We start from the raw sequence: 115,343 nt of genomic DNA on the forward strand, positions 1-115,343 counted from the left end.
ATTTCGCCGGCCAGGGCGCGCACCGGCGCGGCGGGAATGTTGAACCACACCGGGCGCTTGAGCACCTTGCCGACGCTTTCGGCGAACAGCGCCTGACTGACTGTTTCTGGTGCCACCAGGTTGTAGGTGCCGCTCAGGTTTTCGTCATCGAAGGCGCGGGCGATGACGGCAATCACGTCGTCGCGGTGCACCCAACTCATGATTTGCCGACCATCGCCCATCCGCCCGCCGAACCCCAGGCGAAACGGAATCAGCAACGGCAGCAACGCACCGCCCGGACCGAACACCACGCCCAGGCGCATCACCACCTGGCGCACGCCCAGCTCGGTGGCGGGCAACGCCGAGGCTTCCCAGCGCGCACAGAGTTCGGCCATGAAACCATCGCCCCGGGCAGCGCTTTCATCGAGGCTCTCACTGGCATCACGCACGCCGTAGAAGCCGATGGCAGAAGCTTGAATCCACAGCGCGGGCTTGTGCCGGGCGTTGTTCAGCCAAGCCATCAATGCCTCGGTGGTATTGACCCGGCTGGCGATGAGTTGCGCCTGACGCTTGGGGCTCCAGCGTGGGCCGGCAACCGGTGCGCCCGCCAGGTTGATCACCACATCGAAGGTTTCGTCATGGCCCAGCTTGCCCAGCGAACGCAGGCAACGGGCGCGGCCATCGAACAGGTAGGCCGCCTTCAATGGATCGCGAGCCAATACGCTGACCGTGTGCCCGGCGTCGAGCAGTTGGTTGACCAGGGTTTCGCCGATAAACCCGGTGCCACCGGTGACCAACACGCGCTTGTAGCCGCCACCGGCAAACGGGTTGGCGGGCTTGCCCGCGCGTTGCATGCGCAAGGCCGCCAAGCCGTCGCGAATCCCCGAGGCCGTGACGCCGATGGCGAACAAGGTCAGCAACCAACCGCGCCAGCCCAGGTCGATCCCGCTCAGGCCGGTGGGCAAACTCGCCCACTGCGCCAGTTGCACACCGTACAACGCGAAGAAGGCACCGCCGTTGACCGCCAGCACCGTGTGCATGATGCGTTCGATGGGCGGCAGCTTGCGGCTCCGGTCTTCGACCACGAAGTCCCAGAGCGTCAGGCCGATCTCCAAGGCGAACAGCAAGGCGATGACAATCGCCCACGTGCCTTCGAAGGCCAAATGCGCAATGCCCAGGAACAGGATCCCGTAGAAGCACGAACGCAAGGCATGGATGGACAATTCCAACCGGGCACTGTGGCGATAGGGCAAGGCGACGGTAAGTTCGTGGTGATACAGGGTGTCCAGCGCACCGAGGACAGCCTGGGCAATCAACAGCGTGATAGCCCAGTCCAGCAGTGAAAAGTCAGGCATGGTTTGAATCACTCGACGCGTTGTCAGTCAGGGATGTGCGGCGGTCGTGGCGATAGAGCCAGAACAGCGGCGGCAGTAATACGAGCAGTGCGAAGCCGTCGAACCACAGGTGCGACCAGACCCGGGCCTGGGCAGAGATCAACATGTCCTGGGGCGCCCAGAGCACGATGCCAGCGATCAACCAGCCCCAAGGCATGGCGCACTTCAGACGACTGCCTATGTGCACGAGGGCAAGCATGTACAGCCCATAGCTTTGCAACGTGGCGCCGAACAAGGCCAGCCACCAGACTTGCTGCGTGCGGGCCGTCGCGGGCACCACCGCGTCCGCGCCCCAGAAAGCCTGCTCGATGTTCTGCAGATAATCGTCGAGCAAACCCGAATGACCGGCCCAGGTCAGCGTAACGCCGGCGAGCAGATGCATCAGGGCGGCGGCATATAACCAAACGACCAGGGCTTTGCGAAGGGTGCTGGGAGGGGGTTGGCATTCCATGTCCTGAAGGCTTGCTTGAGGGCCGCCAGTCTAAAGGAAATGGACGGGGCTTTACTTGGCTAATGGGCTGGGCAGCGATAAATAAAATCCGCCGCCTGGAGCGCTTGAAACCTGCGCCCCGCACCCAAGCCGAACACAGTTGTGGCGAGGGGATTTATCCCCGCTGGGCTGCGTAGCAGCCCTAAAAGCGGCCGCCTCGGTGTGTCAGGTTGTTGGTCTTCAGCCATTTGGAGGGCTGCTGCGCAGCCCAGCGGGGATAAATCCCCTCGCCACAGGTTCTGTGTACCGCTTACCTACAGCAGGGTCCTAGGAGATTTCCTTCAAGTTGCGGCGATGTTGGTGAACTTGTCCGGCTTGGGGCTCACCGCTAGTCTGAGTTTGTCACTGAAAAAACGGTGACACGGACGTGCAAGTCCGAACAAACTGTTTAGGATGCACCGCTACATCGCTCAGGGGGCTTCTTCTTCCCACTGGCTTCATGGCGGCTGCGCGCAGGAGATCCTTGGATCTGCTGGGTGTCCTAAACAGGCCCGGTCTTGCACACCTGCGTACGGCCGCCACCCCATTCGCGTGCAAGCGGACGGTAACGGCTTCCAACTAATTTACTGTTTAGGATTTTTCTAATGTTCAAAGTCACTCCGAATCCGCCAGGAAGCCCTGGCAGCACCTCCGACAAATCCTCGAAAACCAAACTCGACGAAGCCGCCGAACGCGCCCTCGACTACTACCTCAACCCCAAACCCACCGATGAAGCCTCGGGCAAAACCCAAACCGCCCAACTCTTCATGGTCGCCCCGGACATCGACACCGAAACCCTCCTGGCCAATGCCTCCGAAGACCTGCTGTCCATCAGCGCCATCGCCGCCGACCTGGCGGATGATGTCGATGGCACACGTCGCAGCGTGATCCTGGCGATCAGCCGTATGGCCGATGGGGTGCATTTGTTGGTGGAGCGGGCGATGGATCGACTGGAGGTTCAAGCTGCGCGCTGACAGAGCTGCGCTGAATTGAAAACCGTCATCGCGAGCAGGCTCGCTCCCACATTGCATCTGTGTTGGCTGAGATATCCGCGACACAGCCAATCGCCCTGTGGGAGCGAGCCTGCTCGCGATGACGTCAGCCCAGGCACCCCGAACTGTGGCGAGCAGTACTGATCAACGCTGCATCCCCCAGCGCTTCACCGTCACCCGCTCCAGGGAATCAAACACCAGGTTCTCCACCAACAACCCAATCAAAATCACCACCGCCAACCCGGCAAACACCTTATCGGTGTACAGCTCGTTGCGGTTCTGGAAGATGTACCAGCCCAGGCCGCCCTTGCCGCTGGTGGCACCGAACACCAGTTCGGCGGCGATCAGCGTGCGCCAGGCGAAGGCCCAGCCGATTTTCAACCCGGCGAGGATCGACGGCAGCGCCGCCGGGATTAGGATGAACAGCACAAAGCGCAGGCCCTTGAGCCCGTAGTTGCGACCGGCCATGCGCAACGTTTCCGACACACCAAGAAACCCCGCATACATGTTCAACGCCAGCGCCCACAGCACCGAATGCACCAGCACGAAAATCAGGCTGTTCTGCCCCAGGCCGAACCACAGCAGCGCCAGCGGCAACAGGGCGATGGCCGGCAACGGGTTGAACATCGACGTCAGGGTACTGAGCACATCGCGACCGAACTGGGTCGACACGGCCAGCGTGGTCAGGCCAAACGCCAAAACGATGCCCAGCAGGTAGCCCTTGATCAGCACCACCAGGGAAATCCACACCTTGCCCAGCAGCTCGCCGCTGAGTAAGCCGTCGTACAAGGCGCTGGCGGTTTGCAGGAAACCGGGCAGCAACAGGTCATTGTTCTGATAGCGCGCCACACCCTCCCAAAGCAGCGCCAGCAGCAACAGGATCAGGCTTTTGCGCAGCCAGCCCTGTTGCCAGAGGCGCTGACCCAGGGGCAACTCGCGCTCCAGCGGCACGTGGGTCAGGGGTTGCAGATCGACTTCGTATTCTTCGCGCACGGGCGATAAATGGCTCATGGAGGTTCCCCTTAGTACGCGATACGAATATCGGTGAAATCCAGCTCCCGCTCGGCTTCAAGCGGCTGGCCTTCATTGAACAGCAGCCCATGGATACGCCGCGCCGTGTGTTGGAACCCTACGCCACCGAGGCTGTGCAAATCGTATTGATGGCTGTGGATTTCCGCCCGTACACGGCCAGGATGCGGCGACAACAGGAGGATGCGATTGCCCACCACCAACGCCTCTTCGATGGAGTGAGTGACGAACAGCAAGGTGAAGCGCACCTCCTCCCAGAGCAGCAGCAATTCTTCCTGCATCTTGCGCCGGGTCAGGGCATCGAGAGCGGCGAAGGGTTCGTCCATCAAGAGGATTTTCGGCTGCATCGCCAATGCCCGGGCAATCGCGACGCGGGCCTTCATGCCACCGGACAAGGTGTGGGGATAGGCATCGGCAAACGCCGCCAGGCCGACCTTGTCCAGATAATGCAGTGCCCGTTCCTCGGCCTCGCGGCGTTTGAGGGTGTGGGACGCCAGCAGCGCGAACATCACGTTCTGCTTCACGGTTTTCCAGGGCGGCAGTTGATCGAATTCCTGGAACACCACGATCCGGTCCGGCCCCGGCGCACTGACGGTTTGGCCTTGCAAGCGAATCTCGCCCTCGCAAGGCGCAATGAAACCACCAATGGCCTTGAGCAAGGTGGACTTGCCGCAACCGGACGGGCCGAGCAAAACAAAGCGATCCGCCGGGTCGACTTCGAAACTCACCTGGTGGGTGGCCCGTACTACCCGCTGCGGCGTGCGGTATTCCAGGCTGACGTTATCCACCGACAACAACGCGGTTCCGGTGGAAGTGGGGTTGCTGGCCGCGTGGCCTTGCAAACGCGCGTTCATGACGATCAGCTCCCCTGCAACGGTTTGGCGTCCTGGAAGAAATAGTCTTCCCATGACGCGGGTTTGTTCTTGATCGCGCCGACGCGGTAGAGGAATTCGGCCAGCGGGTAGGTGTTTTTCGGCGTGACAGTGAATTCGATCTGCGGGTTATCGATGATCTTCAGCAAGGTCGCCCGGTCGATCTTGGCCTTGGTCACCCGCAGGTAGGTGTCCGCCGCCGCGCCCTTGTCGTTCTGGGCGAACTCGGCCGCTTCGGTCAACGCCTCGACGAACGCCTTGTAGGTCTTCGGGTTTTCATCGCGGAATTTCTCGGTGGCGAACAGCACCGTGGGCGAGTTCGGCCCCAGCACGTCATAGGAGTTGAGCACCACGTGGACGTTGGGGTTTTGCAGCGCCTGGTCCTGGAACGGCGGGTTGGAGAAATGCCCGGTCAACTCGGTGCCGCCGGCAATCAACGCCGCCGTGGCGTCCGGGTGCGGAACCGCCAGGGTGTACTTGTCGAGGCGATTGAAGTCCTTGTCGCCCCACTGCTTCGCGGCGGCGTATTGCAGGAACCGTGACTGCACCGAAACACCCACCGCCGGCACCGCGATGCGGTCCTGCTCGGTGAAGTCGGCGATGGTCTTGACCTTGGGGTTGTTGCTCAACAGGTAATAGGGAAAGTTGCCCAGGGAAGCCACGGCCTTGACGTTCTGCTTGCCACGGGTGCGGTCCCAGACCGTCAACAACGGCCCGACGCCGGCCCCGGCAATGTCGATGGAGCCCGACAGCAACGCATCGTTGACTGCCGCGCCGCCGGACAACTGGGTCCAGTCGACCTTGATGTCGATACCTTCCTGCTTGCCATGCTTCTCGATCAGTTGTTGGTCACGAACCACGTTGAGCAACAGGTAAACGATGCCGAACTGCTCGGCGATACGAATCTCGCCCTCGGCGTGGGCACTGGCGGGCGCGACCAGGCTGCCGGCCAGTAAACTGAACCCCAGGCCGACGGCGGCGGCCAGCGGTGCAAAAGCAATGCGTTTGGACATGGTGAGTCTCCGGGCTCTTTGCGCGCTGCGCAGCCGATCAGAAAGGGGCGTCGCCCTGGATGGTGGTGCGATACAGCTTGCGGCGCAGATGACTCGGGCAACCGGCGGCCAGATGGATCAGCGAACGGTTGTCCCAGAACACCAGGTCATGGGGCTGCCATTGATGGCGATAGATGTTCTGCGGCAGCACGCTGTGGGCATACAGCTCGGCCAGCAGTGCGTTGCTCTCGTCCTCCGGCAGGCCGACGATGCGGGTGGTGAAGCCTTCGCTGACGAACAACGCCTTGCGCCCGGTTTCCGGGTGGGTGCGCACGATCGGATGCACCACTTCCGCGACCTGGGCCAATTGCTCTGGGGTAAGCGTCGGGCGCCAGTTGCCTTCGAATTTGGTTTCGCTGTAGCGCGCCGTGTAGGAATGCGCCGCCGAACGGCCTTCAACCGCTTTACGCAAGGCTTCGGGCAAGCCCTCCCAGGCCTTGTGCATGTCGGCGAACAGCGTGTCGCCACCTTCGCTCGGCAGCTCCTGGGCGTGGAGCATTGAGCCGAGGCTGGGCAGCTCTTTGTAGGAAAGGTCCGAATGCCAGAACTTGCCCGCATCCCCCAGGCCGATGGATTGGCCGTTTTCGATGATGTTGGAGACGATGAGGATTTCCGGATGCCCGGCCAGCAGGAACTGCTTGAGCACATGGATTTGCAGCACGCCGAAACGGCGGCTGAAGGCGATCTGTTGTTCAGGAGTGATGCGCTGGTCGCGGAACACCACAACGTGATAGTCCAGGTGCGCACGATGGATGCGGGCGAAATCCTGGTCATTGATCGGCCGGGACAGGTCCAGCCCGACGATCTCAGCGCCGACGGCATCGGGGAACGGACGGATTTCGAACGACTGCGGCGCAATGTTCGCGATAGGTGAATCTGGAGAATAAGAGACGGCTGACATACATCACTCCCACGCACAGCGCGCTTTACAGGCGCGTGTCGATCAAAAACTCACGGAGGTCCCGTGTCGATTTGTGTCGTGCGGCGCGCCGATTGGTCGGCAGGTACGCAGGAGGATGACTTTAAAGGTATAAGAAAGTTAATTTAAATATTAAAAACACATAACTATATGGCAGAACCTGTGGGAGCGAGCTTGCTCGCGATGACGGTGTGTCAGTGATCGATAAAAATCTGACCTGCCGCTATCGCGAGCAAGCTCGCTCCCACAAGGGCTTGGAGAATGGCACGATCCCGTGGCGAGGGAGCTTGCTCCCGCTGGGGCGCGCAGCGGCCCCAAAAAGCAGTGAGCGCTTCGCACTCAAGCGGGAGCAAGCTCCCTCGCCACAAAAGCGGCAAGCCACAGGCCTGTGTGCCTAGCGCTCGTGCAACGCCTCGGACCGGGCCTTGATGATGGGCTTGAGCAGGTAGCTGAGCACGGTTTTCTTGCCGGTGATGATGTCCACCGAGGCCACCATCCCTGGGATGATCAGCAAGGGCTTTTCAGGCGTGCCCAGGTGGCTGCGTTCGGTGCGCAGCTTGATGATGTAGTAGGTGGTTTTCTTGTCTTCATCGGTGATGGTGTCGGCGCCGATCTGTTCCAGCTTGGCTTTCATCCCGCCGTAGATGGTGTAGTCGTAGGCGGTGAATTTCACCGTGGCGTCCTGGCCGGGGTGCAGGAAGGCAATGTCCTGGGGACGGATTTTCGCTTCCACCAGGATGGTGTCGTCCAGCGGCACGATTTCCACCAGGTCACTACCGGGCTGGATCACCCCGCCGATGGTATTCACGAGCAACTTGTTGACGATACCCCGCACCGGCGATGTCACCAGGGTCCGGCTCACCCGGTCTTCCAGGGCCTTGCCGGTGGCCTGGGCCTTATTCAGATCAGTGCGGGCTTCGTTGAGCTGGGTCAGGGCTTCGCTGCGGAATTTGCCGCGAGTCTCGTCGATCTTGCGCTGCACTTCCTTGATCGCCGATTCGGCGCGGGGGATCGCCAGCGTGGTAGCGTCCAGTTGCCCACGGGTCTCGACTTCGGCGCGCTTGAGCCGCAGCACTTCCACCGGCGACACCGCGCCCTGGGCCACCAACGGCTCGGACATGTTGATTTCCTGGCGCTGCAGCGCCAGGCCGGAGCGATACTGCGCCTGCTTGGAGACGAACTCGCGCAGTTCCTGCTGGCGCTGGATCAACTGCTCCTGCAAGCCGCCGATTTCATCGTGCAACTGCTGGCGACGGCTGATGTACAGCGACTCTTCGCTGGCAGCCTGGCCCGGCACGGCCTTGAGCACATCGGCCGGGAAGTTCAGCGGCCGGTCATCGACCTCGGCACTCAGGCGCTCGACCCGCAACAGCATGGACAGGCGATCAGCCTCGGTTTCGCCGACGTTGGAAACAAACCGCGTGTCATCCAGGCGAATCAGCGACGCGCCGGCGTCGACAATCTGCCCTTCCTTGACGAACAGCTCAGCGACGATGCCGCCTTCCAGGTTCTGGATCTTCTGGATCTTGGACGATGGGATCGCCTTGCCGTCGCCCTTGGTCACTTCGTCGATCTCGGCGAAATTGGCCCACAGCACCAGGAACACAAAGAAGCCGATGATGCCCCAGATCGTCAACCGCACCACCCGCGGAGCGTCCTCGATCAGGGCTTTGTTGACCTCGGGCAGCGGTTGCCCGTGCAGCGAGTCGGAGCCTTTGAAATAGCGGCCCACGGCACCCTTCAAACCGGATTTAAGCAACACTGATCTGCCCCTTCTTCAACGCTTCCATGACAGCGGCTTTCGGGCCGTCGGCGAGAATCTGTCCACGGTCGATCACCAGCAGGCGATCCACCAGCGACAGCAAGGAGGCCCGGTGCGTCACCAGCAGCACGGTCTTGTTTTCCACCACGGCGGCCAGGCGCTGCTTCAAGCGTTCTTCACCGGTGTTGTCCATGGCGCTGGTGGGTTCGTCCAGCAACAGGATGGGCGGGTTGAGCAGCAGCGCGCGGGCCAGGGCGACGTTCTGGCGCTGGCCACCGGACAGGTTCTGCCCGCGCTCACCGACCTGCAGTTCATAGCCTTGCGGATGCAGCCGCGCGAACTCATGCACGCCCGCCAGCTCGGCGGCCTGGAGCACCAACTCGTCTTCGACGTAACGGGCGCCGGAGGTCAGGTTGTCTCGCAGGGTGCCGGCCAGCAACTGGATGTCCTGGGGCACATAGCCAATGTTGTAGCGCAGCTCGCTGACGTCGATCTGGCGGATGTCCACGCCGTCCACCAGCAACGCGCCGTCGTCCGGCTGGTACAGGCCCACCAGCAACTTGGCCAGGGAGCTCTTGCCCGAACCGCTGCGGCCAATGATGCCGATTTTCTCGCCCGGCTTGATCACCAGGTTGATGTTCTTCAGCGCGGCGTTCTGCTGGCCCGGGTAAGTGAAATTCAACTGACGGCATTCGACGGCACCCTGCAATACCTTGCGGCTCAGCGGACGCTCGTCGAAATTGCGTTCCTGGGGCAGCTCCATCATCTGGTCGACCGAGGTCATGGTCACCCGCGCCTGCTGGTAGCGGGTCAGCAGGCCCGACAGCGAAGCCAACGGGCTGAGGGCGCGGCCGCTGAGCATGTAGCAGGCAACCAGCCCACCCATGCTCAGGTTGCCAGCGATGATCAGGTAAACGCCAAAGACGATCATGATCACGCCGGCCAGTTGCTGGATCAGCAAGGTGATGTTCATCGCCAGGCCGGAGAGCATCTTCACCCGCAGTTCGAGGCGACTGAGGGTACCGATGGTCTGTTCCCACTGGTACTGACGCTCGCTCTCGGCGTTGTTGACCTTCACCGCGTCCAGGCCGGCCAGGGTCTCGATCAGGCTGGATTGGCGTTCGGCACCCAGGGCCATGGTGCGCTCCATAGTCGCTACCAGAGGCTTCTGCAAGGCATAGCCAATCAGCAGGGCAATCGGGAACGCCAGCACCGGAATCCACACCAGGTGCCCGCCGATGATCGCGATGACCATGAAAATCAGCAGGGTGAACGGCAGGTCGATCAGGCTGGTGAGGGTCAGCGAGGCGAGGAAGTCCCGCAGGCTCTGGAACTCATGGATGTTCTGGGCAAAACTGCCGACCCGCGCCGGGCGGTACTTCATGGACATGCCGACGATGCGCTCGAACAGCGTCGCCGAGATGATCAGGTCGGTTTTCTTGCCCGCCAGGTCCAGACACAGGCTGCGCAGCATCTTGAGGATCAGGTCGAACACATAGGCGCCGGTGATACCCACGGCCAGCACCCACAGGGTCGATTCGGCCTGGTTCGGCACCACGCGGTCGTAGACGTTCATCACGAACAGTGGCGCGGCCATGGCGATGATGTTGATCAGCAAGCTGGCCGCGATGGCATCGGCGTACAGCCAGCGGGACCGTTTGAGGGTGTCACGAAACCACGAACGCGCCCGGGGAATGAGCGTGCCGTGGTTGACGTCAAATTTATGCTGCGGTTGGGCGAAGAACACCTTGCCGCTGTAGTCATCGGCCAGCAGTTCGCGGCTGATGGTCACCTCACCGCCGTCGCTTTCGCTGAGCAGCAGTCGTGCCTGGTCGTCACCGACCCAGCCCAGCAGCACGGCGCTGCGACCGTCTTTGAGCAGCAACAGCGCTGGCATGGCGATGGGTGGAATTTGCTCGAGCTTGCGTTGCAGCACCCGGCCCTGCAGACCGGCACGGGCGGCGGCACGCGACAATAATTCGACGCTCAGCCGTTGCTTGGGCAGCGGCAGGCCGGTGGTGAGCATCGCCGCGCTGGCCGGCTTCTGATGCAGCATGCAGAGCGCCAACAGACCGTCCAGCAACGGGTCGTCGTGCAGCGTGCGCGGGTCATGAACGAGTTCGACTGGACTGACTTCTGATTCCACGCTCTGCACTCTGACTGATTAAAACGGGTTGTAGACTCAATTCATCCCAGGCAACTGAACCTTGGGTTTCATGTCGTTCTGCACAACCGATGCCAACGGTGCGACCACACCCTGGCTTTTCAACAACTGCCCCATGGTTGCCTTGATCCGGTACTGGGTGAACAGCTGCACGTTTTTGATTTCCGCCAGGCGCCGGGATGCGCTGAACAGCTCGTTTTCGCTGTCGAGCAAGTCGAGCAGGGTCCGCTCGCCGAGGCTGAACTGCTTCTGGTAGGCGGTGCGCACGTTGGCGCTGCGATCCACATATTGCTGGGCGACCGGCACCTGGGCGTTGGCGTTGTTCAAGGCGTTCCAGGCCAGGCCCAGCTCTTCGTTCAACTGGCGCAGCGCGTTGTTGCGGATGTCCAGGGCCTGGTTGGACAGGTACGACTTGGACTCCAGGTCCGCCTTGTTGCTGCCGCCGGCATACAGGTTGAAACGCATGCGCAGCATGGCCTGCCATTCATTGTTGTGGCCGTTCTGGCCGTCCAGGTCGTTGTCGGCCGTGCGACCCAACTCGGCGTCGAAGCGTGGGTAGAAGCTCGACTTGGCGGCTTCGTACTGTTGCTCGGCAGCGGCGATGTCAGCTTCGGCCGAACGCAATACCGGGCTGTTTTCCAGCATCTGGGCGCGGGCTTCGGTCAGGTTGGCCGGCAACAGCGCCATAAAGTCGGCAGGACGTTCCAGTTGATCGGGCAGTTGGCCGACGGCGCTGAGGTAGTTGGTCTCGGCATCGGCCAGGTTGGTCTGTTCGGTGATCAGGTTGTTGCGGGCCTGGGCCATGCGCGCTTCGGCCTGGTCCAGGTCGGCGCCGCTGCCCACGCCACGGGAAGTGCGCAACTTGATCTGGTCGAAGATACGCTCGTGGCTCTTGAGGTTTTCCTCGGCCAAGCGCACGAACTCGCGACGGGTCAGCACGTCCAGGTAGACCTGGGCCACCGTCAACCCGGTGCGCTCGGATGCGTCCAGCAGCGAGTAGGCACGGGCATTGACGGTGGCTTGTTGACGCCCCACTTCGCTGGACGTCGCAAAACCGTCAAAAACCATTTGCGACAGACGCAGGCTCGACTCGCTGCGGTTCAGGGTTTCCCAATGATTGTTACCGCCTGAACGGGTGGTGACGCTGTCGGTGCCTTCACGGCCGTATCCGGCTGCAAGGTCCACTCTAGGCAGGTAGCCGCCCTTGGCGGCCTTGAGTTGGTAATCGGCCGCGAGGCGACTGTTCACACCGGCCTGGATTTCAGGATGGACGTCCAGCGCCTGTTGCATGGCCTGCGGCAAGGTTTGTGCTTGTACGAAACTGGCGGCGAGGGCGAAGGGTAAAGCCTTGAGCAGGTGCGAACGCATGGTTGGATTATTCCCGAAACTCTTGTCTTGAATCACAGCGAAACGTGGCGCTGCATCGGATGATGGCAACCGGAATGACCGTATGTCGGAAAGTTCAAAACAGGAGCTGGAACACGCACCGAAAGAACAGGTCGCCGCTTAAATATCAATGTGACATTACGCCAATGATTGTTTAGGATGGCTGGCATAAGGTCAATAGTTTGGCACAAACAAAATAATTGAAAAATAAGAGCCAAAATATTGACATGTGGAAGCGTCAAATAACCTTACTTTGTGAACATGAACGTCCAGACCGCTGCCGCCTACAAGCTGCCGGGTCCATGGAAGTCTACTGAGCGTGGCACCCGGAGAGTCTTCAATGAGCAGTGTTATTGCCGTTGTCAAAAGCATTGTTGGTCAGGTTTTCGTCGTATCCCCCGAGGGCATCCGGCGCGTACTCATTGAAGGTGATCGCCTGAACGTAGGCGACCAATTGGACACCGGGCCTGCTGGCGCCGTCACACTGGAATTGGCCGATGGCCGCACCCTGGACCTGGGTCGCGACACTCAGTGGAGCGCCAATGCTCCGGACTCTTCCACTGACCTGGCACAAGCCACTGCCCAGGCCGCACCGTCGGTAGAAGAACTGCAGCAAGCCATCGCCGCTGGCGTCGACCCGACGACCGCCCTGGAAGCCACCGCCGCCGGCGCAACCGCCGCGGGGACTGGTGGTGCCGCCGGTGGCGGCCACAGCTTTGTGGTGCTGGATGCCACCGCTGGCAGCGTCGACCCTACCGTCGGCTTCCCAACCGAAGGTCTCGCTGCGGCTGCCGCCACCGACAACAACATTCTGGGTGGCGACACCACGGATACGACCGCCAACGCCGTGCTCAATGCAACGATGACCCTGAGCGCCACCCCGACCTTGACCGAGGCCGGTGGCGTGCTGGTGTATACCGCGACCGTGACCCAGGCTCCGCAGACCAACCTGACCGTGACCTTGTCCAACGGCGCGGTCATCGTGATCCCGGCGGGTCAACTCACCGGTAGCGTCAACGTCCCACTCGCGCCGAACGACACGGTCTACAACGACCCAAGCCAGATCAGCGTGACCGTCACTGGCACCACCGGCGGTACCGGCATTGCTGTGACCTTGCCCACCACGCCTGCCGTGACTCAGATCACCGACACCATCGACACCACCACCGTCACCCTGACGGCGGGCAACACCGTGACCGAAGGCGGCCAGATCACCTACACCGCCACCTTGACCAACCCGGCCCAGACCCCAGTGACCGTGACTTTGAGCAACGGCTCGGTCATCACCATCGCTGCTGGCCAGACGTCCGGCACCGTCAGCGTCGATACCCCGACCAATGATGTCTACAACAACGGCAGTACGGTCAGCACCACCATCACCGGCGCAACTGGCGGTAACTTCGAGAATTTGGTGCCGAGCACCGCGCCTGCGGTCACCACGATTACCGATTCGGCGGACACCACCGGCCTGACCTTGACCGCCAGCAACACCATCACCGAAGGCGGTTCGATCGTTTACACCGCGACGCTGACTAATCCGGCTCAAACTCCGGTCACCGTGACCTTGAGCAATGGCGCGGTGATCAACATCGCTGCTGGCCAGACGACTGGGTCCGTCAACGTCGAGACGCAGGCTAATGACGTCTACAACAATGGCAGCACGGTCAGCACCACCATTACGGGCGCAACCGGCGGCAACTTTGAGAATCTGGTACCGAGCACTGCGCCTGCGGTCACCACGATTACCGATTCGGCGGATACCACTGGCCTGACCCTGACCGCCAGCAACACCATCACCGAAGGCGGTTCGATTGTTTACACCGCGACGCTGACTAATCCGGCTCAAACTCCGGTCACCGTGACCTTGAGCAATGGCTCGGTCATCACCATCGCTGCGGGCCAGACTTCCGGGTCCGTCAACGTCGAGACGCCGGCTAATGACGTCTATAACAACGGCAGTGCGGTCAGCACCACCATTACCGGTGCGACAGGTGGCAACTTTGAGAATCTGGTGCCGAGCACCGCACCTGCCGTTACTACGATTACCGATTCGGCCGACACCACCGGCCTGACCCTGACCGCCAGCAACACCATCACCGAAGGCGGTCAGATCACCTACACCGCGACACTGACCAACCCGGCTCAGACTCCGGTGACCGTGACCTTGAGCAATGGCGCGGTGATCAACATCGCTGCAGGCCAGACGACTGGGACCGTCAACGTCGAGACACCGGCCAATGACGTCTATAACAACGGCAGCACAGTCAGCACCACCATCACCGGTGCCACCGGCGGTAATTTCGAAAACCTGGTGCCAAGCACTGCGCCTGCGGTCACCACGATTACCGATTCGGTAGACACCACTACCGTGACGTTGACTGCTACGCCAACCGTGAATGAAAACGGCACGATCACTTATACCGCCACGCTGACCGACGCCAATGGCAACCCGGTCACCGCGCAAAACGGTCCTGTGACCGTGACATTGGACAGCGGTAAAACCATCACCATCGCGGCGGGCGCGAGCTCGGGTGTGCTGGATGTGGCTGTCGGCAACGACGTTTACCAAGGCCCAACGACAGTTACTGAGTCGATTGCTTCCGCAACGGGTGGCAACCTAGAAGCCATCGCTCCTAACACCGCTCCGGTCAGCACCATCGTTAGCGATGTCAACGACACCACCACGGTAACGCTGACCGCCAATCCGACCGTGAACGAAAACGGCACCATCACCTACACCGCCACCCTGACCGGTGCTGATGGCAAACCGGTCATTGCGCAAAACGGTCCGGTGACTGTGACGTTGGACAGCGGCAAGACCATCACCATCGCTGCCGGTGCGAGTTCGGGTGTGCTGGATGTGGCCGTTGGCAATGATGTTTACCAAGGTCCAACTACCGTCACCGAAAGCATCAGTACCGCCACTGGCGGTAACCTGGAAGCCATCGCACCGAACACCGCTCCGGTTAGCACCATTGTTAGCGACGTCAACGACACCACCACGGTGACCTTGACCGCCACGCCGACCGTGAACGAAAACGGCACCATCACGTACACCGCGACCTTGACCGATGCCAACGGCAACCCGGTTACGGCGCAGAACGGTCCAGTGACCGTCACCCTCGACAGCGGCAAAACCATCACCATCGCTGCGGGCGCAAGCACTGGCGTATTGGATGTAGCCGTTGGCAACGATGTTTACCAAGGTCCGACCACCGTCACCGAAAGCATCAGTACGGCCACTGGCGGTAACCTGGAAGCCATCGCACCGAACACCGCTCCGGTTAGCACCATTGTTAGCGACGTCAACGACACCACCACGGTGACATTGACCGCCACGCCGACCGTAAACGAAAACGGCACCATTACCTACACCGCGACGCTGACCGATGCCAATGGCAATCCGGTCACCGCACAAAATGGTCCAGTGACCGTGACGTTGGACAGCGGCAAGACGATCACCATCGCCGCTGGCGCAAGTTCCGGCGTGTTGGACGTGGCCGTTGGCAACGACGTGTACCAAGGTCCAACCACCGTGACCGAGTCGATTGCCTCGGCATCGGGTGGCAACCTTGAAGCCATCGCACCAAACACGACTCCAGCCAGCACCGTCGTCAGCGATGTCAACGACACCACCACGGTGACATTGACCGCCACGCCGACCGTAAACGAAAACGGCACCATTACCTACACCGCGACGCTGACCAATGCCAATGGCAATCCGGTCACCGCACAAAATGGTCCAGTGACCGTGACGTTGGACAGCGGCAAGACGATCACCATCGCCGCTGGCGCAAGTTCCGGCGTGTTGGACGTGGCCGTTGGCAACGACGTGTACCAAGGTCCAACCACCGTGACCGAGTCGATTGCCTCGGCATCGGGTGGCAACCTTGAAGCCATCGCACCAAACACGACTCCAGCCAGCACCGTCGTCAGCGATGTCAACGACACCACCACGGTGACATTGACCGCCAATCCGACCGTGAATGAAAACGGCACCATCACCTACACCGCGACGCTGACCGATGCCGACGGCAATCCGGTCACCGCGCAAAACGGTCCGGTGACCGTCACCCTGGAAAGCGGCAAGACCATCACCATCGCTGCGGGTGCAAGCTCGGGCGTGTTGGATGTGGCCGTTGGCAATGATGTTTACCAAGGTCCGACTACCGTCACCGAAAGCATCAGTACCGCCACTGGCGGCAACCTGGAAGCCATCGCTCCCAACACCGCCCCGGTCAGCACCGTGGTCAGCGATGTCAATGACACCACCACGGTGACATTGACCGCCAATCCGACCGTAAATGAAAACGGCACGATTACCTACACCGCGACGCTGACCGATGCCAATGGCAATCCGGTCACCGCGCAAAACGGTCCGGTGACCGTCACCCTGAAAGCGGCAAGACCATCACCATCGCTGCGGGTGCAAGCTCGGGCGTGTTGGATGTGGCCGTTGGCAATGATGTTTACCAAGGTCCGACTACCGTCACCGAAAGCATCAGTACCGCCACTGGCGGCAACCTGGAAGCCATCGCTCCCAACACCGCCCCGGTCAGCACCGTGGTCAGCGATGTCAATGACACCACCACGGTGACATTGACCGCCAATCCGACCGTAAATGAAAACGGCACGATTACCTACACCGCGACGCTGACCGATGCCAATGGCAATCCGGTCACCGCGCAAAACGGTCCGGTGACCGTCACCCTGGAAAGCGGCAAGACCATTACCATCGCTGCGGGTGCAAGCTCGGGCGTGTTGGATGTGGCCGTTGGCAATGATGTTTACCAAGGTCCGACTACCGTCACCGAAAGCATCAGTACCGCCACTGGCGGCAACCTGGAAGCCATCGCTCCCAACACCGCCCCGGTCAGCACCGTGGTCAGCGATGTCAACGACACCACCACGGTGACATTGACCGCCAATCCGACCGTAAATGAAAACGGCACGATTACCTACACCGCGACGCTGACCGATGCCAATGGCAATCCGGTCACCGCACAAAATGGTCCAGTCACCGTGACGTTGGACAGCGGCAAAACGATCACCATCGCCGCCGGTGCCAGCTCGGGCGTGCTCGATGTCGCTGTCGGCAACGACGTTTACCAAGGTCCAACCACCGTGACCGAGTCGATTGCCTCGGCATCGGGCGGTAACCTGGAAGCTATCGCGCCAAACACGGCACCAGTCAGCACCGTGGTCAGCGACGTCAACGACACCACCACGGTAACGCTGACTGCTACACCGACCATGAACGAAAACGGCACCATCACCTACACCGCCACCCTGACCGGTGCTGATGGCAAACCGGTCATTGCGCAAAACGGTCCAGTCACCGTGACGTTGGACAGCGGCAAAACGATCACCATCGCCGCCGGTGCCAGCTCGGGCGTGCTCGATGTCGCTGTGGGTAACGATGTTTACCAAGGTCCAACCACCGTGACCGAGTCGATTGCCTCGGCATCGGGCGGTAACCTGGAAGCCATCGCACCAAACACGGCGCCAGTCAGCACCGTCGTCAGCGATGTCAACGACACCACCACGGTAACGCTGACCGCCAATCCGACCGTGAACGAAAACGGCACCATCACCTACACCGCCACCCTGACCGGTGCCGACGGCAAACCGGTCATTGCGCAGAACGGTCCGGTGACCGTGACATTGGACAGCGGCAAGACCATCACCATCGCCGCGGGCGCAAGTTCCGGCGTGTTGGACGTGGCCGTTGGCAACGACGTTTACCAAGGTCCAACGACGGTTACTGAGTCGATCAAAGATGCATCCGGTGGCAATTTGGAAGCCATTGCTCCAAATACTGCGCCAGTCAGCACCGTCGTCAGCGATGTCAACGACACCACCACCGTGACGTTGACCGCTACGCCGACCGTGAATGAAAACGGCACCATCACCTACACCGCCACCCTGACCGGTGCCGACGGCAAACCGGTCATTGCGCAAAATGGTCCAGTCACCGTCACCCTGGACAGCGGCAAAACCATCACCATCGCTGCGGGTGCGAGCTCGGGCGTGTTGGACGTAGCCGTTGGAAACGACGTGTACCAAGGTCCAACCACCGTCACCGAGTCGATCAAAGATGCATCCGGCGGCAACCTGGAAGCTATTGCTCCTAACACCGCTCCGGTCAGCACCATCGTTAGCGATGTCAACGACACCACCACCGTGACGTTGACCGCTACGCCAACCGTAAATGAAAACGGCATCATCACTTACACCGCGACCCTGACCGGTGCCGACGGCAAACCCGTCATTGCGCAAAATGGTCCAGTCACCGTTACCCTGGACAGCGGCAAGACCATCACCATCGCCGCCGGTGCAAGTTCGGGTGTGTTGGATGTAGCCGTCGGCAACGATGTGTACCAAGGTCCAACCACCGTGACCGAGTCGATTGCCTCGGCATCGGGCGGTAACCTGGAAGCCATCGCTCCTAACACCGCTCCGGTCAGCACCATCGTCAGCGATGTCAACGACACCACCACGGTGACATTGACCGCCAATCCGACCGTGAATGAAAACGGCACCATCACCTACACCGCCACCCTGACCGGTGCCGACGGCAAACCGGTCATCGCGCAAAATGGTCCAGTCACCGTTACCCTGGACAGCGGCAAGACCATCACCATCGCTGCGGGCGCAAGTTCGGGCGTGCTCGATGTCGCTGTGGGTAACGATGTTTACCAAGGCCCAACGACGGTTACTGAGTCGATCAAAGATGCATCCGGCGGCAACTTGGAAGCCATTGCTCCAAATACTGCGCCAGTCAGCACCATCGTCAGCGATGTCAACGACACCACCACGGTGACATTGACCGCCAATCCGACCGTGAACGAAAACGGCACCATCACTTACACCGCGACCCTGACCGGTGCCGACGGCAAACCCGTCACGGCGCAAAACGGTCCGGTGACCGTGACGTTGGAAAGCGGCAAGACCATCACCATCGCTGCGGGTGCAAGTTCGGGCGTGCTCGATGTCGCTGTCGGCAACGACGTTTACCAAGGTCCAACCACCGTGACCGAGTCGATTGCCTCGGCATCGGGCGGTAACCTGGAAGCTATCGCTCCAAACACTGCGCCAGTCAGCACCGTCGTCAGCGATGTCAACGACACCACCACGGTGACGTTGACCGCTACGCCGACCGTGAATGAAAACGGCACCATTACTTACACCGCCACCCTGACCGGTGCCGACGGCAAACCGGTCATTGCGCAAAATGGTCCAGTCACCGTTACCCTGGACAGCGGCAAAACCATCACCATCGCTGCGGGTGCAAGCTCGGGCGTGTTGGATGTAGCCGTCGGCAACGATGTGTACCAAGGTCCAACGACGGTTACTGAGTCGATCAAAGATGCATCCGGCGGCAACTTGGAAGCTATCGCTCCTAACACCGCTCCGGTTAGCACCGTCGTTAGCGATGTCAATGACACCACCACCGTGACCTTAACCGCCACGCCAACCGTAAATGAAAACGGCACCATCACTTACACCGCGACCCTGACCGGTGCCGACGGCAAACCCGTCACGGCGCAAAACGGTCCGGTGACCGTGACGTTGGAAAGCGGCAAGACCATCACCATCGCTGCGGGTGCAAGTTCGGGCGTGCTCGATGTCGCTGTCGGCAACGACGTTTACCAAGGTCCAACCACCGTGACCGAGTCGATTGCCTCGGCATCGGGCGGTAACCTGGAAGCTATCGCTCCAAACACTGCGCCAGTCAGCACCGTCGTCAGCGATGTCAACGACACCACCACGGTGACGTTGACCGCTACGCCGACCGTGAACGAAAACGGCACCATCACTTACACCGCCACCCTGACCGGTGCCGACGGCAAACCCGTCATTGCGCAAAATGGTCCAGTCACCGTTACCCTGGACAGCGGCAAGACCATCACCATCGCTGCGGGTGCAAGCTCGGGCGTGTTGGACGTGGCCGTTGGCAACGACGTTTACCAAGGTCCGACTACCGTCACTGAAAGCATCAGTACCGCCAGTGGCGGCAACCTCGAAGCCATCGCACCAAACACGGCGCCAGTCAGCACCGTCGTCAGCGACGTCAACGACACCACCACCGTGACGCTGACCGCCAATCCGACCGTGAACGAAAACGGCACCATCACCTACACCGCCACCCTGACCGGTGCTGATGGCAAACCGGTCATCGCGCAAAACGGTCCAGTCACAGTGACGTTGGAAAGCGGCAAGACCATCACCATCGCTGCGGGTGCAAGTTCCGGCGTGTTGGACGTGGCCGTTGGCAACGACGTTTACCAAGGTCCGACTACCGTCACCGAAAGCATCAGTACCGCCACTGGCGGTAACCTCGAAGCTATCGCTCCTAACACCGCTCCGGTTAGCACCGTCGTTAGCGATGTCAATGACACCACCACCGTGACCTTGACCGCCACGCCAACCGTAAATGAAAACGGCACCATCACTTACACCGCCACCCTGACCGGTGCCGACGGCAAACCTGTCATCGCGCAAAATGGTCCAGTCACCGTGACGTTGGACAGCGGCAAAACCATCACCATCGCTGCGGGCGCAAGTTCGGGTGTGTTGGATGTAGCCGTCGGCAACGATGTGTACCAAGGCCCAACGACGGTTACTGAGTCGATCAAAGATGCATCCGGCGGCAACTTGGAAGCCATTGCTCCAAATACTGCGCCAGTCAGCACCGTCGTCAGCGACGTCAACGACACCACCACGGTGACATTGACCGCCAATCCGACCGTGAACGAAAACGGCACCATCACTTACACCGCGACCCTGACCGGTGCCGACGGCAAACCCGTCATTGCGCAAAATGGTCCAGTCACCGTTACCCTGGACAGCGGCAAAACCATCACCATCGCCGCCGGTGCAAGTTCCGGCGTGTTGGACGTGGCCGTTGGCAACGACGTTTACCAAGGTCCGACTACCGTCACCGAAAGCATCAGTACCGCCACTGGCGGTAACCTCGAAGCTATCGCTCCTAACACCGCTCCGGTTAGCACCGTCGTTAGCGATGTCAATGACACCACCACCGTGACCTTGACCGCCACGCCAACCGTAAATGAAAACGGCACCATCACTTACACCGCCACCTGACCGGTGCCGACGGCAAACCTGTCATCGCGCAAAATGGTCCAGTCACCGTGACGTTGGACAGCGGCAAAACCATCACCATCGCTGCGGGCGCAAGTTCGGGTGTGTTGGATGTAGCCGTCGGCAACGATGTGTACCAAGGCCCAACGACGGTTACTGAGTCGATCAAAGATGCATCCGGCGGCAACTTGGAAGCCATTGCTCCAAATACTGCGCCAGTCAGCACCGTCGTCAGCGACGTCAACGACACCACCACGGTGACATTGACCGCCAATCCGACCGTGAACGAAAACGGCACCATCACTTACACCGCGACCCTGACCGGTGCCGACGGCAAACCCGTCACCGCGCAAAACGGTCCGGTGACCGTCACGTTGGAAAGCGGCAAAACCATCACCATCGCTGCGGGCGCAAGCTCGGGCGTGTTGGATGTGGCCGTCGGCAACGATGTCTACACCGGTGCACCGTCCATCACCGAGACGATCAAATCGGCCTCCGGCGGCAACCTCGAAGCCATCGCGGTCGATAAGACCGGCGCGTCGACGGCCGTGGGCGACACCGTCGACAACACCACCGTCAGCATCACCGGCAGCACGTCGGTCACCGAAGGCCAGGCGGCCACATACACCGTCAGCCTGACGAACCCTGCGCAAACCGAGGTGACACTCAAGATCGTCTACAGCGGCACCGCCGCCGACGGCACGGACTTCACCGGTGTCTACACCGTGAAGATCCCGGCCAACGCCACCAGTACGACCTTCAATGTGGCGACGCTGGACGACAAGATCTCCGAAGGCACTGAAAACTTCGTGGTCAAGATCGACTCGGCCACCGGTGGCAACTTCGAGCACCTGGCGGTCAGCGGTACCAACGGCAGCGTCAGCACCTCGATCATCGACAACGATGCGCCGCCTGTACTCGACCTGGACGCCAACAACTCCAGCGGCAAGACCGGTGCCGATTACCAGGTGACGTTCACCGAAGGCACCACTGGCCCCGGCGTGTCCATCGCCGACACCGACCTGAAAATCACCGACCCGGACAGCACCATGCTGACCGGCGCCACCATCGTGCTGACCAACCGTCAGCCTGGCGATGCGCTGAACCTGGGCAACAGCGTCAATGGCATCAGCATCAACGCCAACAGCACCGACGGCAAGGTCGTGCTGACGCTGACGGGCAATGCGACGCTGGCCGACTACATGCAGCAGATCAAGAACATCAGCTTCATCAACAACAGCGAAGACCCGAGCACCGTACCGCGCATCATCACCGTGACGGTGACCGATGGCGCGAGCTACTCCAACACCGCAACCACCACTGTGAACGTGGTCGGGGTCAACGATGCGCCAGTGGCCACCGGTGGCGCGGTGACCGGTACCGAAGACACTTCGCTGGTCCTCGGCTGGTCGACCTTCGGCATCAGCGATGTGGACAGCGCCGCCGCCAGCCAGGGTGTAAAAATCACCGGGCTGCCGAGCGACGGCAAGTTGCAGTACCTGGACGGCGCCACCTGGAAGGACGTGGCCAACAACCAGACCTTCACCAAGGCTGACATCGACGCTGGCAAGCTGCGCTTTACCCCCGATGCCAACGAATCTGGTGCCAACGGCAACCCGGCTGGCGTGGGCGATCAAAAGGCCGATTACGCGCAAATCAGCTTCCAGCCAACCGACGGTCAGGCGTTGGGCAATACCAGTACCGTGAAGATCGACATCACGCCGGTCGCCGACGCACCGACCCTCAACGTGGCCGGCAACAACGTGACCTCCACCGGCCTGATCAAGGAAGTCTGGACCGGCCTGTCGGGCCTGGGCACCGATGGCAGCGGCGCGGCCTCCGGCACGCTCAAGTCAGTGATCGATGCCGCCGGCACGCCGAACAGCAGCACCAACGTGACCAACGTGCAGTCCGACAGCAACGTCAACGCCGGTACGGCATCGAAAACCTCTGGCCTGATCTTCCTCGAAGCCGGCAAGACCTACACCTTCAGCGGCACGGGCGATGACAGCCTGCTGGTCACCATCGGCGGCAAAACCGTGGCGGCAACGACCTGGGGCGCTGGCGGCCAGTTGAACGGTTCGTTCACGCCGACCACCAGCGGCTACTACACCCTGGACATCTACCACCACAACCAGAGCGGCCCGGGCAGCTATGACGTGAACCTGTCGATCAACGGCAGCACACCGGTCGACCTGAACGGTGCCGGCGTGCCGCTGTACACCGGCGTGACCGACCTGGTGAACGCTGGCGTGACCGTCTCCGACCTGCACGGCACCAACGGTGAAGGCTACTACGACGGCTACAAGCTCAACGAAGGCGCCGAAGGCACCAGCGTGAACCTGTCGAAGATCACCACCGCCCTGACCGACACCGACGGCTCCGAAAGCCTGAGCGTGAAGATCGGTGGTATTCCAGAAGGCAGCGTGCTGAGCGACGGCGCGGGCCATACCGCGACCGTGGGCAGCAACGGCGAAGCCTCGGTCACCGGCTGGAACCTGGGCAGCCTGACCCTGACCCCACCGACCTACTACAACGGCAACTTCAACCTGACCGTAACCTCGACCTCCACCGAAGCCCTCGGCGGCTCGGCGGTCAGCACGGCGCAGATCCCGGTCACCGTCTACCCAGCCACCTACAACGCGGTCACCGCCACGTCGGGCAGCGACAACGTCACCGGCACCGACGGCAACGACATTGTGGTCGCCGACATCGGCGGCCTGACCGTGGTGCCGGGCGTCAATTACAACATTGCCTTCATGGTCGACAGCTCGGGCAGCATGAGTTCGTCGTCTGTCACCGCTGCCAAGAACTCCTTGACCCAAGTGTTCAACACCCTCAAGCAGAGCCTGGGCAGCAACTCCGGAACCGTGAACATTTTCCTGGCGGACTTCGATAACCAGGTAAACAAGAACGTTGCGGTCAACCTCAACGATCCGAACGCGCTGACACTGCTCAAGAGCGTGCTCGACTCGATGGTGTCCGGCGGCAATACCAACTATGAAGACGTGTTCAAGACCACCGCAAACTTCTTCAACAGCACCCAGGCCCTGAGCAATACCGGCGCGAAGAACCTGACGTATTTCATCACCGACGGTGAGCCAACGCGCTACCAGTCCGGCGAAGAGACGAACCCAGTGTTGTACGGCACCGTCAAGCTCGACGACGTCCTGAGCGCGGCCAACTACACCGTTGGCAAGTACTACACCCAGACGATCGACAGCACACACAAATTCATCATCGAAGAAAATGGGGACATGTTCCTGTCGATCAAGAACGGCAAGAATTGGAATGAAAACTACGTCGGCACGGTGCATGCCGAGGGCAATGGCACGTTCGAGTTCTCCAACCAGGCCGGCGGTTGGTGGGGCGACTCCTCGGCAGCAGACGGCTCAACGGCCAGCTTCACCCTGCTCAAAGGTCTGAGCAACGTTGAAGCCATCGGCCTGAACAACGGCGTCACCCTGTCCGATCTCGCCCCCTACGACTCCGATGGCAAGCCACAAACCAACATCGACCCGAGCAACCTGGCCAACTCCATCATCGGCCACACCGAAGCGACCCTGCCGGGTTCCGACACGGTCAACGGCGGTGAAGGCAACGACATCCTGTTCGGCGACCTGGTGAGCTTCAACGGCATTGCCGGCGAGGGTTACCAGGCCATCCAGGCGTTCGTGGCCCAGCAGAGCGGCGTGGACGTCAGCAAGGTCACCACCAGCAACGTGCACCAGTACATCACCGAGCACTACACCGCGTTCGATGTGTCCGGTGCCCACGATGGCAATGACACCCTGCTGGGCGGCGCCGGCAACGACATCATTTTCGGCCAGGGTGGCAGCGACACGCTCAACGGTGGCAAGGGCAATGACATCCTGCTGGGTGGCACGGGTAACGACACACTGATCGGTGGTCAGGGCAATGACACCCTGATCGGTGGCCTGGGAGGCGATACCTTTGTCTGGAAATCCGGCGACACCGGCACTGACGTGATCAAGGACTTCAAGGCCAGCGAGGGCGACCGGATCGACCTGCGAGATCTGCTGCAGGGCGAAACCGGAAGCAACATCGACCACTTCCTGAAAATCAGCACGGTCGATGGCGTGTCCTCGCTGCAGGTCAGCACCACCGGCCAGTTCAACGCGACCAATGGCGCAGCGGCCACACCGGATGTGACGATCAAGCTCGAAGGCAACAACTGGTCGAACATCAACCTGAACACGTTGATCGCCGGCAGTGACCCGACCATCAAGGTCGATCACAACAACAGCTGAACCTGACACAAACCCGTGGCGAGGGGAGCTTGCTCCCGCTGGGGGGGCGAAGCGGCCCTGTTTTTTAGGGCTGCTGCGCAGCCCAGCGGGAGCAAGCTCCCCTCGCCACGATAAGTGTTCATACTCCTCTGCAGTTGGCCTATGCTGCCCAGCATGACGCCGCTTCATACATGAGGGATGCCCGATGTTTTACGTGCAACGCGATGCACAAGGCCTGCTGGTGCGCGTAGAAGCCACCGCCTACGCCGAAGCCACCGAGACCTTGCCGGCCGACAACCACGAGATCCAGGACTGGTTCGCCAACCAGGCGGTGGAAAACAGCCTCAAGCAGCTCAAGCAGAGCGACCTGGAGATGATCCGGGTACTCGACGACTTGATCCAGGTGCTGACCAGCAAAGGCGTGATTCGCGTCACTGACCTGCCACCGGCGGCCCAGGCCAAACTGATGGACCGCACCCAGGCCCGGGAAGCATTGGGTGGGTTGAGCCGGTTGATCGATGACGATGAGAAGGGGTTGATCTAGGCCTGGTTTCATCGGTGTCAGGGCTGCCCTCATCGCGAGCAGGCTCGCTCCCACAGGGGGATGGGGTAAGTCGCAGATATTGCCGTCACACAGTTCTTATGTGGGAGCGGGCTTGCTCGCGAAGAGTCAGGCAAACCCAGCATCCATGTGACTGAACCACCGCTATCGCGAGCAAGCTCGCACACAGGTTCTTGGTCGTTTATAGGATCAGTGTCCACCGCCGATCCCTGTGGGAGTCGAGCTTGCTCGCGATGGCGGTGGGTCTGCTTGCATCAATGCTGAATGTGCCGCCGCCTTCGCGAGCAAGCTTTGCTCCCACAGATCTGACGGGTGTATGACCGGAAGAACCAGGTCGGCTACTAGGCCGCCTCGCGGTGGACGTTGATTTCGGCGCCCCGTTAACCACGATGGCCGAACGCAGGCATTGTGGAGTGGGCATCCCGGCATGGATGCCGGGATAGCCGCGCTGGGCCATGGATGGCCCTTCGCGGCGGGCCCACGGAGCAATGCCGGAGTGAGGGCATGCCGAGCCTAAGCGAGGCACCGAGTGGTGGGGCAGAAGCGCTTTGGTTACTTTCGCGCTTTTCGAAAGTGACCCGCCGTCAGGGCGGAACCCTAAGTGGCCGTTACCGCAGGAATGGATATGTACACGGTCAGAAGGGCACAGGCCGCCTCACCAGCCAGCCTCACCCCCAACGCTTAGGCTCACCCACCAACTGCCCCTGAACCCCAAACAACCCCATCTCCCGAATCACCGCCAACTCCCCCTCCGTCTCAACCCGCTCAGCAATCAACGGCAAGTCAATACTGTGAGCCGCACGCTGAATCGCCTCGATGAACAGTCGCTTGTCACTTTCCTGATCAATCGCACGAATATAGCTGCCATCGATCTTCAGGTAAGCCAACCCCAACCGCGACAAGTTACCGATCATGCTGAACCGCCCACCAAAACGCTGCAGGCTCAGAGAGAAGCCAAGCTCGCGCAAACGCCGGGTCAATTGTTCCAGGACAGCTTGCTCCGGCAATTGCTCTTCACCAATCTCCAAGGTCAAGCGCGACCCAAGGTTGGAATGCGCCCGCAGGATTTCAAAGACCTTGTTCAGCGCCTGCGGATCGGCCAAGGTCGCCGAAGACAGGTTCAACGCCAGGGATTGCTCATGCCCGGCCATTTGCTCGAGCACCTGTTCGAGCATCAAACGGTCCAGGCGCGCGGTCCAGCCAAAACGCTCCAACCACGGCAGGAACCGCCCGGCGGGAATCGTCTGGCCCTGCTCGTCCAACAGCCGCGACAGCACCTTGTAATGCAACACCACCTGGGTGTCCTGGGCAGCCACCACCGGCTGGAAGTACAGCTCGAAGCGTTGATGGTTCAAGGCCTGGTCGAGCAAAGTGTGCCAGGCATGGTGATCGTCGCCGACGCTCGCCGAGGCGCTGTGGTCCAGGCAGGCCCAACCCGGTTCGCCCTGGCTTTCGGCCTGGGCCAAAGCCTGGTCGCCAAGCTGGAGCACCGCTTGCGGCGAGTCGCCATGGACGAACGGCGCCAGCCCGATGGAGGCCACCGACGCCACATCCGTCGCACCGGTGGCATGCAAGCTCGCCAACGCGGCTTCGAGGTTCTGCGCCAGTTGCAGCGCTTCCTCGCGCACCAGCCCAGGTGCCAGCACCGCGAACTCGCCACCGCGAATACGCGTGACCAGGTTATGGGTTTCCGGATACCGCGCGCATTCGCGCAGCAATTGCTCGCCCACCGCCTGGAGCAACTGGTCGGTACGCTGCCCGCCCAACCGCTGGTTCAAACCGGCCAGGTCCTTGACCCGCAACAACAGCAGATAACCGGAGCTGGCCTGCTCCGGGTTGCTCACTCGCGCGTTGAGCTGCATCTCGAAATAACGCCGGTTGGCCAGGCCCGTGAGATTGTCCTGGTAAGACTCGACCCGCAGCTTCTCGCTGCGCTCGGCCTGCTCCTGGAACAGCGCCTTGAGTTTCTCGACCATCTGGTTCATCGCCTGCACCACGCGCCGCAGTTCAGGCGTGCGTGGCAGCTCCGGCAGGCTCAGGAACTCGCGTCGGGCGATGGCATGGGACTGATGCACCATGTAGTCCAGCGGCTTGAGCTGGCGACGCAGCAGCAAGGCCCCCAGCACCGCGCTCACGGCGCCGCACAGCAGCAACCAACCCAGGCTGCCCAGCGCGCTCTGCCACAGCTTGGCAAGGGCAAACATCGGGTGGCTGACCACTTCGACCCGCGCCGCCTGTTCCCAGCCGCGGCTGACGATTGCATCGCCGCCGGCCGGTTCCAGGCCGATCAGCTTGACGAACCACTGCGGCACGCTGCCGGCGTCCGGCGTGCCGGTACGTTCGACAAGGGTCTTGTCGGTGGCCACATCGACCACGCGAATGCTGGCGTAGTAGCCGCTGTCGAAGATCGAGCTGACCATCAGCTCCACCATCGCCGGGTCGTCGATGTTCGGTGTCAACGACAACGCCAGCGCCGTGGCCGCGTCCTGGGCGTGGGAGCGTAACTGGTTGACGTACTGGGCCCGCGAGCTCTCCAGGCTGACCATGAAGCTGCCGCTGAAGGCAACCACCAGGAACAGACAGATAGCGATCAACAGCTGTTTGAACAAGGACATCTGAGCGCGCGCTCCTAGTTAGTCGTCTCGACCGGAAAACCTTCGGCCTGCATTTTTTTCAACACATCCTGCCACCGGGACAGGCGCTTGGTGTCACCCACTTTTTTGTTGCCCTTGGCGCCCGGCAGCCACAGCCCTTCGGCATTGAAAGAGTAGACCGGGAGCAAGTCGGTTCGCTGGCTGGCCGGCAGGATGCCGTCGATCAGGCTGTCGAGGACCAGCGGCATCGCCTCGGGCGTGGCGTAATAGGTGAGCACCATGTGCGCACGGTTCTGCCGCAAGGCCTTGACGTAGGTGATGCGCAGCTTGTCACTGGACACCCCGAGATGACGCAGGCTGAAATACTTGGCGATGGCGTAGTCCTCACAATCGCCGGCCCCCTTCCACAGGGCCTGGATCGGGGTTTCCCAGTAGTCGACCTCGCGCCACAGGTCGATGTCTTCCACGTAGCGCACCTGTTTGTTGAAGAACAGGTTCACCACCTTGAGCTGTTCCAGTTCCGGGATCTGTTTCTGCGTCGCCAACAATTGCTGCCACGCGTCGATCCGTTGCTGCCCTTCGCCCAAGGGACCATATAACGCTTGCGCCCGTCGGCTGATCTGCGCAAAGTCCCAGTCAGCCCGTAGGCCACCCAGCATCAGGCCGGCCAGCAGCAATGCCGAACACAGCCAGCGCAAGGACCTGAGAACAGGGAAAGGTGCAGCCAAGGGAATACGTCCGAAAAGGGCCGTTGGAAATTCGTTGGATGGTGAAGCCTGGCCCACTAAAAGACAATGGCAGGGTGCAATCACCGCAGGCAGACTAAACTTTAGTTCAGGAACTGGGGCCGCGAGATTTTGACGGCTTGGAAATCTGTAACTAACGTTGGCTTGGATCCAATTTCGTTACTACCAGTCAGGTGTTGTCGTGACACAGAAGCCAAAACCGCTTAGCACTATCCAGGTCAACGGGCCCATCCCGGCTGACCAGGCACGTTCGATCATCGAAGAGTCTCTGCGCGAGGCCATCCTCGATGGACGCCTGCCTTGCGGCACCGCCCTGCGCCAGCAGGAACTGGCCGACCTGTTCGGCGTGAGCCGCATGCCCGTACGCGAGGCATTGCGCCAGTTGGAGGCGCAGTCACTGCTCAATGTGGTCCAGCACAAGGGTGCTGTAGTGGCGCCATTGATTACCAACAATGCAGTAGAAACCTACGCCCTGCGTTCGGTCCTGGAAGCTTTCGCCCTGCGCCTGTCCATCCCGCTGCTCGATGACAGCGACCTGGCACTGGCCGCCCAGTACATCGAACAGCTGGAAACGGAAACCGATCACGCCGAGATCGGCAAGCTCAACCGGCTGTTCCACATGTCGCTTTATCACAAGGCCCCCAACAGCAAACTGCTGGACCTGATCGAGCGCGAGCTCAATGAAGAAGAGCGCTTCCTGCGCTTTCACCTGTCATCCATGGGGCTGGGCAAGTTGAGCCAGGACGACCATCGCGCGCTGCTCGACGCCGCGCGTGCCAAGGACATCGATAAGGCCATCGTATTGCTGGAGCTGCACCTGGAAAAAGCCTCCGTCACCATGCGCCGCTATCTGGAACAGTCGTCGAACCCTTGATCCCACACCGGCCGCTCCGGCCGGCGTAAAAACTTCTTACATATCCTTCCGACTCACTTGTCGCCTGCGCGGCGCGGCCTGGCCGTGGCCGCGACTCGTCGTCCCATCAGTTCAATGGCACTGCCATCGATTTGGGCTCACTCTTGCGCTTGTCGATTCAAAACAGACCTGAAGAAGTCAACGCCTGGCTGAAACCAGACGAATCGAAGCCAATACGCAAGGAGCGTCGTCCAACCGGCGGGATGATCGGATGTCCGACCGACGTCCTGCCCATAACATAAAACTTCTTAACTCCCCGATCCCTGAAGTGCTCCGAGTGAGGCATTCACTCGAACTATTCGATTCTGATACCCCTAAATCGGAAGGAGCTTCTTCGCCCCAATAAAACTTATATAAAAAGTTTTAAAAACCCTCTTCGCGCCCAATAAACAGCCAACTTAAAATAATTAAAAAATTACTTGCCGCTTACTTGTTTCATGTATTAGTTTTTTGTTCGTCGCACTCTTGGCGACCCTTTCAACTCCCCGAGAACCCTTTAAATACAGGCGCAGCAAGCCAGAAACACGTACTAAAGGCGAATATTTAAGCTACTTGGTAATTCATGGATTCCGATTCAGGCACCCGCTCGCCCTAATTAAATAACGAGCCGCCTTCCGGATAAGACATCATTGATGAGGACGTTCCAATGCAGCCAACCAAAGAACAACTATCTCTGAAAAAACACGAACTTGGTCAACATCCGGTTTTTTCCGAAATAACATCAATCGATCTGTTACGCCGCTTTATGGAAAGCCATGTGTTTGCCGTGTGGGACTTCATGTCACTGACCAAACGGCTGCAACGGGAGCTGACCTGCGTGCACCTGCCCTGGCTGCCGCCGGCAGACCCGCACGCGGCACGCCTGATCAACGAAATCGTCTTGGGCGAGGAATCGGATGACCGCCCAGGAGCAGGCTATTGCAGCCATTTCGAACTGTACCTGGATGCCATGCGCGAGGTCGGTGCCGATACCCGCGCCATCGAACAATTCATCACTCTGCAGCAGGAAGGCGTCAGCCCCGAAACAGCACTGGAGAGTGTCGATGTCGAGCCGGCGGCGGCACGCTTCGTCCGCCAAACCTTGCACACCGCCCTGCACGCCCCGGCTCACAGCGTGGCCGCCGCGTTCGTGCATGGACGCGAGAGCGTCATCCCGCAGATGTTCCAGCGCATGCTGGATGCCTGGGGCATAGGCCTGGATCAGGCACCGACCTTTCGCTACTACCTGCAACGGCACATCGAAGTCGATTCCGAAGACCATGGCCCGGCAGCGGAAAAACTCTTGGCCCGGCTGATCGACGGCGACCCGCAACGTGAAACCGAGGTACTGGTCGCCGCACTCGCCGCGGTCCACAGCCGTGCGGCCTTGTGGGACGGCCTGCGTCAGAGCATGGCCCAGCCGGTTGCGCAGGTGATGCCATGAACGCCATCCCTTACCAATCCTTCGCCGACGCCTGGGAAAGCCGCGCCACCATCCGCACCCGACCACGGCGCCGGGTCGAAGACGACGACAAGCTGATCTTCCCCATGAGTCGCCAGCCGCTGGTGCACAGCCAGACCTTCCTCAGCCACTGTGCGCAACTGCGCGACTTTGTGCTGGTGCAGAGCCTCTACAAGTTCATCAACGACGTGGTGATTTTCGAGACCGAGTTGGTGGACCACACCGCCCGGCGCATCGCCAAGAACCGCTTCGGCATCGAGTTCCCGTTCGCCTGCCGTTATGACGCGATGACCGTGGTGGTGGACGAGGATTATCACGCGCTGGTGGCGATGGACTTCATGCAACAGACCATCGACATGACCGGCATCGATCCTATCCCGTTGCCTGGGCAGATCGAACTCAGCCGCGCCATACCGGCGACCCTGGCCCGGGCGCCGGAGCATTTGCTCAGCGCCGTGGAGCTGATCTGCATCGCCATCGCCGAGAACACCGTGACCAACGAAGTGGCCGCATTCGCCCGGGACGACTCGGTCAAGGCCTCGATCAAGGGGCTGATGGCCGATCACTTGCTCGACGAGGGACGGCACTCCGGTTTCTGGACCCGACTGGTGCAGATCTATTGGCGCACCGCCCCCGAGGAAGACCAGGAGGCGATTGCCCGATTGATGCCCGGTTTCATCGCCCAATACCTGGCGAGCGACCTGCAGCAAGCGTTCGACTTCGAGCTGATCGCGCACCTGCCCGTCGACGAGTCGGTGCGCCAGTCGCTGCGTGAAGACGCCAGTGCACTGGCGTATCCCATCAATCGTTTTCACCCGTTGGTGGGCAACATCACGCGCTTTTTCCGTGGCAGCTCGATGCTCGCGTCCCCCTGCGTACGCGACGCCCTTGCCGATTACCTGACCCCATGAGGACCTTTCGATGAGACGCCTCGAAATCGCAGTGCCTGGCACAAGCCAGGCCATGGCCGAACTGGCCCGGGAACTGGAGCTGCATGGCCACGGTGTGGTGGATCGGCAGTCGCCGTCCGGGCACGGCGCGGTCGACCTGTTGATCGACGACGGTACCGTGCAGTGCAACACCCAGGCCCGATCTTGCCTTCAGGTACGCGTGGCGTTGCAGGCCATGCCCGGGCAGGTATTACCGCAACCGGTGTTGGTGTTCAGCGACGCTGCGCAGCGGCTGTTGTGCCAGGAAGTGATCGCGCCGCAACGTGACGGCAATGGTCAATCGTTGCGCCTGCGTACGCTGGCGACGCTGGTCGAGACGGGCGCACGACTGGTCAGCCAGTTATCCCGGGATCAAACCTGCTTCGATCACTGGCCGACGGCACACGCTGTCACTGTCGCCGCCCCCCTGCTCGGGCTCGATGCGCTGGAGCCGCTGGCGTTCGAGCACGGCCTCAATCGGCCGCCAGTACCCTGGCTGCTGGCCGCCGCCGACGTGCCGGTGATGCACAGCATCGAACAGCGCATGCTCGATGATGCGACGCAACCGGCCCTGTGGATCGATGGACAACTCATCGACTACAAATCCTTGCGCCGCCTGGCGCTGAGGTTGCAGCAGCCGATGCTGGAAATACTGCACCGAGCAGAACATGAGAAAGGAGCTGTTGGAGAACCTGTGGGAGCAAGGCTTGCCCGCGATGAAGACACCGATGCTCTCAAACAAACCGCGTCATCGTTCATCGGGGGCAAGCCTTCCTCCCACAGGCCTTCCTCCCACAAGGTGATCGGCGTGTGCCTGCCCAAGTCCGCGCACCTGTATGCGGCGATCCTGGCAGTGCTGGGCTGTGGGGCGGTGTATCTGCCACTGGACCCGCAGCACCCGGCGCAACGTCGACGCTTTATCCTGGAGAATGCCCAGGCGGACCTGCTGCTGCACGACGGCGACAGCGACCTGGGCGAGCTCTCGTTGCCCACGCTGAATGTCCATCAACTGCCAATGCCCAAGCCAGGCATCCCCGCTTCGCTGATCCGCCGCAGGGTCGACAGCGATGAACCGGCCGTGGCGATCTACACCTCCGGCACCACCGGCCAGCCCAAGGGCGTGTTGCTCAGTCACCGCAACCTCAGCCATTTCTGCGCCTGGTACGGCGACTACGTCGGGTTGCAGCGCGACAGCCGGGCGTTGCAGTTTTCCACCATCAACTTTGACGCCTCGCTGCTGGATATCCTGCCGACGTTCATCCACGGCGCCCTGCTGGTGGTACCCAGCGAAGACCAACGCCGCGATCCACAGCAATTGGTCGCGTTGATTCACCAACAGCACATCAGCCACGCCTTTTTGCCGCCTGCGCTGTTGAGCGTCATGCCCCTCGATGCCCCGCTCGGCCTGACGCACTTGATCACCGGTGGCGATGTCTGCGAGCCGTTCGTGATCGAACAGCTCGCACCACAATGCCAGTTCCACAATATCTACGGCCCGACCGAAACCACGGTCCTGGCCACCACGCGGCCATTCAGCGTCGGCGACAACAACCGCAACCTTGGCGTGCCCATCGCCAACGGTCGGGTACTGATCCTGGACGAACAACTGCAACCGGTTCCCCAAGGTGTCCCCGGCGAGCTGTACATCGCCGGCCCGGGTGTCGGCCTGGGTTATCTGAACGATCCGGCGCTGAGCGCGACGCGCTACCTCGACCTGACGCTGCCCACCGGGCAAACGCTGCGGGTCTATCGCACGGGAGATATCGGGCAATGGACCGACAACGGCATTGAATTGAGCGGGCGGCGGGATAACCAGGTGAAGATCCGCGGCTTTCGGGTCGAACCCGAGGAAATCGAACATTGCCTGCGCGATAGCCAGTTGTTTCGCCAGGTGGCGGTAGGGGTCGATGAACGACGGCGGATCCTGGCGTTCCTGGTGCATCCCGAGCAAGCGCGACCCGGCGCTGCCCTCCAGGCCCTGCGCGAGCATGTGCAGAACAGCTTGCCCAGCTACATGCACCCGGCGGCCTACGTCGAGTTGCCCAGCCTGCCTTACACCAGCAATGGCAAGGTCGATCGTCGGGCATTGCTCGCCATGGCGGTGCAGGTGCACGCCGACGGCCAGCGGCGCCAGCCGCAGAGCGCCCTGGAGACGCAACTGCGACAACTGTGGGCCGATCTGCTGGAGCTGCCGGTCGAAGACATCGCCACCGACGAAAGCTTCTTCAACCTGGGCGGACACTCGATCCTGCTGTCGCGTCTGCTGCTGAGTATCCGCCAGACGTTCGGCCGCAGCCTGTCTATCAATCGCTTCATCGAAGCGCCGACGTTGATGACCCTGGCGAAGTTGCTGGACGACCCTGAACAAAACAGCGCATCGACCCTCAGCACCCAGGCCTTCATCGATGCCGAGGCCGAGCTCAACCTCGATCCGCTGCCCATCAGCCAATGCGGCGATGTGCATAAGGTGGTAGTGACCGGCGCCAACAGCTTTCTCGGGGTGCACATCGTCGAAGCGTTGCTGGCCTGGGGCGCCACCGAAGTCGCGTGCCTGGTACGTGCCAGCGCTGAACAAAGCGCGGCCGAGCGGTTCTCCCAGGCGCTTCAGGACAATCACCTGACCCACCTGGATCTGGACCGCGTCAGCGTGTATGCCGCCGACATCACCCAGCCGCAACTGGGTCTGCCGGACGACGTCTATGCGCACATCGACCGTACCTTCGGTGCGCTGGTGCACAACGCGGCCCACGTCAACCATGTGCTCGACTACGAGTCCCTGGCGCGGGACAACGTGGAGCCGATCTTCGAATGCCTGCGCTTGTGTGAGGGGCGCAGCAAGAAGATCTTCAACTTCGTCTCCACGCTCTCGGCGTCCAGTGCCCTGGATGCCGACGGCCAGGTGCTGGAACAGCCCGCCGCCAAGACCCCACCGATCTACATCAAGAACGGCTACAACCTGTCCAAATGGGTGGGCGAACGGATCCTGCAGCGCGCTCGGGATCGCGGGGTTTGGGTCAATCTGTTCCGCCCCGGCAACATCAGTTTCAACAGCCTGACCGGGGTCTGCCAGCCCCATAAGAATCGCTTGATGCTGATGCTCAAGGGCTCGATCCAGCTCGGCCAGGTGCCAGACCTGTCCCTCAATTTCGACCTGATGCCGGTGGACTTCCTGGCCCGTTTCATCGCCTTCCACGCCAGCCGCTACCAGCCGACGCAAGCGGTGTTCAACCTGCACAACCCCGAGCCGTTGAGCTGGGACGCTTATGTGGCGTCGTTCCGCGACAACGGCCGGGAGTTCTCCCTGGTGAGCGTCGCCGAGTGGCAACGGCAACTGGCGCGGGTCGATGCCGACAACGCGTTATTTGGCGTGCTGGGTTTCTACCTCAACGGCTTCGAGGAAGACATCGGCGACATCTCGCTGATCAGCCATGACAACGCCCGCGCCGGTGTGCGGCAGATGGGCGCCCGCTACCCGGAAAAGTCCCCGGCCCTGTTACGCCGCGGCGCTGATTACCTCAAGGCTATCGACTTCATCTGAAACACCCTCAACCCAAAGCAAGGAGCAAGACCATGAGTGCATTTCAACCCGACACCCTGATCAAGAACCCCCATGCCTGCCACGTCGAAACCTCGGTGGAGGTGCCAGCCGACGCGACGCGCGTCTGGGAGGTGGTGGGTGATTTTGGCGGATTCAACCGTTTCATTCCGGCGCTGGAGCGTATCGAAATGACCGGTGATGGAGTGAGGTCCCTGCGCAAGAAATTCTTCCGCGACGGGCAGAACCTGGTGGTGGAACAGCTCAACAGCCGGGACGACCAGGCCATGCACATGACCTGGACGCTGATCTACAACACCCTGGGCATCGACAACCTCTGGGCGGCGATGCGCGTGGAGCCCCTGAGCGACAACCGCTGCCGCGCCACCTGGACCATCATCGCCGACCACACCGATGCTCATACACCGTCGGGGTTCAGGGATTTCCTGCAAGGATTTGCCGATGAGGCGATGGGGAATGTGCAAATGATGTTCAAGTAAGCACCACTCCCTTGTGGGAGCAGGCTTGCTCGCGATAGCGGTGGGGCAGCGGGCAGTGATGTTGATTGCGCCGCCGTCATCGCGAGCAGGCTCGCTTGTATGTTTAGACTTGAAGGGGTGGGCGGGACTAAAAGCTCGATTCCGACTCTAGCCAGTACGGACCGTGGGAGACTTCTCGTTCCGCCCTTTCTACCTAAAGCGCCGATAAGGAATTCATCGGTAAAACCGACGATAGAGGCAAGCCAGCGCAAAGGTAGACCCCGACAAGCACCTAAACCCTAGCTCCGAGGATTCGTCATGACAATCCTTAACTCACCAACGGTTATTGGTATCGATGTAGCGAAGGCCGAAATCGTCGTTTACCGCGAAGACCTGAAAATCACTCAAGCCATCGCCAACCACCGCGAAGCTCTTGGCCGGTGGCTCAAAACGCTACCAGCCCAAAGCTCGATTGCGCTGGAAGCCACCAGCTTTTATCACCTGGACACAGCTGAGCTGGCCCATGGAATGGGGTTTCATGTTTACGTTGTGGATCCTTATCGGGTGGCCCATTACCGTGAAAGTATTGGGCTGCGGGCTAAAACTGATCCTTGTGATGCGCGTTTGCTGGCTCGGTATCTAACGAACGAGCAAGCAAGGCTGCGTATCTGGAGCCCACCTCCAGAAGCCTACAAAGTGTTAAAAAACCTGCTTAGAAAACGTGCGGCACTCATCAAGGCCCGCGTCAGTATCGTGCTGAGTTTTTCGAACGAACCGTGTCTGAAGGACATCTTGGCCCGGCAGTTGGAGGTCTTCAAAGAGTCCGATCAGGCCATTCAGAAACTAATGCGTGAGGCCAGCCAAGCGGCAGGGATCACTGAAAACATCAACCGCTGCAAAGCCATCGAAGGGATTGGTGAACTGACGGCCATTGGCTTGGCGACCGCATTCATGCGCGGTCACTTTGTCAGTGGCGATGCATTCATTGCTTTCTTGGGGATGGATTTGCGTCCAAAAGATTCAGGAAGAAGCACAGTCCTCGTCACTTGAGCAAAAAGGGACGGGGAGCTACGACGCCTGGCGCACAACGCCGCGATGGCGGCCTGTCGGTCTCCTGCCTGGAAACCTTACTATGAGGCCTTCTTGGCACGAGGCCTGGCCAGAACTCAGGCCTTGGTTATCCTCGCCCGCAAGTTGTGTCGGGTAGCATTCGCCCTGATGAAAAATCAGAGCGAATACCAACCAAATTCACGGTTGCAGGGTTCCCCTGCAACATAGAATCTCCCACACTGGTTACGGGGTGGGCCAAAGATCCAGGCTCACCGCCAATCCCTGTGGGAGCGAGCCTGCTCGCGATTGCGGTATCGCGGTTAGCGGTGATGTCAGATCTTGAAGCTGTCCACCAACTGCTTCAGTCGATTGGCCTGTTGCGACAAGGCATCGCAATCCTTCAGGGTTTCATTGAGGTTGGCCACGCTTTGCTGGTTCAGCAGGTTGATGTGGCTGACGTCCATGTTGAGGGTTTCCACCACGGCAGTCTGTTCTTCGGTCGCGGCGGCCACCGACTGGTTCATTCCGTCGATCTCACCGATGCGCTGCGTCACGCTGACCAGTCGCAGACCCGCCTGGTTAGCCACTTCCACGCTTTCTTCGCTGGAGGTCTGGCTGGCGTTCATCGTCGTCACCGCTTCACGGGAGCCGACTTGAAGCGAGGTGATCATCTTGTGGATTTCTTCCGCCGACTCCTGGGTGCGGTGCGCCAGGTTGCGCACTTCATCGGCCACCACCGCAAAACCACGCCCGGCTTCACCGGCCCGGGCCGCTTCGATGGCGGCGTTCAGGGCCAGCAGGTTGGTTTGCTGGGAGATGCCCTTGATCACATCCAGGATGTGCCCGATGTTATCGGTGCTGGCGTTCAGGGTTTCGATCTGAGTGCAGGAAAGGCTGATCTTCTGCGACAGCTCGGTCATGGCCTGGATGGTTTTTTCCACCACTTGGCGACCGTCATCGGCCTGTTCGCTGGCACCGCTGGCATGTTGCGAGGCATCGGCGGCATTGCGGGCGATTTCCTGGGTCGCGGCGCCCAACTGGTTGATAGCCGCGGCCACGCTGTTGGTACGAGCGCTCTGCTCATCCGAGCCGACGAGCGAAGCGTTGGACGAGGTCATCACCCGCTGCGACAGGTCATGCACCTGGCGAGTCGCGGAAGACACTTCCGAGATCGATGCGTGAATCCGCTCCACGAACTGGTTGAACGAACCACCCAACACGGCGAATTCGTCCTTGCCCTGTACGACCAGGCGCCGGGTCAGGTCACCTTCGCCCTGGGCGATGTCCTGCATGGCGCGGCCCATGGTGGTCAATGGACGCATCAACACCTGGATCAGCATGCTCAGCAGCAAGGCAATGGCCGCCACCGCGACAAACATCGCAATCAACGCAGACGTACGGAACTGGCTCAGCGGTGCGTAGGCCTTGGCCTTGTCGATCGACAGGCCGATGTACCACTCGGCGTTCGGCAGGCCGGTCACAGGGGTAAACGAAAGGATACGGTCCTGGCCGTTGAGCTCGACCTCCTGGATACCCTTGCCAATGCGCACGGGGGTGCCGGGGTAGATGTCCTTGAGGTTCTTCATCACCTGGTCTTTATCCGGACTGACGATCACCTGACCGTCGCCGCTGACCAGGAACGCATGGCCGATACCACCGAAATCCACGGAGTTGATTATTTTCACCAGGGTTTCCAGGCTCAGGTCGCCGCCCACCACGCCGAGCAATTCGCCGTTGTGCTTCACCGGCAGGGCAATGGTCACCACCAGGCCACCCACCGCCGCCAGATAAGGCGGGGTCAGCATGGTTTTATCGGCGCTCACGGCTTGTTTGTACCAAGGGCGCTGACGCGGGTCGTAGCCGTCAGGCATTTTTGCGTCAGGACGTTGGGTGAAGACACCGTTGGCCTGGCCCACATAAGTGAACTGGAAGTTCGACGTCAGCGCCGGCTGATCGACCAACCCCGGCAGATCCGCACCAGTGCCTTGATGGGCGATGTTTTGCGCCAGGTTTTCCAGCACCAGTATCCGGCCACTCATCCAGTTCTGGATGCTGCTGGCGGTCAGGTCGCCGGATTGCTCGATGGACGACTCAAGGCTGCTGCCGATGGTGTTGCGCTGCAAATAATCGTTGTAGAGGGTGAACAGGGCAAAAGCCAGAACCACCACGCCAGAGGCGGCCAGAAGGATTTTGTGACTGAACTTTAGATTCATCGAGGAGGCTTCTTATGCAAGGAGTGGGGGTGCATTCCAGGTTTGCAACGTTCCATGTGACAGTGCGAGCGGTTATCACTTCGCTCCACTTTGGTGCACGCATACCAGTCTGTCGGCAAGCCTGTACAAATAATTAGAGTTTCGAAGAAATAGGCGACGGGAGGCCACAGCGAGCGAACGATGGTTGCAAATTCGCCGACGCCTGATGACAATGCGACCTATTATCATTTGTAACATCCAGGCCGTCGCGTCCATGTCATCTCCCGAGTTTGCAGTACAGGCGCTCTACAGCCGACATCACGGCTGGCTCAATACGTGGCTGCGCACCCGGTTGGGCAATGCCGCCGATGCGGCGGATCTGGCCCAGGACACTTTCGTGCGCCTGTTGCAGCGTAGCGAACGCCTGGAGCTTCGAGCCCCACGCGCTTTTTTGCGCACCATCGCCCAAGGCCTGGTGATCGACCATTGGCGTCGAGAAGAAATCGAACGTGCCTACCTCCAGACCATAGCCCACCTGCCGGAAGCCGAAACCCCCGGCGCCGAAACCCGGACCTTGATCCTGGAATTGCTCGAAGCCATTGCCAGGATGCTCGAAGGCCTCAAGCCGAAAGTGCGCAAGGCCTTCCTGTTGGCCCAGTGCGAAGGCCTGACGCACAAACAGATTGCCGAGCAAATGGGCATTTCGCTGCGCTCGGTGGAGCGCTACGTCGCCGATGCGCTATACCACTGCTACGTGTTGCGCTATGAAAGCTGAGCCGGCGGATCACTTTCAGAGCCGCCGTAACGGCCCGTCGCAACAGGTGGTCAGGCAAGCGATCAACTGGCTGCTGCGCCTGCGCAATCACACCGCTCACCCGACCCTGCGCCAACAATGCGACACCTGGCGCGCCGCCCATCCAGAACACGAACTGGCCTGGCAGCGGGTGCAATCGCTGCACAGCGAGTTGACCTCGAACCTGCGGGCAGTGCCCGGTGCCCATGTCGCCCTGAATACCCTGGAAAACAGTGCCCAGCGCCTCAGTCGCCGCCAGGCCCTGAAGTTGCTCTCGGGTGCCGCACTGGTGGGCGGCGCGACATGGCTGGGCAAGGATCTGGGCTGGCGCCCATGGAGTGCCGATTTCGCCACCGCCACGGGTGAACGCCGCGGTTTCCAACTGCCGGACGGCTCACGGCTCGAACTCAATACCCACAGCGCCGCCGACCTGGATTTCACCGCCGGGCAACGCCTGATCACCCTGGCCCGCGGTGAAATCATGGTCACCTGTGGACGCGACCCGGGACGTGCGCTGCGGGTGCAAGGCCGACATGGCCTGTTCGAAGGGCTGGAGGGGCGCTTCGTCGTGCGCCAGGACAGCGACTGCACGCGCTTGAGCGTCACCAGCGGCCGGGTCGTTATTCGTTCCCACCCCAACAGCGATGGCACACCCATCCAGGTCGAGGCCGGGCAAAACTACCTGATCACCCCATCGACAGCGACCCTGGCACCGCCCCTGGACATGGACGCAGGTGCCTGGGCCGACGGGTTGATCGTCACGCGCAACATGCGCCTGGCGGATTTTCTCAACGAAGTAGGACGCTACCGCCCAGGCTATTTGAACTGCGCGGCGTCGATTGCCGACCTGCGTCTGTCGGGGGTTTTCCGTTTGGAGGACACCGACAAATTGCTGGCCGTCCTGCCACGCACGCTCCCTGTGCAAATCCGTTATCGAACCCGTTGGTGGATCACGGTGGAACGCCTGGCTTGATTTTTTTTGGCGGGTTTCAAGCCGGTGTCCGGCTAGGACAGTAAGCAACCCTTATCTGCCTCCAGCGACTCCAACGGAACCCACAATGACTGAGCGCGTACATCTCAAGAATCCCTTCGGCTTATCTTCACAACCAGGCCTGTTGCGCCAGGCTATTCATGCCGCGCTGTTCTCCGCCGCGCTGGGGGGCAGCGTCGTACCGATGCTTGCGGTCGCCGCACAAAGCGACGTGACCGCCAGCCGCCAGAGCTACAACATTGCTCCCGGCCCGCTGAGCGATGTGTTGAATCAGTTCGCCCGCCAGGCTGGGATCACCCTGGCAAGCACCCCGGCGCAAACCGGCGGCGTCCAGTCCCCGGGGCTCAAGGGCGAGTATTCGCGCGAACAGGCCTTGAGCCAGTTGCTCAGCGGCTCAGGACTGGTTGCCGTCAGCCAGGATGGCAGCAGCTACGTGCTGCAAACCGAGACCGCCGGCAGCACGCTGGAACTGCCGACCACGGACATCAAGGGCTTCGCTCTGGGTAACGCCCTGGGCAGCATGGAAGGCTACAACGCCACCCACAGCCAGGTCGCCACCAAGACCAGCACCGCCCTGCGCGAAACGTCCCAGAGCGTGTCCGTGGTCACCCGCGAGCAAATGGACGACCAGGGCGCGCAAACCGTCTCCCAGGCCATGCGCTACACCCCTGGCGTGCTGACCAACCCCTACGGCGCCACCCACCGCTACGACTACGTGGCGATGCGCGGCTTCAACGACGGCTCGGTGGATAACATCTACCTCGACGGCCTCAAGTCCATGGGCGACAGCGGCACCTACAGCTCCATGCAGGTCGACCCGTACTTCCTGGAGCGGGTCGATATCCTCAAAGGCCCGTCCTCGGTGCTCTACGGCCGCAGTTCGCCCGGCGGCCTGGTGGCGCTGACCAGCAAGAAGCCGCTGTACGAGGCCTATCACCAGATCCAGGCCACGGTCGGCACCCAGGGCCAACGGGGCATGGGTTTCGACTTCAGCGGCCCGGTGGATGACGACAAACGCATCACCTATCGGCTGATCGGCCTGGCGGATAGCTCCGATACCCAGTTCGACCACAACAAGGAGAAGCGCTTCGCCCTGGCCCCCACGGTGAACATCGATTTCAGCGACGACACCTCGCTGACGCTCCAGGCCTACCTGCAACATGACCCCGACGGTGGCTACCACGGCGGCATGCCGGCCGACGGCACCTTGCACCAGCGCAACGGCCGACGGATCTCGGAAAACTTCTTCGAAGGCGAACCTGGCGTCGACGGTTACGAACGCGACCAGCAGTCGTTCGGCTACCAGTTCGAGCACCGTTTCAACGATGTTTTCACCGCCCGGCAGAACTTCCGTTACCTGGACTCCCAGGTCACCAACGATCAGGTCTACGCCTATGGCTGGACCACGCCCACCAGCAACGAATTGAACCGCTATTACACCGGCGCCGAAGAAAAGCTCCACTCCTTCATCGTCGACAACATGCTGCAAGCCGAATTCTTTACCGGTGCGACCAAGCACACCATGTTGATGGGTGCGGACTATCAACGACGCAAAACCGTGGTCGACTGGACCAGCGGCAGCCTCGCCCCGATCAACGCCTTCGACCCGACCTATGGCAACTCGGCCATCACCTACTTCAGCCCCACCAGTTACCTGCGACGCCTGGAGCAGACCGGCGTCTACCTGCAAGACCTGATCGAGATGGACAAGTGGCGCTTCTCCCTGGGCCTGCGCCAGGACTGGGTCGAGACCTCGGATGAAAATCGCATTGCCGAATTCGGTCGCCCGCAAGGCACCGAGATCAACGACAAACGCACCAAGCTCACCGGCCGTGCCGGGGCCCTGTACCTGTTCGACAACGGCCTGGCGCCGTACATCAGCTACTCCGAGTCGTTCAACCCGAACTCCTACGCCGACAGCGCCGGCAATCCGCTGCCGCCAACCGATGGCAAGCAATGGGAACTGGGCCTGAAGTATCAGCCGCCGGGCACTGATGACCTGTACACCGCCTCGCTGTTTCGCATCGACCAGGAAAACCTGGCAACCAAACTGCCCCAGGAGAACTTCTACCGCGCCATCGGTGCCGTGCGCTCCCAAGGCCTGGAACTGGAAGCGCATCTGCAACTGACCGAGCAATTCAAAGTGCTGGGCAGCTACACCTTCACCGACATCGAATATTCGAAATCGATGGTCAGCACCCTCAGCACGCCCACCGAAATCATCGAAAACAAGGGCAACTCACCGACCCAGGCACCGCGCCACATGGCCTCGGTCTGGGCTGACTACAAATTCGACAGCGGCGCACTCGATGGCCTGCGCCTGGGTGGCGGCGTGCGCTATGTGGGCTACAGCTGGGCCGATGCGGAGAACACCATGAAGGTACCGTCCTACACGCTGTTCGATGCCTCGGTGGGGTATGACCTGGGCAAGGTCGGCTTGAAGGGCGTGGACGTGCGCCTGAACGCCAACAACCTGACCAATGAAACCTACGTCGCTTCCTGCGCCAGCTTGAGCTATTGCTACATGGGTGAAGAACGCAATGTGGCGGCGACGGTGAGTTACCAGTTCTAACCCGTTTCCCAGAGCTGACACCTCCCCTGTGGCGAGGGGGTTTATCCCCGCTGGGCTGCACAGCAGCCCCAAGACCCGGCACTGCGGTGTGTCAGGCCTGACGACACCCAGCTTTTAGGGGCCGCTTCGCGGCCCAACGGGGATAAATCCCCTCGCCACAGAATGTGTTTTTCATGCCTAAAGTGGTGCGTCTCAAACCCGAGCCGGCCCCACCTCATCCCGCAGCACATTCTCCTCACCCACAAACCGATTCGCCCGCCTGAACGTGCCAAAGTCATTGAACCGCACACCCATTTCCCGCATCACTTGGTGAGCCACCGGCACCGTCAGTTGGCGAATGTAAAACGGCTCCTTCACCACGAAATGATGAATGCCGTGGCTGCTGCCGAAATTGAAGCAGAACGCCTGCAACGGCCACAACCACCAGGGGTTCAGCACCTGGGTCTGCTGGATGACGTTACCCGGTTCGATGTCGCCGTAGTAGTGCATGTTCGAACTGATGAAGTGCAGGCAAAAGGTCCGCAATACATTCGGGCCGATGATCACCACCACCGCAATGTCGATCACCTGCATCGTCGCCAGCGTGGTTGCCGACCAGTCAATTGAAGTCCCCAGCAGACTGGCGACACCGTTGGCCCCATGGAAACCGAGAAACACATACCAGGCGCCCCAGTGCAGCAACGCCAGTGGGAAATAAACCTTTAGCGTGCGCTTGAGGATGCTGCGCTTGTGCGCCCAGGTCTTGGCTCGCAGCAGGCGGATGAAGGCCGACATCACGTTGTCGCCGACCATCAGCAACCGCGCCAGCCCCCAGGGTTCGCCGTTGGTGATGGCCCGTTCCTCCATGTCGGCCTCGCTGCCGGATACCTTGTGATGGTTGAGGTGCAAGTGGCGGCGGATCCACGGATTGATGGTGCTCGGCCGCGCCAGCCACACCAGGCCCATCATCAGGTTGTGGGGCAGGCGCTGCTTGCGAAAGTACATGCTGTGGATCAGGTCGTGTTCCAGCTCGTGGGTCAGGGAGGCGAAAAAAGCGTTGAGCAGCAGGCACGCCCATCCGGCAAGATGACCGTTGATGTAGAGCAGCGCCGAACCGATCATTCCGGCCAGGGCAAACGCCAGGATGCCCGCGCCCAATGCATCCTGGTGGCGCAAAATCGGGTAGCGCTGACGCAATTGCTCGCCCCGGGCCAATACCACCTGGCGAATATGGGCGGATCGCTGTTGTGCATTCAATCGCTCGGGGCTTGCGCAAGTGCCGTGCATGGCTTACATCCTCTGTTATCGATGTGCTCATCCTGCCGGGCGTTGTCCCCTCGGGTGGTAGCCGTAAACGCCAACCTGTTGACCGCAAGCGCCAATCGTCATGACTGAACCGACCTCCCTTGCCAGCTGGACCCGCGCCCTGCGCAAACAGCTCGATGCGTTGGGCCTGGACAGCCATGCCCTGTGCGTCGAAGCCGGGCTCGATCCACAACTGATGGACGACCCGAACGCCCGCTACCCGCTCTCAGGCACCACACGCCTGTGGGCGTTGGCGGTGCAGGCCAGCGGCGACCCGGCCATCGGCCTGCGGGTCTCGCGCTTCGTCAGCCCCACCACGTTCCACGCGCTGGGTTATGCCTTGGTCGCCAGCGGCAGCCTGCGAGAAGTGTTCGAGCGGATCGTGCGCTATCACCCGGTGGTCAGCGATGCGCTGACCCTGCAATTGAGCCGTGGCGAAGACCGTTATCGCTTCAGCCTCGACGTGCCGCCGGGCCGACCGGCGCCAGCCTTCGAGGCCATCGATGCGTTCGCGGCGATTTATGTGCGCACCTGCCGCAACCGCCTGGGCCGCGATTACGCACCGCTGGCGGTCTACCTGCGACGCCCGGAGCCAGCGGATCCCGCGCCCTGGCACAAGGTATTCCGCTCGCCGGTACATTTTGGCGCCGACCAGGATCGCCTGGAGTTCGAGCTCAGCGACTTCGACAGCCACCTGGACGACGCCAACCCGGAACTGGCCGAACACAACGAAACAGTGCTCGAGCGCACCCTCGCCCAGCTCAAGCCACTGACCTGGGAACGCAAGGTCCGCGCGGCCATCGAGGCCCAACTGCCCGAAGGCGAACCCAGCGCCGAACGCATCGCCCAGGCCATGCACCTGAGCCTGCGCAGCCTGCAACGGCACCTGGCCGACGAAGGCTGCCGCTTCGACGCACTGCTCAACGAATGCCGGGAAAACCTCGCGCTGCTGCACTTGCGCGATCCCCAGTGCTCGCTGAGCGAAGTCAGTTACCTGCTGGGCTTTGCCGATGCCAGCAGCTTCAGCCGCGCGTTCAAACGCTGGACCGGAATGACGCCGGGACAGTTTCGGGATGGGTTGCGCTAGGGATTTGCAGCGCCTGGGCTGGCCCTATCGCGAGCAAGCTCGCTCCCACAATGGGGACGGTGTGACCACGATAGTTGCGACAACACCAACCCCCCTGTGGGAGCGGGCTTGCTTGCTCGCGATGATTTTCGCCCAGGCAACCCAAGCCCCGTGGCGAGGGAGCTTGCTCCCGCTCGGCTGCGCAGCAGCCGCAAAACCGGTCCAAGCACTCCGCCTGTAAACATGCTGGGGCCTGCTGCGCAGGCCAGCGGGAGCAAGCTCCCCTCGCCACACCGTTTGTGCATGGCCGCTCCCACAGACTTCAGGTTGTGGTCAGGGCCCGCAACCGCTCGATGTCGAGGATTTCGATCTCGCCATAACTGAGATGAAGGATGCCTTGGGCTTGAAGGTCCTTGAGGACCTGGTTGGTAGTCTGGCGCGACAGCGCGAGCATCAGCGCCAGTTGCTCCTGAGGCAGTTGCAGAACCCGGCGCGCCGGTTCGATTTCGCCGTAGCCTTCGGCGATCATCAGCAGGCGGTGGGCCACGCGGGCCGGTGCGGGCATCAGGCTCAGGTGCTCGAGGTTGATGAAGGTCAGGCGCAGTTTGTGGCTCATCAATAATGCGAGATGCCGCCAATAGATCGGTTGTTCTTGCAGGAAGGCCAGCAACGGCGCCTGGGGCAAGTGCAGCAGCACAGATTGACCTACGACCACCGCATCATGGGTCCGCGGCTGGCCATCGAACAGGCAGATTTCACCGAACCAGTGGGGCGCCTCCACCACGCTCAGCAACGCCTCCTTGCCCTGTTCGTTCACCGCACCGACACGCACCGCGCCTTCCAGCACGGCATACAACCCGCAGGGTGGATCGCCACGCTGGAACAGCCGATGGCCCGGCGGCAGGCGGCGCAGCCGCGCCATGTCCAGCAGACTATTCTGTAACTCATCAGGCAGATGGCTGTACCAATGGCCGGCCATCAGGTGTGAGTGCCAGGGATGCGAATTCATGGAAACTCCGGGACAAGTGTCGGCTAACTGACAGAACACCTTGGGGTACCCGGGCATCATGCAGGCATCACCTCAGGAGGAACAACAATGAAAAGCCTCGTCGATCATCTCAGTCAATACGCCGCCTATCATCGCGACCCGCGCAACATCGCCAGCCATTTCATTGGCATTCCGCTGATCTTCGTCGCCGTCGCCGTATTGTTGTCACGACCCGGCTGGCCGATGGGTGCGGTTCTGGTGTCGCCCGCGTTGCTGGCGGCCGTGGCCAGTGCGTGGTTCTACCTGCGCCTGGAAATACGCCTGGGTGTGTTGATGACGGTGCTGCTGGGCCTGGCGGTTTGGCTGGGCCAGATGCTCGCCGCGCAAAGCACTTCGGTGTGGCTGGGCAGTGGCCTGGGCATGTTTGTAGTGGGTTGGGTGATCCAGTTTGTCGGTCACTATTACGAAGGCCGCAAGCCGGCGTTCGTCGACGACCTCACAGGGTTGATTGTCGGGCCGTTGTTCGTGGTGGTTGAAGCAGGTTTCCTGCTGGGACTTCGTGGCGAACTGAAGCAGGCTATTGAAGAGCGCGTCGGGCCGGTAACCCTGCGCAACCAGCGCTCGGCGGCCTGAAGCCCCCCTCTATGGGAGCGAGTCTGTGGGAGCAAGGCTTGCCCGCGATGGCATCGCCTCGGTCTAATCAGCTACACCGAGGTGTTTGCATCGCGGGCAAGCCTTGCTCCCACAAGCTCGCTCCCACAGGAGGTGGCCACTACCGCTCAAGCGTTACAGCGCACCGAACTCGATCCGAATCGTCAGCGCGCCGGTGTTATCTTTCAAGCCAGACCCGTACTGCCCGGTCAGGTCATCGTTGATGCACAGTTGCAGCTCCCCTTGCTGGTCGCCCGGAACCTGCGCCAGATCACCCACCAGGAACGGCTTGCCACCATTGCCCACGCGACCGATCAAGGCGCCTTCGGCCGCACCGGGCAAGGCATAGCTGCTGTAGTCGATGTGCCTGGAACCGCCCTTTCCATCGACATTGCCACCCTGCGGACTCGCGCACCATAACCCGCTGACGTAGCGAACCAGGCGCGGCACCAACCCGTTGACCTGCACACCCGTGCCCTGCCAAGGATTGTTGGCCTGGACCTGCATGGTCACCGCCTTCAGGTCGTTGGCCACGGTGTCCCCGGCCTGGAACGACAGCGCCGCAATCGTCAGGCTCGGATTCGAGGTGCCGGTGCTGGGGAACACGCCATCGCCCACCAGGAACAGGTTCTTGTGGTCCCAACTGCGTTGATACTTGTCCACCACCGACTTGGCCGGGTCATCGCCCATGCGATAAGTCCCCATCAGGTGCCCGGCGCCCTGGAAGCTGTAATCCTCGTCTTTGTACCTGAAGGTCCCTTTGCCAATGGGTGCCGTCAGTTCCACGGCCCCGAGCAGGTCCTTGATGATGTGGCTCGCCAGTATCTTCGCCTGCCTGAAACCTTCCTTGGTGTAATCGGACAGGTCGTAGTGGATTTCCGGCCGGAGAATGCCGAGCCCGTCCGTGAGCTTGTCCGTCGAGGGCACGATGTAGCTATTGGACTGGTCGGGATGCTCCTCCACCTGCTCCACCAAAAAACCGATCCGAAACTGGCGGATGAACAGGTCGTTGAGCCGTTGAATCAGCGCCGTGCCGTAAAGCGCCTCAGTGGGCGGCGGCGGGTTCTCTTTCGATGGCAACGGGTTGGTGCAACTTTTGTTCTTGCCGTCGATAAAATCGGCCACGGTGACGTAAGGGTCGCCCACCGGCCAGTTCCAGCCCTCGTTGCCGATTTCGATGCGCCATGCCGCTCGCTGGCTGCGAAAGTCGCCATCACGCAGGCTCTCGATGCCCGCCGTGGACACCGGACCACGGTATGGAAATACCGTCTTGCCTTCCGGCATCAGCCCCCAGGCCAGGTAAATCGGGTGGTCGGACAAACTGCGTCCCACTTGCCCACTGCTGTTGGCCACGCCGTTGGGCCAGGCCGGGGTCTTGGAGTTGAGCAACAATTTAGGGGTTTCAATGGCATGGGCCGCGATCACGTAACGCTGCCCGATGGCCACGCCGGTTCCCGTCTGCGGTCCGTCGCCAAGCTGGTATTGAATGAATTCGACGCCATTGATGTTCTTGTCCGGGCCCACCGTCACTTTGCTGGCCACGGTCCGGTACATGACCCGGACCTTGCCGGTGGACAGGGCCTTGTTCATGGTCACGGTCGCGTCGTACTTGGCCTGGATCGGGCAGATCGGCGTGCAGTTGGTATTGCCGGCACACACCCGACGCCCGGCGTAGGGCTGGGAGTTGCGCCCGGCCGGCGTCGGGCTGACCACCAGCGGCAAGCCGTCGAACGTCTGCCCGGTCACGGCGCTGACGAAACTGCCATCGACCAGCGACAACGGGATGCTGTGCATCGGGAAGGAGTAACCTTCGGGAAAGGTCATGCCCAGGTAGGCCTGGTCGGCGACATTGGCCGACACCCCGATTTCCGCCTCGGCCCGGCAATAGGCGCTTTGCAGGTCGTCGTAACCGATGGGCCAATCCACCCCTACGCCGTACTTGCTCCTCAGGCGAAAATCGTTCGGTACCATGCGCAGGCACGTCCCGACCCAATGCCAGGTCGTGCCGCCGCCCACCCGTTCATAGGTGCTGTTGAAGGGCAGCGGACCTTTCTGCACCAGGTAGCTGGTTTTCGGCTCGTTCCAGCCGAGGATCAGGTCGGCGATGGTGGCCCGAGGGGCATTTTCCTTGGCCGGGTCACGCGGCGTATCCAGTGTCGACACCGGCGGATAAGGGGATTCCGGGGTTTTCAGCGTGGCGGTGTAGAAGCGCTCCAGGTATTGCGTGCGGTTGACCGGGATCTCCGGACCCGATTCGAGCACCAGTACATCGACGCCGGCCATGCCCAACTGATAAGCGATGATACTGCCGGCCAGCCCCGCGCCAACGATGATCACCTCTGCTTGTTCGGTACTCATGACGAGGCTCCCTGATCGTTGGCGGGCACGCCGGTGTAGTCCTCAAGGCTGGGCGGCGTGGTGTTCCAATAGCCGAAAAACATCTCGCTGTAGCCCATGGGATGGGCCTGGGCAATTTTCCAGGCCCAGCTCTGGATGTAGGCCTGGTCGGACACCACCGTCGAATCGGTCGATTTGTAGCTGCCAGTGGCATACGGCTGATACCAGACCCCCAGCAACCACAGCTTCATGATCGAACGCGCGGCTTGGGCGGTCTGCGTGACGGCTGGGCGCGATCCGTCCATCAGCACCGCCTTGGCGATCTGGTCGGGCGGGATGTGGTCGGCCGCCAGCGTGGCGTATTGCGTCAGTAACGTGTTGAGCACCTCAGGGGTGATACGCGGGGTGATGAACGCGAGAAAAGTCGACGGCAAACCTACCTGGTCGATCGTCGGTGCCAGCCGATCGGTGGGAATGCCGGTCAGGGCCGATGACAGGCCTACGAAATTGTCCAGATCACTGCTCATGGTTGACTCCTTGTCCGCCAGTGGACTGTGCGCGTTCGAGTAAATAGGTGAAATCCGCGAAGCTGGTACGCGGTGACTCGGTGACATGGGTGGCCGCATTGCCGTGACAGGCCATGCAACTGGAAGATGCCTGGGGCACCGTGCCCTGGATGTAGGTTTCCAGCGTGGCGTTGGCCAGGAACAACGGCGCGGGACTGCCCAACGGGTTGGCGGCTGATATCTGGCAGTTCGGCTGTGGTGCCGACGGCCACTGGGTACTGATCAGTTGATAGTTCGCCCAGACGCTCTGCGGGTTCACCGTGCGCAACAGTGCTTGATAGGTGGTATTGAGGTTTTTGGTGGCGTCGGTCAGCGGCACGTCCCGCACGATCTGCGAGGGTGTCGCCTTGACTGCCGGGTTCCAGGGCCGTGGCGGCGGCTGGTTGATATCGCTTTTGCTGGCCGCGTTGTAGAACAGATATGGCCCAGTCCGCTGGGCGACGGGGGTGTTTTTGTCCGGCACATTCTTCACATGCTCGAAGGTTGACCAGACCCATTGCGCCGCGCTGGCGGTCTTATGGACCATGTGCAATCCCACCAACCCGACCGGCTCGGAGACGCACGACTCCTCGACAATCGGCCCATGGCTCGGGTCGCTGTTGCCCGGGGTATAGACCAGCGCATCGACGGTGTGAAAATCCTGCCGGTTGTCATTGGGGCCTAGCACTTTCCACGACGCTTTCACCATCACCGCACCGACCTGCTGGCTCTCGGTGGAACCGCAGCTGAAGGCCACGGCGTTCTTCGGATTGGCGGCAAAGAACTTCTGCTGGCCTTCGATGCTGTACAGGCCATTGTCGACGATCCCGTTGAACATCGATTGGTTGACCACGATTTCGTTGCGCGTGTAGACACCGTTCTGGTCCACCAGCGGGCCGCTCTCGAAGGGCTGGATAAACTCATCCAGCACATCGGGTACCTTGCCCATCTGCTGCAACAACCGGCCGGGCTTGAGTGACTTGCACGCGTCGGGGAGACTTGCCGGGGCGTTCCAGGGCAGCGGCGTCTGGCCCTTGGCCCGGAAGATCTGGTAGCTCTCTTTCCAGCTTTCCCACACCGTGGCGCCATCCTGCTTGCCGATAGAGGTGCCGGTATTGGGATTGCCGTTGTCCAGCGCGGGCCAGTTCAGGGCAATGAAGGTCTGCCATGACAGGTCGTCGAAATCGCGCTGAAGGCTGACCAGAGTGGGATGTTGGCCGGTAACCGTGACATCGAATGGTATCTGCGGCGATAACGAGGGGGTGGCGCTGACGGATGGGCTCAATAAAACGCTTATCAAGGCACAGCCAAACGGGCCGTGCCGACTGACTTCCATTCTCATGCTTTATCTCCTTGGCATCAGGGCGCCAGGAGATAACACCGGTCCTTACCTAGACTCTCACTGCCTCCTGGCAAGTCAGAGTCTAGGTAGGGTTTGAGATGGGAAAAGGTGGTGGAGTAGAACCAATCGAAGCAAGGTCGGGCGGTGTTATTCGGATTCGACTCGAGGTGTCAGTGAGGGCGCCATCGCGAGCAGGCTCGCTCCCACAATGGATCTCCATAAGTACACAAATATTGTGTTCACTGAAGTTCTACTGTGGGAGCGAGCCCGCTCGCGATGCTTTTTGCTTTTAAAGGTTTGAGACTTTCTGCCAGACCTTCGGCTTGAAGAACAGCGTCTCGCCCTTCGCCAGGCCCACCAGGCTGTCGTGGTCCTTAACCACTTCGGCTTCGATCAATTCGCTCTGGCCTTCCACCTTCAGGGTTACCCGAGTGGTTGCGCCGAGCGGGCGAATATCCCGCACTTCGGCGGCATGGTGGTCTTCCAGCTCCGAGCGCGACAGGGACACTTCGTGAGGGCGGAACAGCACATGCCGGTCCTCACCCAAGTGCAGGCGGTTCGAGTCGCCGAGGAAGTGATACACAAAGTCGCTGGCCGGGTTTTCATACACATCACCCGGTGAGCCGATCTGCTCGATCACGCCTTTGTTCATCACCACGATCCGGTCGGCGACTTCCATGGCTTCTTCCTGGTCGTGGGTCACGAACACCGAGGTCAGGTTGATGTCCTCGTGCAGCCGCGCCAGCCAGCGACGCAGTTCCTTGCGGACCTTGGCGTCGAGGGCGCCGAAGGGTTCGTCCAGCAGCAATACCTTGGGCTCCACCGCCAATGCGCGGGCCAGGGCAATGCGCTGGCGCTGGCCGCCGGATAACTGCTCGGGATAGCGGTCGGCGAGCCAGTCCAGTTGCACCATGTTCAGCAATTCGTGGACCTTGGTCGCGATCTGGCTTTCGTTCGGGCGCTGGTTCTTGGGCTTCATGCGCAGGCCGAAGGCAACGTTATCGAACACCGTCATGTGGCGGAACAAAGCGTAGTGCTGGAACACGAAACCGACGTTGCGATCACGTACGTCGTGGCCGGAAACGTCCTCGCCGTGGAACACGATGTTGCCCTGGTCCGGGGTTTCGAGGCCGGCGATGATCCGCAGCAGAGTGGTCTTGCCGCAGCCCGACGGGCCCAGCAGCGCCACCAGTTCACCGCTCTGGATGTCCAGGCTGATATCGTCCAGGGCCTTGAAGGCGTTGAAATTCTTGCTGACGTTACGAACTTCGATCGACATGACTTATTCCTCCGCGGCGCTGGCGCGCAGGCGGTTGATTCGGTTTTCGCTCCACTGCTTGAGCAGCAGGATGAAGAGCGCCAGGATCAGCAACAGGCTCGCTACGGCGAACGCGGCCACGTGGTTGTATTCGTTGTAGAGGATCTCGACGTGCAGCGGCAGGGTGTTGGTCACCCCGCGAATGTGCCCGGACACCACCGACACCGCGCCGAACTCACCCATGGCCCGGGCGGTACACAGCACCACGCCATAGATCAGCCCCCACTTGATGTTCGGCACGGTGACATGCCAGAACATCTGCCAGCCATTGGCACCCAACAGGCGCGCGGCTTCTTCTTCCTGGGTGCCCTGCTCCTGCATCAGCGGGATCAGCTCACGGGCCACGAACGGCACGGTGACGAAGATGGTCGCCAGGACGATGCCCGGCAGCGCGAACACGATCTGGATGTCGTGATCCGACAGCCATGGCCCGAACAGGCCCTGGGCGCCGAACATCAGCACATAGACCAGGCCGGCGATCACCGGCGATACCGAGAACGGCAAGTCGATCAGGGTCACCAGCATGCTCTTGCCACGAAATGAATATTTGCTCACGCACCACGCAGCGCTGACACCGAACACCAGGTTCAGCGGCACCGAGATCAGCACGGCAATCACCGTGAGCTTCAACGCCGACAGCGCGTCAGGTTCAAAAATCGCCGTGAAGAACGCTCCCAGGCCGAGTTTCAGGCCCTGGGACACCACGATGAACAGCGGCAGCAGCAGGAACAGCGCAAAGATCAGCCAGCCGAGGCCGATCAGGATTCGCCGCGAAGTCGCACTGCCGCGGCGAGCGGCGTTGGTGGAGGCCGCGGAAATAGACGATTGGGACATGTTCGCGCCTCCTTATGGGGTTTCGATGCGCCGCTGCAGCAGGTTGATCAGCAGCAACAGGACGAAGGAAACCACCAGCATCAACACGCCGATGGAGGTGGCGCCGGTGTAGTCGTACTGGTCGAGCTTGACCATGATCAGCAGCGGCAGGATCTCGGTTTTCATCGGCATGTTGCCAGCGATGAAAATCACCGAGCCGTACTCGCCCACGCCACGGGCAAAGGCCAGGGCGAAGCCGGTCAACCAGGCCGGCAACAACGCCGGCACGAGGATGTGACGGAATACCTGCCACGGCTTGGCACCGAGGCAGGCGGCGGCCTCTTCGACTTCACGGGGAATATCGGCCAGCACCGGCTGCACCGTGCGCACCACGAATGGCAACGTCACGAAGGTCAGCGCCAGGGTGATGCCCAGCGGCGTGTAGGCGATCTTGAAGCCCAGGTCGGTGGCGAACTGGCCGACCAGGCCGGTCGGCGCATACAGCGCCGTCAGCGCAATACCAGCCACGGCGGTGGGCAGGGCGAACGGTAGGTCGATCATCGCGTCGATGATCTTGCGACCGGGGAAGGTGTAGCGCACCAGCACCCAGGCCAGCAGCGTACCGATCACGCCGTTGATGATCGCGGCGTACAGCGCCGTGCCGAAACTGAGCTTCAAGGCAGCCAGCACCCGCGGCGCCGAGATGATCGCCCAGAACTGTTCCCAGGTGAGTTGGGCGGCATGCACGAACATCGCCGCCAGGGGTATGAGCACAATCAGACTGAGGTACACCAGGGTGTAGCCCAGCGTCAGCCCGAAGCCGGGTATGACGGGGGATATGCGACGCGACATAAAGGTCCTTGGTTGAAAACACACTGTGGGAGCAAAACTGGGTGGGAGCAAGGCTTGCCCGCGATGGGGGGCGACTCGGTTTCTAAAGGACCGCATCGCCTTCATCGCGGGCAAGCCTTGCTCCCACAACAACATCCCCTTGCCACAGATTCAGTGTCCGGCATTAGCCTGCAATCAGCTCATTCAGGCCTGTCCAGCTTACTGCGCCTGATAGATCTGGTCGAACACGCCGCCATCATTGAAGAATTTCGGCTGGGCGGTTTTCCAGCCACCGAAGTCCTTGTCGATGGTCACCAGGTCCAGTTTCGGGAACTGCCGGGAATACTTGGCGGCCACGTCCTTGTCACGTGGACGATAGAAGTTCTTCGCGGCGATTTCCTGGCCGGCCGGGCTGTACAGGTGCTTGAGGTAGGCTTCGGCAATCTCAAGATTGCCCTTTTTCTCGGCGTTCTTGTCCACCACCGCCACCGGCGGTTCGGCGAGGATCGACAACGACGGCACGACGATGTCGAACTTGTCCGCGCCGCCATCTTCTTTCAGCGCCAGGAAGGCTTCGTTTTCCCAGGCCAGCAACACGTCGCCCTGACCGTTGTTGACGAAGGTAATGGTCGAACCACGAGCACCGGTGTCGAGGATCGGCACGTGCTTGAACAACGCTTGCACGTACTCCTTGGCCTTGGCTTCGTCACCCCCGTTAGCCTTGAGACCGTAGGCCCAGGCGGCGAGGAAGTTCCAGCGAGCACCGCCGGAGGTCTTCGGGTTCGGGGTAATGACCGACACATCGTTCTTGATCAGATCGCCCCAGTCCTTGATGCCCTTGGGGTTGCCCTTGCGCACCAGGAACACGATGGTGGACGTGTAGGGTGTGCTGGCCTCCGGCAGGCGCTTTTGCCAGTCCGCCGGCAGGGACTTGCCCAGCTTGGCGATTTCATCGATGTCGCCGGCCAGGGCCAGGGTCACTACGTCAGCCCGCAGGCCATCGATCACCGCCCGGCCTTGCTTGCCCGAGCCACCGTGGGATTGTTGAATCTTCACGCTGTCGTCCGGGTGCGCTTTCTTCCAGAAACTGACGAATTCGGCGTTGTAATCCTGATAAAGCTCGCGAGTCGGGTCATAGGAAACGTTGAGCAGCTCATAATCCTTGGCGACGGCCGAACCTGCAAAAACAGCACTGGCCAGGGCGGCCAGGGCATAACGACGAATTGACGACATAGTGAAAGCTCCTGGAATTCTGGTTTTCTTATGGCTTCTGGAAATCGGGTGGTCGGTAAAAAGATCACAGCCTTCGGCAGCTCCTACGCCAAGCCCCCCTGTAGGAGCTGCCGAAGGCTGCGATCTTCTAGATTTTTTCAAGACGGCTTATGACTCGGCTGTTGCAGGCGGAACTTTTCCTTGCGTTCGATCTGGACCACCTGGGCGTTGTGCACAGTGATTTCCACTGCCCCAAAGCGTAGATCGCGCAATGCGCTCTGGATCTCGCGCAAGATGGTTGCTTCGTCCTGGCCGTCAACGCTACGTAGAGATACGCTCATGCTGCTGCTCCTTTGAATGAATGCCTGGCAGTGGGCGGCACTGCTTACGGCGTGGGAGCAATACTAGATAAAGCGAGATATTCTTAAAAAGACTATTTAAGAATTTTTATATAACCAAAAAACCAGACAAGTCACACGACATATTCAGGCGATAGCCGGTGCATGGCTCCAGTCCAGTTGCACCGCCGCAACAGGCCGCCCAAACCAGTAGCCCTGGCCCAGCTCACAGGCATGTTCGAGCAGGAATACCGCTTGCTCGCGCTGCTCGATGCCTTCGGCGTGTACCTGCATGCCCATGCTGCGGGCCAGGGCAACGATCACCCTGACGATCGCCGCGTCGTCCTCATCCCACGGCAACCCGGCGACAAAACCCTGATCGATCTTGAGCTTCTGCACCGGCAAGCGCTTGAGCCGCAGCAACGACGAATAACCCGTGCCGAAATCGTCGATCGCCAGCCGCACGCCCAACTCCCGCAGGCGGTGCATCTGCTCCAGCGCCACTTCCGGGTCTTCCATCACCGCGCTTTCGGTCACTTCCAACTCCAGGCAAGCGGGGTCCAGACCCGTGTCGTGCAGTACCCGGGCGACTTGCTCGAACAACTCGTGATGGGCGAACAATCGACTGGAGACGTTGACCGCGACAAATGACAGCATCACGCCGGCTTGCTGCCACTGGCACATTTGCCGACAAGCCTGCTCCATGACCCACGCGTCGATCTGGGCGATCAGCCCGGTGCGCTCAGCGATGGGAATGAACTCGGCCGGCGACACCAACCCACGCGTGGGATGCTGCCAGCGCACCAAGGCCTCGACACCGATCAGGCGACTGGTCGCCAGGTCGTGTACCGGCTGGTAGTGAACGCGCAGCTCCTGTTCCTGCAGCGCGCGACGCAGTTCGAAAGCGATTTCGACCCGCTGCTGAGCGTGGGCCGTGAGCTCTTCGGTGTACAAGGCGTAGCCATCGCGCCCGGCACTCTTGGCCTTGAACAAGGCCGAATCGGCGTTGCGCAGCAGTTGCCCGGCGCTGAGGGCATCGCCGGGAAACAGGCTGATGCCGATGCTGGCATTGATGAACAAGGCGTGGTCATCGAAGCGCAGTGGCTCTTTCAATGCATCAAGGATGCGCCGGGCCAGCGCCGCTGCCTGGCCTGGCTGCGAGCAGTTTTCCACCAGTACCGCAAACTCGTCGCCCCCCAGCCGGGCCAGCGTCACGCCCGGGGCGAAAAGCCCGCGAAACCGCTCGGCCACGCCTTTGAGCAGCTCATCGCCCACGTTATGACCCAGGCTGTCATTGATGTTCTTGAAGTGATCCAGGTCCAGCAGCAACAACGCGCAGCCACGCTTGTGCAACTGCGCCGACGTCAGGGCCTGCTCGGTGCGATCAGAAAACAGCAAGCGGTTGGGCAAGCCCGTCAGCGGGTCGTGATGGGCCAGGTAAGCCAATTCGTGCTCGGAATCCTTGATGGCGCTGATATCCGAAAACACCGCGACATAATGGCTGATCTGGTCGTTATCATCGCGAACGACGCGGATCGTCTGCCATTGCGGGTAAATCTCACCACTTTTGCGCCGATTCCAGATTTCCCCGCTCCACTCGCCCTGGCTGGCCAGGGTGGCAAACATGTCGCGATAGAAATCCGGACCATGGCGACCGGACTTGAACAGATTGGGACGCTGGCCCAGCACTTCCTCACGCACATAACCGGTGATCGCCATGAAAGCCCGGTTCACGTGCACGATCAGGCCGTTGCGGTCCGTGACCAACACCCCTTCGCGGGTGCAATCGAAGACGGCGGCAGCCTGGCGCAGGCGCTCTCGATCGGCGCTGTGCTCGCTTTTCCCAAAAAACCGCGAGATCCGTGCCCGCGCCAGGAAGACCAACCCAGCGCTGAGCAGGATCCAGGCATAACCGTTGATCAGTAACCAACGCTGTCTGTCGGCCAATTGATCGAAGAAACTGCTCAATAAATAACCAATCAGTTGCAGCCAGACGACTGACAGCACGAGATAAAGCAGCGCTACGCGCATGGCACTGCGTTGATAGGCAGTCATTCGGCCTTCCATGTCCCTACGAAGAGGTGGGGATTATAGAGGAAGAAACATCCAGCCACTCTTATCTGAAAGGCCGACTGGTTTTATCTGTAGGGCCGGTGATAATGCAACGGCAGTTTCTATCTTTATCGAGGGCCCTACAGCCTATGTGGTACGAAGGTTTTCTTGGCCTGTCGGCCTGGTCACTGGTGGCAGTCACCCTGCTGATGACCCACGTCACGATCATTGCCGTCACGGTCTACCTGCACCGTTATTCAGCGCATCGCTCCCTGGAGCTCAATGCCGGCCTCAAACATTTCTTCCGCTTCTGGCTGTGGCTGACCACGGCACAGAACACCCGCGAGTGGACCGCCATCCACCGCAAGCACCACGCCAAATGCGAGACCGTCGACGACCCACACAGCCCGGTCATCAAAGGCTTGTCCACCGTGCTGCGCAAAGGCGCCGAGCTGTATCGCGCCGAGGCGGAAAACCCGGAAACCCTGCGCATCTACGGCAAGAACTGCCCCGAAGACTGGATCGAGCGCAACCTTTATAGCCGCTTCCCTCTGCTGGGCGTGGCGATCATGGCGGGCATCGATCTGCTGCTGTTCGGCACCATCGGCATCACTATCTGGGCCATCCAGATGATGTGGATTCCCGTCTGGGCCGCCGGCGTGGTCAATGGCCTGGGCCATGCCGTGGGCTACCGCAATTTCGAATGCCGCGACGCGGCAACCAACCTGGTGCCCTGGGGCATCCTGATCGGCGGCGAAGAACTGCACAACAACCACCACACCTATCCCAACTCGGCCAAGCTGTCGGTACGCAAATGGGAATTCGACCTGGGCTGGGCCTGGATCCGGGTGTTCAGTTTCCTGCGCCTGGCCAAGGTCCAGCGGGTTGCACCGATCGCCCACCGGGTCGAAGGCAAGGGCCACCTGGACATGGACACGGCCATGGCGATTCTCAACAACCGTTTCCAGATCATGGCGCAGTACCGCCGGCTGGTCATCGCGCCGCTGGTCAAGCAGGAACTGGAGAAAGTCGATCACTCGGTGCGGCACCAATTCCACCGGGCCAAACGCCTGCTGTCGCGGGAAACCAGCCTGCTGGACGACCGTCACCACGTGCGCATCCAGAACATGCTCGAACACAGCCAGGCGCTGAAGGTGATCTACGAGAAACGTCTGGCCTTGCAGCAGATCTGGGTCAAGACCAGCAGCAACGGCCACGACATGCTCGCCGCCATCAAGGAATGGGTCCACGAGGCGGAGGCCAGTGGCATCCAGTCCCTGCGCGAGTTTGCCGACCAACTCAAGACCTACTCGCTAAGGCCTGCCACGGCCTGACAAGACCACTGTGGTGAAGGGCTCCTGTGGCGAGGGGGGATTTATCCCCGCTGGGCTGCGCAGCAGCCCCAAGACAGTCGATTCGAGTGATCCAGACACACCGCGCCATCAGGTTTCAGGGCTGCTTCGCAGCCCAGCGGGGATAAATCCCCTCGCCACAGGTTCAACCCCATAATTTGACTCGCTAAATCCCCCGCCCTTCGTCGCCTGAAAAGGAACTTCGCCCAGAATCCCCCTATCTCAAAGAGCACTTCGCCATCCAGGCGGGCTTTGGAGAAAAGTGCGTGCGAACCAACAGCAGTGCACGCTCTTTGAGATTTGTGCCGATGGTCGACAAGAACCTACAGGATTATTCCCTACCTCAATGGCCCGAGGCGGCCCAGACGCTCATGGCGCTGATGCATGCCCAAGGCGAAGTGGCGCGTCTGAGCGAGCGTGAGCAGTTGTTCAGCTCGCTGCTGGTCAGCGTCAATGCCGTGCTCTGGGCGTTCAACTGGGAAACCCGGCAAGTGCTGTATGTCAGCCCGGCCTACGAGCGGATCTTCGGCCGCCCCGCAGGCCTGGTCCTGGCTGACTACAATGAATGGCGCGACGCAATCTACCCCGACGACCTGGAATACGCCGAACGCAGCCTGGCCGAAGTATTGGTCAAGGGCGCCGTCGAGGACCGTGAATACCGCATCATCGCTGGTGATGGCCAGGTCCGCTGGCTGAGCGACAAGTGCTTCATCAACCGCAAGGCCGAGCCCGGGCAACCGGTGATCGTGGTCGGTATCGCCGAGGACATCACCGAAAAGAAGCTGCTGGAAAGTGAATTGCAGCGCCTGGCGACCACCGATGTGCTGACCCAGAGCAGCAATCGCCGGCATTTTTTCGAATGCGCCAACCGTGAGTTCGAGCAGGCCAGGCTACAAGGGATGCCAATGGCGTTCCTGTTGCTGGACATCGATGACTTCAAGGTAATCAACGACACCTACGGTCATCAGGAAGGCGACAACGTGTTGCAGAAAATCGCCGAAAGCGGACGGTCCGTGCTCAGGCGCGGTGATCTGTTCGGGCGGATCGGTGGTGAAGAGTTCGCCGCGGTGTTCCCCGGCTGCGCCCCAGACATGGCATTGCAGGTCGCCGAGCGGTTGCAACGGGAAATCCAGCGCCTGATGTTTCGCTGCGGCGAGCAGGCCTTTGGCATTACCGTCAGTCAGGGTCTGACCAGCATCACCGCCGACGACCAGAGCCTCGACAACCTGTTCGCGCGCGCCGACGCAGCCATGTACGAAGCCAAGCGCAAGGGCAAGAACCGCATCATTGCCGCTTGACGCAATCGCAGTGCAATTGAATCCAGCCATCCCCCGGAGGTTGGATGGCTTTATTTACGGCGCAACCGCATCAACTCCGGCAAGCCAATCTTCAGCAACCGCGCCGTACGGCCACGGGCCAGTTCTTCAAGACCTTCATGGGCAGGCAGATGCGCCATCTGCGCCGCCATGTTCATCACTAAGGCTTCACGGGAATAAACCCCGCCCCCAAGGCTGTAGACCGCCGCGATCAACTCTCGCAGCTCCAACGGCAGACGCCAGCGGGCCCGTAACGCCGAGCCAAAACTGGCGCCGAACTTGACCAGCGAGTCGCCTACTTCCTCCGGCTCGTCCAACTCGCCACCGGCCTGTTTCCACTCCTCCAGACAGCGCAGCAACGCCAGGTCGCCCAGGCGATGCAATAATCCGGCGCAATAACAGCGCTCCTGCTCCAGGTCCAGCAACCGCGCCATCGTCCGGGCGTATTCGGCCGTGTGCAGCGATAGCTCCCAGTAACGCTCGGCATAATCCGCCAGGCACGGGACGCTGAGCCTGGCACAGCGCTTGAGGGTAAGGCCGAGGATCAGGTTCATGCTTTGCCCGGTGCCGAGCTGGTGCAGCGCCTGGGCCACGGTCTGCACCGGGCCACCACCCTGATGCTGGGCAGCGCTATTGGCGGCGGCGATCAGCACCGCAGTGATTTGCGGGTCGGTGCGGATTTCTTCTTCGAGCAGTTTCAGGTCCAGGCCGCCGGGGTTGAGGCTGCGCTTGACCGCCACTTGCACATCGGTCATCAAAGGCGCGCCCTCGGACAGGTCACGCCGACGTTCCAGAAAAGTGGGCAGGGTCAACCCCGCTCCCGGGATCGGCGCGTCGTTGGACGTTTCCTCACCGCCGCCCAACAACAACCCCTGCAAACGCTGGGTCAGGTTTTCCCGGTTCAAGGGCTTGGTCAAATACGCGGTCGGCGCCAGCGGCAAGACCTCGCGCACGCTGGCGCTGTCGTTTCGACGGCTCATCAGGATGAACGGCAGCGGTGGGGTACGGTGCTGCTGGCGAAGGCCACGCAGGATCGCCAGGCCATCAACCCCCGGCAGCTCCCAATCGGCGATCACCAGATCGTAGGGATGGCTCGCCAACAATTCCAAAGCCTGTTTGCCCTCGCCACAGGTGTCCACCCGAGCATCGCAGCGCACACTCGACAACACCTGTTCGAGCAGCTCACGGGACGCCGGATCGGCCTCGGCGATCAACACTCGTGGTACAGCGGGTAAGTCCACAGCAGTCATGCAGCATGCTCCCTTGCCATACTTGCACCTTAGACGCTGGTGGCCGTTCCAGACAGCCCAAAATCCACTGGCAGGTTCGCGGATATGAAAAAAACCCGCCAAAAGGCGGGTTTCTGTGGATCAGTGCACAACCCGGGCTCAGAGCTCGGAGAAGCACTCTTCGATGATTGCCAGGCCCTTGTCCAGTTGCTCATCCGGCGCGGTCAGCGGCACCAGCACCCGCAGAACGTTGCCGTAGGTGCCGCAGGACAGCAGGATCAGACCCTTGTCGCGCGCCTTGGCCACGACCTGAGCGACCGCGGCGGCATTCGGCTTGTGGGAGTCGCCGTTTTCGAACAGCTCCACGGCAATCATCGCGCCCAGTGCACGCACCTCACCGATGACCGGGTACTTCTTCTGGATAGCCTTGAGGCCAGTCACCAGACGCTCGCCCACGGCCTTGCAGCGATCAAGCAGGTGTTCTTCTTCGAACACTTCCATCACCGCCAGCGCCGCCGCACAGGCGATCGGGCTACCGGCATAGGTGCCGCCCAGGCCACCCGGTGCGATGGCATCCATGTACTCGGCCTTGCCGCACACACCAGCCAACGGGAAACCGCCAGCGATGGATTTGGCGAAGGTGGTCAGGTCGGCGGCAACGCCCATCTGCTCCATGGCAAAGAAGGTGCCGGTACGGCCGGCGCCAGTCTGCACTTCGTCAGCGATCAGCAGGATACCGTGCTGGTCGCACAGGGCGCGCAGACGCTTCATGAACTCCTTCGGCGCCACATAGAAACCACCCTCGCCCTGCACTGGCTCGATGATGATTGCCGCGATGTCACGCGGTTCGGCGTCGTTCTTGAAGATACGCTCGATGCTGGCGATGGAATCATCGATGCTCACGCCATGCAGTTCGTTCGGGTACAGCGCGCGGAAGATACCGCCGGGCATCAGGCCCATGCCCGCCGAATACGGCACGACTTTGCCGGTCAAGCCCAGGGTCATCATGGTGCGACCGTGGTAAGCACCGGTGAAGGCGATGACACCGGCACGACCAGTGGCGGCGCGGGCGATTTTCACGGCGTTTTCCACCGCTTCCGAACCGGTGGTGACCAGCAGGGTTTTCTTGGCGAAATCACCTGGGACCTTGGCGTTGATTTTTTCGCACAGTTCCACGTATGGCTCGTAGGCCAGGACCTGGAAGCAGGTATGGGTCAGTTTGTTCAGTTGCTCGGTCACGGCGGCGATGATTTTCGGGTGCACGTGGCCGGTGTTCAGCACGGCGATGCCGCCGGCGAAGTCGATGAATTCACGGCCTTCGACGTCGGTTACCGTGGCGTTCTTCGCCGATTCAGCGAAGATCGGGTGAATCTGGCCGACGCCACGGGGAACAGCGGCGGTACGGCGGGCCATCAAGTCAGCGTTAGTCTTGCTCATTACAGTCCTCATTCGCCGCTCATCGGTCGGCGTAGTTCAAGGAATACATGGCGGGGAGGCAACTGCGACAGCATGCGATGATCGACTGCCACAGGGTTCCGGCCACAAGAAACAGAACAGGTGAAACACGCAAAGGGACAGCGCTCTCGTGCCCTTTGCGCTTGAAGCGGATCAGATACCCAGGCAGAGGTATTTGATTTCCAGATAGTCCTCGATGCCGTACTTGGAGCCTTCACGGCCCAGGCCCGAAGCCTTGATACCGCCGAACGGCGCGACTTCGTTGGAAATCAACCCGGTGTTGACGCCGACCATGCCGTACTCCAGGGCTTCGGCCACACGGAACACACGGCCCAGGTCACGGGCATAGAAGTACGAGGCCAGGCCGAACTCGGTGTCGTTGGACATCGCGATCACTTCAGCTTCGTCTTTGAAGCGGAACAGCGGCGCCAGCGGGCCGAAGGTCTCTTCCTTCGCTACGGCGGCGTTTTTCGGTACGTTGGTCAGGATGGTCGGCTCGAAGAAGTTGCCTTCCATCGCCTTGCCACCCGACAGCACGGTCGCGCCTTTGCTGACTGCATCGGCGATGTGTTCCTGCACCTTGGCGACCGCCTTGCCGTCGATCAACGGACCGGTGGTGGTGCCATCGTCCAGACCATTGCCGATCTTGAGCTTGGCAACCGCCGCCTTGAGTTTTTCGGCGAAGGCGTCGTACACCGAATCCTGGATGTACAGGCGGTTGGCGCAGACGCAGGTCTGACCGTTGTTGCGGTATTTGGAAATGATCGCGCCTTCCACGGCCTTATCCAGGTCCGCGTCGTCAAACACGATGAACGGCGCGTTACCGCCCAGTTCCAGGGAGACCTTCTTGATGTCCTTGGCGCATTCGGCCATCAATTGGCGACCGATCTCGGTCGAGCCGGTGAACGACAGCTTGCGCACGATCGGGTTGCTGGTCAGCTCACCGCCGATGTCGCCGGCACTGCCGGTGACCACGCTCAGCACGCCTTGTGGAATGCCGGCACGGTGTGCCAGCTCCACCAGTGCCAGGGCCGAGAACGGGGTTTGCGAAGCCGGCTTGATGACCATGGTGCAACCGGCAGCCAGGGCCGGACCGGCCTTGCGGGTGATCATCGCGGCGGGGAAGTTCCACGGGGTAATGGCCGCGGTCACGCCGATCGGCTGCTTGATCACGATCAGGCGCTTGTCGGGCTGGTGGCCAGGAATCACGTCGCCGTAGATGCGCTTGGCTTCCTCGGCGAACCATTCGATGAACGAGGCGGCGTAGACGATTTCGCCCTTGGCTTCGGCCAACGGCTTGCCTTGTTCCAGGGTCATCAGGCGACCGAGGTCGTCCTGGTTTTCGATCAGCAACTCGTACCAGCGGCGCAGCTTGTTGGCGCGCTCCTTGGCCGTCAGCGCACGCCAGGCCGGCAGTGCCTTGTCGGCGGCTTCAATCGCACGACGGGTTTCGGCAGCGCCCATCTTCGGCACGGTGCCCAGGACTTCGCCCGTCGCCGGGTTGGTGACATTGATCGTCTGACCATTGTCCGCATCGACCCAAGCGCCATCGATAAAGGCTTGCTGGCGGAACAACTGGGTGTCTTTAAGCTGCATGTCGGCTTTCCTTAACAGCACCGCGCACGCGCGGAGCGAATTAGATTTGTAGAAAGGCGCCTCGGGGGCTGCCGTCAGGGAAATCATTCACCGGGCTGAAGCACAGAAATAACGCACATAAGCACAGACGTGCGGTTCAGCACCCAGACAAGAGCGTTTGAAATCTCAAACGAATCCTAGGGCCGATGGGGGTGAAGGACAATAGGCTGTTCGAAAAAAAGAACGAAAAATACGAATTTGCCCGCTTTTTCTGATCAGCGTAGCCGACACCAGCCCAGACTCATGAAAACACCGGCAAATCAGCAGCATGGACGCCCGCCATGCATATGAGTATCATGGCGCCCGCGTCGCACCAGTAGCTCAGCTGGATAGAGTACTGCCCTCCGAAGGCAGGGGTCGTGGGTTCGAATCCCGCCTGGTGCACCATATCCCATTCTAGACCTGTCCCGGACAGTCTACGAAACACCCCAAGAAGCCCGCCCTGTGCGGGTTTTTTGGTTTTTGGTTGTCCACGAGCCAGCACATCAGATGCGCAAATCCAGAAGCACCGAGCGCGCCCTCGTTAATATGATTTTGTTTTTTGACAGCTTCCTGATCCGACCTATAGTCACCATCGCGACCTGCAGGAAGGAACCTGAATCGTCAGCCAGTCGGCATGGAGCCAGGCCAGCTCGTATCCGTGACAAAAAAATTCCTTCCGATAGTGCACACGCAGGCCGCGACGCGGTGAAACGTAATTGTCTTTTGGCACGAGGCCAAAGACCTACTATCAAGGAGCTTCATAATGTCTCGAGTCACGGATGTGCTGGTTTCAATCGATACTGAAACCATCCTGAAAAACTACCCGAACATTAGTAAAAACCCCAACTCGCCAACGCTGATCGACTTCAAGCACGTATACATGGTGACGAACCAGGACAACGTGGTGAGCGGCCAGGCTGGTGGCGAACTCGACTTGAAGGCCCAGGTCGGCGATCTGATCCGCTGGCGTGAAACCAGCCTGTCGCAGAGTTTCGAAACGGCGGTGATCTTCTACAAGTTCATCGGCAACGCGGGCAACGAATTGATCTCCCCACCCTCGCCGCGCAAGGCTACCGCTTGCGTCGCGGTACCCAACACCAGCAACCCGTCAGTCCCCAGTTGCCAAAAGGTCGATAACCACTACTGGTCTTCGGAAACCCTGGCTTGTGGCCGAGTGACCTATCACTTCAACTTCCTGATCGTCGACCGCAACTGCAGCATCGTCGCCTGCTGCTCGTGGGACCCGTTCATTTCCATTCACAACTGATGTAGCCGGCCCCTTGGCGACAAGGGGCCAACCAAACTCGCGGCCGCTGCGACCAAACAGGATGTTTCGCTCTACCAAAGCGGCCGCGACTACCGCCAACATCATGAAAGGAAGCCGTGATGTCTACCGAACCCAGCGCTATTTCCAGCGAAACAGGCACTGCGCATGTTTCCCTTATCGTTGACGCCGAGACACTGCTCTCGCGTTATCCACAGGCCAGCCAGGATCCGAATACGCCAACGCCCATTGATGAGCATTTCATTTTCCTTCTTGGAGGCGCCCTTCTGTCCAATACAAAAATCGACAGCAGGGGGCTGCCCATAAGTCTCGGTCGGATCACCCATCTACGCAGTCGCACCATCGCCCTTCGAGCCGAGCACAGCGTGGTGCTCTATGAATTTGCGGTCGAGACTGGAGAAGTTCTGCCAGCGCCGGAGTTGGTGGTAAACGCCGATCAGACCGTACCGGCCATCGACGTCGAAAACCTCACCCAACCCATCCCCCAACAGACTGATGATCACTTCTGGCGTTGCCGACCGCTCAGTCAAGGCAAGGAGAGCAGTGAGTTGAGGTTTATGTTGGTGAACAGCCAGTGTGAAGTGGCGGGTTATTTCAGTTGGGCAGTTGACGTCATCGTCGAGTGAGTGGACGCCTGCCCCTCGTTAAACCAGGTTACCCCCTTGCAAAAAAAAGCGCCCAGGTCGCCAGGACCTGGACGCTTTTAGCGACGCAGGTTTACTCAACGCTTTTGCAGTGCCTCCAACCGCGCCGGCAGGTCTTCCTTGGGAAAACGCTTGTGCAGCGCCAGCAGCTTCTCATCAGCAGCCTTACTCTCACCCGCCTCGCGCAAGCGCAGGATTTCCAGCAAGCCTTGCTCCAGCGATGGCTGCGCAGCCGGCGCGGATTTGCTCATCTTCGCCGCTGGTTTTTCCACCAATGATTGCATCGGGCTTGCCGGGGCCCGGGCCAGTTCGCCTTGGGGCGCCATGCGGGTGATCGGTGCAGGAGCGGGCATGGCCGGCGGCGGTGCAGCGGCAACGGCGGGCGCTTGCCGATCGGCGGAAAGCTCCATCGAGGCGGGTGAGGACAGCTCGTCATGAGGCACGGGCGAACGCAGCACCAGGCCAATCATCAGCGCCACGCCGGCGACTGTGGCGAATGCCATTTGCCAGCGCGGCCGTTGGCAGGCTTGCAGCCAGCGTTGCCATAGGCTTGGCGTCGGTGTCGGGGCTTCGCGGCGGGCGGTGGCCAGAATGAAGGCGTCCAGGGAGGCCGGAGGCTCGCCGCTGGCGTGTTGACGGAAATGCTCGATCAGCCTTTCGTCGTCGGGATCCGGGATATGTTTGGAATCAATCATGCGGGTACCTCCTCGGCCAGCAGTCGATGCAATTTCTGCTGGGCGTAACGCAAGCGGCTTTTGACCGTTTCCAGCGGGGCGCCGGTCAAGGCGGCGATCTGTGGCAGCTCCAGGTCGCCGTGCAGGCGCAGCAGGAAGACTTCCCGCTGATCTTCGGGCAAGGCCTGCAACGCCGCATCGAGACGGGCCTGGTCGCGACTCAGGCTCAGCTGTTGCTCAGGACTATTGGTGTCGTCGGGCTGGACGTGAAGCTGCTCGTCGTAACTGTCGTGCAACGGGTTGTGGACCCCGTGTTTGCGCCAGTGATCGATCAAGCGGTTGCGGGCAATCTGGAATAGCCAGGTACGAAAACTCGCCCGGCCTTGTGGCTGGGTGGTGCTGCGGATCAGGCTGAGCCAGGTCTCCTGGAAGACTTCCTCGGCCAGTTCGGCCTTGTTGCTCAAGGACACGAGGAAACGGTAAAGCCCTAACCTATGACGGGCGTAGAGGACTTCAAAAGAAGCCTTGTCGCCGTTGCGGTAGCGGGTCAGCAGCGATTCGTCGCTGGGAGGATCAAGCGCAGCGGGCATGTGGGTGGCGAACTCCTTTCGATGTGGAACAATCTTGCAAATTGCAGAGGATTCTGTGGGAGCGAGCCTGCTCGCGATGGCGTCAGGTCAGTCAACAATGATGGTGACTGGCCCACCGCAATCGCGAGCAGGCTTGCTCCCACATTTGATCCGTTGTGCTCGAGATCAGCGCTTGACCGCAGGCTCGAGACTCTGGGCCAGTTCCACCAACTGCACAAACTCGGCACGCAGCCCAAACGGATCATCGCCGCGGGCCGAGCGCGCTAATTGCGCGGTGTCCTTCAAGGTCATCGTCCCAGTGTAGCGTCCATCGCCCTTGAGCTGCTGGGCAAACGCAGCCACAGCGGCCGAGAAGCGCAAGTCATCGCTGGTCTTGGCATCGTTTGGCGCGCTGTCGATAGGATGCTCGATCAACCGGCTACTGCCACCCTCGGCGGGCTTGTAGCGTACGCGCAACATCGCCAGCTCTGCTGACTTGCCGTCCAGCTTGGGCGTGTTGGCATAACGCAACGGCTCCAACCAGCCCTGCTCGCCTTTCGGGACAATTTCATACAACGCCGTCACCGTATGTCCGGCGCCGATCTCACCCGCATCGACCTTGTCGTTGTTGAAGTCCTCACGCTTGAGTGCGCGGTTCTCATACCCCAACAGGCGATACTCACTGACCTGGGCGGGGTTGAACTCCACCTGCAACTTCACATCCCGCGCCACCACCGCCAGGGTTGAGCTGAGCTGGTCCACCAACACCTTGCGCGCTTCGAGCAGGTTATCGATGTAGGCGTAGTTGCCGTCACCGGCGTCGGCCAGTTGCTCCATCAGGTGTTCATTGTAGTTATCCACACCGAAGCCCAGCGTCGTCAGGGAGACGCCGCTTTTACGCTGGTCCACCGCCATTTGCTTGAGGCTGTCGAAATCACTGATACCGACGTTGAAATCACCATCGGTGGCCAGCAGGATGCGATTGATGCCCTTGTCGATAAAGCTCTCCCGAGCCATTTGATAAGCCAGTTCGATACCCGATGCGCCTGCGGTGGAACCACCGGCGTCGAGTTGATCGATGGCGTTGCGGATTGTCACCTTGTCGCGCCCCGAGGTGGGCTTGAGCACCACCCGGGACTCACCGGCATAGACCACCAGGGACACCCGGTCCTGGTCGCGTAATTGATCCACCAGCAATTTCAATGTGCTCTTGACCAACGGCAGGCCTTCGCGACGGTCCATGGAACCGGAAACGTCCACCAGGAAGACCAGGTTGGCCGGCGCCAGATCCGCCACGGCGCGGTCGCTGGCCTTGATGCCGATGCGTAGCAAGCGGGTGTGGGGGTTCCACGGCGATGGGGCCACTTCGGTGGTCACGCCAAAGGGCGAACCGTCGGTGGGCAGGGCGTAGTTGTAAGGGAAGTAGTTGACCATTTCCTCCAGTCGCACGGCCCCTTCGGGCGGAAGACTGCCTTGATTGAGCAAACGGCGCACATTGGCGTAACTGCCGGTATCGACATCCACGCTGAAGGTCGAGACCGGCGTTTCGGCCACGCTGTGGATCGGGTTGTCCGGCAGTTTTTCGTACTGTTCACGCGATTCGGCGCGGTAACCGGCGGCGACGGCATCGTTCGCCACGCTGGGAGCGGGCATCGCAGCCGGCTTCATGAGCATGCGCTTGGCCGTCGGCTGGCGCGCTTCGGCGAGCTCGCCTTGCGGTACCACGCTGGGCGCCACAGGCACCGACTCGGACGGCCTGGCAGCCTCTCGGGAAGACAACCCACAACCGGCCAACGCCACCAGCAAAGTCACGGCGAAGCCCTGGGCAGCAGGACGCATAAAGGGGAGTGGACGGGACATGGACTGAACCTCGTGAATGAATGATCCGTACACGAGCTCAGACGCAAGGCACTTACGGTTCGGGTTAACCGGTCGAAAATATTTTCCGGCGGCTGACAAGCCTCGCCATTTTCCTCTCCAGCCCCTTGATACCTTTGTGGTTTTCCCTCAAGTTACCGCCCCCCAAGTCGAGACATTAAAGTGCCATCAATCCTATAAGGACATTCCGTGTTCAAAACACTCCTCAAGGCCTCCGCCCTCATCGCCACCCTGTCGATGACCGGCTGCGTGTCTTATACCGTCACCGGCCCAGTGGGCGCTCCGCAGCACCCGGCTCCCGTCAGCAGCCCACGTATCGCACAAATCGCCGATGTCGCCGTGACTGCCCCCGATGTCAACGATGCCACGCGCACGGCCATCAGCCGCTCGCTCACGGCCCAGCTCAACCAGTACGTGCAAACTGGCGGCTACTTCAAGCAAGTCACCGAATACCCGACGCGCCTGGGCGAGAACGACGTGCTGCTCAAATTCAACATGACTTCCCTCAAAGGCCATCGCGCCCCGCACCCGGGCTACTTCCCCGGCGCGTTGCTGACGCTGACGGTCTGGATCTGGGTTAACGGTCCTATCTACGTCGACAGTTTCGACGTTGCCGGCAACCTGGTGATCGTCGACCGCGACGGCAAGGAACTGGCTGCGGCCAAGGAAGAGGTCAAGCTCGAGCGCAACGTTGGCCTGTATGGCCGCGAATACTGGGCGCCAACCATGGGCGCCCAGCAAATGAACCAGTTGGTCGCACAACTGCTGGACACCGCTACCGCGCGCCTGGCCAAACAATAAGGAGCAACACATGATGGGTTTCATCAAACACAGCCTGGTGCTGGCCGCCGTCCTACTGACCGGTTGCGTGTCCTACTCGCAACACGAATTGCCTGACGTGAAAACCTGGCCACCAGCCGCCGCCACGCCAGCCGCCAAACCCAGCGCTTTCCTGCGCACCACAGCGCAGAACCAGGTCAACAGTGGCCCGGCCGTGGCTGCTTCGGGTGCCCAGGCCAGCGCTTGGGAAACCTCCGTGGCCGAGACGTTCCGCGATTCCGGGCGCTTCGCGCGGGTCAGCACCGACAAGGTCGAGTCGGACATCTACGCCGAAGCCACCTTGAGCAACAACGAACAGTTCAGCATGGCCTCGGCCATCATCACCGGCGCGACCTTCTTCGTGATTCCCTCCACGGCCGAAAACACCTTCACCCTCGAAACGGTGTTCAAGGACAAGGACGGCAAGGAACTGGGGCGCGTGCAGAAGAGTGAGTCGGTGCGGACCTGGATGCATCTGGTGCTGATTTTTGGCATTCCGTTCCAGCAGGACACTCGCGACGTGGTGCAGGCGCTGACACGTAGCACGTTGGAAGAGGCAGTGCAGCGGCGGTTGCTGTAACTACGACGAGGGCAGAGGTCGCTAACATGACGTTCCTGGCGAACCACTAAGGAGTACTTAGTGGTTACGTTTTGAACAAGCGACTCTTGAGCAGGATCTTTACGACTCGCAAGCCAAAGATACCGGCTCAACCTTCCCATGCCGCCCCGGGAAATACGCCGCCGCAGCCACACCCACCGCGCCCATCACAACGCAATACCCTACGCACACCCATGGGCTCCACGGCACCAGGGCGATCAGCATCAACGGCGTCATGCTCGCCCACAACGCATAGGCGATGTTGTAGGTGAGCGAGATGCCGGACACGCGGATCTTCGGCGGGAACAGGCTGACCATCACCGAAGGCACCGCGCCGACCACGCCGCAACCCAGGCCGGCCACGGCGTAGGCCAGGCCCAGCCAGGTGCTGCCGCTGATCAGGCTGGCGTAGAGCACGGCGATGCCCATGGGCAACAGCAGGCTGTAGAGCATGACAGTGCGCCAGGCGCCGATGCGGTCGACGATGAGGCCGGCCAGGACGCAGCCGATGTTCAGGAACACGATGCCCAGGCTGCTCAGGGCGAAGGTGTGGCTGGGGGTCATGCCGAAGCTTTTCTGCATCACGGTGGGGGTGATGACCACGAACACCACCACGGCCGAGGTCAGCACACAGGTCAGGATCGCGGCCGGCAGCAAGGCCTGGCGGTGATCGCGCAGGACTGTGCGCAACGGCAGTTCCGCAGCGCCTTCGCGATTGGCTTGCAGGGCCATGAAGATCGGCGTTTCGCTCAGCCAGCGACGCAACCAGACGCCGATCACGCCGAAGACCCCGCCGAGCAGGAACGGCAGGCGCCAGGCGTAATCGAGGATCTCCGCCGGCGTATAGATCCGCGCCAGCGCTGTGGCGGTCAGGGCGCCCAGCAAGTAGCCGAAGGTCAGGCCGGCCTGGAGGAAGCCCAGGGCATAGCCGCGATGATGCAGCGGTGCATGTTCGGCCACGAACACCCAGGCGCTTGGCACCTCGCCGCCCACCGCCGCGCCCTGCAGGATACGCAGCGCCAGCAATAGCAACGGGGCGAAATAACCGATTTGCGCGTAGGTCGGCATCACTCCGATGAGCAGGCACGGCAAGGCCATCATCAGGATGCTCAGGCTGAATACCCGCTTGCGGCCCAGGCGATCGGCGAAATGCGCCATGAGAATGCCGCCCAAGGGCCGGGCCAGGTAGCCGGTGGCGAAAATCCCGAAGCTTTGCAGCAAGCGCAGCCAATCGGGCATTTCCGGCGGGAAGAACAATTGGCTAAGGGTCAGGGCGAAGAAGACGAAGATGATGAAATCGTAGATCTCCAGCGCGCCACCCAGGGCGGCCAGGCCCAGGGTCTTGTAATCGGATCGGCTGAATCGGTCACCGGGTAAAACAGTGGTGGCAGTCATAGGCAGGTTTGAACAATAAGTTTGAGAGAGGCGACGGCTCAGTCGTCGCGATCATTGTCCACTGGTTGCACCGGTGGCTGGCCTGGCTCGGCGTCTTCGGCCTCGTCGGCAGGCAGGAAATCCTTGCGGCTCTGGGCAATGGCCCGGCGTATTTCATCGCCCTTGGTAGGGCAGTTCAGGAGGCGGGCGATGCCGTCGGGTTTCTGCGTCATCGCCATCCTCCGGCATGAGTGAACAGGGGCTCGATAGTGCTCGCTTTTGGCCCATGATGCCAATTTTATGGTGGGGGGCCGCTTCGCAGCCCAGCGGGAACAAGCCCCCTCTGAACCCTATCCCCTGGTTTAAACAGGGGGGTTTGTGTTGTCCTGGGTCAGCGGTGGTAACGGCGCACGACACTGCTGTTGCGCAGTACGTGGCCTTTGATTTTTTCCATCAGTTGGGCACGGGTGAGATCGGCAGGCAGGGCTTCCGGTGGCAGGTCCAGGGCGAAAAGCTGGATCAGGTAGTGGTGAGCGCTGTCGCCGATAGGCGGGCAAGGGCCTATGTAGCCGTGAGTGTTCTTGCTGTTGATGCCGCTCATGCCTTCCAACGAGGATTTGGTGCCGGCGCCCGCCGGAATCTGCCGTGTGCTGGCCTTGATGCCGTAGTGGATCCAGTGGTCAACCCCTTGGCCCCTTTGACCGTCCGGGTCCAACATGACGATGGCGTAGCTGAGGGTGCCGGGAGGACCGGCGTTCCAGCTCAGGGCCGGGGAAATGTTCTTGCCACCACAGGTGTTGGCATCACTGGCTGCAGCTGCCGTGAAGAGGCGGTCGTCCGACACGCCGGGGATGCTGAGGGTAAAACGCTCCTCAGCCTGGGCAGCCCCTTGTGCGCACAGCACCAGGGCGACGGCCGCCAGCCAGGGGGTGAGAGAGTTCAATCGGGTCATACCGGGGCACCTTGTGCGTGTCAGGCCATGGACGGCTTGCGAACTATAGCCGCAGCTTCGCCAAGGTTGCAGTGACAATTATGCTGAAACTCGTCCCGGCCTTGCGACTCCAAAGGGAAACGCCTGCCGGAGAACGACCATGTCTCTGCATCAAGTCGCCCATTTCGCCGATGTTCGCGAAGACCGCGGCCTCGAAGTCAAAATCAATGACACGCCCATCCTGCTGCTGCGCTCAGGCGATCAGGTGCGCGCCTTCCAGGGCAAATGCCCGCATGCCGGCGCACCACTGGCCAAGGGTGCAGTGTGCCACGGAAGGCTGATTTGCCCGTGGCACAAAGCGGCGTTCCGAACTGAAGATGGCGCCCTGTGTGAACCGCCGGCCCTCGATAGCCTGGCGCGCTATCACGTCGAGATCCGGGACGGTGACGTCTGGGTCGACGATCAACCGCTGCCGACCGACAAGGTTCCGCCAGCCGATGACTCCCGCACGTTCGTCATCATCGGCGCCGGTGCGGCCGGCACCGCTTGCGCGGCGGCGTTGCGCGAGAAGGGTTTTGGCGGACGAATCCAGTTGATCGACCGTGAAGCCGAGGCCGGCTATGACCGTACGGTGTTGAGCAAGTATGTGTTGGCGGGCGACATGACAGTCGATGAGACTTCGTCGCTGCGCGATGAAACATATTTCACCCAGCAACGCATCGAAAGGCTTCATGGCGAGGTCACCCATCTGGACCCCGATGCCCGGCAAATCCAGCTCGCCGATGGCCGGCACCTGGGCTACGACGCCGCACTCATTGCCACAGGCGGGGTGCCGAAGACGCCGGCGCTGTCCGGCATCGATTTGCCGCAAGTCTTCGTGCTGCGTTCGATCGCCCACGCCCGGCAGATTCTCGACACTGTCCGGCCAGGACAACGGGCGGTGATCATTGGCGACAGTTTCATCGCCATGGAAGTGGCCTCATCCCTGCGCAAGCGCGAGCTGAACGTCACCGTCGCTGCCCGGCATCCGGTGCCGTTCGCCGCGCAATTGGGCGAGAGCGTCGGCCAAGCCATCCTGGCCCGGCATCGGGCCAACGGCGTGGTGTACAGATGCGACAGCGAAGCGGCGCGGATCGAGGGGGCGGGCAAGGTCGAAGCCGTGGTGCTGGACAACGGCCAGCGCCTTGCCGCGGACCTGGTGATCATCGGCGTCGGCGTACGCCCGGCCACCGAGCCGTTTGCCCAATTGCCAAGGGAACAGGACCAGTCACTGTCCGTTGACGCGGGCATGCGCGTGGCTGATGGCTTATGGGCCGCTGGTGATATCGCGACCTTCCCCCTGAACGGCCAGCCCCAGCGCATCGAGCACTGGCGCCTGGCCCAGCAACAGGCCCGCATCGCCGCCGCGAACATGCTCGGCGGTGACGAACGCTATCTGGACGTGCCATTTTTCTGGACCTATCACTTCGGCAAACGCTACGACTATCTCGGCCACGCCGAACATTGGGACGAGGTGGAATTCAAGGGCACGCCCGAGCATCCGCCGTTTATTGCCCTGCTGGGCAAGAATGGCCTGGTTGCCGCCGCAGTGGCCTGCGATGAAGGCCGGGCCATGGCGGCGTTGGCACAGCGAATGAAACAACCGTTGCCAGTGGATGAGGCATGGCGGCTGATCAGGGATTTTTCCACGTAGATCTGGACGTCACCCCAAATCTCCTGTGGGAGCGAGCCTGCTCGCGATGGCGTGCGCTCAGCTTGCATCAATGCACGGACTGATCGGCCGGCAGGTGAATCACACGGGGCCGCTCCAGTGGCGCCAGGGGCGGTGGTTGCAAGTCGGGGCTGAGCAGGTGGAAATGCGGCACTACGTGGCTGATGTCGCCGTCCTGGTTGTTGTGAATAATCTTCGAGCCGGGCTGGCGCAAGGTATCCAGGCGCTCGCCGCTCAACTTGAAACTGGCGCTCAAGCCCTGGTCATCCACCACCGGAGCCGGCAGCCGACGCTGGGCAAAGCTGCGGCTTTTGCGCTGCTGATAACGCGCCCAGGTAATCAACAGCACCGCGTTGACCAACGCGATCCAACCATAGATCTGCAAGGTTCCCAGGGTGTCGAACAACGCCCCGCCCAGACGCGGGCCAGCCTGGCTGTCGAACAATGGCCATAGTCCAGTGACCAGCAAGTACAACAACCCCACCCACGCCAGCACGGTAAAAAACGCATCGATGACCACCAGAAAAGGCCGTTGCCGGGTCCTGATAATTTTCATCGGATCACTTCCTCTTCCTGATCATCGAACGGTTTGATACCGCGATCCGGACTGATCCAGCGCGCACGCTTCTGATGCTGCCCGAACAGCACTTTTGGAAAGCTCACCAGGGTGGTGAAAAGGCTGATCAGCCAGAACACCAACGGGTACCAGACCACCCAGAACATGATGTGCCACAGGCCTTTTTCGTAGCGCCGATCGATGAGGATGCTCACCGCGAACTGCAGCAGGCACACCACCGCCAGCAACAGCCCGGTGAAGGCCGGCGGCATCAGGTGATCCACGGCGATGGCCGCTGGCATCTCGACGAATTTGCCGGCGCCCCAGAAAATCACCGACAGCAGGAACGTGAACGCCCAACCGGTGGACAGGCAGTACTCGAACAACAGCGGCCACAGGTAGCGGTGACGGTATTGCCAGATGCCACGGATGTTCTTGAACAACACCTCGGCGCCACCCTGGGCCCAGCGCAGACGTTGGCGCCACAGGCCACGCAGGGTTTCGGGCATGAGGATCCAGCACAGCGCGCGGGGTTCGTAGAAGATGCTCCAGTGATCCAGTTGCAGCTTCCAGCTGATATCGATGTCTTCGGTGATCATGTCCGGGCTCCAGTAGCCAACCCGATGCAGGGCCGTGCGACGGAACGCGACGATCACGCCGGACACGGTGAAGATCCGCCCGAAAACCCGCTGGGTGCGCTTGATCAGGCCAATGATCGAGGAGAACTCGCCGACCTGGACCCGGCCCACCAGGGTCGAACGGGTGCGGATGCGCGGGTTGCCGGTCACTGCGCCGAGGCGGGCGTTGTCCAGCATCGGCGCCACCAGGTAAGCACAGGTATTCGGCGCCAGCAGCGCGTCACCATCGATGCACACCAGGTATTCACTGCGCGCCGCGATGGCACCCATGCGCAGGGCCACGGCCTTGCCCTGGTTTTCCGCCAGGTGCAGCACGCGCAGGCGCGGGTCTTCAGCCGCCAATTGGTCGAGCATCTGGGCGGTGTTGTCTTTGGAGCCATCGTTGATGGCGATGACTTCGATGTTCGGATAATGCTGACCCAGCGCCGCGTGAATGGTATCGGCGACGTTATCGCCTTCGTTGAAGCACGGGATCAGGATGCTGATCAACGGCTCGCCCGCCAGGGGCGGTGGCAGAGTGTCGTCCTTCCACGGCCAGTGGCGCTCCCAGTGCAGCCAGAAATACAGGCCGCCGGCGATCCACAGCCCAGACATGAACAGCGGGTAAAAGAACACGAAGTCCATCAGGAATTGCCCGGTGACCAGGAAAATCAGGCCCAGGGGCACCCCAAGGACGATCGCCAGCACCAGCAGGGCGAGCAGTCTGTCGAGCATGTCAAGGATTCCACTTGTTGGAGAGCGCCGGCCGTACGGCTTTCACGGCAGGCTGGTCTTCGATGAAGTTGTCCGGGTAGTAGCCGAAACTGGTCACGCCTTGGCGCTTGAGGCGCCCCATCCAGTCGGCCAGTTGTTCGCCGTCGATGTCGCTGACCGGTTTGCTGTGCCAGTCGCGCGCCTGCAGTTCGAACACCGTGCGCTTGAGCGCGCCGGGGCGAGCCTTGACGGTATCCACCAGGCGCTCGAGCCAAGGGCCGGATTGAGCGCGGGTCTGCTTTTCCATCAGCGGCATGGCCATCGGAGCCGTCCAGTCATAGGCGCCGAGGAAGTCGTCGAGGTTCTGGGCGAACCAGGCTTCGCTTTCCGGGTTGAGCATCGGTTCGGCAAAGATGTTGCGCGCCGTCAGCACCTGTGGGCCGCGAATTGCCCGCACCTTGGCGGTGAGCTCGTGGGTGAAGTCGATCAGGTAGCGGCTCTTGAAGCGGGTCCAGCGTTGCATCGCCACAGGATCGTCGCGCAGAGCGGCAATGGACGTCGACAGACCGTTGGCGGCATAGACTTTCAGGGCCGCGGGGCTGGCATCCTCGAAGTCGGAGAACACCGCGTCATCATGGTACAAGACGCCATCCAACGAGCTCATCCGCGCCAGGTCCTCATAGATCTCGCCGATGACCTTGCGCACCTTCGGGTCGAATGGCGACAGGCGCACGTACTGGTCCGGGGCGACGCCGGTCTTGCCGGTTTGCGGATCCCAGCGCTGGACCCGGGGCAGCTTCGCGTCCAGGGCGAAACTGAGCACCGGCATCCAGGCATAGACCTTGGCATTGGCCCGGGTACGCAACTGCCACGCAACCCGGTCGAACAGGTCAGCGCGTACCGGCAAGTGACGGTTGGGGAAGTACAACGAGTGTACGAGACCATCGCCTTTCGGGTCGGCGAAGGCTTGCAGGAATACCGTATTGGCGCCCAGGTCGGAAATGCGCTGGACCAACTTGCCGACATTGGCTTCCTGCTGCACCGGGTCCGGGTCGTAGACGTAATCCAGGTCGACATGCACCACGCGCATCGGGTCAATCGTCTGCACCGACACGATGCTTTCGGCGAAATGAGCACCATCCGGATCGGACGCCACCAAAAAGCGTGGGCCGCTCATCAGGTTATCCAGGCTGTCGAGCCCATCCTCCAGGGTCAGGGCCATCTGATAGCCCTCGCTGCCAATCACCTGCAACGCCGTGCCGTCGGCTTCCCCGTAAGGCCAGACCCAGACGCGCGGACTGTAGCCGGTGACCTTGCGAATCTTCTCGGAAATGGCCGTCACGTCCTTGCGCAGACGCACCTGGAAATCGGCCTCGGTCTCATAGCGACCGGTAACCGGATCGTAGCGCCGGGTGGTCGCGGCGGGTTGCTGGTTGCCTTGCGGATTGGCGAGGATGCCTTTGTGGTTGGCGTCGGTGTGGGCGGCGATTTCCACCAGGCCCGATTTCGACACCTCGCGAATCTGCTCCCAGGTCAGGAACTCGGAACGCTTGCGCGGCACCCCGGCGAAATCCACCGTCTGGTTCAGCGGCGTATCCACCCAACTGCCGACCGGGGCGAGGATCGCCGGCCAGTTATAGGCGCGCAGGATAGGCATGACACGGGTGTAGAAGCTTGAGTAGCCGTCATCGAAACTCAGCAGCACCGCACGGGGTGGCAGTTCCGGGCCGCCATTGCGGGCCGTGATGATCTGGTCCACCGTGACCGGCTGGTAGTTGTTCTCCCGCAGCCACGCCAGTTGTTCGATCAAGCGTTCGGTACGCACGGCCACCAGCGCCTGGTCGGGGTCTCGGTCGTTGACATCGTGATAGGCGATGCCTAGCACATGGTTCTTCGGCCACGGGGCATCATTGGCCGCCACCGGGCGCTGCGCGGGAGGCGTGAACGCCGGGGCTTGCTGGGCACAAGCACTGATCAGCAAGACCCCCAGCAGAAGGATGAATCGCGAAATGACAGGCATCTTCAAACTCTTCTAGAAGCGATAGGTGAGGTCGACAAGCAGGCGCACATCGCTTTCGCGATCGCCGTCGTAGGGGCGGTTGAGCCAGCTCAGTGCGGCACCTGCCTCTAGCACGTCGTTCCAGATGAAACGCTGGCCGTAGCTGAGCAATCCCATGGCCGCGGTGTTGTAGTCGCGCTGGCTGTAGGTACCGGCACCGACCTGGAACTGCTGGCTCCAAGTGGTCTCGTAGCGGCGATACAACACGTGGTTGGCGCTCACGGTCGGCATGACGCTGAAATCCGCTTTCGGATTGAAATAAGGCACTTCGTTGGAACCACTGTTGCGGCTGGCGCCCACTTCCAGACCCAACTCCACTTGCAGGCGCGGAGCGCTGTAGATGCCCTCGTGGCCGGTCAGCAGGGTTTCGAGGCGGTTATTGCCATCGCTGAAATGGGACGGGCTGACAGCCAGTCGCCACTCGCGGCTTTCATTGGCGCGCCAACGGACGAAACCACTGCCGCCATTGGCGCGGACGCCGCTGTTGAGCGCCCGCAGCGGGGTATTGGCCGAGAGATAGTCCAGGCTGCCGCCGTACTGCCAGTGGTCGTCGATATCCCGCGCCACGGCCACGCGCGCGCCCTGCTTGTCGCCGGAACCATAGGAATGGTTGGAGACTTCCGCCTCCAGCGTCATGTCGCGGGTGCGACGCTCCACACCCAGACGCTGCCAACGATGGTGGCCGGTGCCTTCCTCGAAATCACCGGTGGCATAGCCAGCACCGCCGAACAGCCGCCAATCCTCATCGATGGGCGGGCTGTAGAGCAGGGTTTCGATACCAAAATCCCGGCTGCCAGTGACTGCACCGGCGTCACCGTTGCCACCGCCATAGCTCTTGCCGGTGTAGGCTTCGATGCGCAGCTCGGCCATGTCGTGTACCTCGCGCTGGCGTTGCAGGCGTTTGACATGGGCGTTTTCCGGGTAGCGGGCGACCACGTCGTCGGTCAGTGCATCCATCTGCCGCCATTCCTGCAGATCCATGGCGGCGCGGGCCTGGGCGATTTCCAGGTCACGGTTGCGCGGAATCGTCGCCTCGACTTCCTTGAGCAGGTTTTCCGAACGGCGTGGCCAGTCACGGGCCTGGTACAGATCGGCCTGGGCCAGACGCATGCCGGTGTTGCCGGGGCCTTGGTTGACCAGGGTTTCCAGGCGCGCCTCGGCAGAAGGCAGGTCGGCGCCGTACGTGCCGGCCTGGGCGGCGAGTTGCTGGGCGTCCATCCATTCATCGTTGGGATTGCCGATCGGCAGGCCCTTGAGTTCGATGCGCGGGCGCTGGGCCTTCGCCATCTCTTCGGCGAGTGCACGGGCCTCTTCGGATTTTTCACTTTCCAGCAACGCGTAGTAGAGCGCGGTGCTGTCTTCAAAACGCTCCGCAGGATCGGCATCCGGCGCGCTCAGGACCCGGCGGTACAGATCGACGGCGATCTCCGGTTCACGCTGCTCCAGATAGGAAGAGGCCACCCAGCGCAGGGCATAGGTAGGAATGCTTACGCCCTCGGCGATCAACTTCTGGTACTCGGCAATCACTTCAGCCCGGCGGGCGCGGGCATTGAGGGCGCCCATGCGGTCGATGCGCCAACGGAGTACGTCGTCATGGGCCTCTGCCACCGGGGTCCAGGTGGCGAGCAACTTGTCGTAGTCGGCCAGGGCGCGGTCGGCAATGACGAAGCGCTCCTGTTCGCTGCGGCTGGCCATGTCCGCCAGGCGCACCCGCTCGGCCGCCACGTCACCCTCCAGGCGCCGCTGCACGCCACGCTCGATCAACCCCGGCTGCAAGCGCGCCAGGCGCAGCGCCGGCTCAGGCAGCCGCGCGCGTTGCAGGGCATAAATATATTCGCGCGCAACCTCCGGGCTGCTGCCGGCGCGGCTGAAGGCCTGGTCGTATTCGAACAGCGCTTCGTGGGGGTCGTTGGCGCGGGTCAGGGCATAACCCAGTGCCAGTCGACGCATTGGATCTGCCGGTTTGGCGGCGACCATGGCCTTGGCGCGAGTGACGGCTTCGTCGGGCTGGCCTGCGTCGGCCTGGGTCAAGGCCAGGCCGAGTTGCAGGTCGGGGTTCTGGGGATCGATCACCAAAGCCTGGCGGTACAGCTCGGCCGCCGAATCCCAACGCTTGAGGTTACGGTAGGCGCGAGCCGTAGCGGTCAACGCCTGGACGGGCAGCGCTCGATTGCGGCCCTGGGCCTCATAGACCGCCACCACCTCAGCGTCGAGGCCGGCCCAACTGGCAATCTGCAGGTGATCACTGATCTGCGCGGTGCTGGCCTGGGCAGCCGGCACCTGGCGCAACGCGGTCAGCGCGGGCGTGTAATGGCCGGCACGGGCGTCGAGCACCATCTGGTCATAGGCCGTATCGGCAAACGCCAGCATCGGCCAGCACAATTGACTGCACAGTGCGACGCGAAACAACGGGCGCAAACCACGTTGCACAAAAGGACCCACAGTACGCGGCATTCGTCAGCATCCTTACATGGCCAGCCGGGTCGCAGTGCCCCCTTGCCCATCAAACAGGAAGCCGGATCAAAGGAATCCAGCCAAGCTCTAATGGGCCTAGTCTTGCACTCTCGGGCAGGTGATTTTTCAGAACGCCACAATTCTTCAGAATCGATGCAGATTTCGGCGCGGGGGATCGTTGAACATAAAAAAACCCGGCCCGTGCGCAATGCACGGGCCGGGTTTGGGTGTTGCTCGAGGGCGTTACTGAACGGCTACGCCGCCGCCCAGCTTGCTCATGACGAAGGCGGTGAATTGTTCAACGGTCATCTTCTGGCCGTTGAAATCGACCTGATTGTTGGCGTAGTGCAGCTTGGTAACCACATCGTTGCCTTCAAGTTTCGCCAGCTCTGTACCAACGGCCATGGCGCTGAACATATCGCTGGTGGCAGTGGCCTGATCAGCGATCAGCTTGGCATCGGTCTGGCCTTCCATCTGCGCTTGTACCGTCATCAGGTCCACCAGCATCGGCTTGGAGACCTTGAGGTTGAAATCCAGCAGGGCGAGCAATTGACGTCCCAGTTCATCCGGTGGCAGGTCCATGGACTGTGGCTTGGCCAGATCAACGATCAGGTTGGCGCGGCTTTCACCGTTGGCGGTGCTGAACGACAGGTTTTCCAACGCCACTTGCGGGGCACCGGCCAGGAGCTTCTCCAGATCAGCCTTGACCTGCGCCTCTTCAGCTTCGGTCAGGCTCAGCTCTGGCGCCGGCTCACCGGCAGCAGCGGCCTCGGCAGCGGCTTTTTCGTAGGGTTGCAGCTTGGTCTGGTAAATCTGCATCAGCGACATGGTAGCCGGGATGTCCAGGTTCTTCAGGCTGACCGCCATTTGCGCCGAACCGATGGTCTTGTCGTTGAACGACAGCTCACCGAGCTTGTAATCGGCACGCCCCGAAGCGCTGGTGCCGCTCTCGGTGCTGCTGTTCTTCATCTCGAAGTTCTTCAGGCCCAGCACCGACTTCGGCTCACCGAAGGTGGCCTTGGTGCTGCTCAACAACAGGGTGTTGTCACCCATGTAGTAACCGTAGGAGCTTTTGCTCAGGTTGCTGGCCAATGTCAGGCCGTTCAGCTCGACCTGCACCGGAGTCTGGTCTTCGGCAACGGTAGTCAACTTGAAGCTGTCCATGTAGCCGTCGGCCTTGACCTTCTGTGCCTGGGCGCTGGCGGCCAGATCGATTTTCAGGCCAGAGAAGGTGAGCTGGGATTGCTCGTCCAGCTTGGTGTCCAACGGCAGCAGCTCGTAGGTGCCATTGATGGATTGGTCGTAACCCAGGTTGACCACACCTTGGAGCGGCGATTGATCCTTGGTGGCGGCGAACCACTTGTCAGTCAATGGATTGCGCTCGAGGGCGGTATGACTGGTGGCCATGACCGGCAGCCACTTGAGCGTTATCAAGCGCGAGAACGGCAGTGGGCCGTGTTCGATCCGGTCAACGAAGAGCAGCTCGATCGGCTCACCACCGAATATCTCGCCTTCACCCTTGAGGCGGTAGTGGGCAGTGCTGCTGAACGTTCCACGGTCCATGGAAACCAGCTCCAGGGTGGCGGTGCTGTTGGACCCGGCCAAGGCTGTCTGCATTTGTTTGTTGCTATCGGCAATAGCGTTCGTCAACACGCCTTCGAGTTTGGTTCCGGTGTACCAAGCGCCGCCCGCGCTGATAGCACCAACAGCTACAACGATTCCCAGAAGTACGCTTGCTGATTTATTCATGAGTGACCCGATCGATATCCATGGTTGAAGAAAGCCGTCGTCTTCCCTGACCCGCAAAGGGTGTGGCTCGACGCCGTAAAGAGGAAGGGGAGATTACCATCAGGCACACCTGCGGGCCCAATGTTTAAAGGGGTAAAAACGTTTTCTTGAGAGGTGGTCTACGAATATTGGACTTCGATCTCATCGAGCTGATGGTCGAAAGTCTTGAGCCGGGCCGTCCAGGTGTACACCAGCACTTCGAAATCGCGATTGATCACCGCGGCCCCCGATGAGTCTGCGCGTGTATCGCAGAAATCCAGTTGGTAGCGTTCACGGGCCATGGCGTTAGCCACGTCACACAGCTCTCGGGCGTTGTTGAGCCAATGCCAACCATCCTGGGTGACTTGTTTGTCGAGGGCAGCGCATTGGGTTTTCAGGGCTTCCAGGCTTTTTTCCAGCGGGGTACCGGTGAGCTCTCCCATGACTTCCTGGAATGTGCGGCCAGGCTGCCAATAGCTACCCCAGAAATAACGGTCGAACACCGTTTCGACACGTCGCAGCGCGACCTTGGTGTCCCAAATCAGCACCAGGGTTTTGCCTTGCTCAAGGTGTTTCTTCTTGATGCGTTGCCCCTGAAGCGATGCCCAGGCCACGATTGCAATGGATATCACGCCGATCAAGGCCGCCGCGCTATCGAGGAACAGCAGCGCTTTGTCGATTTGGTGGGTGAGCATGACGCCATAGAAGTAAGTGGCCGAAAGCAGCAGCAAAGCCGCAAGGGCACACCAAAAGCCGGGAGCATAAGGGTTTTTCATTATTGGAATCCCCATGACCAGTGACGTCGCGGGCCCCTTTGGTCGCCAGTGCCCGACTATCACAGCATAGCAACGGCGCTGGGGGTTTGCCGGGGCGTCGCCATTAATCGGAGGCTCGATCCGATTACCGGCCCTAAACGACAAAACCCCTGTCTGCTGAGGCAGACAGGGGTTTTGGGGAATTCAATCTTGACGATGACCTACTCTCACATGGGGAAACCCCACACTACCATCGGCGATGCATCGTTTCACTTCTGAGTTCGGGATGGGATCAGGTGGTTCCAATGCTCTATGGTCGTCAAGAAATTCTGTGACCAACCCGTTCAACAGCAACGTGTCGGTAAAATCGATGACTTCTACTAAAAACAAAACCCCTACCTGCATCAGCAGATAGGGGTTTCGGAATTTAATCTTGACGATGACCTACTCTCACATGGAGAAACCCCACACTACCATCGGCGATGCATCGTTTCACTGCTGAGTTCGGGATGGGATCAGGTGGTTCCAATGCTCTATGGTCGTCAAGAAATTCGGTAGCCGGTGCGTGCCTTGCGGTCACGTGCCAGCGAATGGGTATGCGATAGATTTGTGTGTTGCGTTCGTGAGCGATGCGAACTTTCGGTTCGTGTCGTCTTCACACACCGCAATCTGGTCTCTTGGCCTTTGGCCTGGAGGATACAAATTGCTTGGGTGTTATATGGTCAAGCCTCACGGGCAATTAGTACAGGTTAGCTCAACGCCTCACAGCGCTTACACACCCTGCCTATCAACGTCGTAGTCTTCGACGGCCCTTCAGGGGACTCAAGGTCCCAGTGAGATCTCATCTTGAGGCAAGTTTCCCGCTTAGATGCTTTCAGCGGTTATCTTTTCCGAACATAGCTACCCGGCAATGCCACTGGCGTGACAACCGGAACACCAGAGGTTCGTCCACTCCGGTCCTCTCGTACTAGGAGCAGCCCTCTCAAATCTCAAACGTCCACGGCAGATAGGGACCGAACTGTCTCACGACGTTCTAAACCCAGCTCGCGTACCACTTTAAATGGCGAACAGCCATACCCTTGGGACCGGCTTCAGCCCCAGGATGTGATGAGCCGACATCGAGGTGCCAAACACCGCCGTCGATATGAACTCTTGGGCGGTATCAGCCTGTTATCCCCGGAGTACCTTTTATCCGTTGAGCGATGGCCCTTCCATACAGAACCACCGGATCACTAAGACCTACTTTCGTACCTGCTCGACGTGTCTGTCTCGCAGTCAAGCGCGCTTTGCCTTTATACTCTACGACCGATTTCCGACCGGTCTGAGCGCACCTTCGTACTCCTCCGTTACTCTTTAGGAGGAGACCGCCCCAGTCAAACTACCCACCATACACTGTCCTCGATCCGGATAACGGACCTGAGTTAGAACCTCAAAGTTGCCAGGGTGGTATTTCAAGGATGGCTCCACGCGAACTGGCGTCCACGCTTCAAAGCCTCCCACCTATCCTACACAAGCAAATTCAAAGTCCAGTGCAAAGCTATAGTAAAGGTTCACGGGGTCTTTCCGTCTAGCCGCGGATACACTGCATCTTCACAGCGATTTCAATTTCACTGAGTCTCGGGTGGAGACAGCGCCGCCATCGTTACGCCATTCGTGCAGGTCGGAACTTACCCGACAAGGAATTTCGCTACCTTAGGACCGTTATAGTTACGGCCGCCGTTTACCGGGCTTCGATCAAGAGCTTCGCGTTAGCTAACCCCATCAATTAACCTTCCGGCACCGGGCAGGCGTCACACCCTATACGTCCACTTTCGTGTTTGCAGAGTGCTGTGTTTTTAATAAACAGTCGCAGCGGCCTGGTATCTTCGACCGGCGTGGGCTTACGCAGCAAGTGCTTCACCCTCACCGGCGCACCTTCTCCCGAAGTTACGGTGCCATTTTGCCTAGTTCCTTCACCCGAGTTCTCTCAAGCGCCTTGGTATTCTCTACCCAACCACCTGTGTCGGTTTGGGGTACGGTTCCTGGTTACCTGAAGCTTAGAAGCTTTTCTTGGAAGCATGGCATCAACCACTTCGTCACCCAAAGGGTAACTCGTCATCAGCTCTCGGCCTTAAGATCCCGGATTTACCTAAGATCTCAGCCTACCACCTTAAACTTGGACAACCAACGCCAAGCTGGCCTAGCCTTCTCCGTCCCTCCATCGCAATAACCAGAAGTACAGGAATATTAACCTGTTTTCCATCGACTACGCTTTTCAGCCTCGCCTTAGGGACCGACTAACCCTGCGTCGATTAACGTTGCGCAGGAAACCTTGGTCTTTCGGCGTGGGTGTTTTTCACACCCATTGTCGTTACTCATGTCAGCATTCGCACTTCTGATACCTCCAGCAAGCTTCTCAACTCACCTTCACAGGCTTACAGAACGCTCCTCTACCGCATCACTTGCGTGATACCCGTAGCTTCGGTGTATGGTTTGAGCCCCGTTACATCTTCCGCGCAGGCCGACTCGACTAGTGAGCTATTACGCTTTCTTTAAAGGGTGGCTGCTTCTAAGCCAACCTCCTAGCTGTCTAAGCCTTCCCACATCGTTTCCCACTTAACCATAACTTTGGGACCTTAGCTGACGGTCTGGGTTGTTTCCTTTTCGACGGACGTTAGCACCCGCCGTGTGTCTCCCATGCTCGGCACTTGTAGGTATTCGGAGTTTGCATCGGTTTGGTAAGTCGGGATGACCCCCTAGCCGAAACAGTGCTCTACCCCCTACAGTGATACATGAGGCGCTACCTAAATAGCTTTCGAGGAGAACCAGCTATCTCCGAGCTTGATTAGCCTTTCACTCCGATCCACAGGTCATCCGCTAACTTTTCAACGGTAGTCGGTTCGGTCCTCCAGTCAGTGTTACCTAACCTTCAACCTGCCCATGGATAGATCGCCCGGTTTCGGGTCTATTCCCAGCGACTAGACGCCCTATTAAGACTCGCTTTCGCTACGCCTCCCCTATTCGGTTAAGCTCGCCACTGAAAATAAGTCGCTGACCCATTATACAAAAGGTACGCAGTCACCCAACAAAGTGGGCTCCCACTGCTTGTACGCATACGGTTTCAGGATCTATTTCACTCCCCTCTCCGGGGTTCTTTTCGCCTTTCCCTCACGGTACTAGTTCACTATCGGTCAGTCAGTAGTATTTAGCCTTGGAGGATGGTCCCCCCCCATATTCAGACAAAGTTTCTCGTGCTCCGTCCTACTCGATTTCACTTCTAAGATCCTTTCGCGTACAGGGCTATCACCCACTATGGCCGCACTTTCCAGAGCGTTCCGCTAAAATCAAAGAAGCTTAAGGGCTAGTCCCCGTTCGCTCGCCACTACTAAGGGAATCTCGGTTGATTTCTTTTCCTCAGGGTACTTAGATGTTTCAGTTCCCCTGGTTCGCCTCTTGCACCTATGTATTCAGTACAAGATAACCATCTTATGATGGCTGGGTTCCCCCCATTCAGACATCTCCGGATCAAAGTCTGTTTGCCGACTCCCCGAAGCTTTTCGCAGGCTACCACGTCTTTCATCGCCTCTGACTGCCAAGGCATCCACCGTATGCGCTTCTTCACTTGACCATATAACCCCAAGCAATCTGGTTATACTGTGAAGACGACATTCGCCGAAAATTCGATCTTGCTCATGAGAGCAACTCACAAATTTTACCTTAGCCTGAGCCGTTACCAGTGAAAGTAACGTTCAGTCTATCTTTCTATCACATACCCAAATTTTTAAAGAACGATCTAATCAAAAGACTAGAAATCAACATTCATCACCCTGGGGTGGAATGCTCATTTCTAAGCTTTAAACGTTGTGCCAATCTGTAATGGTGGAGCCAAGCGGGATCGAACCGCTGACCTCCTGCGTGCAAGGCAGGCGCTCTCCCAGCTGAGCTATGGCCCCGTATCTTTACCGGGGACACCATGAAATTGGTGGGTCTGGGCAGATTCGAACTGCCGACCTCACCCTTATCAGGGGTGCGCTCTAACCAACTGAGCTACAGACCCAATCGTCTTCTTCAATGAATCAAGCAATTCGTGGGGAGCTCATGGAGCAGCTGAGTCGTCGATTAAGGAGGTGATCCAGCCGCAGGTTCCCCTACGGCTACCTTGTTACGACTTCACCCCAGTCATGAATCACACCGTGGTAACCGTCCCCCGAAGGTTAGACTAGCTACTTCTGGTGCAACCCACTCCCATGGTGTGACGGGCGGTGTGTACAAGGCCGGGAACGTATTCACCGCGACATTCTGATTCGCGATTACTAGCGATTCCGACTTCACGCAGTCGAGTTGCAGACTGCGATCCGGACTACGATCGGTTTTGTGGGATTAGCTCCACCTCGCGGCTTGCAACCCTCTGTACCGACCATTGTAGCACGTGTGTAGCCCAGGCCGTAAGGGCCATGATGACTTGACGTCATCCCCACCTTCCTCCGGTTTGTCACCGGCAGTCTCCTTAGAGTGCCCACCATAACGTGCTGGTAACTAAGGACAAGGGTTGCGCTCGTTACGGGACTTAACCCAACATCTCACGACACGAGCTGACGACAGCCATGCAGCACCTGTCTCAATGCTCCCGAAGGCACCAATCCATCTCTGGAAAGTTCATTGGATGTCAAGGCCTGGTAAGGTTCTTCGCGTTGCTTCGAATTAAACCACATGCTCCACCGCTTGTGCGGGCCCCGTCAATTCATTTGAGTTTTAACCTTGCGGCCGTACTCCCCAGGCGGTCAACTTAATGCGTTAGCTGCGCCACTAAGAGCTCAAGGCTCCCAACGGCTAGTTGACATCGTTTACGGCGTGGACTACCAGGGTATCTAATCCTGTTTGCTCCCCACGCTTTCGCACCTCAGTGTCAGTATCAGTCCAGGTGGTCGCCTTCGCCACTGGTGTTCCTTCCTATATCTACGCATTTCACCGCTACACAGGAAATTCCACCACCCTCTACCATACTCTAGCTCGACAGTTTTGAATGCAGTTCCCAGGTTGAGCCCGGGCTTTCACATCCAACTTAACGAACCACCTACGCGCGCTTTACGCCCAGTAATTCCGATTAACGCTTGCACCTCTGTATTACCGCGGCTGCTGGCACAGAGTTAGCCGGTGCTTATTCTGTCGGTAACGTCAAAACACTAACGTATTAGGTTAATGCCCTTCCTCCCAACTTAAAGTGCTTTACAATCCGAAGACCTTCTTCACACACGCGGCATGGCTGGATCAGGCTTTCGCCCATTGTCCAATATTCCCCTGCTGCCTCCGTAGGAGTCTGGACCGTGTCTCAGTTCCAGTGTGACTGATCATCCTCTCAGACCAGTTACGGATCGTCGCCTTGGTGAGCCATTACCTCACCAACTAGCTAATCCGACCTAGGCTCATCTGATAGCGCAAGGCCCGAAGGTCCCCTGCTTTCTCCCGTAGGACGTATGCGGTATTAGCGTCCGTTTCCGAGCGTTATCCCCACTACCAGGCAGATTCCTAGGCATTACTCACCCGTCCGCCGCTCTCAAGAGGTGCAAGCACCTCTCTACCGCTCGACTTGCATGTGTTAGGCCTGCCGCCAGCGTTCAATCTGAGCCATGATCAAACTCTTCAGTTCAAACATCTTTGGGTTTTGAGAAAACCTAAACTTGGCTCAGCAATCGTTGGTTACATCTTTGATTTCTCGCGGAGTAACTTGTGATGCTGATAATCTGTTGACTAGCAGTCTGACTCCACAAGCACCCACACGAATTGCTTGATTCAGTTGTTAAAGAGCGGTTGGTTAAGAGCTTTCGTCTCAACCGAGGCGCGCATTCTACAGCGCCCGGCGTATCTGTCAAGCGGTTATTTTCAGAAGTTTTCAAAGTTTCCTTTTCAACTTCAACCACTTGCGCTTCCGATCTCTCGTTAGCGGGAGGCGAATTCTACAGCGTTACTCGCTGCTGTCAACACCTCTTTTTCACCGCTTTCGACCGAGAAGATCGAACCGCTGAAAAGGCCAAACCCACACTGCCTTATCAGCTACTTCCTGGCTTCGATGAACTGAAGCCCGACCCCTTCGAAACCCACTTAACTCATTGAATCTCAAGGAGTTTTCCGTTTCGACTGCGCCGGAAGTGGGGCGAATTATAGACGTCCAGAATTTGCCGTCAACCATTAATTTCGCTTTTCTATCAATAAGTTGCGCAGCACCGGCCAACCCGCTGCTTTCTTCCTTTAAAACCTCCTCCTATATAGAAGAGAAGACTCAAAGCACTCCCGCCTCTTTGAACGCCGCCACCGCCGCTTCGTCCAGCCCCAAGACTCGCTGCAGTACCTCCAGCGTATGCTCCCCTAATAAAGGGGGCGCATTGCGATATTCCACCGGTGTCTCGGACAGTCGAATCGGACTAGCCACCTGCGGCACGCGACCAGCTAGAAGGTGAGGCAACTCCATTGCCAATCCACGCGCCTGCACCTGAGGATCGGCAAATACCTGGGCAAGGTCGTTGATTGGCCCGCACGGCACACCCGCCTGTTCCAACTGAGCCACCCATTCGGCAGTGGTCTTGAACACCGTCGCCTGGCGAATCAACGGAATCAACACCGCCCGATTCGCCACCCGCAACTTGTTTGTGGCAAAACGCGGATCATCAGCCCACTGCGGCTGACCAGCCACCTCAGCGAATTTTCGGAACTGGCCGTCATTACCTACCGTAAGGATAAAATCGCCATCGGCCGTAGGAAAATCCTGATAAGGCACGATGTTCGGATGAGCATTGCCCAGTCGCTTCGGCGCGTTGCCCGTAGTCAGGTAATTCATCGCCTGATTGGCCAGGCAAGCCACTTGAACATCCAGCAAGGCCATATCGATGTGCTGCCCGCCGCCGGCATGATCACGATGAGCCAGCGCCGCCAAAATAGCAGCAGTCGAATACAGCCCCGTGAGGATATCCGTCAGCGCAACCCCTACCTTCACCGGCCCCGCGCCCTCATCACCCTCAGGGCGGCCAGTCAGGCTCATCAAGCCCCCCAGCCCCTGAATCATGAAGTCATACCCGGCGCGCTTGGCGTAAGGGCCGGTCTGGCCAAACCCGGTTATCGAGCAATAGATCAATTGCGGATTGATCGCCTTCAGCGACTCATAGTCCAGACCATAAGCCGCCAGCCCGCCCACCTTGAAGTTTTCGATCAGGATATCGGACTTGGCCGCCAGCTCTCGCACCAGCCGCTGCCCCTCCGGGCGCGTGAAGTCGATGGTCACCGACTGCTTGTTGCGATTGGCCGACAGATAATAAGCAGCCTCGGTCGTGTTCTCGCCTCGGGAATCCTTCAGGAAGGGCGGCCCCCAGGCACGTGTGTCGTCGCCATTGCCGGGACGCTCGACCTTGATGACATCCGCCCCCAGGTCCGCCAGGATCTGTCCGGCCCACGGCCCGGCCAAGACCCTCGATAAATCCAATACCCGCAGATGCGAAAGCGCGCCCATGAGCGTTCTCCTATTAATAGAACGCCTGGATACCGGTTTGCGCACGCCCCAGGATCAACGCATGAACGTCGTGCGTGCCTTCGTAGGTGTTTACGACCTCCAGGTTCACGAGATGACGAGCGATGCCGAACTCATCGGAGATGCCGTTGCCGCCCAGCATGTCCCGCGCCATACGAGCAATATCCAAGGACTTGCCGCAGGAGTTGCGCTTCATGATCGAAGTGATCTCGACCGCCGCAGTGCCTTCATCTTTCATACGCCCCAGACGCAGGCATCCCTGCAGGGCCAGCGTGATTTCGGTCTGCATGTCGGCCAGCTTCTTCTGGATCAACTGATTCGCAGCCAACGGGCGACCAAACTGCTGGCGGTCCAGCGTGTACTGGCGAGCGGTATGCCAGCAGAATTCAGCCGCCCCCAAGGCGCCCCAGGAGATGCCGTAGCGCGCCGAATTCAGACAAGTAAACGGACCTTTCAGGCCACGGACATCGGGGAAAATGTTCTCTTCCGGCACGAATACGTTATCCATGACGATTTCACCAGTGATCGAAGCGCGCAGCCCAACCTTGCCATGAATAGCCGGCGCACTCAGGCCCTTCCAGCCCTTTTCGAGAACGAAGCCGCGGATATCGCCGGCGTCGTCCTTGCCCCAGACAACAAAGACGTCTGCGATCGGACTGTTGGTGATCCACATTTTGCTACCCGTCAGGCTGTAGCCACCTTCCACCTTGCGCGCACGAGTAATCATCGCGCCCGGGTCGGAACCATGGTTCGGCTCGGTCAGACCAAAGCAGCCGATCCACTCACCCGACGCCAGTTTCGGCAGATACTTCTGTTTTTGCGCCTCAGTACCGAATTCATTGATCGGCACCATCACCAGCGAGGACTGCACACTCATCATCGAGCGATAACCGGAATCGACGCGCTCTACCTCGCGAGCGATCAGGCCATAGCTGACGTAGTTCAGTCCACTGCCGCCGTACTGCTCAGGAATGGTTGCCCCCAGCAGGCCTACTTCACCCATCTCGCGAAAAATCGCCGGGTCGGTTTTCTCATGACGGAACGCTTCCAGCACCCGCGGCGCAAGCTTCTGCTGAGCGAATTGCTCGGCAGTGTCGCGGATCATGCGTTCTTCTTCGGTGAGCTGCTGATCCAGCAACAATGGATCGATCCAGTTGAAGCTCGCTTTACCGGCCATGAAAGAGTCCTCGCCAATTAAATGAAAATCGTGGATTGATCCTAGGCGCGCTTTCCTACAAGGGCAAACGAGGATTACGCACTATGTTGTGCTAATTTCTCACTTCGTAAACGCCATAAACCCCGTTTATGCCGATATTGAGTGAGGCTTGCGTACATGCGCCGTAAAATTCCCAGCACCACCGCCCTGGTCAGTTTCGAGGCCGCTGCGCGCCATGAAAGCTTCACCAAGGCGGCGCAAGAACTTTCTCTTACGCAGAGCGCAATCTGCCGACAGATCGCCAGCCTGGAGGACTTCCTCAGCGTGGAGCTTTTCCGACGCTCACGCCGAGGCGTCAAGCTGACTGAAGCAGGCATTTCCTACAGTCGTCGAGTTGCCACCCAACTGGATGCCGTCGAGCGCGATGCTCTTTCAGTGATGGGGCACACCGGTGCGAACGTGATCGAGCTGGCCGTGGTTCCGACCTTCGGCACTCAATGGCTACTGCCCCGTCTCAAGGATTTCCAGCATCAGCATCCGGAAGTCACCGTCAACCTGACCAACCGCACACGTCCTTTTCTCTTTGCGGACACAGAGTTTGATGCCGCCATCTATTTTGGTGATGCGGACTGGTCCGGCACCGAATCCCACAAGCTGATGGGCGAAAATCCGATGCCGGTATGCAGCCCCACCCTACTGGGTGACCAGAAGAGCCTGACGCCGCAGGCCATCGCCGAGCTGCCCTTGCTCCAGCAGACCACTCGCCCGTATGCGTGGCGCCAGTGGTTCAACGCCCAGAACCTGAATATTGCGCGAGACCTGACAGGCCCGCGTTATGAACTATTCTCCATGCTTGCCCAAGCGGCCATGCACGACATGGGCATTGCGCTGATTCCGCCCTTTTTGATTCAGCGCGAGTTGGCAGAGAAACGATTGGTCGTTGCCAACCCTAACGCGCTGTCGAGCATCAAGGCTTACTACCTGATGATTCCGGAACGAAAGGCCGAATCTGCTTCTCTTCGTGCTTTTCGTGATTGGCTCGTGAAACAAGCAAGCAACTATCACATTGATTAATAAAGAAAAAAGCAAAACATGATTAGGTAGTCAACTAACATAAGTCGCTACAGATATAAGTTTATGTCGCATCCAGTCAATCTGTTACGCAGCCCCTGAAGTAGTCTCCAAAGCGTTTAAATACATGGCTTTGAGCCATATCACGCAACGCATCAGGCCTTATTCATCTGGCCGATGGGAAAAATTGTCAATTTGAACCTGAATCCTTGGAAAGCACGGCCTACAAGGGATGCCGATCGATAATTGCGACATTCGGTCACAGGGTGACTTGTAGTTAATTTTCCGTCACCCGTCATAATCCCTTGAAGGGCTGAATTTTCGCCTGCAAAATGCCGCGCCCCGCCTGGTTTGGCGGGATCGTGCTGATCGGCCGCCCCAGCCGCACCATCCGAAGTGCCTGGGTTTACTCAATAAGATCACGCAGGAGATTTGACGTGCACATTGGTGTTCCCCTCGAAACCCAAACGGGTGAAACACGGGTTGCTGCTACCCCGGAAACCATCAAGAAGCTGATCGGCCAAGGCCATAAGGTCACTGTTCAAAGCGGCGCCGGCATCAAGGCCAGCGTTATCGACAGTGCCTATGAGGCAGCGGGCGCAACCATTGGCAGTGCCAGTGATGCATTCGGGGCCGAACTGATCCTCAAGGTGGTCGCCCCCAGCGACAGCGAACTGACGCTGATAAAGAGCGGCACCGTTCTGGTGGGCATGCTCAATCCGTTCAACAACGAAACCATCTCCAAGCTGGCCGAACGCGGCATTACCGCTTTCGCCCTCGAGGCCGCGCCACGGACCTCCCGTGCCCAGAGCCTGGATGTGCTGTCGTCTCAAGCGAACATTGCCGGCTACAAGGCCGTGCTGCTGGCCGCCCACTACTACCCGCGCTTCATGCCGATGCTGATGACCGCCGCAGGTACCGTGAAAGCGGCGCGCGTGCTGATTCTCGGGGCCGGTGTGGCCGGGCTGCAGGCGATTGCCACGGCCAAGCGCCTGGGCGCTGTGATCGAGGCTTCGGATGTGCGTCCGGCGGTCAAGGAACAAATCGAATCCCTCGGCGCCAAGTTCGTCGACGTACCTTACGAAACCGACGAAGAGCGTGAATGCGCCGTCGGCGTCGGCGGTTACGCCCGGCCCATGCCTGCCAGCTGGATGCAGCGCCAGGCCCAAGCCGTGCACGAGCGCGCCAAGCAGGCTGACATCGTCATCACCACCGCCTTGATTCCGGGCCGCAAGGCACCGACCTTGCTGAGCGCCGAAACCGTCGCGCAGATGAAACCTGGCTCGGTGGTCATCGACCTCGCGGCAGCCCAGGGCGGCAACTGCCCGTTGACCGTGGCCGATCAGGTGGTTGTCGAGAACGGCGTCACCATCGTCGGCCCGACCAACCTGGCCGGTGAAGTCGCGGCCGATGCTTCGGCGCTGTACGCCCGTAACCTGCTGGACTTCCTGAAGCTGGTCTTCACCAAGGAAGGTCAGTTCGACGTGAACCTGGAAGACGACATCGTCGCCGCGTGCCTGATGTGCCGCGACGGCCAAGTCATCCGCAAAAACGCCTAAGCAGGGATTCAGACAATGGAAGAGCTTATCTCCCCCGGTATCTACAACCTGATCATCTTCGTGCTGGCGATTTATGTCGGTTACCACGTGGTCTGGAACGTAACGCCTGCGCTGCACACACCGTTGATGGCGGTAACCAATGCCATTTCGGCGATCGTGATCGTCGGCGCCATGCTTGCCGCCGCGCTGACCGTGACGCCGCTGGGCAAGACCATGGGCACTCTCGCCGTAGCCCTGGCTGCGGTGAACGTATTCGGTGGCTTCCTGGTAACACGCCGCATGCTTGAGATGTTCAAGAAAAAAGCCCCGAAAGCCGTAAAAGAAGAGGCGCCCAAGTAATGAGCATGAACCTGGTAACGACGCTCTACCTGATCGCGTCGATCTGTTTCATCCAGGCCCTCAAAGGCCTGTCCCATCCCACCACCTCGCGACGTGGCAACCTGTTCGGCATGCTCGGCATGGCGTTGGCGGTGCTTACCACCGTGGGCCTCATTTATAAGCTGGGGGCTGAGCTGGCCACTGCCGGCATTGGCTATGTCATCGTCGGTCTGCTGATTGGCGGCACCGCCGGTTCGATCATGGCCAAGCGCGTCGAGATGACCAAGATGCCGGAGCTGGTGGCGTTCATGCACAGCATGATCGGCCTGGCGGCGGTGTTCATTGCCATCGCGGCGGTCGTCGAGCCGCAATCGCTGGGCATCGTCAAGCAATTGGGCGATTCGATTCCGGCCGGTAACCGCCTGGAGCTGTTCCTCGGTGCAGCCATCGGTGCAATTACCTTCTCCGGTTCGGTGATCGCTTTCGGCAAACTCTCGGGCAAGTACAAGTTCCGCCTGTTCCAGGGCGCACCGGTACAGTTTGGCGGCCAGCACAAGCTCAACCTGATCCTGGGCCTGGCAACGCTAGGCCTGGGCCTGACCTTCATGTTCACCGGCAATCTCGGCGCATTCGCCCTGATGCTGGCCCTGGCCTTTGTATTGGGCGTGCTGATCATCATCCCGATCGGCGGTGCAGACATGCCGGTAGTGGTCTCGATGCTCAACAGTTATTCCGGTTGGGCCGCAGCGGGTATCGGCTTCTCGCTGAACAACTCGATGCTGATCATTGCCGGTTCGCTGGTGGGTTCGAGCGGTGCGATCCTCTCGTACATCATGTGCAAGGCGATGAACCGTTCGTTCTTCAACGTGCTGCTCGGCGGTTTCGGCAACACGGCGGATGCGGCTGGCCCGGCAGGCTCCAAAGAAGCCCGCCCGGTGAAATCCGGTTCGGCTGACGACGCGACCTTCCTGCTGACCAACGCCGACACAGTGATTATCGTGCCGGGCTACGGCCTGGCGGTAGCGCGGGCGCAGCACGCGCTGAAAGAGCTGACCGAGAAGCTGACCCACCACGGCGTGACCGTCAAATACGCGATCCACCCGGTGGCCGGTCGTATGCCTGGGCATATGAACGTCCTGTTGGCCGAGGCTGAAGTGCCTTACGACCAGGTGTTCGAGATGGAAGACATCAACTCCGAGTTCGGCCAGGCCGACGTGGTGCTGGTGCTCGGCGCCAACGACGTGGTCAACCCGGCGGCGAAGAACGATCCGAAGTCGCCGATTGCCGGCATGCCGATCCTCGAAGCGTTCAAGGCCAAGACCATCATCGTCAACAAGCGCTCGATGGCCAGTGGTTATGCCGGCCTGGACAACGAGCTGTTCTATCTGGACAAAACCATGATGGTGTTCGGTGACGCCAAGAAGGTCATCGAGGACATGGTCAAAGCGGTGGAATAACGCTCGCCGCTTCACTACTAACGCCCCGACTTGTCGGGGCGTTTTGATTTGTATCAAGGCCGAACGTTACCGATCCGGTAATAATGTTTTGCCTGAAACGCCCGTAATAGAGGCCTTAAATGCGACCTTTGTAGCGGGTCGGGCACAGCGCGAATTCACTAGACTGCGCATCTTGCTTCCAGCCCGAGATAATCCTCCATGTACCGTGACCGCATTCGCTTGCCCTCTTTGTTGAATAAAGTGATGAGCGCTGCCGAAGCAGCCTTGTTGATTCAGGACGGCATGACCGTCGGCATGAGCGGCTTTACCCGCGCCGGAGAAGCGAAAGCCGTACCCCACGCCCTGGCTGAACGCGCCAAGCTCACCCCGCTGAAAATCAGCCTGATGACTGGAGCAAGCCTGGGCAACGACCTCGACAAGGAGCTCACCGAAGCCGGTGTGCTGGCACGACGCATGCCGTTCCAGGTCGACAGCACGTTGCGCAAGGCGATCAACGCAGGCGAGGTGATGTTCATCGACCAGCACCTCTCGGAAACCGTCGAACAACTGCGCAATGGCCAGCTCAAGCTGCCCGATATTGCCGTGATCGAAGCGGTGGCCATTACCGAGCAAGGGCATATTGTACCGACCACATCGGTGGGTAACTCGGCCAGCTTCGCCATTTTCGCCCGGCAAGTGATCATCGAGATCAACCTGGCCCACAACCCGAATCTGGAAGGGCTGCACGACATTTATATTCCGACCTATCGCCCAACCCGCACTCCGATTCCGCTGGTGAAAGTCGACGATCGTATTGGCAGCCCCGCTATCCCGATCCCGCCGGAAAAAATTGCTGCCATTGTCATCACCCACCAAGGAGACTCGCCTTCGACCGTCGCGCCACCGGACAGCGACACCCAGGCCATCGCCGATCACCTGATCGATTTCTTCAAGCAGGAAGTTTCAGCCGGACGCATGACCAATAAGCTCGGGCCGTTGCAGGCGGGGATTGGCAACATCGCCAACGCCGTGATGTGCGGGCTGATCGATTCCCCGTTCGAAGACCTGACCATGTATTCCGAGGTCCTGCAGGACTCGACATTTGACTTGATCGACGCCGGCAAGCTGAGCTTCGCCTCCGGCAGCTCTATCACGCTGTCGAGTCGACGCAACGCCGATGTGTTCGGCAACCTGGAAAGGTACAAGGACAAATTGGTCCTGCGCCCGCAGGAAATCTCCAACCATCCCGAGGTCGTACGCCGCCTCGGCATCATCGGTATCAACACCGCGCTGGAGTTCGACATATACGGCAACGTCAATTCCACGCATATCTGTGGCACTCGGATGATGAATGGCATTGGCGGCTCGGGGGATTTCGCCCGCAATGCCCACTTGGCGATTTTCGTTACCAAGTCGATTGCCAAGGGCGGTGCCATTTCCAGTGTCGTGCCGATGGTGAGCCATGTGGACCATACCGAGCATGATGTCGACATCCTCGTGACCGAAATCGGCCTGGCCGACCTGCGTGGCCTGGCGCCAAGGGAGCGGGCGCGAGTAATCATCGACAACTGCGTGCATCCATCCTACCGCCAAGCGCTGAATGAATACTTCCAAGCTGCATGCGCCTTGGGTGGGCATACCCCGCATATCCTGCGCGATGCACTAAGTTGGCACCTGAACCTCGAAGAAACCGGGCGGATGTTGGCAGTCTGATACAGCTGGAACACCGCTATCGCAAATACAGTTTTGACTGAAGCTCATCATCCGAGCCCAATCTTACAAAAACTGTACTGCTGTACCGGTGTTTCCTTACAGTCTTTTCCCACAAAACCTCCGGAAACGATGAAAAACGCACCAATATTGAGCAGATAGGTACAGTTGCCTCAATATCGACCAGTACACCGCTCTTTAACAGTTAACTGGTCCCTCACAATACAGGTGAACTGTATCTAGAGAGACTGGCCAAACGAGAGGATCATGGGCACCAGTAAACCACTACCTAATCCCGCCACAAGCGGAAGGATGTCAACCATGGAACGTACACTCAGTTCCGAGCTGTTTTTCGAAGACAAAGCTGAAAAAAACCAGGCCTCCCTGCCTCTTCGCGTTATTGCCAACCTGATGTTGTGGCAGCGCCGCATTGCCAGCCGTCACCAACTGGCTCGTCTGGATTCGCGCCTGCTGGCTGACGCCGGTATCAGCGAAGCACAACGCTACGAAGAGCTGAGCAAGCCGTTCTGGCGCTAACTCAGCGTCGCTGGCCCTGACCCACCGGGTCCACCGCCAGCACCGAATTGAACAAACAAGACCCGTCGCGGGAAACCGCGACGGGTCTTGTCGTTTCCGAGGCCGATTTTTCGGGAAAACTGGAGAGGCATAACAGTTTTAAAACGTCTAACTCAATACCAGTACAGTTTTCTTGAGCCATAGCGCCTAATGCGAGCATCATGCTGCCAGTGACGGTCGCAAAGGGCTGTCAGCCACTGCGTTCTGTCCTAATATCGATGCGAACGTGGCGAAGCGAGTCGAGCATGCGTCTGCTCTTCCAGCTACACGCACCGGCATTACCTCATTATCCAAGGAGTTTCATCATGATTCGTCTTCGCCTGCTCAGCGCAGTTGCCCTGTTGGCCGTAGCCACCCACTCCAACGCCAGCAGCTTTATCGTCACCACTGACTCCATCGTTGGCGCACTCAAGGCCACGTCTGATGTGACTTCCGATGCAACTTCGTCACTGCGGGACAACAAGATCGTTCAAGCCGCCCGCGATGACGCCGCCAGCTTCGTGGCCAGCGAAGGTGCCATCCGTGGCGTGAAACTGGAAAGCGCCCTGGATTACATCCGCCAGCAGGCACCACAGCTCAACGCCACCGATGCGCAGCTGGCCCAGGCCATCCTGGTGATCTGATACAACATGAAACATCGGGCACCAAATGGTGTTCCGATGTTTCAGCGCTGGCTCTGGCCCGCAGGTTTGCGCTAGCCTTCAAGCTCGCCATCAACCGTCGAGTCCCATGCGTTTTTACTCAGATCTGTTCATCGCGTCTTTCTTCGCAGTGTTCTGCTGGTCTGTTCCAGCCCATGCTTTCGATGTGTCCACCCAGCAAGTAGTGGTCAGCGGCTATGCCACCAGCATGGTGACCTCCGCGCCCTTCGACCATAAACTGATCGTTGCCGCACACGATGACGCTGCGGCGTTCATCGCCAGCGACGGGCAGTTGCGAGGTGCACAGCTGGAATCGGCCCTGGATTACCTGCGCCGGACCCAGCCAAAACTTCACGTCAGCGACCTTGAACTGGCACAGGCAATTCTCGTCCAATAGTTATCCTTATTTTTCCGGAGTCGTTCCATGCGTAGCCCGCTGATTGCTGCCGCCCTAGGCCTGCTGGTATTGGCCGATGTGGCCCAGGCACATACCCTGGTAGCCACCAGTAACATCATCGTCCGCGCTTCCCAGCGCACGATTGATTTCACTTCCGATACCACCACTTCCATCCGTGATTCGAAAATCGTCCGCGAAGCCCATGACGATGCGGCCAGTTTTGTCGCCAGCAATGGTGAAATTCGTGGCGCTCATCTCGAGGCCGCCTTCGACACCTTGCGCACCCGCGTGCCGGAAGCCCGCGACGCCAGTGACCAGGTTCTCGCCGAAGCCATCCTCGCATTGTGAGGCGGTTCGCCGCCTGGCTGGCGGCCGGGGTCTTGCTGCTCACGGGCAGCATGGCCCAGGCCGGCTTGCAACTGCACCTCAACGCCAACGGACTGAGCCCGGCGCAACAGCAGGCCAGCCAGGCGCTGCTCGATGAAGCCATGCAGGCGTTGCCGCCGCGCTTCATCGAGCGCCTGGACCGACGCATCGATGTCGGCTGGACTGACCAGATGCCCACCAACGCTTACGGTCAGGCCTCGTTGGTGTCGCAGCTGGACCTCAATAGCAACCTGCTCGACGGCCTTGTCGACGGCAGCGCCGCGACGCAGAAAACCCATCGCCCCCACGGCACCGTGCGACGGGAAATGCTCGCCACGGTCCTGCACGAACTGACTCACATTTATGACCGCTCGCGCCTATGGCCAGACGCCGAGCGCGCGCTGATCCAGCGCTGTACCCGGCGTAACAGCAGTGCCGGGCTCATCGGCCTGCCGGATGAGTGCCGGGGCCAGAACGACCGCCGTTTCACCCTCAGCGATGATCCGCGCTTGCTGGACCTCGCCGGCTGGCCGCAATACGTTGGCCGTCGTGGTGAACGGGAACAACACAACCGCCAGGTCGCCCGCAGCCCGGACCTCTACGAAACGAGCAGCCCCAAGGAATTCGTCGCGGTCAACATGGAGTACTTTCTCCTTGACCCCAGCTATGCTTGCCGCCGCCCCGCCCTGTATCGCTATTATCAGGAGCACTTCGGTTGGGCACCCGCCGCCAAGGATACCTGCGCCAAATCATTTGCCTTCCTCAACGCCGGAAACGACTTCGCCAAGACACCACTGGGCAAGGTCGATCCAGAGCGAGTCTATGCCATTGATTACCTGCTGGCCGAAGCCAATCAGAACTGGGTGAGCCGCTGGGGCCACAGCATGCTCCGGCTGGTGATCTGCGCACCGGGGCGCCCACGGGGTCCGGACTGTCGACTGGATCTGGACCAACACCTGGTGCTGTCATACCGCGCTTTCGTGGGCGATGTGCAGTTGTCGAGTTGGGATGGACTGGTCGGCAAATACCCATCGCGCCTGTTCGTATTGCCGTTGGCCCAGGTGATCGATGAATACACCAAGACCGAACTGCGCAGCCTGGCATCGGTGCCGCTGAACCTGTCGCGCACCGAGATCGAAGAAACGGTCGAACACGCTGCCGAAATGCATTGGAGCTACGACGGCAACTATTACTTCCTGTCCAACAACTGCGCCGTGGAAAGCTTGAAACTGCTGCGCAGCGGCAGCAATAACGAGCAGCTCGAGGGCCTGGACAGCATCATGCCCAACGGCCTGCTGGAAGTGCTCAAGGGCCGGGGCCTGGCGGACACCAGCGTGCTGGATGATCCCAAGGAAGCCTTGCGCCTGGGCTACCGCTTCGACTCCTTCCGCGAGCGGTACCAGGCGATGTTCGAGGTGCTGAAGAAGTATCTGCCAATCAAGCAGCAAACGGTGGAAGACTGGCTGGCCCTGGACGCCGCTGAACGCCGCGTCTGGTTCGAACAGGCCGACCTGCGCACCAGCGCGGCGTTGTTGCTGCTGGAACAGGCCAGTTATCGGCGGCAACTGTTGTTGGCACAGGACGAAGTCAAGCAACGTTACCTTGGAGCCCGTGAATTGCAGAATGGCGGTATGGAAAGGGCTAACGCGACGCTACAGCAGATCCTTGCCAACAGCGGCTTCCTGAGCCGTCCGGCCGAACTGTTGGGCAGCAGCGGCTACGGCTTGCCACAGCCCAGCGAGTGGCAGCGCCTGGAATCGGAAAGCAGTTTGCGCCAGAAGCAACTGCAAACGCTGACAGGCGACCTGGACAAGGAGGTCCGGGCGTTGCTCGAGCCGAGCCGCGCCGCTGAAATTGCTGCGAGCGAGGCCAATGTGAAAGAAATCGGCGAGCACTTGCGCAAGCTGCACAAGGCCGGGGGGCGGGTTGGAGTTGCCTTGATCCCCTGTTCCGCCATTGTGGCGAGGGAGCTTGCTCCCGCTGGGCCGCGAAGCGGCCCCAAACAGGCTCGCGCAATTTTTCAGAGAGACCGCATTGGCTGGTTTACGGCTGCTTCGCAGCCGAGCGGGAGCAAGCTCCCTCGCCACAAGAGCAGCTCTAAAACCATAAATTAAAAAGGGGTTCAGAACTTGGTTCTGAACCCCTTTTTTCGTGGCTGCGAGTCGAATCAAAATCAGCCAAGACGCGCCTTGCGCACACCATCAGCCAGGGCGGCACACAAACTCAACACGCCATCAATCGCCTGTTCCGACGTTTCGGCCTTGGCGATATGGTCGATCAGCGCCGAGCCCACCACCACCCCATCAGCCAATCGCGCGATGGACGCAGCCTGCTCCGGCGTACGAATACCGAAACCAATGCTGATCGGCAGATCGGTATGGCGACGCAAGCGCGCAACAGCTTCTTCCACATGCTCCAGCGTCGCGGCGCCGGCACCGGTCACGCCCGCCACCGATACGTAATACACGAAACCCGAACTGCCGTTGAGCACAGTCGGCAAACGCACGTCGTCGGTGGTGGGAGTGGTCAGGCGGATGAAGTCCAGGCCGGCAGCCTGGGCCGGTTCGCACAGTTCACTGTTGTGCTCGGGCGGCATGTCCACAACGATCAGGCCATCCACACCAGAGTCCAGCGCCTCACCAATGAAACGCTGCACGCCATAGCGGTGGATCGGGTTGAAGTACCCCATCAGCACCAGTGGTGTATCGGTATTGTCCTTACGGAACTCACGAACCATTTGCAGGGTTTTCGCCAGGTTCTGCTGGGCCCCCAGGGCGCGGATGTTCGCCAACTGAATCGCCGGGCCGTCGGCCATCGGGTCGGTGAACGGCATGCCCAACTCGATCACGTCGGCACCGGCAGCCGGCAGGCCTTTGAGAATCGCCAACGAGGTATCGTAGTCCGGATCGCCAGCCGTGACGAAAGTCACCAGGGCGGCGCGGTTCTGTTCCTTGAGTTCGGCAAAACGGGTTTGCAGGCGGCTCATCAGTGTTTCTCCTGCTGGGACTGTTCCATGTGGTGCATCACGGTTTGCATGTCTTTGTCGCCACGGCCGGACAGATTGACCACCATCAGGTGATCTTTCGGCAGGTTGGGTGCGCGTTTGAACACTTCCGCCAGGGCATGGGCACTTTCCAGTGCAGGAATGATCCCTTCCAGGCGACAGCATTTGTGAAAGGCTTCCAAGGCTTCGGCGTCAGTGACCGAGGTGTATTGGACGCGACCAATGTCATGCAACCAGGCATGTTCCGGGCCGATACCGGGGTAGTCGAGACCCGCGGAAATCGAATGGGCGTCGATGATCTGACCGTCGTCGTCCTGCAACAGGAAGGTGCGGTTGCCGTGCAGTACACCCGGCACGCCGCCGTTCAAACTCGCCGCATGCTTACCGGTCTCGATGCCATAGCCCGCGGCCTCGACGCCGATGATCTCGACGCTCTTGTCGTCCAGGAACGGGTGGAACAAGCCCATGGCGTTGGAGCCGCCGCCGATGCACGCCACCAGGCTATCCGGCAGGCGACCTTCCTGGGCTTGCAACTGCTCGCGGGTTTCCTTGCCGATCACGGCCTGGAAGTCGCGCACCATGGCCGGGTACGGATGCGGGCCCGCCACGGTGCCGATCAGGTAGAACGTGCTGTCGACGTTGGTGACCCAGTCACGCAGGGCCTCGTTCATTGCGTCCTTCAGCGTGCCGGTACCGGCGACCACCGGGATCACTTCAGCGCCCAGCAGCTTCATGCGGAATACGTTGGCCTGCTGCCGCTCGATGTCGGTGGTGCCCATGTAGATCACGCAATCCAGGCCGAAACGTGCAGCCACAGTGGCGGTCGCCACACCGTGCATGCCGGCACCGGTCTCGGCGATGATGCGTTTCTTGCCCATGCGCCGCGCCAACAGGATCTGGCCGATGCAGTTGTTGATCTTGTGCGCGCCGGTGTGGTTCAGCTCTTCACGCTTGAGATAGATCTTGGCGCCGCCGCAGTATTCGGTCAGGCGCTCAGCGAAGTAGAGCGGGCTCGGACGTCCGACATAGTCACGCTGGAAGTAGGCCAATTCTTCGAGGAACGCCGGATCTTCCTTCGCCACTTCGTATTCGCGGGCCAGGTCGAGGATCAACGGCATAAGGGTTTCGGCCACATAGCGGCCACCGAATGCACCAAACAGGCCGTTGGCGTCGGGGCCACTGCGCAGGTTGAAGGGGGTCGTAGACTGGGTCATCGGGCGCTCCAAGCGAATGCGTAGAAAGACAATGAGGTCACTCTACCCCTGACATGCCGCGCTGAAAACCGATAAGATCGCCACAACCTGTCAGAAAAACTCACATATCCCATGAGCCATGACCTTCCCCCGCTCAACGCTTTGCGCGCCTTCGAGGCCACCGCCCGCCTGAACAGCGTAAGCCAGGCGGCTGAACAGCTGCACGTCACTCACGGTGCGGTCAGCCGACAATTGAAGGTGTTGGAAGAGCATCTGGGCGTCAGCCTGTTCAGCAAGGATGGGCGCGGCCTGAAACTCACAGATGCCGGCTTGCGCCTGCGGGATGTCAGCGCCGAGGCGTTCGAACGATTGCGCGGTGTTTGCGCGGAACTGACGCAAAGTACGGCAGATGCCCCGTTTGTTCTGGGCTGTTCGGGAAGTTTGCTGGCGCGCTGGTTTATTCCCCGACTGGGCAGGCTCAACGCCGACCTGCCGGATTTGCGCCTGCATTTGTCCGCCGGCGAAGGCGACCTGGACCCCCGGCGCCCGGGGCTGGACGCCTTGCTGGTATTCGCCGAACCACCCTGGCCGGCGGACATGCAGGTGTACGAACTGGTGAGCGAGCGGATCGGCCCCGTGATGAGCCCGCACTACGCCGGGTTCGCCCGCTTGCAGGCCGCACCGGCCAGTGCGCTATTGGACGAGCCATTGCTGCATACCACGTCACGCCCACAGGCCTGGCCGACCTGGGCACGGCAAAAACACCTTGAACCCCAGGCACTGAAGTTCGGGCAAGGATTCGAGCATCTGTACTATTTGCTGGAGGCCGCCGTAGCGGGATTAGGCGTGGCGATCGCGCCCGAGCCACTGGTGGCCGAGGACGTGCGCGCCGGTCGTCTGGTCGCGCCGTGGGGCTTCGATGAAACGGCGGCGCGACTGGCGTTGTGGCTGCCCAAGCGCGCCGCAGACGGGCGCGCAGGGCAATTGGCCCAGTGGCTCAGGCATGAGCTGAGCCAACCGAGTCAGTCACCGCGTTTGCACAGCAAGTAAGCGGCCAGCAAACCCAGCGCACCGACCGCGACACCAGCCGTGGTCCAGGGGTGTTCCTGCGCGTAGTCGCGTGTGGCGATTCCGGTTTCACGGGTTTTCACCTTGACCTCTTCATACGCATCGCTCAGCAGATGGCGAGAATGTTTCAGCGCGTTTTCAGCATTTGCCTTGAGCGATTTGAGGGTCTTACGCGACTCGTCCGAAGCATCGTCCTTCAGGCTTTCCAACGACTTGAGCAGACTCTCGATCTCCGCTTCCATGCTTTGCAACGAGGCTTTACGTAACGAATTGCTGGCCATGGTGGCTCTCTCCTGCAGTGGTTGAGTGGCGTGTGTGAATTGGGACTGCGGTCGTTTCTGAAAGTGCAGTAAATCTGAACTTCAAAGCGCAAACGGCGCCACACGTAAGGCGAAAATTCGCTGCTAGGCTGTTAAAGACCAACCAAGGAGAACGTCATGAGTGATCATCACACGTACAAAAAAGTCGAACTGGTCGGCTCGTCTCCCACCAGCATTGAAGACGCCATCAATAACGCCCTGGCCGAGGCCAGCAAAAGCCTCAAGCACTTGGAGTGGTTCGAAGTCACGGAAACCCGCGGACACATCGAAAACGGTCGTGCCGCGCACTTCCAGGTGACCATCAAGGTCGGGTTCCGGATTGCCAACAGCTGAGGGGCGGTGAACTTGCACGCTGGCGGAGTGCCATAGGGAATGGCGATGCGCTATGGTATGCGCATCATGTTTTTCCATACCTGCCCTATTCGATCCGACCAAGGAGTGCGAGCGATGAAAAAGTTGATGGTAGCCCTGGGTTTGCTGAGCCTTGCCGGCGGTGCGTTTGCAGCCGGCAAGTCCTGCGAAGAGCTGAAAACCGAAATCGCAGCGAAGCTGGACGCCAAGGGTGTGTCAGGTTATTCGCTGGAAGTCGTCGATAAAGGCGCAGCGGCTGAAGGACAAAAAGTCGTCGGCACCTGTGAGGCCGGTACGAAAGAAATCGTCTACAAGCGCGGCTGATCCCGCGCGTACGTCAAAGCCGACGCAATGCGTCGGCTTTTTCATGGGCGTCATTCAGCCTTTCATGACCTGCGCCAGCAACTCGTAGGAGTGCAAGCGATCAGCGTGCTCATATAGATCACTGGTAAAAATCAGCTCATCGGCCTGGGTTTGCTCAATCAGCACCTCCAGCTTGGCGCGAATCTTCTGCGGACCGCCAACCATGGCCAGGCCCAGGAAATCGCCAACCGCTTCTTTCTCATGGGGCAGCCAGAGACCGTTCATGGTTTCCACTGGCGGACGTTGCACCAGGCTTTGGCCGCGCATCAACGCCAGGATCCGCTGATACACCGAGGTCGCCAGGTAATCGGCCTGTTCGTCCGTATCGGCCGCCACCAGTGGCACGCCGAGCATTACATATGGCTTGTCGAGCACCGCCGACGGCTTGAAATGGTTGCGGTAAATGCGTATCGCCTCGTGCATATAGCGCGGCGCAAAGTGGGAGGCGAATGCATAGGGCAAGCCCCGTTCACCGGCTAATTGCGCACTGAACAGACTCGAACCCAGCAGCCACACCGGCACGTTGGTGCCGGTGCCTGGCATGGCGATGATGCGTTGATCCGGAGTACGCGGGCCGAGATAGCGCATCAGTTCGGCCACGTCTTCAGGGAAATCGTCAGCGCTGCCAGAGCGCTCGCGACGCAGCGCCCGGGCGGTCATCTGGTCGGAACCTGGCGCACGCCCCAGCCCGAGGTCGATTCGACCTGGGTAGAGGCTTTCCAGCGTGCCGAACTGCTCGGCAATGATCAACGGCGCATGGTTGGGCAGCATCACCCCGCCGGAGCCGACACGGATGGTCGAAGTGCCCCCGGCCAGATAGCCCAGCAGCACGGCGGTCGCGGAGCTGGCGATGCCATCCATGTTGTGGTGCTCGGCTACCCAGAAACGGGTATAGCCGTATTTCTCCACGTGCTGCGCCAGGTCCAGCGAGTTGCGCAAGGACTGGGCGGCGTTGCCGTCGGCGCGAACAGGCACCAGGTCGAGGGTTGAGAATTTCACTTCGGACAGCTGTTTCATGGGCCGGGATCTCCAACGGCGTTCCGGGCTTTTTCCTACGGGCAAAAGCCTGCCGTTTCTAAAGGTGTGTTCCATGCAATGTGGGCATATACCCGAGTTTCAATAGCTGCGACGAATTTTCCTACTAAATCGGTCGGCTAATCGACAGGATGAACTTTATCGGGCGGTCTATCCTCACAACCCTGACAACGGAAAACACCCAGGCGCGAACCCCGCGCCGGATATTGAGGAGGCAGACATGGCTATCATCAAGAAAGCATCGGCTCATTGGGAAGGCGACCTGAAAACCGGTATCGGCTCCATCTCCACGGAAACTGGCGTGTTACGCGAAGCACCCTATGGTTTCAAGGCTCGATTCGAGGGCGGCAAGGGCACCAACCCAGAGGAATTGATCGGCGCGGCCCACGCCGGCTGCTTTTCCATGGCCTTTTCGATGATCCTTGGCGACGCCGGGCTAAAGGCCGAGAGTATCGACACGAACGCCGAAGTCACCCTGGATCAGGTCGATGGCGGATTTGCGATTACCGCCGTGAAGCTGATTCTCAAGGCGAAAATCCCCGGCGCCAGCCAGGCGCAGTTCGACGAACTGAGCAAGAAGGCCAAGGAAGGGTGCCCGGTTTCCAAGGTGCTGAATGCCGAGATCACATTGGACGCAACGCTGGTGAGCTGACCCGCTGAAGGCGGTCGCAGCTTTCGCAGGCATTGTGGAGGCTGCGACCTTTCTGGGGACGGGTGATCTGTTTACCTTGATGCAATTGTGGTCGAATGCATGCCCGCAGTCTCAGCGCACAGGCAGTGCGCGCTGCAATGAGGAATTCGAGCATGAAACGATTTGCCCTGGCAGTCATCGGTTGCGCATTGGCCTCGTCGGCCCTTGCGGCCCCCAAACCCTGCGAAGAACTCAAGGCCGAAATCGAAGCCAAGATCCAGGCGCAGGGCGTCACGTCCTATACGCTGGAAATCGTCACCAATGACGAAGTCCATGACCAGAACATGGTCGTTGGCACTTGCGAAAACGGCACGAAGAAAATCATCTACCAGAAGAACGACCGCTAAGACGCCCTATGGCATGCAACGGGCTTGTCGATCTTCGGCAACGATTTCTCGCTTGGCGTCATAAAGCCGGGCGCTTGGGGTGAACGCCAGGTTACGCGCCTCCAGACGATAGCGCTGGCCGGCTTCGAAATGGTCGTATCGCACGGTCAGGTAGCACAGCCGTTCTTGCGGCTCGCTCATCAAACCCAGCCCACCGCCACCAAACACCTCGAAATCGAAGCGCACTTCCAATTCATGACTGCCCGACGAAACCTGGAAGAAACGCCCGTCTCGCAGTCGCTGACCATCCAGCTTTTCAGCCATCAGTACCTTGCCGCCAGGCGTAGGCGTCGCGAAATCGATCCAGGCCATGTTCGAATCGACCGCTGGCAACGGGGTCGCCGTGCAACCGCTCATGACAACGAAGGCCAGTAACAGCATGTGAAGACGCATGGTGAGCTTCCTGAAAAATCAGGTCTTGAGCATAGCGCCGATCAACTTTGCTGGCAGCCTGCCGGTGTCCCTTGCCCCACCACCTTGCGTTGTTGGTCATACAGCTTGGCCCAGGGCCGGAAACCGATGTTGCCAGCCTGCAACTGGTAGCGCTGGCCGGCGTTGAAGTCCTTGAACTTCACATTCAACCGGCAATCGCGCCACAGCGGCTCGGCATCCGGGCCAATGTTGCCGGGCTCGACGGCAAATTGATAACGCACCGTCAGCTCATGGCTGCCGGGTTGCACCTCGAAATAACGTCGGTCCACAGACATCTTGTCATCGACCTTCAGCGCTTGCAGCGCGGTGTCCTGATGGTTTCCCAGGTCGATCCACGCTTGGGATGGGTCAGGGTCAGGCAAACCGGCACAACCGGTCAGCAGCAACAGGCCACTCGTCAGCATCAACACGCGCATAGCGAAGCTCCAGGCAGGCGAGATAGTCTTGTGGGCAGACTTTCCCAGGGTGATTCCAATTGATCAGGCCGCATTCAAACCATCGGTTACTCGACCGTGTTTTCCGGATTTTGTTTCCAGGCCTCCTGCTTTTGTTACTCAACGGTTGCACAAGCGCCAGTTACTACAGCCAGCTCGTCGGCGGGCAACTTCGGTTATTGCAGGCCCGAGAGCCTATCGACCAGATCATCGCCGACCCTGCTCGCGATACCCAACTGAAAGCGCACCTGGCCCAAGCGCGCGAGGCGCGGGCATTCGCCACTGCTCACTTGCACTTGCCGGACAATAAAAGCTATCGCCTGTACGCCGATATTGGCCGCCCGTTCGTAGTCTGGAATGTCTTCTCCACGCCCGAATTTTCCCTGGCACCGCAAAACCACTGTTTCCCGATTGCCGGTTGCGTGGCCTATCGCGGCTACTACAGCCAGGACGCCGCCCGTGGCGAGGCCGCGTTGCAGCGGCTGCAGGGCATGGACGTGTCGATCGGTGGCGTAGAGGCCTACTCGACGCTGGGCTGGTTCAACGATCCGATCCTGAGCTCGATGATGCATTGGGGCGACGAACGCCTGGCGACACTGATCTTTCATGAACTGGCGCACCAGCGGTTTTATGTAAAGGACGACACGGAATTCAATGAGTCCTTCGCCACCTTCGTCGAACAGGAAGGCAGCCGGCAATGGCGCGCCAGTCGCGGGCTGGCGCCGGATAACGGCAAGCGGGTGCGCCAGCGCGACCAATTCATCCAACTGATCCTCGATACCCGTCAGCGCCTGGAAAAGCTCTATACCCAGCCCTTACCGGCCGAACAGATGCGTCAACGCAAGGCAGAAGAATTCGAACACCTGCGCGCCGACTATCAGCAACTACGCGACAGCCAGTGGGCAGGCGACAAACGTTATGACGCCTGGGTCTATGCGCCACTTAACAATGCACGGTTATTGCCGTTTGGTTTGTATGACCAGTGGGTGCCGGCCTTTGCGGCATTGTTCAGGCGGGAGGGCGGTGATTGGGTTGCGTTTTATGCGGCGGTGGAAAAGCTGGGGAAATTACCGATCGACGAGCGCAGGGCGGCCTTGAAGGCGTTGGCGGAGCCGAATACTTCCATTGACTAGGCGGACGTCATCGCGAGCAAGCTCGCTCCCACATTGGGCATCTCCAATCCTGTGGCGAGGGAGCTTGCTCCCGCTAGGCTGCGCAGCAGTCGTCGCTTTTCAGGGCCGCTTCGCGCCCCAGCGGGAGCAAGCTCCCTCGCCACGGATAATGGCCATCTAAGCCATCGCTGTCTCACCAAGCCTGGCCACAGCCAGCAACCCCGCAATTAAAAGGGCATCCCGATGAATCGGTATGCCCTTTTTGATTGCCGTTTTCTCCCCCTGACCGAGGTACTCGCAGCGATTATGGGTTGACGCTTTCTTTCAAGGACTTGCCTGGCTTAAAGGCAACGGTGTTACTGGCCTTGATTTTCACAGGCTCACCGGTCTGTGGGTTTTTGCCAGTGCGGGCGCCGCGGTGGCGTTGCAGGAAAGTGCCGAAGCCCACCAGCGTGACGCTGTCCTTGCGGTGCAAGGCGCCGGTGATTTCTTCGAGGACGGCGTTGAGGACGCGGTTGGCTTGTTCTTTGGTGAGGTCTGCTTTTTCCGCGATGGCGGCGGCGAGTTCTGGTTTACGCATGAATGAAGCCCCTTTGACGGTTTTTTTGTTGTTATGTCCGTGCTGTTCTCTTTGGAACAGCCCCTAAGGCGCCGCAGGCTCTACTCTGCGGCAGACGGGAGTGAGGATGGCACGGTGCCGAAAACGGCGCCAGTGTCCGGGCGACCTTTGTGGGACCAAAAGTAGGGTTTTTGCGACAGAACGACCAGTATTTACGCCAGCAGGGGTGGAAGTTCCTTGTTCAGCGCCAGTTTCTCCATCACCGCCGTGCCTGTCAGGGCGTACCCCAGCAGATTGCCTTGAGCGTCGCGACACAGCGCCTTGATGTCCGAGCCTTGCCCTTCGACGCTCCACACGCCCTCGCTGCCTCGCGGTGGTGGCGACACTACCAGTGGGCACACCGGGGTTTTCACGGTAATCGGCATGGCGCCGTAGCTGACGGCGGTCGGATTGCCAGCCAGGGTCTGGGCCAGAGCCCGGGCGCAGCTCATCAGCGGCATGACGTAGAGCAGGTTCAAGCCATCAACCTCTGCGCAATCACCCAGGGCGTAGATGTTGGCGTGGGAGGTTTTCAGGTGGCGGTCGACCACGACGCCGCGGTTGACCACCAGGCCGGCGGCCGCCGCCAGGTCGATGCGCGGGCGCAGGCCGATGGCCGAGACCACCAGGTCGCAGGCAATCACCTGGCCGTCGGACAGGTGCGCCTCCAGCCCGTCGGCGACCTTCTGCAAGCGGTTGAGCACTGGGCCCAGGTGGAAGCGCGCACCGAGGCTTTCCAGCCCGGCCTGGACCGCTGCGGCAGCGGTCGGGTGCAGCAGCGTCGGCATGACTTGCTCGCACGGCGCCACCAGTTGTACTTCGTAGCCGCCCAGGCTCAGGTCGTTGGCGAACTCGCAGCCAATCAGGCCGGCGCCGAGCAACAACACCCGGCGCTTGCCAGCAGCCGCGGCCCTGAAGCGTGCGTAGTCTTCCAGGTCGTTGATCGGGAAAATCAGCTCGGCGGCATCGCCCTGCACCGGCACCCGCACGGTTTCGGCACCCCAGGCCAGGATCAGGTCACGATAGTTCACCGCCTCTTCGCCAATCCACAGCCGTTTGTGGCCCGGATCGATGCCGCTGATACGGGTATGGGTGCGTATTTCGGCCTTGAGTTGCTCGGCCATGGCCCCCGGCTCGGCCATGCTCAAGCCGTCGGCATCCTTGTTTTTACCAAAGCCTGTGGAGAGCATCGGCTTGGAATACGAGCGACCGTCGTCCGCGGTGATCAGCAGCAACGGGGTTTCGCTGTCGAGCTTGCGAAACTCCCGGGCCAGGTTATAACCGGCCAGGCCCGTACCGACGATGACGACAGGTGCGCTCATGTTGCTCTCCATTTGATGAAACGATCAGTTGATTTCGATCATTTCGAAATCCATCTTGCCGACGCCGCAGTCCGGGCACAGCCAGTCTGCCGGTACGTCCTCCCAGCGGGTGCCGGGCGCGATGCCATCGTCAGGCCAGCCGTCAGCTTCGTTGTAGATCAGGCCGCAGACGATACATTGCCACTTCTTCATTCCAATACTTCCTCAAGATGTCAGGCCATGGCCGATATTTTCCGGCTCAGGGCCGTTTTGTACTGATCGCTTGCGACAGATGCAAGCACGATCGGAAGGCTACAGGCCGGGCCAGTCAAAACCAGCGACCGACATGGTAAGCTCGCGCCCTCCTTTGCTGCCATTCAAGACCTCTGTGCCGCATACAAATTCGATATTTCCTACACTCCAATGGTTGCCCCAGCACCTGCTGTCGCCGCGCCCCGATGCGCGCGTGCTCGACTGGCTGTTCGACGAAGGCTCCCTGACCCGACGCCTCACGCGCCTGTCGGACGGCCATTTCAGCGTGACGCCGCTGTTCGAAGGCTGGCAGCCATTGCGCGCCGACGAATGTGCCGCGCTGGACCTGGCCGAGGGCAGCGAGGGCTGGGTACGCGAGGTGTATCTGCGCGGTCGCGACCAGCCTTGGGTGTTCGCCCGCAGTGTGGCGGCGCGCAGCGCCTTGCAGGGCGACGGCTTGCAGATGGACGAACTGGGCAGCCGCTCCCTGGGGGAATTGCTGTTCTGCGACCAGGCGTTCCAGCGCCGGGCCATCGAGGTTTGCCATTATCCCGAGGCCGGGTTGCCGGAAGACGTCCGCGCCAGCGGGTTGTGGGGTCGCCGTTCGCGTTTCGATCGCGGTGCGTTGAGCGTGCTGGTGGCGGAAATCTTCCTGCCCCGCTTGTGGACTGTCGCCCGCGCCTATTCGGAGAATTTCTGATGTACGTGCAACTGCTCAAATCCTTGAATCGCCTGAATCCACGGGCGTGGGACTTCG

Annotated in this window: 85 protein-coding genes, 3 tRNA genes, 4 rRNA genes and 3 pseudogenes (2 of these 95 cut by a window edge); 40 read left to right on the forward strand and 55 right to left on the reverse strand. The window is 60.3% G+C overall.

The window, feature by feature from the left end; genetic code table 11:
- Positions 1-1,334, reverse strand: partial view of a TIGR01777 family oxidoreductase gene (locus GN234_RS17150; RefSeq protein ID WP_176688813.1) — the 5' portion only. 109 nt of this gene lie to the left of the window's left edge; 1,334 of the gene's 1,443 nt are visible here — the first part of the coding sequence; its start codon is at positions 1,332-1,334; the stop codon falls past the left edge of the window.
- Complete coding sequence (locus tag GN234_RS17155) at positions 1,327-1,755, reverse strand: cell division protein (protein ID WP_176689600.1); 429 nt, start codon at positions 1,753-1,755, stop codon at positions 1,327-1,329. Before GN234_RS17155 ends, GN234_RS17150 begins: the two co-directional genes overlap by 8 nt.
- Positions 1,756-2,447: 692 nt before the next feature.
- Between GN234_RS17155 and GN234_RS17160 the strand changes: the two genes are divergently transcribed.
- Positions 2,448-2,816, forward strand: a complete 369-nt coding sequence (locus tag GN234_RS17160) for a DUF6124 family protein (protein WP_176688814.1) — start codon at positions 2,448-2,450, stop codon at positions 2,814-2,816.
- Positions 2,817-2,978: 162 nt separating this feature from the next.
- Here the strand turns inward: GN234_RS17160 and GN234_RS17165 are convergent, their stop codons facing one another.
- The 7 genes from GN234_RS17165 to GN234_RS17195 form a co-directional block, all read right to left on the reverse strand.
- Positions 2,979-3,845, reverse strand: coding sequence for an ABC transporter permease (locus tag GN234_RS17165; protein ID WP_109751857.1), 867 nt, complete (start codon positions 3,843-3,845; stop codon positions 2,979-2,981).
- A gap of 11 nt (positions 3,846-3,856) precedes the next feature.
- Positions 3,857-4,717 carry an ABC transporter ATP-binding protein gene (locus GN234_RS17170; protein ID WP_116833908.1) on the reverse strand — a complete coding sequence of 287 codons (861 nt, stop codon included), beginning with the start codon at positions 4,715-4,717 and terminating at the stop codon, positions 3,857-3,859.
- Positions 4,718-4,722: 5 nt separating this feature from the next.
- Positions 4,723-5,748, reverse strand: coding sequence for an ABC transporter substrate-binding protein (locus GN234_RS17175; protein WP_109751855.1), 1,026 nt, complete (start codon positions 5,746-5,748; stop codon positions 4,723-4,725).
- Between the two features lie 37 nt (positions 5,749-5,785).
- Positions 5,786-6,688 carry a TauD/TfdA dioxygenase family protein gene (locus tag GN234_RS17180; protein WP_176688815.1) on the reverse strand — a complete coding sequence of 301 codons (903 nt, stop codon included), beginning with the start codon at positions 6,686-6,688 and terminating at the stop codon, positions 5,786-5,788.
- Between the two features lie 412 nt (positions 6,689-7,100).
- Complete coding sequence (locus tag GN234_RS17185) at positions 7,101-8,468, reverse strand: HlyD family type I secretion periplasmic adaptor subunit (protein WP_109751853.1); 1,368 nt, start codon at positions 8,466-8,468, stop codon at positions 7,101-7,103.
- Positions 8,458-10,614: a type I secretion system permease/ATPase gene (locus GN234_RS17190; protein WP_109752337.1), complete on the reverse strand. Its 2,157-nt coding sequence runs from the start codon at positions 10,612-10,614 to the stop codon at positions 8,458-8,460. Before GN234_RS17190 ends, GN234_RS17185 begins: the two co-directional genes overlap by 11 nt.
- Positions 10,615-10,650: 36 nt before the next feature.
- Positions 10,651-12,000 carry a TolC family outer membrane protein gene (locus GN234_RS17195; protein WP_109751852.1) on the reverse strand — a complete coding sequence of 450 codons (1,350 nt, stop codon included), beginning with the start codon at positions 11,998-12,000 and terminating at the stop codon, positions 10,651-10,653.
- Positions 12,001-12,358: 358 nt separating this feature from the next.
- Here GN234_RS17195 and GN234_RS17200 point away from each other — a divergent pair.
- Positions 12,359-25,394: pseudogene (locus GN234_RS17200) on the forward strand (retention module-containing protein).
- Positions 25,395-25,578: 184 nt separating this feature from the next.
- A complete protein-coding gene (locus GN234_RS17205) occupies positions 25,579-25,917 on the forward strand; it encodes a hypothetical protein (RefSeq protein WP_003196545.1) in 339 nt (112 codons plus the stop codon).
- A 686-nt stretch (positions 25,918-26,603) separates the two neighbouring features.
- Here GN234_RS17205 and lapD read toward each other — a convergent pair.
- Together lapD and lapG are read right to left on the reverse strand one after the other, a co-directional pair.
- Positions 26,604-28,550 carry a cyclic di-GMP receptor LapD gene (gene lapD / locus GN234_RS17210; RefSeq protein WP_109756640.1) on the reverse strand — a complete coding sequence of 649 codons (1,947 nt, stop codon included), beginning with the start codon at positions 28,548-28,550 and terminating at the stop codon, positions 26,604-26,606.
- Positions 28,551-28,564: 14 nt separating this feature from the next.
- Positions 28,565-29,188: a cysteine protease LapG gene (gene lapG, locus GN234_RS17215; protein WP_370873791.1), complete on the reverse strand. Its 624-nt coding sequence runs from the start codon at positions 29,186-29,188 to the stop codon at positions 28,565-28,567.
- Positions 29,189-29,456: 268 nt separating this feature from the next.
- Here lapG and GN234_RS17220 point away from each other — a divergent pair, with 268 nt between their 5' ends.
- The 6 genes and pseudogenes from GN234_RS17220 to GN234_RS17245 all read left to right on the forward strand — a co-directional run bounded on the left by GN234_RS17220 (position 29,457) and on the right by GN234_RS17245 (position 37,850).
- Positions 29,457-30,149 carry a GntR family transcriptional regulator gene (locus GN234_RS17220; protein WP_109756641.1) on the forward strand — a complete coding sequence of 231 codons (693 nt, stop codon included), beginning with the start codon at positions 29,457-29,459 and terminating at the stop codon, positions 30,147-30,149.
- Between the two features lie 685 nt (positions 30,150-30,834).
- Positions 30,835-31,611, forward strand: coding sequence for a DUF3050 domain-containing protein (locus GN234_RS17225; RefSeq protein WP_109756642.1), 777 nt, complete (start codon positions 30,835-30,837; stop codon positions 31,609-31,611).
- Positions 31,608-32,540 carry a diiron oxygenase gene (locus GN234_RS17230; protein WP_163855824.1) on the forward strand — a complete coding sequence of 311 codons (933 nt, stop codon included), beginning with the start codon at positions 31,608-31,610 and terminating at the stop codon, positions 32,538-32,540. The genes GN234_RS17225 and GN234_RS17230 overlap by 4 nt, the downstream gene beginning before the upstream one ends.
- Before the next feature lie 10 nt (positions 32,541-32,550).
- Positions 32,551-36,096 (forward strand): non-ribosomal peptide synthetase, encoded by a 3,546-nt coding sequence (locus GN234_RS17235; RefSeq protein WP_163855825.1) that lies wholly within the window; start codon positions 32,551-32,553, stop codon positions 36,094-36,096.
- 32 nt (positions 36,097-36,128) lie between these two features.
- On the forward strand, positions 36,129-36,593 hold the full coding sequence (locus tag GN234_RS17240) for an SRPBCC family protein (RefSeq protein WP_116833899.1): 465 nt from the start codon (positions 36,129-36,131) through the stop codon (positions 36,591-36,593).
- 297 nt (positions 36,594-36,890) lie between these two features.
- Positions 36,891-37,850, forward strand: a pseudogene (locus GN234_RS17245) (IS110 family RNA-guided transposase).
- 104 nt (positions 37,851-37,954) lie between these two features.
- Here the strand turns inward: GN234_RS17245 and GN234_RS17250 are convergent.
- A complete protein-coding gene (locus GN234_RS17250) occupies positions 37,955-39,835 on the reverse strand; it encodes a methyl-accepting chemotaxis protein (RefSeq protein WP_109756647.1) in 1,881 nt (626 codons plus the stop codon).
- Between the two features lie 253 nt (positions 39,836-40,088).
- On the opposite strand from GN234_RS17250, the gene GN234_RS17255 reads away from it, so the two are divergent.
- From GN234_RS17255 to GN234_RS17265, 3 genes are all read left to right on the forward strand, one after another.
- On the forward strand, positions 40,089-40,589 hold the full coding sequence (locus GN234_RS17255) for a sigma-70 family RNA polymerase sigma factor (RefSeq protein WP_109756648.1): 501 nt from the start codon (positions 40,089-40,091) through the stop codon (positions 40,587-40,589).
- On the forward strand, positions 40,579-41,580 hold the full coding sequence (locus GN234_RS17260) for a FecR domain-containing protein (protein WP_116833898.1): 1,002 nt from the start codon (positions 40,579-40,581) through the stop codon (positions 41,578-41,580). Before GN234_RS17255 ends, GN234_RS17260 begins: the two co-directional genes overlap by 11 nt.
- An 85-nt stretch (positions 41,581-41,665) precedes the next feature.
- Positions 41,666-44,170, forward strand: coding sequence for a TonB-dependent siderophore receptor (locus GN234_RS17265; protein WP_163855830.1), 2,505 nt, complete (start codon positions 41,666-41,668; stop codon positions 44,168-44,170).
- A 192-nt stretch (positions 44,171-44,362) separates the two neighbouring features.
- Here the strand turns inward: GN234_RS17265 and GN234_RS17270 are convergent, their stop codons facing one another.
- Entirely contained in the window at positions 44,363-45,436 is a 1,074-nt protein-coding gene (locus GN234_RS17270; RefSeq protein ID WP_176688816.1) for a fatty acid desaturase, read from the reverse strand.
- Positions 45,437-45,536: 100 nt separating this feature from the next.
- On the opposite strand from GN234_RS17270, the gene GN234_RS17275 reads away from it, so the two are divergent.
- Positions 45,537-46,541, forward strand: coding sequence for an AraC family transcriptional regulator (locus GN234_RS17275; protein ID WP_109756652.1), 1,005 nt, complete (start codon positions 45,537-45,539; stop codon positions 46,539-46,541).
- A 301-nt stretch (positions 46,542-46,842) separates the two neighbouring features.
- On the opposite strand, the gene GN234_RS17280 is transcribed toward GN234_RS17275, so the two are convergent.
- Entirely contained in the window at positions 46,843-47,529 is a 687-nt protein-coding gene (locus GN234_RS17280; RefSeq protein WP_176688817.1) for a Crp/Fnr family transcriptional regulator, read from the reverse strand.
- 87 nt (positions 47,530-47,616) lie between these two features.
- On the opposite strand from GN234_RS17280, the gene GN234_RS17285 reads away from it, so the two are divergent.
- Positions 47,617-48,141: an Mpo1 family 2-hydroxy fatty acid dioxygenase gene (locus tag GN234_RS17285; protein ID WP_109756554.1), complete on the forward strand. Its 525-nt coding sequence runs from the start codon at positions 47,617-47,619 to the stop codon at positions 48,139-48,141.
- Positions 48,142-48,294: 153 nt separating this feature from the next.
- Here the strand turns inward: GN234_RS17285 and GN234_RS17290 are convergent, their stop codons facing one another.
- The 9 genes from GN234_RS17290 to dibA form a co-directional block, all read right to left on the reverse strand.
- On the reverse strand, positions 48,295-50,517 hold the full coding sequence (locus GN234_RS17290) for a GMC oxidoreductase (RefSeq protein WP_176688818.1): 2,223 nt from the start codon (positions 50,515-50,517) through the stop codon (positions 48,295-48,297).
- Positions 50,514-51,023: a sorbitol dehydrogenase gene (locus GN234_RS17295; RefSeq protein WP_109756557.1), complete on the reverse strand. Its 510-nt coding sequence runs from the start codon at positions 51,021-51,023 to the stop codon at positions 50,514-50,516. Before GN234_RS17295 ends, GN234_RS17290 begins: the two co-directional genes overlap by 4 nt.
- Positions 51,013-52,383, reverse strand: coding sequence for a cytochrome C (locus tag GN234_RS17300; protein ID WP_109756558.1), 1,371 nt, complete (start codon positions 52,381-52,383; stop codon positions 51,013-51,015). The genes GN234_RS17295 and GN234_RS17300 overlap by 11 nt, the downstream gene beginning before the upstream one ends.
- 289 nt (positions 52,384-52,672) lie before the next feature.
- On the reverse strand, positions 52,673-53,662 hold the full coding sequence (locus GN234_RS17305) for a sulfate/molybdate ABC transporter ATP-binding protein (protein WP_109756559.1): 990 nt from the start codon (positions 53,660-53,662) through the stop codon (positions 52,673-52,675).
- 3 nt (positions 53,663-53,665) lie between these two features.
- Positions 53,666-54,535, reverse strand: coding sequence for a sulfate ABC transporter permease subunit CysW (cysW, locus tag GN234_RS17310; RefSeq protein WP_063323502.1), 870 nt, complete (start codon positions 54,533-54,535; stop codon positions 53,666-53,668).
- A gap of 12 nt (positions 54,536-54,547) precedes the next feature.
- Positions 54,548-55,366, reverse strand: a complete 819-nt coding sequence (gene cysT / locus GN234_RS17315; protein ID WP_013692011.1) for a sulfate ABC transporter permease subunit CysT — start codon at positions 55,364-55,366, stop codon at positions 54,548-54,550.
- A gap of 198 nt (positions 55,367-55,564) precedes the next feature.
- Positions 55,565-56,578, reverse strand: coding sequence for a sulfate ABC transporter substrate-binding protein (locus tag GN234_RS17320; protein WP_116833893.1), 1,014 nt, complete (start codon positions 56,576-56,578; stop codon positions 55,565-55,567).
- A 137-nt stretch (positions 56,579-56,715) separates the two neighbouring features.
- On the reverse strand, positions 56,716-56,898 hold the full coding sequence (oscA, locus tag GN234_RS17325; RefSeq protein ID WP_109756561.1) for a sulfur starvation response protein OscA: 183 nt from the start codon (positions 56,896-56,898) through the stop codon (positions 56,716-56,718).
- Positions 56,899-57,042: 144 nt separating this feature from the next.
- Positions 57,043-58,950, reverse strand: coding sequence for a phosphodiesterase DibA (gene dibA, locus GN234_RS17330; RefSeq protein ID WP_109756562.1), 1,908 nt, complete (start codon positions 58,948-58,950; stop codon positions 57,043-57,045).
- A gap of 146 nt (positions 58,951-59,096) precedes the next feature.
- On the opposite strand from dibA, the gene desA reads away from it, so the two are divergent.
- Complete coding sequence (desA, locus tag GN234_RS17335) at positions 59,097-60,281, forward strand: delta-9 fatty acid desaturase DesA (protein WP_109756563.1); 1,185 nt, start codon at positions 59,097-59,099, stop codon at positions 60,279-60,281.
- Between the two features lie 326 nt (positions 60,282-60,607).
- Positions 60,608-61,597, forward strand: a complete 990-nt coding sequence (locus tag GN234_RS17340) for a GGDEF domain-containing protein (RefSeq protein WP_109756564.1) — start codon at positions 60,608-60,610, stop codon at positions 61,595-61,597.
- A gap of 50 nt (positions 61,598-61,647) precedes the next feature.
- Here the strand turns inward: GN234_RS17340 and GN234_RS17345 are convergent, their stop codons facing one another.
- The 3 genes from GN234_RS17345 to gabD all read right to left on the reverse strand — a co-directional run bounded on the left by GN234_RS17345 (position 61,648) and on the right by gabD (position 65,895).
- Positions 61,648-62,865 (reverse strand): HDOD domain-containing protein, encoded by a 1,218-nt coding sequence (locus GN234_RS17345; RefSeq protein ID WP_176688819.1) that lies wholly within the window; start codon positions 62,863-62,865, stop codon positions 61,648-61,650.
- A 138-nt stretch (positions 62,866-63,003) separates the two neighbouring features.
- Entirely contained in the window at positions 63,004-64,281 is a 1,278-nt protein-coding gene (gabT, locus tag GN234_RS17350) for a 4-aminobutyrate--2-oxoglutarate transaminase (protein ID WP_109756566.1), read from the reverse strand.
- Between the two features lie 171 nt (positions 64,282-64,452).
- Entirely contained in the window at positions 64,453-65,895 is a 1,443-nt protein-coding gene (gene gabD / locus GN234_RS17355) for an NADP-dependent succinate-semialdehyde dehydrogenase (RefSeq protein WP_109756567.1), read from the reverse strand.
- Positions 65,896-66,244: 349 nt separating this feature from the next.
- Here gabD and GN234_RS17360 point away from each other — a divergent pair.
- The 3 genes from GN234_RS17360 to GN234_RS17370 all read left to right on the forward strand — a co-directional run bounded on the left by GN234_RS17360 (position 66,245) and on the right by GN234_RS17370 (position 67,827).
- A tRNA-Arg gene (locus GN234_RS17360) sits at positions 66,245-66,321 on the forward strand.
- Positions 66,322-66,679: 358 nt separating this feature from the next.
- Positions 66,680-67,183 carry an inclusion body family protein gene (locus GN234_RS17365; RefSeq protein WP_018606623.1) on the forward strand — a complete coding sequence of 168 codons (504 nt, stop codon included), beginning with the start codon at positions 66,680-66,682 and terminating at the stop codon, positions 67,181-67,183.
- A gap of 119 nt (positions 67,184-67,302) precedes the next feature.
- Positions 67,303-67,827: an AidA/PixA family protein gene (locus GN234_RS17370; protein ID WP_109756568.1), complete on the forward strand. Its 525-nt coding sequence runs from the start codon at positions 67,303-67,305 to the stop codon at positions 67,825-67,827.
- 95 nt (positions 67,828-67,922) lie between these two features.
- On the opposite strand, the gene GN234_RS17375 is transcribed toward GN234_RS17370, so the two are convergent.
- The 3 genes from GN234_RS17375 to GN234_RS17385 all read right to left on the reverse strand — a co-directional run bounded on the left by GN234_RS17375 (position 67,923) and on the right by GN234_RS17385 (position 70,948).
- Complete coding sequence (locus tag GN234_RS17375) at positions 67,923-68,540, reverse strand: hypothetical protein (protein ID WP_109756569.1); 618 nt, start codon at positions 68,538-68,540, stop codon at positions 67,923-67,925.
- Positions 68,537-69,109: an RNA polymerase sigma factor gene (locus tag GN234_RS17380; RefSeq protein WP_109756570.1), complete on the reverse strand. Its 573-nt coding sequence runs from the start codon at positions 69,107-69,109 to the stop codon at positions 68,537-68,539. The genes GN234_RS17375 and GN234_RS17380 overlap by 4 nt, the downstream gene beginning before the upstream one ends.
- Before the next feature lie 165 nt (positions 69,110-69,274).
- Positions 69,275-70,948, reverse strand: a complete 1,674-nt coding sequence (locus GN234_RS17385; RefSeq protein WP_176688820.1) for a vWA domain-containing protein — start codon at positions 70,946-70,948, stop codon at positions 69,275-69,277.
- 207 nt (positions 70,949-71,155) lie between these two features.
- Here GN234_RS17385 and GN234_RS17390 point away from each other — a divergent pair, with 207 nt between their 5' ends.
- Positions 71,156-71,767: a hypothetical protein gene (locus GN234_RS17390; RefSeq protein ID WP_176688821.1), complete on the forward strand. Its 612-nt coding sequence runs from the start codon at positions 71,156-71,158 to the stop codon at positions 71,765-71,767.
- Between the two features lie 10 nt (positions 71,768-71,777).
- Entirely contained in the window at positions 71,778-72,365 is a 588-nt protein-coding gene (locus GN234_RS17395) for a hypothetical protein (protein WP_109756574.1), read from the forward strand.
- A gap of 99 nt (positions 72,366-72,464) precedes the next feature.
- Here GN234_RS17395 and GN234_RS17400 read toward each other — a convergent pair whose 3' ends face one another.
- The 3 genes from GN234_RS17400 to GN234_RS17410 all read right to left on the reverse strand — a co-directional run bounded on the left by GN234_RS17400 (position 72,465) and on the right by GN234_RS17410 (position 74,709).
- A complete protein-coding gene (locus GN234_RS17400) occupies positions 72,465-73,778 on the reverse strand; it encodes an MFS transporter (protein ID WP_116833888.1) in 1,314 nt (437 codons plus the stop codon).
- A 38-nt stretch (positions 73,779-73,816) separates the two neighbouring features.
- Positions 73,817-73,990, reverse strand: a complete 174-nt coding sequence (locus tag GN234_RS17405) for a hypothetical protein (RefSeq protein WP_162893884.1) — start codon at positions 73,988-73,990, stop codon at positions 73,817-73,819.
- A gap of 158 nt (positions 73,991-74,148) precedes the next feature.
- Complete coding sequence (locus GN234_RS17410; RefSeq protein WP_116833887.1) at positions 74,149-74,709, reverse strand: YbhB/YbcL family Raf kinase inhibitor-like protein; 561 nt, start codon at positions 74,707-74,709, stop codon at positions 74,149-74,151.
- 139 nt (positions 74,710-74,848) lie between these two features.
- Between GN234_RS17410 and GN234_RS17415 the strand changes: the two genes are divergently transcribed.
- Positions 74,849-76,381, forward strand: a complete 1,533-nt coding sequence (locus GN234_RS17415) for an FAD-dependent oxidoreductase (RefSeq protein ID WP_176688822.1) — start codon at positions 74,849-74,851, stop codon at positions 76,379-76,381.
- 67 nt (positions 76,382-76,448) lie between these two features.
- Here GN234_RS17415 and pgaD read toward each other — a convergent pair whose 3' ends face one another.
- The 14 genes from pgaD to GN234_RS17485 form a co-directional block, all read right to left on the reverse strand.
- Positions 76,449-76,955, reverse strand: a complete 507-nt coding sequence (gene pgaD, locus GN234_RS17420) for a poly-beta-1,6-N-acetyl-D-glucosamine biosynthesis protein PgaD (protein ID WP_163855857.1) — start codon at positions 76,953-76,955, stop codon at positions 76,449-76,451.
- A complete protein-coding gene (pgaC, locus tag GN234_RS17425) occupies positions 76,952-78,307 on the reverse strand; it encodes a poly-beta-1,6-N-acetyl-D-glucosamine synthase (RefSeq protein ID WP_046065579.1) in 1,356 nt (451 codons plus the stop codon). Before pgaC ends, pgaD begins: the two co-directional genes overlap by 4 nt.
- A 1-nt stretch (position 78,308) precedes the next feature.
- Positions 78,309-80,306 carry a poly-beta-1,6-N-acetyl-D-glucosamine N-deacetylase PgaB gene (gene pgaB / locus GN234_RS17430; protein WP_176688823.1) on the reverse strand — a complete coding sequence of 666 codons (1,998 nt, stop codon included), beginning with the start codon at positions 80,304-80,306 and terminating at the stop codon, positions 78,309-78,311.
- A 12-nt stretch (positions 80,307-80,318) separates the two neighbouring features.
- Entirely contained in the window at positions 80,319-82,799 is a 2,481-nt protein-coding gene (gene pgaA / locus GN234_RS17435) for a poly-beta-1,6 N-acetyl-D-glucosamine export porin PgaA (protein ID WP_176688824.1), read from the reverse strand.
- 243 nt (positions 82,800-83,042) lie between these two features.
- A complete protein-coding gene (locus tag GN234_RS17440) occupies positions 83,043-84,548 on the reverse strand; it encodes a YdgA family protein (protein WP_109756581.1) in 1,506 nt (501 codons plus the stop codon).
- A 158-nt stretch (positions 84,549-84,706) separates the two neighbouring features.
- Complete coding sequence (locus tag GN234_RS17445; protein WP_025569814.1) at positions 84,707-85,342, reverse strand: hypothetical protein; 636 nt, start codon at positions 85,340-85,342, stop codon at positions 84,707-84,709.
- Between the two features lie 187 nt (positions 85,343-85,529).
- Positions 85,530-85,645, reverse strand: a 5S ribosomal RNA gene (gene rrf / locus GN234_RS17450).
- 107 nt (positions 85,646-85,752) lie between these two features.
- A 5S ribosomal RNA gene (gene rrf, locus GN234_RS17455) occupies positions 85,753-85,868 on the reverse strand.
- Between the two features lie 171 nt (positions 85,869-86,039).
- Positions 86,040-88,928: ribosomal RNA gene (locus tag GN234_RS17460) — 23S ribosomal RNA — on the reverse strand.
- A 249-nt stretch (positions 88,929-89,177) separates the two neighbouring features.
- Positions 89,178-89,253 (reverse strand) — tRNA-Ala (locus GN234_RS17465).
- Positions 89,254-89,280: 27 nt separating this feature from the next.
- Positions 89,281-89,357 (reverse strand) — tRNA-Ile (locus GN234_RS17470).
- Positions 89,358-89,420: 63 nt separating this feature from the next.
- Positions 89,421-90,947, reverse strand: a 16S ribosomal RNA gene (locus tag GN234_RS17475).
- The 16S, 23S and 5S rRNA genes sit together here with 2 tRNA genes alongside, the layout of an rRNA operon.
- Positions 90,948-91,577: 630 nt before the next feature.
- Positions 91,578-92,798 (reverse strand): CaiB/BaiF CoA transferase family protein, encoded by a 1,221-nt coding sequence (locus tag GN234_RS17480; protein WP_116833881.1) that lies wholly within the window; start codon positions 92,796-92,798, stop codon positions 91,578-91,580.
- A 13-nt stretch (positions 92,799-92,811) separates the two neighbouring features.
- The gene (locus GN234_RS17485) at positions 92,812-93,993 is read right to left on the reverse strand and encodes an acyl-CoA dehydrogenase (RefSeq protein WP_014335919.1); all 1,182 of its coding nucleotides are present in this window, start codon (positions 93,991-93,993) and stop codon (positions 92,812-92,814) included.
- Positions 93,994-94,149: 156 nt separating this feature from the next.
- Here GN234_RS17485 and GN234_RS17490 point away from each other — a divergent pair, with 156 nt between their 5' ends.
- The 10 genes and pseudogenes from GN234_RS17490 to GN234_RS17535 all read left to right on the forward strand — a co-directional run bounded on the left by GN234_RS17490 (position 94,150) and on the right by GN234_RS17535 (position 103,987).
- Entirely contained in the window at positions 94,150-95,046 is an 897-nt protein-coding gene (locus GN234_RS17490) for a LysR family transcriptional regulator (protein WP_176688825.1), read from the forward strand.
- A gap of 434 nt (positions 95,047-95,480) precedes the next feature.
- On the forward strand, positions 95,481-96,602 hold the full coding sequence (locus GN234_RS17495) for a Re/Si-specific NAD(P)(+) transhydrogenase subunit alpha (RefSeq protein ID WP_116833879.1): 1,122 nt from the start codon (positions 95,481-95,483) through the stop codon (positions 96,600-96,602).
- A gap of 15 nt (positions 96,603-96,617) precedes the next feature.
- A complete protein-coding gene (locus GN234_RS17500) occupies positions 96,618-96,941 on the forward strand; it encodes an NAD(P) transhydrogenase subunit alpha part 2 (RefSeq protein ID WP_003187010.1) in 324 nt (107 codons plus the stop codon).
- Positions 96,941-98,377 carry an NAD(P)(+) transhydrogenase (Re/Si-specific) subunit beta gene (locus tag GN234_RS17505; protein WP_030139190.1) on the forward strand — a complete coding sequence of 479 codons (1,437 nt, stop codon included), beginning with the start codon at positions 96,941-96,943 and terminating at the stop codon, positions 98,375-98,377. Before GN234_RS17500 ends, GN234_RS17505 begins: the two co-directional genes overlap by 1 nt.
- A 198-nt stretch (positions 98,378-98,575) precedes the next feature.
- Positions 98,576-100,069, forward strand: coding sequence for an acetyl-CoA hydrolase/transferase family protein (locus tag GN234_RS17510; RefSeq protein WP_116833878.1), 1,494 nt, complete (start codon positions 98,576-98,578; stop codon positions 100,067-100,069).
- Between the two features lie 318 nt (positions 100,070-100,387).
- Positions 100,388-100,603, forward strand: a complete 216-nt coding sequence (locus GN234_RS17515) for a DUF1127 domain-containing protein (protein WP_003187014.1) — start codon at positions 100,388-100,390, stop codon at positions 100,601-100,603.
- Positions 100,604-100,947: 344 nt separating this feature from the next.
- A complete protein-coding gene (locus GN234_RS17520; RefSeq protein ID WP_109756545.1) occupies positions 100,948-101,265 on the forward strand; it encodes a DUF2388 domain-containing protein in 318 nt (105 codons plus the stop codon).
- Positions 101,266-101,371: 106 nt separating this feature from the next.
- Positions 101,372-101,680 (forward strand): DUF2388 domain-containing protein, encoded by a 309-nt coding sequence (locus GN234_RS17525; RefSeq protein ID WP_109756544.1) that lies wholly within the window; start codon positions 101,372-101,374, stop codon positions 101,678-101,680.
- Positions 101,681-101,707: 27 nt separating this feature from the next.
- Complete coding sequence (locus tag GN234_RS17530; protein WP_003187020.1) at positions 101,708-102,028, forward strand: DUF2388 domain-containing protein; 321 nt, start codon at positions 101,708-101,710, stop codon at positions 102,026-102,028.
- Positions 102,025-103,987 (forward strand): annotated as a pseudogene (locus GN234_RS17535) (DUF7844 domain-containing protein). The gene GN234_RS17530 and the pseudogene GN234_RS17535 overlap by 4 nt, the downstream one beginning before the upstream one ends.
- A gap of 232 nt (positions 103,988-104,219) precedes the next feature.
- Here the strand turns inward: GN234_RS17535 and trpA are convergent.
- Together trpA and trpB are read right to left on the reverse strand one after the other, a co-directional pair.
- Complete coding sequence (trpA, locus tag GN234_RS17540; RefSeq protein ID WP_116833876.1) at positions 104,220-105,032, reverse strand: tryptophan synthase subunit alpha; 813 nt, start codon at positions 105,030-105,032, stop codon at positions 104,220-104,222.
- The gene (gene trpB, locus GN234_RS17545; RefSeq protein WP_014335911.1) at positions 105,032-106,264 is read right to left on the reverse strand and encodes a tryptophan synthase subunit beta; all 1,233 of its coding nucleotides are present in this window, start codon (positions 106,262-106,264) and stop codon (positions 105,032-105,034) included. The genes trpA and trpB overlap by 1 nt, the downstream gene beginning before the upstream one ends.
- Positions 106,265-106,375: 111 nt before the next feature.
- Between trpB and GN234_RS17550 the strand changes: the two genes are divergently transcribed.
- Positions 106,376-107,293, forward strand: coding sequence for a LysR family transcriptional regulator (locus tag GN234_RS17550; RefSeq protein ID WP_163855877.1), 918 nt, complete (start codon positions 106,376-106,378; stop codon positions 107,291-107,293).
- Here GN234_RS17550 and GN234_RS17555 read toward each other — a convergent pair.
- Positions 107,266-107,592 (reverse strand): ElaB/YgaM/YqjD family protein, encoded by a 327-nt coding sequence (locus GN234_RS17555; RefSeq protein ID WP_003196426.1) that lies wholly within the window; start codon positions 107,590-107,592, stop codon positions 107,266-107,268. The genes GN234_RS17550 and GN234_RS17555 overlap by 28 nt on opposite strands.
- A gap of 156 nt (positions 107,593-107,748) precedes the next feature.
- Between GN234_RS17555 and GN234_RS17560 the strand changes: the two genes are divergently transcribed.
- Together GN234_RS17560 and GN234_RS17565 are read left to right on the forward strand one after the other, a co-directional pair.
- Positions 107,749-107,964 carry a dodecin gene (locus GN234_RS17560; RefSeq protein ID WP_003177209.1) on the forward strand — a complete coding sequence of 72 codons (216 nt, stop codon included), beginning with the start codon at positions 107,749-107,751 and terminating at the stop codon, positions 107,962-107,964.
- A 114-nt stretch (positions 107,965-108,078) separates the two neighbouring features.
- A complete protein-coding gene (locus GN234_RS17565) occupies positions 108,079-108,306 on the forward strand; it encodes a DUF1161 domain-containing protein (protein ID WP_109756540.1) in 228 nt (75 codons plus the stop codon).
- Positions 108,307-108,360: 54 nt separating this feature from the next.
- On the opposite strand, the gene GN234_RS17570 is transcribed toward GN234_RS17565, so the two are convergent.
- Positions 108,361-109,362, reverse strand: coding sequence for an LLM class flavin-dependent oxidoreductase (locus GN234_RS17570; RefSeq protein WP_058544936.1), 1,002 nt, complete (start codon positions 109,360-109,362; stop codon positions 108,361-108,363).
- Between the two features lie 238 nt (positions 109,363-109,600).
- On the opposite strand from GN234_RS17570, the gene GN234_RS17575 reads away from it, so the two are divergent.
- Together GN234_RS17575 and GN234_RS17580 are read left to right on the forward strand one after the other, a co-directional pair.
- Positions 109,601-110,032, forward strand: a complete 432-nt coding sequence (locus GN234_RS17575) for an OsmC family protein (RefSeq protein ID WP_109756539.1) — start codon at positions 109,601-109,603, stop codon at positions 110,030-110,032.
- A 152-nt stretch (positions 110,033-110,184) separates the two neighbouring features.
- Positions 110,185-110,418, forward strand: a complete 234-nt coding sequence (locus tag GN234_RS17580) for a DUF1161 domain-containing protein (RefSeq protein ID WP_176688826.1) — start codon at positions 110,185-110,187, stop codon at positions 110,416-110,418.
- A gap of 6 nt (positions 110,419-110,424) precedes the next feature.
- Here GN234_RS17580 and GN234_RS17585 read toward each other — a convergent pair whose 3' ends face one another.
- Both GN234_RS17585 and GN234_RS17590 read right to left on the reverse strand, forming a co-directional pair.
- Positions 110,425-110,850, reverse strand: a complete 426-nt coding sequence (locus GN234_RS17585) for a PA0061/PA0062 family lipoprotein (protein WP_176688827.1) — start codon at positions 110,848-110,850, stop codon at positions 110,425-110,427.
- Positions 110,851-110,891: 41 nt separating this feature from the next.
- Positions 110,892-111,305 carry a PA0061/PA0062 family lipoprotein gene (locus GN234_RS17590; RefSeq protein WP_109756536.1) on the reverse strand — a complete coding sequence of 138 codons (414 nt, stop codon included), beginning with the start codon at positions 111,303-111,305 and terminating at the stop codon, positions 110,892-110,894.
- Positions 111,306-111,364: 59 nt separating this feature from the next.
- Here GN234_RS17590 and GN234_RS17595 point away from each other — a divergent pair, with 59 nt between their 5' ends.
- On the forward strand, positions 111,365-112,456 hold the full coding sequence (locus tag GN234_RS17595) for an aminopeptidase (protein ID WP_163855882.1): 1,092 nt from the start codon (positions 111,365-111,367) through the stop codon (positions 112,454-112,456).
- A gap of 283 nt (positions 112,457-112,739) precedes the next feature.
- Here GN234_RS17595 and GN234_RS17600 read toward each other — a convergent pair whose 3' ends face one another.
- From GN234_RS17600 to GN234_RS17610, 3 genes are all read right to left on the reverse strand, one after another.
- Positions 112,740-113,015, reverse strand: a complete 276-nt coding sequence (locus GN234_RS17600) for an HU family DNA-binding protein (protein WP_060739802.1) — start codon at positions 113,013-113,015, stop codon at positions 112,740-112,742.
- 191 nt (positions 113,016-113,206) lie between these two features.
- Entirely contained in the window at positions 113,207-114,355 is a 1,149-nt protein-coding gene (locus GN234_RS17605; protein ID WP_163855884.1) for an NAD(P)/FAD-dependent oxidoreductase, read from the reverse strand.
- A 24-nt stretch (positions 114,356-114,379) separates the two neighbouring features.
- A complete protein-coding gene (locus tag GN234_RS17610; protein WP_003177199.1) occupies positions 114,380-114,547 on the reverse strand; it encodes a rubredoxin in 168 nt (55 codons plus the stop codon).
- A gap of 175 nt (positions 114,548-114,722) precedes the next feature.
- Here GN234_RS17610 and GN234_RS17615 point away from each other — a divergent pair, with 175 nt between their 5' ends.
- Both GN234_RS17615 and ubiA read left to right on the forward strand, forming a co-directional pair.
- Complete coding sequence (locus GN234_RS17615; RefSeq protein ID WP_116834299.1) at positions 114,723-115,286, forward strand: chorismate--pyruvate lyase family protein; 564 nt, start codon at positions 114,723-114,725, stop codon at positions 115,284-115,286.
- Positions 115,286-115,343: the start of a 4-hydroxybenzoate octaprenyltransferase gene (gene ubiA / locus GN234_RS17620; RefSeq protein ID WP_176688828.1), read on the forward strand. 833 nt of this gene lie beyond the right edge of the window; the window shows 58 of its 891 coding nt (coding positions 1-58); it begins with the start codon at positions 115,286-115,288; the stop codon falls past the right edge of the window. Before GN234_RS17615 ends, ubiA begins: the two co-directional genes overlap by 1 nt.

The organism is Pseudomonas bijieensis, from assembly GCF_013347965.1.
Taxonomy (GTDB): Bacteria; Pseudomonadota; Gammaproteobacteria; order Pseudomonadales; family Pseudomonadaceae; genus Aquipseudomonas; species Aquipseudomonas bijieensis.

What these genes read in the sequence shown, in the direction of transcription:
- GN234_RS17155 (WP_176689600.1), bottom strand. Translation starts at nt 1,755, where the DNA reads ATGCATCTGCTCGCCGGCGTTACGCTGACCTGGGCCGGTCATTCGGGT.
- GN234_RS17160 (WP_176688814.1), top strand. Translation starts at nt 2,448, where the DNA reads ATGTTCAAAGTCACTCCGAATCCGCCAGGAAGCCCTGGCAGCACCTCC.
- GN234_RS17165 (WP_109751857.1), bottom strand. Translation starts at nt 3,845, where the DNA reads ATGAGCCATTTATCGCCCGTGCGCGAAGAATACGAAGTCGATCTGCAA.
- GN234_RS17170 (WP_116833908.1), bottom strand. Translation starts at nt 4,717, where the DNA reads ATGAACGCGCGTTTGCAAGGCCACGCGGCCAGCAACCCCACTTCCACC.
- GN234_RS17175 (WP_109751855.1), bottom strand. Translation starts at nt 5,748, where the DNA reads ATGTCCAAACGCATTGCTTTTGCACCGCTGGCCGCCGCCGTCGGCCTG.
- GN234_RS17180 (WP_176688815.1), bottom strand. Translation starts at nt 6,688, where the DNA reads ATGTCAGCCGTCTCTTATTCTCCAGATTCACCTATCGCGAACATTGCG.
- GN234_RS17195 (WP_109751852.1), bottom strand. Translation starts at nt 12,000, where the DNA reads ATGCGTTCGCACCTGCTCAAGGCTTTACCCTTCGCCCTCGCCGCCAGT.
- GN234_RS17205 (WP_003196545.1), top strand. Translation starts at nt 25,579, where the DNA reads ATGTTTTACGTGCAACGCGATGCACAAGGCCTGCTGGTGCGCGTAGAA.
- lapD (WP_109756640.1), bottom strand. Translation starts at nt 28,550, where the DNA reads ATGTCCTTGTTCAAACAGCTGTTGATCGCTATCTGTCTGTTCCTGGTG.
- lapG (WP_370873791.1), bottom strand. Translation starts at nt 29,188, where the DNA reads ATGCTGGGTGGCCTACGGGCTGACTGGGACTTTGCGCAGATCAGCCGA.
- GN234_RS17225 (WP_109756642.1), top strand. Translation starts at nt 30,835, where the DNA reads ATGCAGCCAACCAAAGAACAACTATCTCTGAAAAAACACGAACTTGGT.
- GN234_RS17230 (WP_163855824.1), top strand. Translation starts at nt 31,608, where the DNA reads ATGAACGCCATCCCTTACCAATCCTTCGCCGACGCCTGGGAAAGCCGC.
- GN234_RS17235 (WP_163855825.1), top strand. Translation starts at nt 32,551, where the DNA reads ATGAGACGCCTCGAAATCGCAGTGCCTGGCACAAGCCAGGCCATGGCC.
- GN234_RS17240 (WP_116833899.1), top strand. Translation starts at nt 36,129, where the DNA reads ATGAGTGCATTTCAACCCGACACCCTGATCAAGAACCCCCATGCCTGC.
- GN234_RS17250 (WP_109756647.1), bottom strand. Translation starts at nt 39,835, where the DNA reads ATGAATCTAAAGTTCAGTCACAAAATCCTTCTGGCCGCCTCTGGCGTG.
- GN234_RS17255 (WP_109756648.1), top strand. Translation starts at nt 40,089, where the DNA reads ATGTCATCTCCCGAGTTTGCAGTACAGGCGCTCTACAGCCGACATCAC.
- GN234_RS17260 (WP_116833898.1), top strand. Translation starts at nt 40,579, where the DNA reads ATGAAAGCTGAGCCGGCGGATCACTTTCAGAGCCGCCGTAACGGCCCG.
- GN234_RS17265 (WP_163855830.1), top strand. Translation starts at nt 41,666, where the DNA reads ATGACTGAGCGCGTACATCTCAAGAATCCCTTCGGCTTATCTTCACAA.
- GN234_RS17270 (WP_176688816.1), bottom strand. Translation starts at nt 45,436, where the DNA reads ATGCACGGCACTTGCGCAAGCCCCGAGCGATTGAATGCACAACAGCGA.
- GN234_RS17275 (WP_109756652.1), top strand. Translation starts at nt 45,537, where the DNA reads ATGACTGAACCGACCTCCCTTGCCAGCTGGACCCGCGCCCTGCGCAAA.
- GN234_RS17280 (WP_176688817.1), bottom strand. Translation starts at nt 47,529, where the DNA reads ATGAATTCGCATCCCTGGCACTCACACCTGATGGCCGGCCATTGGTAC.
- GN234_RS17285 (WP_109756554.1), top strand. Translation starts at nt 47,617, where the DNA reads ATGAAAAGCCTCGTCGATCATCTCAGTCAATACGCCGCCTATCATCGC.
- GN234_RS17290 (WP_176688818.1), bottom strand. Translation starts at nt 50,517, where the DNA reads ATGAGTACCGAACAAGCAGAGGTGATCATCGTTGGCGCGGGGCTGGCC.
- GN234_RS17295 (WP_109756557.1), bottom strand. Translation starts at nt 51,023, where the DNA reads ATGAGCAGTGATCTGGACAATTTCGTAGGCCTGTCATCGGCCCTGACC.
- GN234_RS17300 (WP_109756558.1), bottom strand. Translation starts at nt 52,383, where the DNA reads ATGAGAATGGAAGTCAGTCGGCACGGCCCGTTTGGCTGTGCCTTGATA.
- GN234_RS17305 (WP_109756559.1), bottom strand. Translation starts at nt 53,662, where the DNA reads ATGTCGATCGAAGTTCGTAACGTCAGCAAGAATTTCAACGCCTTCAAG.
- cysW (WP_063323502.1), bottom strand. Translation starts at nt 54,535, where the DNA reads ATGTCCCAATCGTCTATTTCCGCGGCCTCCACCAACGCCGCTCGCCGC.
- cysT (WP_013692011.1), bottom strand. Translation starts at nt 55,366, where the DNA reads ATGTCGCGTCGCATATCCCCCGTCATACCCGGCTTCGGGCTGACGCTG.
- GN234_RS17320 (WP_116833893.1), bottom strand. Translation starts at nt 56,578, where the DNA reads ATGTCGTCAATTCGTCGTTATGCCCTGGCCGCCCTGGCCAGTGCTGTT.
- oscA (WP_109756561.1), bottom strand. Translation starts at nt 56,898, where the DNA reads ATGAGCGTATCTCTACGTAGCGTTGACGGCCAGGACGAAGCAACCATC.
- dibA (WP_109756562.1), bottom strand. Translation starts at nt 58,950, where the DNA reads ATGACTGCCTATCAACGCAGTGCCATGCGCGTAGCGCTGCTTTATCTC.
- desA (WP_109756563.1), top strand. Translation starts at nt 59,097, where the DNA reads ATGTGGTACGAAGGTTTTCTTGGCCTGTCGGCCTGGTCACTGGTGGCA.
- GN234_RS17340 (WP_109756564.1), top strand. Translation starts at nt 60,608, where the DNA reads ATGGTCGACAAGAACCTACAGGATTATTCCCTACCTCAATGGCCCGAG.
- GN234_RS17345 (WP_176688819.1), bottom strand. Translation starts at nt 62,865, where the DNA reads ATGACTGCTGTGGACTTACCCGCTGTACCACGAGTGTTGATCGCCGAG.
- gabT (WP_109756566.1), bottom strand. Translation starts at nt 64,281, where the DNA reads ATGAGCAAGACTAACGCTGACTTGATGGCCCGCCGTACCGCCGCTGTT.
- gabD (WP_109756567.1), bottom strand. Translation starts at nt 65,895, where the DNA reads ATGCAGCTTAAAGACACCCAGTTGTTCCGCCAGCAAGCCTTTATCGAT.
- GN234_RS17365 (WP_018606623.1), top strand. Translation starts at nt 66,680, where the DNA reads ATGTCTCGAGTCACGGATGTGCTGGTTTCAATCGATACTGAAACCATC.
- GN234_RS17370 (WP_109756568.1), top strand. Translation starts at nt 67,303, where the DNA reads ATGTCTACCGAACCCAGCGCTATTTCCAGCGAAACAGGCACTGCGCAT.
- GN234_RS17375 (WP_109756569.1), bottom strand. Translation starts at nt 68,540, where the DNA reads ATGATTGATTCCAAACATATCCCGGATCCCGACGACGAAAGGCTGATC.
- GN234_RS17380 (WP_109756570.1), bottom strand. Translation starts at nt 69,109, where the DNA reads ATGCCCGCTGCGCTTGATCCTCCCAGCGACGAATCGCTGCTGACCCGC.
- GN234_RS17385 (WP_176688820.1), bottom strand. Translation starts at nt 70,948, where the DNA reads ATGTCCCGTCCACTCCCCTTTATGCGTCCTGCTGCCCAGGGCTTCGCC.
- GN234_RS17395 (WP_109756574.1), top strand. Translation starts at nt 71,778, where the DNA reads ATGATGGGTTTCATCAAACACAGCCTGGTGCTGGCCGCCGTCCTACTG.
- GN234_RS17400 (WP_116833888.1), bottom strand. Translation starts at nt 73,778, where the DNA reads ATGACTGCCACCACTGTTTTACCCGGTGACCGATTCAGCCGATCCGAT.
- GN234_RS17405 (WP_162893884.1), bottom strand. Translation starts at nt 73,990, where the DNA reads ATGACGCAGAAACCCGACGGCATCGCCCGCCTCCTGAACTGCCCTACC.
- GN234_RS17410 (WP_116833887.1), bottom strand. Translation starts at nt 74,709, where the DNA reads ATGACCCGATTGAACTCTCTCACCCCCTGGCTGGCGGCCGTCGCCCTG.
- GN234_RS17415 (WP_176688822.1), top strand. Translation starts at nt 74,849, where the DNA reads ATGTCTCTGCATCAAGTCGCCCATTTCGCCGATGTTCGCGAAGACCGC.
- pgaD (WP_163855857.1), bottom strand. Translation starts at nt 76,955, where the DNA reads ATGAAAATTATCAGGACCCGGCAACGGCCTTTTCTGGTGGTCATCGAT.
- pgaC (WP_046065579.1), bottom strand. Translation starts at nt 78,307, where the DNA reads ATGCTCGACAGACTGCTCGCCCTGCTGGTGCTGGCGATCGTCCTTGGG.
- pgaB (WP_176688823.1), bottom strand. Translation starts at nt 80,306, where the DNA reads ATGCCTGTCATTTCGCGATTCATCCTTCTGCTGGGGGTCTTGCTGATC.
- pgaA (WP_176688824.1), bottom strand. Translation starts at nt 82,799, where the DNA reads ATGCCGCGTACTGTGGGTCCTTTTGTGCAACGTGGTTTGCGCCCGTTG.
- GN234_RS17440 (WP_109756581.1), bottom strand. Translation starts at nt 84,548, where the DNA reads ATGAATAAATCAGCAAGCGTACTTCTGGGAATCGTTGTAGCTGTTGGT.
- GN234_RS17445 (WP_025569814.1), bottom strand. Translation starts at nt 85,342, where the DNA reads ATGAAAAACCCTTATGCTCCCGGCTTTTGGTGTGCCCTTGCGGCTTTG.
- GN234_RS17480 (WP_116833881.1), bottom strand. Translation starts at nt 92,798, where the DNA reads ATGGGCGCGCTTTCGCATCTGCGGGTATTGGATTTATCGAGGGTCTTG.
- GN234_RS17485 (WP_014335919.1), bottom strand. Translation starts at nt 93,993, where the DNA reads ATGGCCGGTAAAGCGAGCTTCAACTGGATCGATCCATTGTTGCTGGAT.
- GN234_RS17490 (WP_176688825.1), top strand. Translation starts at nt 94,150, where the DNA reads ATGCGCCGTAAAATTCCCAGCACCACCGCCCTGGTCAGTTTCGAGGCC.
- GN234_RS17500 (WP_003187010.1), top strand. Translation starts at nt 96,618, where the DNA reads ATGGAAGAGCTTATCTCCCCCGGTATCTACAACCTGATCATCTTCGTG.
- GN234_RS17505 (WP_030139190.1), top strand. Translation starts at nt 96,941, where the DNA reads ATGAGCATGAACCTGGTAACGACGCTCTACCTGATCGCGTCGATCTGT.
- GN234_RS17510 (WP_116833878.1), top strand. Translation starts at nt 98,576, where the DNA reads ATGTACCGTGACCGCATTCGCTTGCCCTCTTTGTTGAATAAAGTGATG.
- GN234_RS17515 (WP_003187014.1), top strand. Translation starts at nt 100,388, where the DNA reads ATGGAACGTACACTCAGTTCCGAGCTGTTTTTCGAAGACAAAGCTGAA.
- GN234_RS17520 (WP_109756545.1), top strand. Translation starts at nt 100,948, where the DNA reads ATGATTCGTCTTCGCCTGCTCAGCGCAGTTGCCCTGTTGGCCGTAGCC.
- GN234_RS17525 (WP_109756544.1), top strand. Translation starts at nt 101,372, where the DNA reads ATGCGTTTTTACTCAGATCTGTTCATCGCGTCTTTCTTCGCAGTGTTC.
- GN234_RS17530 (WP_003187020.1), top strand. Translation starts at nt 101,708, where the DNA reads ATGCGTAGCCCGCTGATTGCTGCCGCCCTAGGCCTGCTGGTATTGGCC.
- trpA (WP_116833876.1), bottom strand. Translation starts at nt 105,032, where the DNA reads ATGAGCCGCCTGCAAACCCGTTTTGCCGAACTCAAGGAACAGAACCGC.
- trpB (WP_014335911.1), bottom strand. Translation starts at nt 106,264, where the DNA reads ATGACCCAGTCTACGACCCCCTTCAACCTGCGCAGTGGCCCCGACGCC.
- GN234_RS17550 (WP_163855877.1), top strand. Translation starts at nt 106,376, where the DNA reads ATGAGCCATGACCTTCCCCCGCTCAACGCTTTGCGCGCCTTCGAGGCC.
- GN234_RS17555 (WP_003196426.1), bottom strand. Translation starts at nt 107,592, where the DNA reads ATGGCCAGCAATTCGTTACGTAAAGCCTCGTTGCAAAGCATGGAAGCG.
- GN234_RS17560 (WP_003177209.1), top strand. Translation starts at nt 107,749, where the DNA reads ATGAGTGATCATCACACGTACAAAAAAGTCGAACTGGTCGGCTCGTCT.
- GN234_RS17565 (WP_109756540.1), top strand. Translation starts at nt 108,079, where the DNA reads ATGAAAAAGTTGATGGTAGCCCTGGGTTTGCTGAGCCTTGCCGGCGGT.
- GN234_RS17570 (WP_058544936.1), bottom strand. Translation starts at nt 109,362, where the DNA reads ATGAAACAGCTGTCCGAAGTGAAATTCTCAACCCTCGACCTGGTGCCT.
- GN234_RS17575 (WP_109756539.1), top strand. Translation starts at nt 109,601, where the DNA reads ATGGCTATCATCAAGAAAGCATCGGCTCATTGGGAAGGCGACCTGAAA.
- GN234_RS17580 (WP_176688826.1), top strand. Translation starts at nt 110,185, where the DNA reads ATGAAACGATTTGCCCTGGCAGTCATCGGTTGCGCATTGGCCTCGTCG.
- GN234_RS17585 (WP_176688827.1), bottom strand. Translation starts at nt 110,850, where the DNA reads ATGCGTCTTCACATGCTGTTACTGGCCTTCGTTGTCATGAGCGGTTGC.
- GN234_RS17590 (WP_109756536.1), bottom strand. Translation starts at nt 111,305, where the DNA reads ATGCGCGTGTTGATGCTGACGAGTGGCCTGTTGCTGCTGACCGGTTGT.
- GN234_RS17600 (WP_060739802.1), bottom strand. Translation starts at nt 113,015, where the DNA reads ATGCGTAAACCAGAACTCGCCGCCGCCATCGCGGAAAAAGCAGACCTC.
- GN234_RS17605 (WP_163855884.1), bottom strand. Translation starts at nt 114,355, where the DNA reads ATGAGCGCACCTGTCGTCATCGTCGGTACGGGCCTGGCCGGTTATAAC.
- GN234_RS17610 (WP_003177199.1), bottom strand. Translation starts at nt 114,547, where the DNA reads ATGAAGAAGTGGCAATGTATCGTCTGCGGCCTGATCTACAACGAAGCT.